98 protein-coding genes and 3 pseudogenes (2 of these 101 running past the window's edge) are annotated in these 113,329 nt (G+C 70.7%); 47 read left to right on the top strand and 54 right to left on the bottom strand.

Annotated features, from left to right (window positions below; all coding sequences use genetic code 11):
• A protein-coding gene (locus tag AB0C82_RS32010) for a DoxX family protein (protein WP_362848985.1) crosses the window boundary here: on the bottom strand, positions 1-327 show its 5' portion. It extends 21 nt beyond the left edge of the window; 327 of the gene's 348 nt are visible here — the first part of the coding sequence; its start codon is at positions 325-327; its stop codon lies off the left edge, out of view.
• A gap of 98 nt (positions 328-425) precedes the next feature.
• Here AB0C82_RS32010 and AB0C82_RS32005 point away from each other — a divergent pair, with 98 nt between their 5' ends.
• Complete coding sequence (locus AB0C82_RS32005) at positions 426-914, top strand: MarR family winged helix-turn-helix transcriptional regulator (RefSeq protein ID WP_362848982.1); 489 nt, start codon at positions 426-428, stop codon at positions 912-914.
• A gap of 177 nt (positions 915-1,091) precedes the next feature.
• Positions 1,092-2,363, top strand: coding sequence for a family 16 glycosylhydrolase (locus tag AB0C82_RS32000; protein ID WP_362848979.1), 1,272 nt, complete (start codon positions 1,092-1,094; stop codon positions 2,361-2,363).
• A gap of 94 nt (positions 2,364-2,457) precedes the next feature.
• Here the strand turns inward: AB0C82_RS32000 and AB0C82_RS31995 are convergent, their stop codons facing one another.
• The 7 genes and pseudogenes from AB0C82_RS31995 to AB0C82_RS31965 all read right to left on the bottom strand — a co-directional run.
• A complete protein-coding gene (locus AB0C82_RS31995; protein ID WP_362848976.1) occupies positions 2,458-3,420 on the bottom strand; it encodes an LLM class flavin-dependent oxidoreductase in 963 nt (320 codons plus the stop codon).
• A 367-nt stretch (positions 3,421-3,787) separates the two neighbouring features.
• A complete protein-coding gene (locus AB0C82_RS31990) occupies positions 3,788-5,104 on the bottom strand; it encodes a phytase (RefSeq protein ID WP_362848974.1) in 1,317 nt (438 codons plus the stop codon).
• Between the two features lie 189 nt (positions 5,105-5,293).
• Positions 5,294-7,504 carry an ATP-binding domain-containing protein gene (locus AB0C82_RS31985; protein WP_362849246.1) on the bottom strand — a complete coding sequence of 737 codons (2,211 nt, stop codon included), beginning with the start codon at positions 7,502-7,504 and terminating at the stop codon, positions 5,294-5,296.
• A gap of 176 nt (positions 7,505-7,680) precedes the next feature.
• A complete protein-coding gene (locus AB0C82_RS31980; protein WP_362848971.1) occupies positions 7,681-8,409 on the bottom strand; it encodes a hypothetical protein in 729 nt (242 codons plus the stop codon).
• 68 nt (positions 8,410-8,477) lie between these two features.
• The gene (locus AB0C82_RS31975) at positions 8,478-9,800 is read right to left on the bottom strand and encodes a lipase family protein (protein ID WP_362849243.1); all 1,323 of its coding nucleotides are present in this window, start codon (positions 9,798-9,800) and stop codon (positions 8,478-8,480) included.
• 306 nt (positions 9,801-10,106) lie between these two features.
• Positions 10,107-10,715: a hypothetical protein gene (locus AB0C82_RS31970; RefSeq protein WP_362848969.1), complete on the bottom strand. Its 609-nt coding sequence runs from the start codon at positions 10,713-10,715 to the stop codon at positions 10,107-10,109.
• 237 nt (positions 10,716-10,952) lie between these two features.
• A pseudogene (locus AB0C82_RS31965) lies at positions 10,953-11,072 on the bottom strand (PEP-utilizing enzyme); the annotation flags it as partial.
• Between AB0C82_RS31965 and AB0C82_RS31960 the strand changes: the two are divergent.
• The 3 genes from AB0C82_RS31960 (at position 11,023) to AB0C82_RS31950 (ending at position 12,667) form a co-directional block, all read left to right on the top strand.
• On the top strand, positions 11,023-11,229 hold the full coding sequence (locus tag AB0C82_RS31960; RefSeq protein ID WP_362849265.1) for a hypothetical protein: 207 nt from the start codon (positions 11,023-11,025) through the stop codon (positions 11,227-11,229). The pseudogene AB0C82_RS31965 and the gene AB0C82_RS31960 overlap by 50 nt on opposite strands.
• 224 nt (positions 11,230-11,453) lie before the next feature.
• Positions 11,454-11,834, top strand: coding sequence for a VOC family protein (locus AB0C82_RS31955; protein WP_362848967.1), 381 nt, complete (start codon positions 11,454-11,456; stop codon positions 11,832-11,834).
• Between the two features lie 284 nt (positions 11,835-12,118).
• On the top strand, positions 12,119-12,667 hold the full coding sequence (locus AB0C82_RS31950) for an FABP family protein (RefSeq protein WP_362848964.1): 549 nt from the start codon (positions 12,119-12,121) through the stop codon (positions 12,665-12,667).
• Between the two features lie 94 nt (positions 12,668-12,761).
• Here the strand turns inward: AB0C82_RS31950 and AB0C82_RS31945 are convergent, their stop codons facing one another.
• Positions 12,762-13,982, bottom strand: a complete 1,221-nt coding sequence (locus AB0C82_RS31945; protein WP_362848962.1) for an ROK family transcriptional regulator — start codon at positions 13,980-13,982, stop codon at positions 12,762-12,764.
• 325 nt (positions 13,983-14,307) lie between these two features.
• On the opposite strand from AB0C82_RS31945, the gene AB0C82_RS31940 reads away from it, so the two are divergent.
• Positions 14,308-15,975, top strand: a complete 1,668-nt coding sequence (locus AB0C82_RS31940; RefSeq protein WP_362848959.1) for a hypothetical protein — start codon at positions 14,308-14,310, stop codon at positions 15,973-15,975.
• 48 nt (positions 15,976-16,023) lie between these two features.
• On the opposite strand, the gene AB0C82_RS31935 is transcribed toward AB0C82_RS31940, so the two are convergent.
• Complete coding sequence (locus tag AB0C82_RS31935) at positions 16,024-16,587, bottom strand: hemerythrin domain-containing protein (protein WP_362848957.1); 564 nt, start codon at positions 16,585-16,587, stop codon at positions 16,024-16,026.
• Between the two features lie 204 nt (positions 16,588-16,791).
• On the opposite strand from AB0C82_RS31935, the gene AB0C82_RS31930 reads away from it, so the two are divergent.
• The gene (locus AB0C82_RS31930; RefSeq protein ID WP_362848954.1) at positions 16,792-18,108 is read left to right on the top strand and encodes a GAF domain-containing SpoIIE family protein phosphatase; all 1,317 of its coding nucleotides are present in this window, start codon (positions 16,792-16,794) and stop codon (positions 18,106-18,108) included.
• Between the two features lie 63 nt (positions 18,109-18,171).
• On the opposite strand, the gene AB0C82_RS31925 is transcribed toward AB0C82_RS31930, so the two are convergent.
• The 3 genes from AB0C82_RS31925 to AB0C82_RS31915 all read right to left on the bottom strand — a co-directional run bounded on the left by AB0C82_RS31925 (position 18,172) and on the right by AB0C82_RS31915 (position 21,392).
• Positions 18,172-19,218 (bottom strand): M36 family metallopeptidase, encoded by a 1,047-nt coding sequence (locus tag AB0C82_RS31925; protein WP_362848950.1) that lies wholly within the window; start codon positions 19,216-19,218, stop codon positions 18,172-18,174.
• A 112-nt stretch (positions 19,219-19,330) separates the two neighbouring features.
• Positions 19,331-20,734, bottom strand: coding sequence for a dihydrolipoyl dehydrogenase (gene lpdA / locus AB0C82_RS31920; protein WP_362848947.1), 1,404 nt, complete (start codon positions 20,732-20,734; stop codon positions 19,331-19,333).
• 58 nt (positions 20,735-20,792) lie between these two features.
• Positions 20,793-21,392 carry a sigma-70 family RNA polymerase sigma factor gene (locus AB0C82_RS31915; protein WP_362848945.1) on the bottom strand — a complete coding sequence of 200 codons (600 nt, stop codon included), beginning with the start codon at positions 21,390-21,392 and terminating at the stop codon, positions 20,793-20,795.
• Between the two features lie 79 nt (positions 21,393-21,471).
• Between AB0C82_RS31915 and AB0C82_RS31910 the strand changes: the two genes are divergently transcribed.
• Both AB0C82_RS31910 and AB0C82_RS31905 read left to right on the top strand, forming a co-directional pair.
• Complete coding sequence (locus AB0C82_RS31910) at positions 21,472-22,302, top strand: alpha/beta hydrolase (protein WP_362848942.1); 831 nt, start codon at positions 21,472-21,474, stop codon at positions 22,300-22,302.
• Between the two features lie 65 nt (positions 22,303-22,367).
• Positions 22,368-23,174: an NmrA family NAD(P)-binding protein gene (locus AB0C82_RS31905; RefSeq protein ID WP_362848939.1), complete on the top strand. Its 807-nt coding sequence runs from the start codon at positions 22,368-22,370 to the stop codon at positions 23,172-23,174.
• Positions 23,175-23,397: 223 nt separating this feature from the next.
• Here the strand turns inward: AB0C82_RS31905 and AB0C82_RS31900 are convergent, their stop codons facing one another.
• On the bottom strand, positions 23,398-23,649 hold the full coding sequence (locus AB0C82_RS31900; RefSeq protein ID WP_362848936.1) for a hypothetical protein: 252 nt from the start codon (positions 23,647-23,649) through the stop codon (positions 23,398-23,400).
• A 12-nt stretch (positions 23,650-23,661) separates the two neighbouring features.
• Between AB0C82_RS31900 and AB0C82_RS31895 the strand changes: the two genes are divergently transcribed.
• The gene (locus AB0C82_RS31895; RefSeq protein WP_362848934.1) at positions 23,662-24,318 is read left to right on the top strand and encodes an ISAs1 family transposase; all 657 of its coding nucleotides are present in this window, start codon (positions 23,662-23,664) and stop codon (positions 24,316-24,318) included.
• Positions 24,319-26,105: 1,787 nt separating this feature from the next.
• The gene (locus AB0C82_RS31890; protein WP_362849241.1) at positions 26,106-27,149 is read left to right on the top strand and encodes an ISAs1 family transposase; all 1,044 of its coding nucleotides are present in this window, start codon (positions 26,106-26,108) and stop codon (positions 27,147-27,149) included.
• Positions 27,150-27,166: 17 nt separating this feature from the next.
• Here AB0C82_RS31890 and AB0C82_RS31885 read toward each other — a convergent pair.
• Both AB0C82_RS31885 and AB0C82_RS31880 read right to left on the bottom strand, forming a co-directional pair.
• A pseudogene (locus AB0C82_RS31885) lies at positions 27,167-27,388 on the bottom strand (hypothetical protein); the annotation flags it as partial.
• 187 nt (positions 27,389-27,575) lie between these two features.
• A complete protein-coding gene (locus AB0C82_RS31880; RefSeq protein WP_362848931.1) occupies positions 27,576-28,346 on the bottom strand; it encodes a hypothetical protein in 771 nt (256 codons plus the stop codon).
• Positions 28,347-28,528: 182 nt separating this feature from the next.
• On the opposite strand from AB0C82_RS31880, the pseudogene AB0C82_RS31875 reads away from it, so the two are divergent.
• Positions 28,529-29,524 (top strand): annotated as a pseudogene (locus AB0C82_RS31875) (IS5 family transposase).
• Positions 29,525-29,628: 104 nt separating this feature from the next.
• Here the strand turns inward: AB0C82_RS31875 and AB0C82_RS31870 are convergent.
• From AB0C82_RS31870 to AB0C82_RS31850, 5 genes are all read right to left on the bottom strand, one after another.
• A complete protein-coding gene (locus AB0C82_RS31870; protein WP_362848929.1) occupies positions 29,629-30,306 on the bottom strand; it encodes a dipeptide/oligopeptide/nickel ABC transporter ATP-binding protein in 678 nt (225 codons plus the stop codon).
• Positions 30,303-31,256, bottom strand: a complete 954-nt coding sequence (locus AB0C82_RS31865) for an ABC transporter ATP-binding protein (RefSeq protein ID WP_362848926.1) — start codon at positions 31,254-31,256, stop codon at positions 30,303-30,305. The genes AB0C82_RS31870 and AB0C82_RS31865 overlap by 4 nt, the downstream gene beginning before the upstream one ends.
• On the bottom strand, positions 31,246-32,991 hold the full coding sequence (locus tag AB0C82_RS31860) for an ABC transporter permease subunit (RefSeq protein ID WP_362848924.1): 1,746 nt from the start codon (positions 32,989-32,991) through the stop codon (positions 31,246-31,248). Before AB0C82_RS31860 ends, AB0C82_RS31865 begins: the two co-directional genes overlap by 11 nt.
• Positions 32,988-34,490, bottom strand: a complete 1,503-nt coding sequence (locus AB0C82_RS31855) for an ABC transporter substrate-binding protein (protein ID WP_362849238.1) — start codon at positions 34,488-34,490, stop codon at positions 32,988-32,990. Before AB0C82_RS31855 ends, AB0C82_RS31860 begins: the two co-directional genes overlap by 4 nt.
• Positions 34,491-34,601: 111 nt before the next feature.
• Positions 34,602-35,180, bottom strand: coding sequence for an XRE family transcriptional regulator (locus tag AB0C82_RS31850; RefSeq protein WP_362848921.1), 579 nt, complete (start codon positions 35,178-35,180; stop codon positions 34,602-34,604).
• A gap of 47 nt (positions 35,181-35,227) precedes the next feature.
• On the opposite strand from AB0C82_RS31850, the gene AB0C82_RS31845 reads away from it, so the two are divergent.
• Positions 35,228-36,067 (top strand): methyltransferase domain-containing protein, encoded by an 840-nt coding sequence (locus AB0C82_RS31845; protein WP_362848919.1) that lies wholly within the window; start codon positions 35,228-35,230, stop codon positions 36,065-36,067.
• 81 nt (positions 36,068-36,148) lie between these two features.
• On the opposite strand, the gene AB0C82_RS31840 is transcribed toward AB0C82_RS31845, so the two are convergent.
• Positions 36,149-37,639 carry an FG-GAP repeat protein gene (locus AB0C82_RS31840; RefSeq protein ID WP_362848917.1) on the bottom strand — a complete coding sequence of 497 codons (1,491 nt, stop codon included), beginning with the start codon at positions 37,637-37,639 and terminating at the stop codon, positions 36,149-36,151.
• A 309-nt stretch (positions 37,640-37,948) separates the two neighbouring features.
• Between AB0C82_RS31840 and AB0C82_RS31835 the strand changes: the two genes are divergently transcribed.
• The gene (locus AB0C82_RS31835) at positions 37,949-38,644 is read left to right on the top strand and encodes a type 1 glutamine amidotransferase domain-containing protein (protein WP_362848915.1); all 696 of its coding nucleotides are present in this window, start codon (positions 37,949-37,951) and stop codon (positions 38,642-38,644) included.
• Positions 38,645-38,928: 284 nt separating this feature from the next.
• Entirely contained in the window at positions 38,929-39,801 is an 873-nt protein-coding gene (locus AB0C82_RS31830; RefSeq protein WP_362848913.1) for an aldo/keto reductase, read from the top strand.
• A 65-nt stretch (positions 39,802-39,866) separates the two neighbouring features.
• Here the strand turns inward: AB0C82_RS31830 and AB0C82_RS31825 are convergent, their stop codons facing one another.
• Positions 39,867-40,343, bottom strand: a complete 477-nt coding sequence (locus tag AB0C82_RS31825) for a MarR family transcriptional regulator (RefSeq protein ID WP_362848911.1) — start codon at positions 40,341-40,343, stop codon at positions 39,867-39,869.
• Positions 40,344-40,459: 116 nt separating this feature from the next.
• Between AB0C82_RS31825 and AB0C82_RS31820 the strand changes: the two genes are divergently transcribed.
• Positions 40,460-40,870: an organic hydroperoxide resistance protein gene (locus tag AB0C82_RS31820; protein WP_362848908.1), complete on the top strand. Its 411-nt coding sequence runs from the start codon at positions 40,460-40,462 to the stop codon at positions 40,868-40,870.
• A gap of 59 nt (positions 40,871-40,929) precedes the next feature.
• On the opposite strand, the gene AB0C82_RS31815 is transcribed toward AB0C82_RS31820, so the two are convergent.
• Both AB0C82_RS31815 and AB0C82_RS31810 read right to left on the bottom strand, forming a co-directional pair.
• The gene (locus AB0C82_RS31815; RefSeq protein WP_362849235.1) at positions 40,930-41,940 is read right to left on the bottom strand and encodes a PHP domain-containing protein; all 1,011 of its coding nucleotides are present in this window, start codon (positions 41,938-41,940) and stop codon (positions 40,930-40,932) included.
• 103 nt (positions 41,941-42,043) lie between these two features.
• Positions 42,044-43,936: an ABC transporter ATP-binding protein gene (locus AB0C82_RS31810; protein WP_362848905.1), complete on the bottom strand. Its 1,893-nt coding sequence runs from the start codon at positions 43,934-43,936 to the stop codon at positions 42,044-42,046.
• Between the two features lie 251 nt (positions 43,937-44,187).
• Between AB0C82_RS31810 and AB0C82_RS31805 the strand changes: the two genes are divergently transcribed.
• From AB0C82_RS31805 to AB0C82_RS31795, 3 genes are all read left to right on the top strand, one after another.
• The gene (locus AB0C82_RS31805) at positions 44,188-44,685 is read left to right on the top strand and encodes a peptidylprolyl isomerase (RefSeq protein WP_362848902.1); all 498 of its coding nucleotides are present in this window, start codon (positions 44,188-44,190) and stop codon (positions 44,683-44,685) included.
• Positions 44,686-44,847: 162 nt separating this feature from the next.
• Positions 44,848-45,498 carry a DUF6629 family protein gene (locus AB0C82_RS31800; RefSeq protein WP_362848899.1) on the top strand — a complete coding sequence of 217 codons (651 nt, stop codon included), beginning with the start codon at positions 44,848-44,850 and terminating at the stop codon, positions 45,496-45,498.
• A gap of 42 nt (positions 45,499-45,540) precedes the next feature.
• The gene (locus tag AB0C82_RS31795) at positions 45,541-46,224 is read left to right on the top strand and encodes a ribonuclease H (RefSeq protein ID WP_362848897.1); all 684 of its coding nucleotides are present in this window, start codon (positions 45,541-45,543) and stop codon (positions 46,222-46,224) included.
• Between the two features lie 103 nt (positions 46,225-46,327).
• Here AB0C82_RS31795 and AB0C82_RS31790 read toward each other — a convergent pair whose 3' ends face one another.
• Positions 46,328-46,702: an ATP-binding protein gene (locus AB0C82_RS31790; RefSeq protein WP_362849232.1), complete on the bottom strand. Its 375-nt coding sequence runs from the start codon at positions 46,700-46,702 to the stop codon at positions 46,328-46,330.
• 179 nt (positions 46,703-46,881) lie between these two features.
• On the opposite strand from AB0C82_RS31790, the gene AB0C82_RS31785 reads away from it, so the two are divergent.
• Genes AB0C82_RS31785 through AB0C82_RS31770 form a run of 4 tightly spaced genes read left to right on the top strand, consistent with a single transcriptional unit; the run spans position 46,882 to position 51,170 of the window.
• Complete coding sequence (locus AB0C82_RS31785; RefSeq protein ID WP_362848894.1) at positions 46,882-47,718, top strand: DUF5753 domain-containing protein; 837 nt, start codon at positions 46,882-46,884, stop codon at positions 47,716-47,718.
• 57 nt (positions 47,719-47,775) lie between these two features.
• Positions 47,776-48,867: a PP2C family protein-serine/threonine phosphatase gene (locus tag AB0C82_RS31780; protein WP_362848892.1), complete on the top strand. Its 1,092-nt coding sequence runs from the start codon at positions 47,776-47,778 to the stop codon at positions 48,865-48,867.
• 34 nt (positions 48,868-48,901) lie between these two features.
• Positions 48,902-49,243, top strand: a complete 342-nt coding sequence (locus AB0C82_RS31775) for a YkvA family protein (RefSeq protein WP_362848890.1) — start codon at positions 48,902-48,904, stop codon at positions 49,241-49,243.
• 37 nt (positions 49,244-49,280) lie between these two features.
• On the top strand, positions 49,281-51,170 hold the full coding sequence (locus AB0C82_RS31770) for a rhamnogalacturonan lyase (protein WP_362848887.1): 1,890 nt from the start codon (positions 49,281-49,283) through the stop codon (positions 51,168-51,170).
• A 13-nt stretch (positions 51,171-51,183) separates the two neighbouring features.
• On the opposite strand, the gene AB0C82_RS31765 is transcribed toward AB0C82_RS31770, so the two are convergent.
• Complete coding sequence (locus tag AB0C82_RS31765; RefSeq protein ID WP_362848885.1) at positions 51,184-52,446, bottom strand: DUF6777 domain-containing protein; 1,263 nt, start codon at positions 52,444-52,446, stop codon at positions 51,184-51,186.
• Positions 52,447-52,590: 144 nt separating this feature from the next.
• Here AB0C82_RS31765 and AB0C82_RS31760 point away from each other — a divergent pair, with 144 nt between their 5' ends.
• Positions 52,591-53,868, top strand: coding sequence for a streptophobe family protein (locus tag AB0C82_RS31760; RefSeq protein WP_362848882.1), 1,278 nt, complete (start codon positions 52,591-52,593; stop codon positions 53,866-53,868).
• A 2-nt stretch (positions 53,869-53,870) separates the two neighbouring features.
• Here the strand turns inward: AB0C82_RS31760 and AB0C82_RS31755 are convergent, their stop codons facing one another.
• From AB0C82_RS31755 to AB0C82_RS31745, 3 genes are read right to left on the bottom strand one after another with little or no spacing between them, the layout of a single operon-like run.
• Positions 53,871-54,881 carry a serine/threonine-protein kinase gene (locus AB0C82_RS31755; RefSeq protein ID WP_362848880.1) on the bottom strand — a complete coding sequence of 337 codons (1,011 nt, stop codon included), beginning with the start codon at positions 54,879-54,881 and terminating at the stop codon, positions 53,871-53,873.
• Between the two features lie 6 nt (positions 54,882-54,887).
• The gene (locus AB0C82_RS31750) at positions 54,888-55,565 is read right to left on the bottom strand and encodes a hypothetical protein (protein ID WP_362848877.1); all 678 of its coding nucleotides are present in this window, start codon (positions 55,563-55,565) and stop codon (positions 54,888-54,890) included.
• A gap of 9 nt (positions 55,566-55,574) precedes the next feature.
• Complete coding sequence (locus AB0C82_RS31745) at positions 55,575-57,932, bottom strand: FHA domain-containing protein (RefSeq protein WP_362848874.1); 2,358 nt, start codon at positions 57,930-57,932, stop codon at positions 55,575-55,577.
• 105 nt (positions 57,933-58,037) lie between these two features.
• Here AB0C82_RS31745 and AB0C82_RS31740 point away from each other — a divergent pair, with 105 nt between their 5' ends.
• Positions 58,038-58,628: a GNAT family protein gene (locus AB0C82_RS31740; RefSeq protein ID WP_362848872.1), complete on the top strand. Its 591-nt coding sequence runs from the start codon at positions 58,038-58,040 to the stop codon at positions 58,626-58,628.
• Between the two features lie 18 nt (positions 58,629-58,646).
• Here AB0C82_RS31740 and AB0C82_RS31735 read toward each other — a convergent pair whose 3' ends face one another.
• Positions 58,647-59,402 carry a hypothetical protein gene (locus AB0C82_RS31735; RefSeq protein ID WP_362848870.1) on the bottom strand — a complete coding sequence of 252 codons (756 nt, stop codon included), beginning with the start codon at positions 59,400-59,402 and terminating at the stop codon, positions 58,647-58,649.
• Positions 59,403-59,653: 251 nt separating this feature from the next.
• Between AB0C82_RS31735 and AB0C82_RS31730 the strand changes: the two genes are divergently transcribed.
• Complete coding sequence (locus tag AB0C82_RS31730; protein WP_362848867.1) at positions 59,654-61,663, top strand: translation factor GTPase family protein; 2,010 nt, start codon at positions 59,654-59,656, stop codon at positions 61,661-61,663.
• 47 nt (positions 61,664-61,710) lie between these two features.
• Here the strand turns inward: AB0C82_RS31730 and AB0C82_RS31725 are convergent, their stop codons facing one another.
• Entirely contained in the window at positions 61,711-64,734 is a 3,024-nt protein-coding gene (locus tag AB0C82_RS31725; protein WP_362848864.1) for a carbohydrate binding domain-containing protein, read from the bottom strand.
• A 327-nt stretch (positions 64,735-65,061) separates the two neighbouring features.
• On the opposite strand from AB0C82_RS31725, the gene AB0C82_RS31720 reads away from it, so the two are divergent.
• Positions 65,062-65,478: an acyl-CoA thioesterase gene (locus AB0C82_RS31720; protein WP_362849229.1), complete on the top strand. Its 417-nt coding sequence runs from the start codon at positions 65,062-65,064 to the stop codon at positions 65,476-65,478.
• Positions 65,479-65,505: 27 nt separating this feature from the next.
• On the opposite strand, the gene AB0C82_RS31715 is transcribed toward AB0C82_RS31720, so the two are convergent.
• Complete coding sequence (locus AB0C82_RS31715) at positions 65,506-66,033, bottom strand: YdeI/OmpD-associated family protein (RefSeq protein ID WP_362849227.1); 528 nt, start codon at positions 66,031-66,033, stop codon at positions 65,506-65,508.
• Between the two features lie 257 nt (positions 66,034-66,290).
• Between AB0C82_RS31715 and AB0C82_RS31710 the strand changes: the two genes are divergently transcribed.
• Positions 66,291-66,608, top strand: a complete 318-nt coding sequence (locus AB0C82_RS31710) for a cupin (protein ID WP_362848861.1) — start codon at positions 66,291-66,293, stop codon at positions 66,606-66,608.
• 19 nt (positions 66,609-66,627) lie between these two features.
• On the opposite strand, the gene AB0C82_RS31705 is transcribed toward AB0C82_RS31710, so the two are convergent.
• A complete protein-coding gene (locus tag AB0C82_RS31705) occupies positions 66,628-67,494 on the bottom strand; it encodes a M12 family metallo-peptidase (RefSeq protein ID WP_362848858.1) in 867 nt (288 codons plus the stop codon).
• A gap of 443 nt (positions 67,495-67,937) precedes the next feature.
• On the opposite strand from AB0C82_RS31705, the gene AB0C82_RS31700 reads away from it, so the two are divergent.
• The 5 genes from AB0C82_RS31700 (at position 67,938) to AB0C82_RS31680 (ending at position 72,560) form a co-directional block, all read left to right on the top strand.
• The gene (locus tag AB0C82_RS31700) at positions 67,938-68,822 is read left to right on the top strand and encodes an ABC transporter substrate-binding protein (protein ID WP_362848855.1); all 885 of its coding nucleotides are present in this window, start codon (positions 67,938-67,940) and stop codon (positions 68,820-68,822) included.
• A 222-nt stretch (positions 68,823-69,044) separates the two neighbouring features.
• Positions 69,045-69,659 carry a helix-turn-helix domain-containing protein gene (locus AB0C82_RS31695; protein WP_362848853.1) on the top strand — a complete coding sequence of 205 codons (615 nt, stop codon included), beginning with the start codon at positions 69,045-69,047 and terminating at the stop codon, positions 69,657-69,659.
• Positions 69,656-71,032, top strand: coding sequence for an MFS transporter (locus AB0C82_RS31690; RefSeq protein WP_362848850.1), 1,377 nt, complete (start codon positions 69,656-69,658; stop codon positions 71,030-71,032). The genes AB0C82_RS31695 and AB0C82_RS31690 overlap by 4 nt, the downstream gene beginning before the upstream one ends.
• A gap of 94 nt (positions 71,033-71,126) precedes the next feature.
• On the top strand, positions 71,127-71,390 hold the full coding sequence (locus AB0C82_RS31685; protein WP_362848848.1) for a type B 50S ribosomal protein L31: 264 nt from the start codon (positions 71,127-71,129) through the stop codon (positions 71,388-71,390).
• Between the two features lie 225 nt (positions 71,391-71,615).
• On the top strand, positions 71,616-72,560 hold the full coding sequence (locus tag AB0C82_RS31680; protein WP_362848845.1) for a carbohydrate kinase: 945 nt from the start codon (positions 71,616-71,618) through the stop codon (positions 72,558-72,560).
• Between the two features lie 166 nt (positions 72,561-72,726).
• On the opposite strand, the gene AB0C82_RS31675 is transcribed toward AB0C82_RS31680, so the two are convergent.
• A complete protein-coding gene (locus AB0C82_RS31675; protein ID WP_362848842.1) occupies positions 72,727-73,731 on the bottom strand; it encodes a PRC and DUF2382 domain-containing protein in 1,005 nt (334 codons plus the stop codon).
• A 294-nt stretch (positions 73,732-74,025) separates the two neighbouring features.
• On the opposite strand from AB0C82_RS31675, the gene AB0C82_RS31670 reads away from it, so the two are divergent.
• Positions 74,026-74,769, top strand: a complete 744-nt coding sequence (locus AB0C82_RS31670; protein ID WP_362848839.1) for an adenosylcobinamide amidohydrolase — start codon at positions 74,026-74,028, stop codon at positions 74,767-74,769.
• A 55-nt stretch (positions 74,770-74,824) separates the two neighbouring features.
• Entirely contained in the window at positions 74,825-75,727 is a 903-nt protein-coding gene (locus tag AB0C82_RS31665; protein ID WP_362848836.1) for an NAD(P)-dependent oxidoreductase, read from the top strand.
• Between the two features lie 46 nt (positions 75,728-75,773).
• Here the strand turns inward: AB0C82_RS31665 and AB0C82_RS31660 are convergent, their stop codons facing one another.
• A complete protein-coding gene (locus AB0C82_RS31660; RefSeq protein ID WP_362848833.1) occupies positions 75,774-76,646 on the bottom strand; it encodes an RNA polymerase sigma factor SigF in 873 nt (290 codons plus the stop codon).
• A gap of 424 nt (positions 76,647-77,070) precedes the next feature.
• Between AB0C82_RS31660 and AB0C82_RS31655 the strand changes: the two genes are divergently transcribed.
• The 8 genes from AB0C82_RS31655 to abc-f all read left to right on the top strand — a co-directional run bounded on the left by AB0C82_RS31655 (position 77,071) and on the right by abc-f (position 85,593).
• Positions 77,071-77,991: an NADP-dependent oxidoreductase gene (locus tag AB0C82_RS31655; RefSeq protein WP_362848830.1), complete on the top strand. Its 921-nt coding sequence runs from the start codon at positions 77,071-77,073 to the stop codon at positions 77,989-77,991.
• Entirely contained in the window at positions 77,988-78,782 is a 795-nt protein-coding gene (locus AB0C82_RS31650; RefSeq protein WP_362848827.1) for a GNAT family N-acetyltransferase, read from the top strand. Before AB0C82_RS31655 ends, AB0C82_RS31650 begins: the two co-directional genes overlap by 4 nt.
• Positions 78,783-79,003: 221 nt before the next feature.
• Entirely contained in the window at positions 79,004-80,173 is a 1,170-nt protein-coding gene (locus tag AB0C82_RS31645; protein WP_362848824.1) for a PP2C family protein-serine/threonine phosphatase, read from the top strand.
• A 222-nt stretch (positions 80,174-80,395) separates the two neighbouring features.
• Complete coding sequence (locus AB0C82_RS31640) at positions 80,396-81,067, top strand: TetR family transcriptional regulator (RefSeq protein WP_362848821.1); 672 nt, start codon at positions 80,396-80,398, stop codon at positions 81,065-81,067.
• Positions 81,064-81,840: an SDR family NAD(P)-dependent oxidoreductase gene (locus AB0C82_RS31635; protein WP_362848819.1), complete on the top strand. Its 777-nt coding sequence runs from the start codon at positions 81,064-81,066 to the stop codon at positions 81,838-81,840. Before AB0C82_RS31640 ends, AB0C82_RS31635 begins: the two co-directional genes overlap by 4 nt.
• A 68-nt stretch (positions 81,841-81,908) precedes the next feature.
• Positions 81,909-82,949 carry an NAD(P)-dependent alcohol dehydrogenase gene (locus AB0C82_RS31630; RefSeq protein ID WP_362848817.1) on the top strand — a complete coding sequence of 347 codons (1,041 nt, stop codon included), beginning with the start codon at positions 81,909-81,911 and terminating at the stop codon, positions 82,947-82,949.
• A gap of 116 nt (positions 82,950-83,065) precedes the next feature.
• The gene (locus tag AB0C82_RS31625) at positions 83,066-83,398 is read left to right on the top strand and encodes a DUF6191 domain-containing protein (protein ID WP_362848814.1); all 333 of its coding nucleotides are present in this window, start codon (positions 83,066-83,068) and stop codon (positions 83,396-83,398) included.
• 488 nt (positions 83,399-83,886) lie between these two features.
• Entirely contained in the window at positions 83,887-85,593 is a 1,707-nt protein-coding gene (gene abc-f / locus AB0C82_RS31620; protein ID WP_362848811.1) for a ribosomal protection-like ABC-F family protein, read from the top strand.
• 117 nt (positions 85,594-85,710) lie between these two features.
• Here the strand turns inward: abc-f and AB0C82_RS31615 are convergent, their stop codons facing one another.
• Positions 85,711-86,106: a helix-turn-helix domain-containing protein gene (locus AB0C82_RS31615; RefSeq protein ID WP_362848808.1), complete on the bottom strand. Its 396-nt coding sequence runs from the start codon at positions 86,104-86,106 to the stop codon at positions 85,711-85,713.
• A 157-nt stretch (positions 86,107-86,263) separates the two neighbouring features.
• Here AB0C82_RS31615 and AB0C82_RS31610 point away from each other — a divergent pair, with 157 nt between their 5' ends.
• Positions 86,264-86,995, top strand: a complete 732-nt coding sequence (locus AB0C82_RS31610; protein WP_362848806.1) for an alpha/beta fold hydrolase — start codon at positions 86,264-86,266, stop codon at positions 86,993-86,995.
• A gap of 121 nt (positions 86,996-87,116) precedes the next feature.
• On the opposite strand, the gene AB0C82_RS31605 is transcribed toward AB0C82_RS31610, so the two are convergent.
• Positions 87,117-87,650 carry an NUDIX domain-containing protein gene (locus AB0C82_RS31605; RefSeq protein ID WP_362848803.1) on the bottom strand — a complete coding sequence of 178 codons (534 nt, stop codon included), beginning with the start codon at positions 87,648-87,650 and terminating at the stop codon, positions 87,117-87,119.
• 192 nt (positions 87,651-87,842) lie between these two features.
• Here AB0C82_RS31605 and AB0C82_RS31600 point away from each other — a divergent pair, with 192 nt between their 5' ends.
• Positions 87,843-91,337, top strand: coding sequence for a phosphodiester glycosidase family protein (locus AB0C82_RS31600; protein ID WP_362848801.1), 3,495 nt, complete (start codon positions 87,843-87,845; stop codon positions 91,335-91,337).
• Positions 91,338-91,636: 299 nt separating this feature from the next.
• Here AB0C82_RS31600 and AB0C82_RS31595 read toward each other — a convergent pair whose 3' ends face one another.
• The 4 genes from AB0C82_RS31595 to AB0C82_RS31580 all read right to left on the bottom strand — a co-directional run bounded on the left by AB0C82_RS31595 (position 91,637) and on the right by AB0C82_RS31580 (position 94,561).
• Positions 91,637-92,050 (bottom strand): PTS fructose transporter subunit IIA, encoded by a 414-nt coding sequence (locus AB0C82_RS31595; RefSeq protein ID WP_362848798.1) that lies wholly within the window; start codon positions 92,048-92,050, stop codon positions 91,637-91,639.
• Positions 92,047-92,667, bottom strand: a complete 621-nt coding sequence (dhaL, locus tag AB0C82_RS31590; protein WP_362848796.1) for a dihydroxyacetone kinase subunit DhaL — start codon at positions 92,665-92,667, stop codon at positions 92,047-92,049. Before dhaL ends, AB0C82_RS31595 begins: the two co-directional genes overlap by 4 nt.
• A gap of 42 nt (positions 92,668-92,709) precedes the next feature.
• On the bottom strand, positions 92,710-93,696 hold the full coding sequence (dhaK, locus tag AB0C82_RS31585) for a dihydroxyacetone kinase subunit DhaK (RefSeq protein WP_362848793.1): 987 nt from the start codon (positions 93,694-93,696) through the stop codon (positions 92,710-92,712).
• Between the two features lie 667 nt (positions 93,697-94,363).
• Complete coding sequence (locus AB0C82_RS31580) at positions 94,364-94,561, bottom strand: hypothetical protein (RefSeq protein ID WP_362848790.1); 198 nt, start codon at positions 94,559-94,561, stop codon at positions 94,364-94,366.
• 509 nt (positions 94,562-95,070) lie between these two features.
• Between AB0C82_RS31580 and AB0C82_RS31575 the strand changes: the two genes are divergently transcribed.
• Entirely contained in the window at positions 95,071-95,451 is a 381-nt protein-coding gene (locus tag AB0C82_RS31575; RefSeq protein ID WP_362848787.1) for an FKBP-type peptidyl-prolyl cis-trans isomerase, read from the top strand.
• Between the two features lie 456 nt (positions 95,452-95,907).
• Here AB0C82_RS31575 and AB0C82_RS31570 read toward each other — a convergent pair whose 3' ends face one another.
• The 7 genes from AB0C82_RS31570 to AB0C82_RS31540 all read right to left on the bottom strand — a co-directional run bounded on the left by AB0C82_RS31570 (position 95,908) and on the right by AB0C82_RS31540 (position 106,517).
• Entirely contained in the window at positions 95,908-96,180 is a 273-nt protein-coding gene (locus tag AB0C82_RS31570) for a hypothetical protein (RefSeq protein WP_362848784.1), read from the bottom strand.
• Positions 96,181-96,215: 35 nt separating this feature from the next.
• Positions 96,216-97,541 carry a S8 family serine peptidase gene (locus AB0C82_RS31565; protein ID WP_362848781.1) on the bottom strand — a complete coding sequence of 442 codons (1,326 nt, stop codon included), beginning with the start codon at positions 97,539-97,541 and terminating at the stop codon, positions 96,216-96,218.
• Positions 97,542-98,092: 551 nt separating this feature from the next.
• The gene (locus tag AB0C82_RS31560) at positions 98,093-101,329 is read right to left on the bottom strand and encodes an NACHT domain-containing protein (protein WP_362848778.1); all 3,237 of its coding nucleotides are present in this window, start codon (positions 101,327-101,329) and stop codon (positions 98,093-98,095) included.
• A 927-nt stretch (positions 101,330-102,256) separates the two neighbouring features.
• Complete coding sequence (locus tag AB0C82_RS31555; RefSeq protein WP_362848777.1) at positions 102,257-102,826, bottom strand: SMI1/KNR4 family protein; 570 nt, start codon at positions 102,824-102,826, stop codon at positions 102,257-102,259.
• An 855-nt stretch (positions 102,827-103,681) separates the two neighbouring features.
• Complete coding sequence (locus AB0C82_RS31550) at positions 103,682-104,404, bottom strand: hypothetical protein (RefSeq protein ID WP_362848774.1); 723 nt, start codon at positions 104,402-104,404, stop codon at positions 103,682-103,684.
• A gap of 1,093 nt (positions 104,405-105,497) precedes the next feature.
• Positions 105,498-105,917, bottom strand: a complete 420-nt coding sequence (locus tag AB0C82_RS31545) for a hypothetical protein (protein WP_362848772.1) — start codon at positions 105,915-105,917, stop codon at positions 105,498-105,500.
• Positions 105,918-106,376: 459 nt separating this feature from the next.
• The gene (locus tag AB0C82_RS31540) at positions 106,377-106,517 is read right to left on the bottom strand and encodes a hypothetical protein (RefSeq protein WP_362848769.1); all 141 of its coding nucleotides are present in this window, start codon (positions 106,515-106,517) and stop codon (positions 106,377-106,379) included.
• Positions 106,518-107,012: 495 nt separating this feature from the next.
• Between AB0C82_RS31540 and AB0C82_RS31535 the strand changes: the two genes are divergently transcribed.
• The gene (locus tag AB0C82_RS31535; protein ID WP_362848767.1) at positions 107,013-107,987 is read left to right on the top strand and encodes a hypothetical protein; all 975 of its coding nucleotides are present in this window, start codon (positions 107,013-107,015) and stop codon (positions 107,985-107,987) included.
• A 101-nt stretch (positions 107,988-108,088) separates the two neighbouring features.
• Here AB0C82_RS31535 and AB0C82_RS31530 read toward each other — a convergent pair whose 3' ends face one another.
• The 5 genes from AB0C82_RS31530 to AB0C82_RS31510 form a co-directional block, all read right to left on the bottom strand.
• Entirely contained in the window at positions 108,089-108,988 is a 900-nt protein-coding gene (locus AB0C82_RS31530; protein WP_362848764.1) for a TauD/TfdA family dioxygenase, read from the bottom strand.
• 115 nt (positions 108,989-109,103) lie between these two features.
• Complete coding sequence (locus tag AB0C82_RS31525) at positions 109,104-109,472, bottom strand: ferredoxin family protein (RefSeq protein WP_362848762.1); 369 nt, start codon at positions 109,470-109,472, stop codon at positions 109,104-109,106.
• Positions 109,469-111,100, bottom strand: a complete 1,632-nt coding sequence (locus AB0C82_RS31520; RefSeq protein ID WP_362848759.1) for an FAD-binding protein — start codon at positions 111,098-111,100, stop codon at positions 109,469-109,471. The genes AB0C82_RS31525 and AB0C82_RS31520 overlap by 4 nt, the downstream gene beginning before the upstream one ends.
• Complete coding sequence (locus tag AB0C82_RS31515; protein WP_362848756.1) at positions 111,097-112,449, bottom strand: LLM class flavin-dependent oxidoreductase; 1,353 nt, start codon at positions 112,447-112,449, stop codon at positions 111,097-111,099. Before AB0C82_RS31515 ends, AB0C82_RS31520 begins: the two co-directional genes overlap by 4 nt.
• An 88-nt stretch (positions 112,450-112,537) precedes the next feature.
• A protein-coding gene (locus tag AB0C82_RS31510) for an ABC transporter permease (protein ID WP_362848754.1) crosses the window boundary here: on the bottom strand, positions 112,538-113,329 show its 3' portion. 165 nt of this gene lie beyond the right edge of the window; only the last 792 of its 957 coding nucleotides appear in the window; its start codon lies beyond the right edge, outside the window; the stop codon is at positions 112,538-112,540.

The raw sequence follows: 113,329 nt of genomic DNA, 5'->3' as shown, positions 1-113,329 counted from the left end.
CACGAGTGCGGCGACCGCCAGCAGTGCGAGCACCACCGGCGGCGCGATCTCGAAGTCCTTCGCGCGGATGTGCGTGATGACCGCGCCGACGAAGTAGAGGGCGACGCCGACGGCGGCAGCCGATCCGATCGCCGGCACCGCGAGGCCCACCACCAGTCCGACGGCGCCCGCGGCCTTGAGCGCGCCGAGCCCGTTGAGCCAGGACTCGGGCACGTGCACCTTGGCCATCGAGGCGGTGACGGCCTCGTTGCGGGTGAAGGTCAGCGTGGCCGAGGCGCTGAGGGCGAGAGCGAGAAGGATGCCGACTATCGCGTAGGCGACGAACATGGTTACCTCAAGGTCTTCAATGATGGATGGGAGAATATCGTTGAAGGCTATCAATGATTTACCAGGGTTCACAATAGAGGCCCTGTTACGGTATGGGTATGGCAGCTCAGGGCAGGGTCACCCAGCGATCGGCGGGCTCCTCCGCACCCCCCGGTGACCCGGGCGGCCGCCTGGGGTTCCTGCTCGCCTACAACGGGGCCATCACCGACACGCTCATCCGCAAGGCCCTCGCCGTGGCGGGGCTCACGCCCCGCCACGTGATGACCCTTCTCCAGCTCGCCGACGGGCCGGTCACGCAGAAGGCGCTCATCGAGAAGCTCGAAGTGGACCCCAGCGTGCTCGTCGCCCTGCTGAACGACCTGGAGGGTGAGGACCTGGTACGCCGCAGGCGTGACCCCGCCGACCGGAGGCGGCACATCGTCGAGATCACTCCGGAGGGGTCCTGCCGCCTGGGCGCGTCTGACGTCGCGCTGGACGCGGTGGAGCGAGCGCTCTTCGCGGACCTGTCCGAAGGTGAACTCGCCGCCCTGCGGGGACTGCTCGGCAAGCTGCGTATCTCCCCGGAGGACTTCAGCTGCGGGGAGTGAGGCCCTCGGGGTCGCGCCGGAGTGGTGCTGGTCCGTACCAAACCCTTGACAGGGTTATCGCTCACTCCTTAAATCACGTAGTGAACTAAGCGCCCTCCAAGGCGGGTTCGCATCATGACATGACATATGCATGACAGTACGCCCCTTTCCCCCACCACGTTCCACGAAGGGACAGTCATGGATACCCCGCGCTTACACCGGCGTCTGCTGGTGTCGCTCGTCTCGGTCCTCGCCCTCGCGTCCCTCTCCACCGGACTGGCACAGGGTGCGCCCCCGCCGGTGACCGAACCCTCCGCCCGCACCGCCGCTGCGGCCGCCGTCACTTTCTCCGACAACTTCGACGGGCCCGCCGGAGCCGCCGTCGACGGCGGGAAGTGGCAGATCGAGACAGGCGACAACGTCTCCAACCACGAGCGGCAGTTCTACACGGCCGGCAACCGCAACGCCGCCCTCGACGGGCAGGGCAATCTGGTCATCACCGCCCGCCGGGAGAATCCGGAGAACTATCAGTGCTGGTACGGCCGTTGCGAGTACACCTCCGCCCGGCTGAACACCTCCGGCAAATTCACCACGACGTACGGACGCGTCGAGGCCCGGATGAAGATCCCGCGCGGACAGGGCATCTGGCCGGCGTTCTGGATGCTGGGCAGCGACATCGGGCAGGTGGGCTGGCCGAACTCCGGTGAGATCGACATCATGGAGAACGTCGGCTTCGAGCCGTCCACCGTGCACGGCACGCTCCACGGCCCCGGCTACTCGGGGTCGGGCGGCATCGGCGCCGGCTACACCCTGCCCAACGGCCAGGCGTTCGCCGACGCCTTCCACACCTTCAGCGTCGACTGGAGCCCGAACGCCATCACCTGGTCCGTCGACGGCACCGTCTACCAACGACGCACCCCCGCCGACCTCGGCGGACGGCAGTGGGTCTTCGACAAGCCGTTCTTCCTGATCCTCAACCTGGCGGTGGGCGGCTACTGGCCCGGTGACCCCGACGGCAGTACGGTCCTTCCGCAGCGGCTCCTGGTCGACTACGTCCGGGTGAGCACCGACACCGCCCAGCCCGGTGGCAGCGGTCCCATCACGGGCATCGGCGGCAAGTGCGTCGACGTGGCCGGCGCCAACAGCGCCAACGGCACCGCCGTCCAGCTCTACGACTGCAACGGCACCGCCGCGCAGCAGTGGACCGTCGGCGCCGACGGTACGATCCGGGCGCTCGGCAAGTGCCTCGACGTGGCATCGGGAGGTACGGCCGACGGGACGCGCACCCAGCTCTGGGAGTGCAACGGCAGCGCCGCCCAGCAATGGGCCGTGCCCGCGGCCCGGGACATCGTCAACCCCCAGGCGAACAAGTGCCTCGACGCCACCGGTGGCAGCTCCGCGAACGGCACCCGGCTCCAGATCTGGACCTGCACCGGCGTCGCCGCCCAGAAGTGGACGGTGACCCGCTGATCACGCGGCCCGTGCGCGGGCCGCGGTCCCGGATCTCCTGCCGGACCGACGCCGGGCGGGCCATGGTCTGCGGCCATGGCCCGCCCGTGCGGCATCAGAGCACGGACGCCAGGGACGTCAGTGCGGCCAGGGGGTCGCCACCGACGGGAGCGAGGACCGAGTGGGTCACGCCGGCTTCCCTGAGCGCGTCGAGCCGCGCCCGTACCTGCTCCGGCGTCCCCGCCAGGGCCAGTTCCGCCACCCACGCCTCGGGCATCCGACGGGCGAACTCGGTCCGGGTGGCGCACTGGGACCGCAGCTCCCTGAACGCCTCGGCGAACGGCAGGGGGGCGATGTGGGCGTGCCAGTCGGGATCGCCGATCCATTCGAGTGCCGGGCGCGCGGCGGCGACGGCCACCGCGGGATCGGCGTCGACGGAGGCGACGTTGTAGGCCACGATGCGGTGCGGCCGGTGCGGGGCGATGTGGCCTATGGCCTCCCGGACGTACGCGGGCGCCACCGGTTCGGCCAGGACGGTGCCGTCGGCGACCCGGCCCGAAACGGCCAGTGACTTCGGCCCCCGGACGCCCGCGAGCACATCGGGAACCGAGGACGGGAGGGCCGAGGGTTCCAGGCCCACGCCGTCCAGGCGGACGTAACGGCCGTCGCTCCGTACGTTCTCGCCCCGCAGGAGCTGCCGGACAGCGGTGACGTACTCCTCCAGCAACGTCAGGGGACTCGCGGGCCAGGCATCGACGCTGCGCATCCAGTCCGGCATACCGTGGCCCACTCCGACGTCGAGCCTGCCGGGGAAGAGCTGGGCCAGGGTGGCGATCTCCATGGCGGCGAAGCCCGGATTGCGGCTTCCCACGGGCAGGAGGCCGATGCCGACCCGGATACGCCCGGTGCCGGCCAGTACGGCCGCGGCCTGGGCGATGCCTCCCCGGTAGCCCAGGTCCTCCACCACCCACAGATCGTGGAAGCCGAGCTCCTCGGCCCTGCGGGCGAAGGGCATGAAGTCGTGCGAGGGCAGATCGCGCGGCAGCATGACGCCGACGGACGGGGAAGGGCTGTTCATGGCGAACTCCTAGAAATGCGGCGGCGGGTGAGCGCCAAGGTGTCGTGGCGAAAGCCTCGCAGATCATGGACGTCACGGGCCTGGAAAAAGGTGAGGCCCGAATCGCCGACGATCCGGGCCTCACAGGCGCGTGGGGGGTCGCAAGCCATGTGCGCTTCGTCCCTCCCAACGCCGTACCGGCGCGTTGGGTTACGACCGTCACGGGCTGAATGCGCCCGGCGTGCGCCTGCGGTCCCCACGGTCCCGTCACTGCCGGCTGTCCGTCATCGGCCCGCGGCGGTACGGGCAGGGACCGGGCGGCCGGGGACCGAGTGGTGTGCCCGTCCCCGGCCCACGCCCGCACCACCGGTGGCGGCCCGATCCCGGATCAGTCGGTGTCGCGCGGGTCGAACGACGTGGTGTCGGTCGTCAGCGGCTCGGGGAACGCACCGGCGACGGCATCCCACCCGGTGAACTTGAAGTTGGTGCCCTCCCTGTCCCCGTCCGCCGGAGCGGCCTCACCGTCATGGGTGATCAGCAGGCCCTTCGGGAAGGTCCGCCCCAGGGGCACGTTGACGACGGTGGAACCGTCGGAGTGCTGCACACCGTCGGTCGCGGGGCCGTCGGCGACGGTGAAGGAACCGAGGTAGTCGTTGCCGCCCTCCCGGTCGTACACGGCGAACGCGTTGTCCCCCTGGCTGGAGGCGAGCACGTATCCGGCACCGTCGGCCGCGTGGTAGACGGTGACACCCTCGGCGTCCGCGCTCAGGTTCTCACCACCGAAACCGGGGTCGTTCAGGGTGTCGAGGACGCACTCCTCCTCGGCGGCGTCGTACGTCCAGGGAATCCCGTACTCGCGGACGCGGTCCATCACCTCGGGAGTCGCGAACTCCTCGTCGTCGAGCTCGATGCGCCACAGACCCACGGCCTCCTGGGCGGCGTAGAGGACGTGCTCCTCCTGGTCGACGGCCATGCCCTCGACCTGGGGGCGCTCACCCGGGTCCGCGCACGGGGTCCAGTCGGTGCCGTCGGGCATCCTGAAGGTGCCGGGGAGGTCGAGGGTGTCCTCGATCGTGTAACCCACCCGGCCGCCGACGTCCTTCAGTTCGAGCAGCCGGAGCCGGCTCTCCTCGCGCTGCGACACCACGGCGTAGGCGTTGTCGTCGTCACTGAAGGCGGCGAGGCCGTAGGACGTGCGCTGGTCGTCGACCTCCGACTCGCTCGCGGCGAAGACCGGCTTCACGCCCGCGGCGGTCACGTCCCTCAGCGGCGCCCTTCCCGCAGCGACGGCCGCGGGGTCGATCACGTAGGCCCGCATCCGGTCGCGGCCCCGGTCGCTCACGAGCGCCAGGTCCCGCTTCCTGCCGTCCAGTTCGAAGCCGTAGACGATGTCGACGTTGTTGAACCGGCCGGGGGCGGCATCCTCGCCGGGCGCGGCGGGAGCGGCGACGTGCTGGAGCCTCCTGCCGTCGAGGCCGTACACGTCGAGCCCGGCTTCCTTGAGGGTCCCGATCACGATGCTGCGCCCCGGATGGTCAGGGTCGACCCAGACGGCGGGGTCGTCGGCATCGGCGCTGCCGCCGGCCTCGTCGTCGTACACGGCGGGCGTCTCCGCGCGCGCGACGACGGGAACCGGGCCGGTCACGGAAGCTCCGGTGACCATCATGAGGGAGGCGGCCAAAGCTGTCAGAGCGAAAGCGCTCACGGTACTCCTCAGTAGCGTTGCGGACCTGCGAGACGCTATGGGCGGCCGGTGTGGACAGCGGAACGTCCGGGTGAATCCCGGATGACCCCATCGGCTCCCGATGTTCAGACAGCAGAGACGCGAGGCCCTCGACGCAGCCGGCGCGGCCCTGGGGAGGGCAGGCGCACGGCGTGGCCGACCGGACCGCCGTCAGCGCAGCGCTTCGGGCAGTTCCTCCCTGTGGACGATGCCCAGCCGCTGCGTGGCACGGGTCAGCGCCACGTACAGGTCGCTGGTCCCGAACATGGCGGGCTCCACGACGAGCACGTGGTCGAACTCCAGCCCCTTGGCCTGGCGGGGATCGAGCAGTACGACGACCCGGGTGAGATCGGGCTCGGCACCTGCCGTCACCCCGTCCAGCCGAGCCGCGACCTCCTCGTGCAGCGCCGCGGGAGCGATCACCGCGAGGCGCCCCTCATCGGGCGTCAGCTCGGCGACCGCGCGCGCCACGGTGCCGGCCAGATCGTCCCCGGCGTCGCGCGTCCACGGCACCTCGCCGGTGGACCGCACCGAACCCGGAGGTTCGAAGGAAGGGTCGTCGGCGCGCAGGACACGGGCCGCCAGCTCCATGATCTCGGCGGGCGTACGGTAGTTGACGTCGAGCCGCACATGATCGAAGCGGTCACCGACGTACGGCTCCAGGATCCGCTCCCACGATCCGACACCGGCCTCCTCCGAGGTCTGCGCGGGATCGCCCACCAGGGTCAGCGAGCGCGTCGGCGACCGGCGCATGAGCAGCCGCCACGCCATGGGGGACAGCTCCTGCGCCTCGTCGACGATGATGTGCCCGAACGCCCAGGTCCGGTCGGCGGCTGCCCGCTCGGCCGCACTGCGGTGGTCGTCCTCCTCGTGCCGGTCCGCCATCCGTTCGGCGTCGATGATGTCGTGGGCGGCGAGTCGCTCGGACTCCTCGTCCTCGAACTCGTACGTCTCCGAGCCCCGCGACAGCTCCAGCACGCCCTGCGCGTAGGCGATCCGCTCCTGGCGCACGGCCTCGGCGGCGGCCCGCTCGGCACTGTCGTCGTTCCCGAGGAGTTCCGCGGCCTCGTCAAGCAGCGGGACGTCGGCGGGCGTCCACGATGCCTTGCCTGGCGTACGCCGGAGGGCTTCCGCGTCCGCGTCCGAGAGGTACACGGGCTGGGCCAGATAGTCGGTGAGGAAGCCTTCCGGGGTGAGCGGCGGCCACAGCTCGTCGATGGCCTGGTGCACCTCCTTGCTGACCGCGACGGCCTTGCCGAGCTGGGCGATGTCGTCGGGGCCGAGGAAGTTGGGGCCGCCGTAAGGGTCGGCGCCGATGCGCTCGGTGAGCTGCGCCGTGAGGGCGTCGATGATCCGGAAGGCGAAGTGCGGGCGGGCGAGATTGTGGGGCAGGCGCGTGTCACGGGCCGCCTGCCGTGCCTCGTAGGCGATCTCCCAGTCCAGTACGAGATCCCCGTCGTCGTGCGGGATGACCAGGGGCGCGCCCGGCTCGGGCAGCTGCTGACGGTCGCGTACGGCGAAGGCGAGCGCCTCCACCATGGCCGTACCACCCTTGACCGCGGCGGCGCGGGGCGTGTCCGTGCCCCGGGCGTGCACTCCGGGGAAGAGTTCGCCCTGCGTGGCGAGCAGGACGCCGGTCTCGCCGAGTGCCGGCAGCACCTCGCCGATGTAGCGCAGGAACGCCGGATTGGGGCCCACGATCAGGACGGCACGCTTGGCCAGCAGCTCCCGGTGCTCGTACAGCAGGAAGGCCGCACGGTGCAGGGCCACCGCCGTCTTGCCGGTGCCGGGACCGCCTTCCACGACCAGGACGCCCTGGTGCGGGGCGCGGATGATCCGGTCCTGCTCGGCCTGGATGGTCCGCACGATGTCGCCCATGCGGCCGGTGCGGGCCGAGCTCAGGGCGGCCAGCAGCACCGCGTCACCGCTCGGGTCCTCGAAGCCGGTGCGCTCCTGGTCGCCGAGGTCGAGGATCTCGTCGTGCAGCTCGGTGACGACGCGGCCGTCGGTGGTGAGGTGCCTGCGCCGGCGCAGGCCCATGGGCGTGTGTCCGGTGGCCAGGTAGAAGGGGCGGGCGACCGGCGCACGCCAGTCGATCAGGATCGGTGTGTGGGCGTCATCGGCCTCACGAATTCCGATACGGCCGATGTGGTGCGCGGTGCCGTCGGAGAGATCGATGCGGCCGAAGCACAGCGAGCCGTCCACCGCATTCAGGGCGGCCAGCAGCCCCGACCGTTCGGCGACGAGCACCTCGCGTTCGAGACGGGCCTGCATACCGTTCCCCACGGGCGTCAGCGCGTTCTCGACGTGCTCCGCGGCGACTCCCCGGAGCACGTCGACCCGGTCATAGAGCCGGCCGATGAATTCCTGCTCCTTTTGCAGTTCGGCGCTTTCCCGAGTTGACAACATGGCTCCCTGGCGGATATGGTGTTCCTTAGTGGCCCCGATTTCGGGGCTTTTTCTGTGAGTGCACAGAAAAACTCAATATACCTACGGGAATCCCCGGTCCGCAATTGCAGACCGGGGATTCTTGTCGAGCCCTGCGGGACGGCGGCGGCTCAGCCCACCCTGTCGCCTTCCGCCACGGCCAGCGTCTCCGGATCCGGCAGCGCCAGCAGTTCGGCGATCAGTTCGTGGGACCCGCCGATGTAGGTGCTCGTCAGGTCCACGTCACCGCCCAGGCACCAGGCACGGTCCTGCGGCCACCACAGGTCGGGCAGCTCCGCGAACTCGTCCAGCGACACGGGCGAGATGGCGTCGGACAGCGCGCCGGCGAGCAGTACCTCCTCCCGTCCCGGCGTTTCGAAGGTCGGGACGTGGCCGAACTCCCACCGTCCGTAGCCGTGCCACAGCCCGAACCAGCAGCGCTCGGGCGTGGTGGTGTGCCGGGCCAGGACGGGGATCAGCGCCTCCGCGACGGCGGGCGGGGTCGGCCCTTCCCCCGGATGCTCGTCCCAGAGGCCCGGGAGACCGTACTCGGAGGCGTTGTTGTAGTCCTCGTCCATACCGATCACCTCGTGCCAGCGCGTGCCCGGCGCCAACTCCCGCCCGTACGCGGCAGCCACCGCGGCCCACCGCACCGGTCGCTCGTCGAGGGACGCCGGGTGCAGCACCCGTGCGTAGGACGCGAACCCGGGCGCGGCGACGCCTGCCACCGTCCCGAACCTCCCCCGGCCCGGGGCGCGTTCGGTGAGCCACCGGGCCGGGCCGAGATCCGTGGTCCGCACGTGCAGGCGGCCGTACTGTTCGGGGGCCGGGAGCCGGTCCACCGGGGGATAGTCGTTCATTCCGCCCAGTCTGCACGTGATGGGCGGCACGCGATGAGAGGCCCACACGCGGCGCGCCCCGTCGTGGGTCAGCGCTGGAAAGGCATCGTCCAGCAGTTGGAGCTGACGGCCTTGCCCGAGAGGCGGTCCGTCAGCCAGGAGATCGCCTCGCCCTGGTCGGTGATCAGCGGCACCAGGTGGTTGGTGAGGAGCTTGTCGCCGAGGTTGGGGAGCTCGATGGCGTCGTACGTGACGCTGGCGCCCTTCCGGCACCAGTCCACGGCCAGTTGACGGGCCTGGGCGTGCGGAACGATGTCGTCCTGGACGCCGGTCGCCACGCGTACCGGCCCCATCGGCTTCGATCCGCCGATGCGCTGCCTGTCGAGTGCCGCCTGGGCCCGGGGTTCGGCGGCGATGATGCCGCCGAGCGACGTCCCGCTGGTGGTCCACCTGGTGCTCTTGGTGAAGCCGTAACCGAAGATCGCGTCGCCGACGCACATGGTGGAGGCGTCCTTGAGCGCGGCCCGTCCCGCGGCGTTGATGTTGGCCTCCACGACCTCGCGCAGATCGGGGTCGGCCTGGGCGAAACCGTTGATGGACCAGGCCAGCGCGCCGGCCAGCGCGCTGCCGTCGATCCCCTTCATGACCGACGTCAGGTCCGCGGGCGGCGCACCCGCGTAGGTACCGGCGAGCTTGACGTCGGGTGCGTACGAAGGCTGGAGCTCGGCGGCCGAGGCGCTGGCGCCGCCGCCCTGGCTGTAGCCGTACAGGCCGACGCGCGAGTCGGCGCCGACCGACGCCCCGGGGACCGCGCGCGCGGCGCGGGCCGCGTCCAGCAGGGCGTGGCCCTGATCGAGGCGGTTGACGTAGGTGTGGAGCCGGTCGGTGGTGCCGAGACCCACGTAGTCGGTGACGACCACCGCGGCGCCCGTGGAGAGCAGTCGGTAGATGGCCAGCGCCTCGTAGCCGACGGAGACGGTCTCGCCCGTCAGCCGCAGCGGGTACTGCAGTGACAGGGACGGCGCGCACTGGTCACCCTGGCCCACGGTGCCCGACGCGACGGCCACCAGCGGGCGCGGGCCGGTCCCCTTCCATGCGGCGTGCGGCTCGATGTAGGCACCGGTCACCGCGACGGGCTGTCCGCCCGAATCCGTGGACCTGTACATCATCCGGGTCGCCGTGCCCGGCATCGGGCGGCCGTCGAGGCCGGGAATGGACAGACCGAGCGGGAGTGCCTCGCTCCGGATCAGCGTGCCGTTGGTGGCGGGCAGTTCGGTGGGCGGATTGTAGAAGGTGGGGATGGTGACCCCTCGGGACACCACGGGCTCCGATGCCGCGCCGTCGGCGGACGCGGGTACGGCGTACGTCCCGACGCAGGCCGCGGCGGCGACCGCGACGGCCAGTACGCGCAGGGTGCCCGGGCCCTGCCGGGGGTGGTGACGGTGGGGGGCCGCCGGGAGGCGGTTGTCGAAAGTGGAACGCGAACGGGTGCTCTTGCGGCTCACAGCTCACTCCTCGCTCTGCTCCGATGCAGGTGAACGCAAGCTAGCAACGAAGGCTTACCGAAGGTAACTCGTCGGTAAGTTACGCTCTGGTAACTATCTGCCCCGACCCGTGCCACGCAGGTCAGGGCACCTTCGGCGGAGCGGGAAGCAACCATCACCTTCGGGGGAGCGGGAACCGAACAGCATCGGCCTCAGCCCGTGCCGTCTCGTCCGTCAGGCGCGTAGACCCGCTCGCCGCAGACCGACCTCCGCCAGGGCGGCGATGACCTGTTCGTCGCCGCGCCGCCAGGCCGCCGCGAGGCCGCCGGGAGGCGCGGGCATCGCTGCGAGCTCGCGCTGCGAGTGGCTGGTGAGGACGCGCAGCGCGAGGAGGTCGGCGCCGCCAGGTCCTGCGGCGAGGTGCCGGGTGGCCGTACTGCGGCGGATCCAGCGCAGCCGCGGGGGCAGCCACAGCAGCAGCACGAACACCGTCGGGATGACGATCAGGGCGACCGCGGTCAGTGTCGCCACGTGTTCCACCGCGTCCTGGAGCGAGCGACCCGCGTCGGCCAGCCCGGTGCCGGCGTCGGCGGCGGACGTGAGCGGCTTCTTCAACTGGTCTCCGACGAACGGCACCTTCGAGGCGGCGTCGCCCGCGTCGTCGAGCCCGTCGGACAGGCCGGTTCCCGCGCTCTCCGCCTCCCGGCCCGGCTCGGCCAGCAGCATGATCGCGTCGCGCACGGCCAGGGCGAGCCTCACTGCGGCGTAGATCAGGACCACCGCGACCAGGTCCGCGAGAACCTGGCGGGTCCGACGTGCCGGGGTCTGGGCGTAGAGGCGCATGAGCGTGCTCCTTCTCCGGTAGGGCATCGACGGTCGGCCCTGCCCGTACAACTACCCCGATGGGGAGGCGGCATCTGGTGGGCGGGCCGCCGTGTCGTCCACGATCGGCCCATCGGCCCCCTGTGCCTCAGGAGGGGCGGCTGCTCGGCGCGAGGGCGTCGCGTACGGCCCAGCTGCCCGCCGTTCCCGCGCCCCACGCCGAAGGCCGCGACCTCGACGCCGCCCTCGGTCAGGGCAGGGCAGTCCGTATTCCCGGGCGATCACCGCGCCATGGGTCGTCAGCCCGCCCACTTCCGTCACCAGGGCCGTGACTCCGACGAACAGCGGGGTCCAGCTGGGATCCGTGAAGGTCGTGACGCTCGACGTGCCGCGCGACCGGGCGCCGATTCTCCGGGGCGAGCAGGCGAGGGCCCTCAACGGGCTCCGGACCCTGGCCGAACGGGCTCGGCGGAGCGGCAACACGGCCCTGGCTGCGGAGAACTGGTGGCTCGTCGCCCCATCCCTGGCGAAGTGACCGCAGCCGGCGTCGCCGCTGCGTCCAGCACGCACCCCGCTCGCTCGTCGCCCGTCCCGCGCCGGCCCGGCGGTCGGGCGGCCTGGCGTGGTGGCGATCGCAAAGGCCCTTTCCACCTGCTCACTTCGCCGGGTACGGTCTCGATCACGTTCCCGGTGCCGGGAGCCCAGGCGTTCAGCGCGCGGCCATCCCGGCAGTTCCCTCTTGGAGAGTAGGTTTCGTCAATGGCCTGTCGTATCAGTGAACTCGTGCTCGGCTGCCGCGAACCTGAGGTACTGGCGCGGTTCTGGTGCGAGGTCCTGGACTTCGTGGTGCTCGATCGCGAAGGGGACGACTGCTTCGAGATCGGGCCGCGAGAAGGGTTCGGCGGTGCCCAGCCGACGATCATCCTCAGCCGCAGGGACGAGCCCGAGCCGGGCAAGACCCGGCTGCACATCGACGTCAACCCCACCGACCGCGATCAGGACGCCGAGCTGGAGCGCCTCCTGAAGCTCGGGGCGCGCCCGGCCGACATCGGCCAGACGGGCGAGGAGCAGTGGCACGTTCTCGCCGACCCCGAGGGCAACGAGTTCTGCCTGCTCAAGGCCCGCCTCAACCCGCTCTGACGGATCGGTGTCCCGGCCACGTCCCAGGGCCTCCGGCCCATGCCGCCCGCACCGTTGCGCGGGCGGCATCGGCCGCGGAGCCGTGGGACGGGACCGCCGCCGGCGTTCAGCCGCTCCCGCGCTTGGCCACCGGCCGGACGGAACCCGAGTCCACGTGAAGCACGGAGTTCGGGCGTTCCGACAGCGCGGCGAGGTGCCGTAGCTGTCGTCGTGCGCCCGCCAGGGGTCACGGGGACAGCCCTTAGGCTGCCAGTCGGAACCGACCCGACCCAGGAGCGCACACCATGTCCGACCCCGTGCAGAAGTACCCGTTCCCCGACGCCGTCCGAGCGGACGAATCCCCTGCGCCCCACCCGCTGCTCGCGCCGGTGCTCGGGCTCCTCGGTTCCTGGGCGGGCCGGGGCCGGGGTCATTACCCCACGCTCGACGCGGAGTTCGCGTACGCACAGGAGGTCACCTTCAGCCACGACGGCCGGCCCTTCCTCCACTACGAGGCGCGCGCCTGGCTGCTCGACGACGACGACGCCCCGCTGCGGCCGTCGGCCAGGGAGAGCGGCTGGTGGCGTATGCAGCCCGACGGACACGTCGAGGCCCTGATCACCCAGCCGACCGGCATCGCGGAGATCTTGACCGGCCGTGCGGGCGGCGGCTCGGTCGATCTCGCCACGCGGCAGGTGGCCCGTACACCCACCGCCAAGGAGGTCGACGCGACGCGGCGCCGTTACACCCTCACGGACGACGCCACGCTCGACTTCGTTCACGACCTCGCGGCGGTCGGTCAGCCCCTTCAGCACCACCTCTCGGCGCGACTCCTGCGTGCGGGCGGCAACTGACCGCCCTCGTGCGGCCGATGGCCGGGCGGGGCGCGCGGGGGAGCCCTGGCAGCGCGTCAGCCGCTCGGCCCGGCAGGTGAATTTCCGGCCTCGTTCAGCCGGCGCTCCCGGCGCCGTCGCGGGCGAGGGCGGCGAGCCGGGCGTCCGCACGCTCGGGAGCGTACAGCTGGTCGACGACCATGATGGCGGCGCCGAGCAGGGCCGCGTGCTCCCCGAGGGCGGAAACGGTCACCGAGAGATGGGCGGTGGTCCGGGGAAGTGCCCGCTGGTACAGGAGTTCCCTGACCCCGGTGAGAAACGGTGTTCCGGCTAGATCTCCGGCGAGCACCAGGACACCCGGGTTGAGCAGCGTGACCACCGTGACCAGGACCTCTCCGATGCGCTGTCCTGCCTCGCGGGCGAACCGTACGGCGTCGGGCTGACCCGCCGCCAGATGGTTCCGTACGTCGGACCCCGACGCGGTGGGGACCCCTGCCTCCGTCAGCCGCTGCGCGATGGAGCGGCCGCTGGCCACCGCGGCCAGACAACCGTATGCGCCGCACATGCAGAGGGCGTCGGGGCGGTCGTGCAGGCGGATGTGGCCGATGTCGCCTGCCCCGCCGTCGATCCCGCGGTAGACCTCACCGCCCACCACGACTCCGGCGCCGATGCCGGTCGACGCCTTGACCAGCACGAACGCTCCGCAGTCCGGGTGGTTCACGCGCTGCTCGGCCAGTGCCATCAGATTGGCGTCGTTGTCGAGGAGTACCGGGAGCGGATCGCCCGAGGGCAGTGGAGCGATGTGTTCGGCGAACGCCGCACGCATCCGCTCGGGTACGGGGAACCGGTCCCAGCCGGGCATGATCGGCGGCTGCACGATCCGCGCGGACTCCTGGTCGACCGGCCCGGGGACGGAGAGGCCGATTCCGCACACCCTGCCCGGCCGCGCGCCCGCCTGGTCTAGGAGCGGCCCGAACCAGCGTGCCAGCCGGTCCAGGACCAGATCGGGGCCGTCCGATATCACCAGCTCGCCCGTACGTTCGGCGAGGACGGTGCCGGCGAGGTCGAGGACGGCGGCGCGGCCGTGGCGCGTCTCCAGGTCGGCCACGAGCACGACGGCGTGCGTCGGGTCGAACTCCAGCCGGGAGGAAGGCCGCCCCCCGGTGGACGTGCCGGCCGACCCCCGGAGCCAGCCGGCGCCGAAGAGCTGGTCCAGCCGATGCCCGACGGTCGACCGGGAAAGCCCCGTCGCCTGCTGCAACTCGCCTCGGGTGGTGGCCTCCCCGCTGCGGACCAGCCGCAGCAGGTGTCCCGCACTCGCCCGGTTTCCTGCCATCCGCGCTGTCCTCGTTCCCGTCGTTCCCGCGAGCCTCGGCCCCTGTCCGCGCCGCTGGTCGGCCCACGGTTCGGCGGGGGTTCGGCTGTGAGGAACAGGAGTACCACGGGGCTGGTGAGAACCACGGAACCGGCCGTCGGAACGGGTCTTGGACCCCTTTGGGCCGTTGGAGGGCCAGAGGGGCGTGTTAGGCATTTCACTCCGACTTTTGCTTGATGGTGAGACATAACTATGGGATAACTTCAACGTAAGTCTGCAAGCAGGGCGCCTTCCGGCGTAGTCGGCCCAGGCCGGGCCGGCCTCCTGCAGGGGAACGATCCCGCGAGTGACGCGCGCAGGGGACGCCGGAGCCCGGCTGCGCCGCGCCGCCCCCGCCACGAGCACCCGACAGCGCCGCGCGCCGGTGCGAAAGGCATCCATGGAGAAGACCGCTCGCCCGGAACGACCGCGCCCCGGCGCATCGCTCCAGGAGACCTGGGTGTGCGCCCAGGACTCCGGCCACGACGCGACAGCGACGCACTCCACAGATGACCTCCGGCTCCCGATTCCCAAAGCCCGGGTGGAAGCCGACGTGCGCGGGCCGGGTACGGAGGTTCCGGACCCGGCACCCCGCCTGGCTCCGCCGGCGCCCGCCGTCGCGCACGACCCGGCGCTCTCGCGCGGCGCCGCGCGAGTCCTGCACGCCAACTGGACGGGCGCCTCCACCGTCCCCTCCCGCGGGCTGTACCCCCACCAGTGGAGCTGGGACTCCGCGTTCATCGCGATCGGCCTGCGCCATCTGTCCCCGCGCCGCGCGCAGCGCGAACTGGAGACGCTGCTCGGTGCGCAGTGGGCGGACGGACGGGTTCCGCACATCGTCTTCAACCCGGCGGTCCCGCTCGGTGCCTACTTTCCGAGCCCCGACTTCTGGCGATCCTCACGGGCCGGTGCGGCGGCAGGAGCACCCACGGGCATCGAGACGTCCGGGATCGTGCAGCCCCCCGTCCACGCGCTCGCCGCCTGGCTCGTCCACCTGGCCGACCCGGAAGCGTCGCGACGCCGGCGTTTCCTGCCCCGGGTGTACGAAGCCCTGAAGGCCTGGCACGACTACCTCACCGGCCCCCGCGACCTGGGCGGCGGCGGTCTGGCCGCGATCCTGCACCCCTGGGAGCCCGGCATGGACAACAGCCCGTGCTGGGACGGACCCCTGCGGCGCGTCGAACCGGCCGTGCCCGGCTCCTACCGGCGGGCCGACCTGGACCACGGCACCGCTGCGGAACGGCCCACCGATCTGGACTACGGGCGGTACGTGCGCCTCGCCGCCGACTACCGCGACAGCGGATACGCGGACGCGGGCACCCGCCACGCCTTCGCCGTCGAGGACCCCGGTGTCAACGCGCTCCTGATCGTCTCCGAGCACGCGCTCGCGCGCATCGCCGCCGAGACCGGGGCCGACCCCGCCCCGCACGAGGAGCGGGCAGCGCGGCTCACCGCCGCCCTGGTGGAGCGGCTCTGGTCACCCGATGACGGCATGTTCCTCGGCCGCGACCTTGTGGGCGGCGAGCTGATCGCCGGACGAAGCGTCGCCGGCCTCCTGCCGCTCATCGTGCCCGGGCTGCCGCAGGACCTCGTCGACGCACTGGTCCGCACGGCCGAGGGCCCCGCTTTCCGGCTCGGCCGGATCCCGATGGTCCCCTCGTACGACCTCATGGCGCCGGCCTTCGACGCGTCCCGCTACTGGCGCGGGCCCGCCTGGTTCAACACCGGCTGGCTGCTGGAGCGCGGCCTGCGCGGGCACGGACGGACCGGCGCGGCGGACCGGCTTCGTACGTCGATGCTCACCGCCGCCGGGGCCTGCGGCTTCGCGGAGTACGTGGACCCGTTCACCGGCGAGGCCCGCGGCACCCGGGACTTCGCGTGGACGGCCGCCCTCACCCTGGACCTGCTGGCGCGCGACCCGGCGGAGGAGGGCACGAACCGCCCCGCCGGTGCCCTGGCCGCAGCCGTCGGCTGACCCGCGCGCCGCGCTGCCCGGCACGCGCGCACCGCCGCCGGACGCGGCTCAGGACGAGGGATCGCGTGTGATGAGCAGATCGCGTACGCGGTCCACCAGCCCCGCACCCGGGGCGAGCAGCTTGTTCGCGGGTGGAGCGTCCGGCATCGAGGGGTGCGGCCAGGTGGGCGCCGTCTCCTTGGCGCGGCGCACCAACTGCCCCAGCGTGTCGAGCTCTTCGGGCGAGCACGACGCCGTGAGCTTCGGGAACAGCTCGGCCTCCTCCTCACGTACGTGCGCGGCCACCTCGAACTTGAGCTTCGCGACGAGGTCGTTGAAATCCGGGTCTTCGGCGTCCCGCGCCTCCAGGGCCTTGAGCATCCCCTCGATCGTGCCGTGGTCGGCGATCTCCTTGTCCGCCAGCTCGTCACCGTCGGCGACGCTCCGGCGTACGGCCGGGTACAGGTGCGCCTCCTCGGACACCGAATGCCGTACGAGCTCCGAGGTCAGCTGGTCCACCAGCGTCCGCCGCTCCGGATGGCCCACCGGCTGAGCCTCGATCCGCGCGAACAGCTCCTCGACCTCACGATGGTCGGCAGTGAGCTCCGCGATCACGTTTCCGCCGTGTCCCATGGCCGTTCCCTTCCTCGGGTTCCGTCGCCCCGTACCGCGGGGTGTGGACACCAGGCCAGCAGGTCGGTGGCGCGAACCAGCGCTCCGGGGTCACGACAGACCCGGCTCTCACCTCTCCGGCCCAGAGTGCGCGGGCTCGCGTCGTGAGCAGGCCGCCGGGGGAGGGAGCGGAGACAATGACCCGGAGGAAGAGAGGTCGGCACCATGAACGGGGAGAACGTCGACGCGGTCCTGGAGCAGGCGCTCGAACGTCTGGCTCTGCTGGCCGAGGCGAGCATCGTGCTCGCCAGCACACTGGACGTCGACGCCGCGCTGAGGCGCCTGTGCCAGGTCGTCCTGCCCCAGATGGGCGACTGGTGCGCCATCGACCTGCTCGGCGATCACGCGGAGGTCCGCCGCGTGGTGGTGGTCCACCACGACATGGGCAGCCTCCCCACCGGGCATCTGGAAGGCCCGCTGCCGCCCACGCCCGAGGAGTCCTCCGACCCGCTCGCACGCGTCCTGCGCGGTGTCGGCCCGCTCCTCCTGGACGCCGCCGCCCTCCGTACCGGCGGCGACAACCCCTTCCACGCCACCCAGCGGGAACTGTTCGACAGGCTGGAGGCGCACAGCGTGATCATCGCCCCCCTGCGGACGCGGAGACAGGTTCTGGGAGCGCTGACACTCGCCCGGGGAGAGGGCCGGCCGCCCCTCACCGACGACGACGTGGCTCTCGTGGAGGACGTGGCCCACCGCACCGCGCTGGCCGTCGACAACAGTCAGCTGTTCGCCTCCGTGCAGCACGTCGCCGAACGCCTTCAGCGGTCGCTGCTCCCGCCGATGCCCGAGAGCACGCCCTACGAGGTCGCCGCCCGCTACGTACCGGCGCCGACGGCCGCCGAGGTCGGCGGCGACTGGTACGACTACTTTCCACTGCCCGACGGTGCCGCCGCCCTGATCATCGGCGACGTGATCGGCCACGACGTGCAGGCAGCCGTCAAGATGAGTCAGCTGCGCAACATGCTCCGGGCCCTGACGTGCGACCGGCAGGAGCCGACGAGCGACATCCTGCGCCGTCTCGATCTCATCTCAGAGATCCTCTACAAGGGACACATCGCCAGCTGCATCTGCGCCCGCCTCGAACTCAACGGGGCGGGCGAATGGCACCTGCACTTCTCCAACGCCGGGCATCCGCCGCCGCTGCTCGTCGAGCACGACGGGGACACGCGGTACCTCGACGACGTGCACGGTCTCATCCTCGGCGTCGACGCCGGACAGGGCCGGTCCGACGGGGACGAGATCCTGCCCCCGTCGTCCACGCTCCTGCTGTACACGGACGGGCTGGTCGAACGGCCCGGGGAAAGCCTCGTCGACCGGCTGCTCCGCCTCCGCCAGCACGCGGCGGCCCTCGCCCGAGAACCCCTGGACACGTTCTGCGACGAGCTCATCGCCGACCTCGGCGGCGGGAGCAGCGACGACATCGCACTGCTCGCGATCCGGCTGCCCGGACACCACGGACGTCCTCCGCGGGAGACTCCGTAGGCCGCGTGGATCCAGGCGGGTACCCGGGGACCCCGCGCCGGCGGCGGTCCCCGGGTGTTCCGGCTACTGGATGCCGGGGATCTCACGTCCCGCGAAACCGGCACGGACCGCGTCCGCCGCGTTCCTGCCGTACATGCGCTCCGCCGTCGCGATCGTCGTCAGCGCCGCGGCCTGGAAGCTGGTGTCCGGTGCGAAGCCGAACTGGGCGTTGACGATGATGCGGTCGGCCACCCGGGCGCCGAGCGCGCGCCTGATGTCCAGCAGCGCGCGGGACCAGATCTCGCCGTCCGCGTGGACCGAGCCCACCCGGTCGCCGTACACCTTGTCCTTGTCGATGCGGCGCAGGCAGTGCGGGGCACTGCTGTAGCTGACCGAGTCCCAGTCCGCCACGCAGGCGGGGTCGGCCTTGAGCGGCCAGCCGTACCGGGAGGCCGCGTTGTTGCCGACCTCGACCGCGAGGTAGTCGCCGAACGCCTCACCGATGGCGCCCGCCTCCACGGACGTCCCGAAGCCGGGCACCTGCGCGTGGTGCACCGCGTGCCCGTACTCGTGCACGATCACCTCGGCGTCCTCCGCGTCGTCGACGCCCCCCTTGCCGAAGCGGATCTCGGCCTTCTTGTCGGTGAAGTAGGAGTTGTCCGCCCCCCACTGGTTGATGCGGACGGGCTGCGCCCGGTCGTTGGCACCGGGCAGTTCGCTGCCGAAGCCGAGCCCCTGGAGGTACTCCTGCGCCTCGTTGGTCCAGAAGTAGGCCATGACCTGTTCGAACTGGTCGTCGTGCCGGGTGTACGAGCTGGCGTCGGCGGTCTTCGCCGACGTACCCGTGTCCGACCTGACGTAGGCCCATCGCCCGGAGAGTCCGCCGCTGCCGTCGAGATTGCGCAGGGCGGCCGAGGCGTAGGCCGTCGCGGGCACGGCGACGGCCGAGTCCTTGGCGTCGACGAGCGACTGGTCGCCCGACGACTGGACGGGGTTGACCATGAAGACGCTGGCCTGAGGAGCGGCCGGGGCGGAGTTCGCCCCGGAGGCCGAGGCGGCTCCGGCCGTGGTGAGCAGAGCCACGATGGCGGTGGCCGAGGCGATCAGCGCGCGGGGTGTGCGGCGAGCCATGTACATCCTCCCGTTGTGGTGCGGGTGACGCCGGAAGCGGGGGGTGGCGCGGGCGTGATCATCGCGCACACGCCCGGCTTTGGCCAGCCCCTGCTCCCCGACCCGCTCCGTCTCAGAAGTTGATCATGTGCCCGGCGAGGCCGTGGACGGCCTCCTTCACGGCTTCGCCCAGCGTGGGGTGGGCGTGCACGTTCCGCGCCACCTCGTGGACGGTGAGGTCCCACTGCTGAGCCAGCGTCAGTTCCGGCAGCAGCTCGGTGACATCGGGGCCGATCAGATGCGCGCCGATGATCTCGCCGTACCTGGCGTCGCTGAGGATCTTCACGAAGCCCGTCGCGTCACCGAGGCCGTGCGCCTTGCCGTTCGCCGTGAAGGGGAACTTGGCGACCTTCACGTCGAATCCCTGCTCCCGCGCCTGCGCCTCCGTCCAGCCGAAGCTGGCGATCTGCGGCTGGCAGAACGTGGCACGCGGGATCATCCGGTAGTCGAGTTCCATCGTCTCGGCGTCCGCGATGGTCTCGGACGCGATGACGCCCATCGCCTCGGCGGCGTGCGCGAGCATGAGCTTCGCGGTCACGTCACCGATGGCGTAGATGTGCGGCACGCTGGTGCGGCAGCGGCCGTCCACCTCGATCGCGCCGCGCTCCGTGAGGGCGACACCGGTCGCCTCCAGGCCGTAACCGGTCACGTTCGGCGCGAAGCCGATGGCCTGGAGGACCTTGTCGGCCTCCAGGACCTTCTGTGCGCCGTCCTTGCCGGTGACGGTGACGCGGACCTGGGGTCCGGACTCGTCGATCGTCTCGACGCGGGTGGAGGTCAGGACCTCGATGCCGAGCTTGCGGTACTGCTTGGCCAGCTCCTTGGAGACGTCCTCGTCCTCCAGCGGTGCGACCCGGTCGAGGAACTCGACGATCGTGACCTTCACGCCGTAGTTGTGCAGGACGTAGGCGAACTCGACGCCGATGGCCCCCGCGCCCGCGATGACGATCGACCCCGGCACACCGTCGGCGAGGATCTGCTCCTCGTACGTCACCACCCGTTCGCTGCGGGCGGTGCCGGGCAGCAGGCGCGGGGTGGCGCCGGTGGCGATGACGCAGTTGTCGAAGGCGATGGTCCGCGTGCTGCCGTCCGCCCCGGCCACCTGGAGGGTGTTCGCGTCGAGGAACGTGCCCCGCCCGTCCACTTCGGTGATGCCGTTCTTCTTCATCAGGTAGTGGACGCCCTTGACCCGGCCGTCGGCGACCGTGCGGCTGCGACGGAACGCCTGGCCGTAGTCGAAGGAGATCGTCCCGTCGACCTCGATGCCGAAGGTCTTGGCCTCGTGGTTGACGAGGTGGGCGAGTTCGGCGTTGCGCAGCAGTGCCTTCGTGGGGATGCAGCCGACGTTGAGGCACACACCGCCCCAGTACTTCTCCTCGACGACCGCGACCCGCTTGCCCAGTTGGGCGGCGCGGATGGCGGCGACGTAACCGCCGGGGCCGGCACCGAGTACGACGACGTCGAAGCGCTCGTGCATGAATTGTCCTTAGGGTCGAGGTGATCCGGAGCCGAGGGCACACGCCGGCTCCCTCACCCTAAGGGCCCTGGAGCCGGGCGCGTTGGAGCCGGCAGGCCAGGGTGCGGCGCACGGAGGCCGAGGCGGGCGGGGTGACCTTCGCGGGGAGGTCGAGCCCGCGGCTGATCGTGTCGTACGCGTCGCGGCAGCCGCCGGGCAGTGTCGTCGCGTGGACTCTCAGGTCCTCCTCGACGAGGCGCCGCAGGGCGTCCACGTTCCGGGGTGTGAAGTGCTTCCGCCCCGCGGTGAGGGCATGGACGTGGTGGGCGCACCTGGCGGTGTCCCCGAGGGTCTCCGCGATCTGCTCGGCGAGGCCCCACAGCCGGCCTTCGAGCCACGGGACGTCCCGCTGGTCCAGGGCGAGTTCCATCGGAGGAGCCGGATCGCCCGACCGGTACTTCGCGACCTGTTTGGACACGGCGGGCTGGCTCATCCCCGTGAGCCGGGCGATCCGGTCCTGGGTCCAGCCGAGACCGGCGAACACCTGGATCATCTCCGTCCGCAGCTGCCGCATCTCCTCGCCTGCGCGGATGACCTCGTTCATACCGGCGAGCATCCGCGCCGCCTGCTCGTCGGTCAGCGGGTCGGTATTCGGTTGCTCGTGCTCTTCGCCTGCCACGACCTGGTTATACACCCGTCGGCACACTGCTGTCATAACCGGGTTGTATAACCAGGTTATGACTGGCATGGTTCCGGTCATGCCTACTTTCGCCGCACCCGATGGAACCCGACTCGCCTACCGCCGGACCGGCGAAGGCCCGCCGGTTCTCTGCCTCCCCGGCGGTCCCGCAGACTCCCTGTATCTCGGGGAACTGGGCGGCCTTTCGGCGTACCGGCAGCTCGTCACCCTTGACCTGCGAGGCACCGGCCGCTCCGCGGTGCCCGAGGACACCTCCTCGTACCGCTGCGACCGTCTGGTGGACGACGTCGAGGCGCTGCGCGTCCATCTGGGGTTCGACCGGCTGGATCTGCTCGCTCACTCCGCGGGCGCGAACCTCGCGACGCAGTACGCGGCTCGCTTCCCGGACCGGGTCGCCCGGCTCGCCCTGGTCGCCCCCGGCACCCGCGCCGTCGGCATCGAGATCACCGGCGGGACGCGCCGCGCACTCGCGCGGGCACGGCACGACGAGCCCTGGTTCCCCGCCGCGTACCCGGCACTGGAGGCCATCACCGAGGGCACGGGCAGCAACTGGGACGCCATCGCGCCCTTCCTGTACGGCCGTTGGGACGACGCGGCGCGGGCCCACCAGGCCGCGAGCGTGCCGCGCAACATGGAGGCCGTCGCCCTGTTCGCCGCCGACGGCGCGTTCGACCCGGCGGCTGTCCGCGCGGCACTCGGAGCCTGCGTGTCACCCGTGCTGGTGCTCGCCGGAGAGTTCGACCTGAACAGCCCGCCGAGCGCCGCGGAAGAACTCGCGGGACTCTTCCCCGATGCCACGCTCCTCGTGCAGACGCGAGGGGGCCACTACCCGTGGCTCGACGACCCCGCCCGCTTCGTGGCGGCCGTCGAGGCGTTCCTCGGGCGGTGACGGCCACGCTTGACCTCAAGTCGAGTTGAGGTTCTAGCGTCCTCGGTGACGAAGGGAGCACGACTGTGACGACATTGGTGACGGGCGCCACCGGGAACACCGGCAGGCATGTGGTGGCCGAACTGGTCCGCAGAGGAGAACAGGTCCGGGCGCTCACCCGGAACCCGGCCGCCGCCGAGCAACGGCTTCCGGCGGCGGCGGAGGTGGTGGCCGGAACGCACACGGCACCCGAAAGCCTGGACGCCGCCCTCGACGGAGTCGAACGCTTACACATCACGGTCACGGCAGGGCTCACCGAGGCCGGGCCCGAACTGGTGCGGCGGGCCGTGGGAGCGGGTGTCCGGCGCATCACCGTGGTGTGGGGCGGCGGCGTGGGGCCGGTCGAGAAGGCGGTGGAGGACTCGGGAGTGGAGTGGACCCGGCTGGAACCGCAGGAGTTCATGTCCAACGCCCTGACCTGGACCGAATCCATCCGGACCGAGGGGGTCGTGCGCGAGCCGTACGACTTCCCCAGCGCACTCGTCCACGAGGCCGACATCGGGGCTGTGGCGGCGGCCGCACTCCTCGACGAGGGCCACGCGGGGCGCGCCTACAACCTCACAGGGCCCGAAGTGCTGACGGTCGGTGAACGCGTCGCGATCCTGGCGCGGGCGACCGGCCGCGATCTGAGGTTCGTCCAGATAACGCACGAACAGGCTGTCGAGAGGCTGTTGGCCACCGGCGTGTCCCGGGCGGACGCCGAGTACGTCGTCGGCTGGTACGCCGCGTCCGACGCCGCCTCCAGGACGGTCGTCGACACCGTCGAGCAGGTGCTGGGCCGGCCGTCGCGCACGTTCGCGCAGTGGACGGCCCAGTACGCGGACCGCTTCTAGGGAGTGTTCCAGGTTCAGATCATGTGGTGGGTCGGAGGCTGCGGAGCCAGATGATGCTGCCGCGTAGGTCAGGGTCTTTGCAAGGTCGCGTGTTGGGTGAGGTTGTCCGGTGATGGGCCGTCATGTCGCGTTGCAGGGCCCCGGATGCAGGTGCAGGCACGGCCTTGTTGATCATGTGAGTGTCGAGTTCACGTGACCACAACCGAAGACCGTGCCTGCTGTCTCATCTTCTCCTATGCCGTCGGGCCTGGAGCAACTGGCCCGTACCCTGCCACCGCAGCCGCTGCCCGACGCGGTGCGCCTCGCCTCCTTCCTCGCGGGCCTGCCGGATCCGCGCGACCGCCGCGGCGAGCGTCCTGGCCGGTGCGAGATCACTGACCGCGATCTCCGAGTGGATCGCGGACGCACCCCGCTGGGTCCTTCTGGCCCTCGGCTTCGCGTTCGACCCGTTCAGCAAGGCGGTCACGGTGCGCATCCCACCACGGTCATGCGGCTGCTCGGCCGCCTCGACGCCGACGCCTTCGACGCCGCAGTGAGCGCGTTTCTGCAGGCCAGAGCCGCTGACCTAGATACAGAAAAAGCGCGGTGGCAGGCGGTCGCCGTGGACGGGAAACAGCTGCGCGGATCAAGAGCGGCCGACGGGAAAGCGGTGTGGCTTCTGGCCGCGATGGACCACGCCGGAACAGTCCTCGCGCAGCGGCAGATCGACACGAGGAGCAACGAGACACCCGCGTTCATCCCTCTTCTGGACGGCTTGAGTCTGGAGAACGCCGTCGTCACCGCGGACGCCGCCCACACCCAGCACGCGAACGGCCTCTGGCTGTGCGAGCAAGCCATCCACTACATCGCTGTCGTGAAGGGCAACCATCCCGGCCTGCTCAAACAGCTGAAGGAACTGCCGTGGGCCGACGTTGCCCTGGACCATAAGGACCGCACCAGGGGCCGGGGCCGGATCGAGGTCCGTCACCTGAAGACAGCCGCGTTCCGGCACCTCGACTATCCCGGTGCCCGTCAAGCCCCGCGCGTCATGCGCTGGCGCAAGGACCTGACCAGTAACAAGCTCACGATCGAGCGGCTGTACTTCGTCACCAGCCTCCCACCCGGCGCGGCATCCGGAGCCCGGATCGCTCCACCACGTCCGTGACACCACGTTCGCCGAGGATGCTTCCACCATCCGCGTCGGCCGCCTGCCCCGCGTGATGGCCAGCCTTCGCAACCTCGCCATCAGCGTCTGCCGACAGGACGGCCACACCAACATCGCCGCCGCCACCCGCCACCATGCCCGCCACCCAGGCCGCCCTCTGGCCGCACTCGGATGGACGTGATCAACCAGGACTCACGTGCTCAACCGGACAGAAGCGCAACATGCAAAGTCCCTGACGAGAAGGGCGGGGTCGAAACGAAGCCTCCGACCGCCTGCAGTCCAGTTGCACAGGTTTCTGAAGAGGGTTTCGATTGAGGTGTAGGTGTTACCGCCAGGTGGAGTCGACTCAACTCGCCTGAAGGTTACGCACACTCAAAGGCATGCGTCAGGTACATACCTGCTGATGTTACTACGGCGCCCATGGAGGATAGTATGCCTCCGCGTATATTTCGGTACAGCATAAGGAACTCTACAGCGGAGCATGACCTGCACTTGGTCGCTGCTCATCTGTGTTGGGGGGACTGGACTCCAAGATGGGAGCCGCCGGCCACCATCACGTCGGGGAGTTCAGGGTCATTTCAGGGTGAATCGGGAACGCTGGTCACGGGTACCGAGGGATGGACAAAGTACAGCGTTACTCGTCGTGGCGCCGCCGGTCCGCGGGCTATGATCTACATGTACTGGAATAATCCCTATTTCGGGGCAACCAGAGGTAAGGGTATACTTGTAGGGGAGGATATATCGCCACCAGACTGCGATGGTGACGGTTACGGGGCGGTCAGCGGAGGTAGCACTTTTCAGCCGGTGGCAGGCAGTAACGAACCTCCTTCGGATTTGCGCCTAGCTCTGACACAGACCCGTCGCGATGGGTCGCCTACGACTGTCGACGAGGTGGGAGACCTGTACCGAATCCCCCTGGCCCCGATATTCATCTTCGGCGCTGGCGCAATTTGGGAGAGGATGGAAGCGGACTTTGAGTTGCGCACTGTGTCCCTTCCTCCTTTCTTGCCTCCCACATCACCGGCAGAATGGATTTATGTGGCAAGGCGGGTGCCTGAGGGAAAGGAAGACGAGTGGGTCGGGCGCTGGTCAAGCGACCTCGTCAGCGTTGACATTCACCTCGCCCGGCCACATGGTCTTTCCGTCACTGTAGAAGATCGTACGCCCGGCTGGCAGGGCAAGTTCACAACCACTTGTAAACCCTTCCCGGGGATATGGACCCTCAGCGGTGCAAGGAGTCCTGCGCATGTAATTCCGTCGCCAGGTACGGTAATTAGCATGTGGAACGTCAAGCAGGATGGTCAGCTCAGAAGCATCGTATTGAGATATCAGCGCAAGAGTTTGCGCGACCAAAGCCTTATCGTCGATCGATACCTGGAATATTTTGATCCTGGCATACATTGAATGACGCGCGGCAACCGGCAACTTTGCTGCAGTGAGCGTTTTCCAACCTCCGTGCCTGTGCCTCTGCCCCAGGGCTCCTCCGATGGCAGGGCCTTTAAGAAGTGCCGAGGTGGGTGGGTTCGCCTGCTGTGCAAGCGATGTGACGGCTTGTCGACTTCTGCCGGTGGGTGACCCAGGACGCAGAACAGGCATGGCCACTGGTGATCATGTGGGTGTCGAGTCCGTATGAGCACCGAGCGAGTCCATGCCTGCCCACCCATCTTCCCGCATGCCGTCATGCCTTCGGCAACTGGGGGACGCCTCCGGCCCAGCTCTGCTGGAGGAAGCCGTTGACCTGCGGAGGTATCTGAACCACGGTTCCTGACCCACGGGCCCGTCGCGGCATCCGTCACCCTTGGACGGCCCTGCTCACCGCTGCGGCCGCCGCTGTTCTGGCCGGCGCCGCCTCGATCACGGCGATCGGCGAATGGGTCACCGACGCACCGCAGAGGGTCCTGGCTCTGCTCGGGTTCCGCCCCGACCCACTGACCGGCCTGATCCGCCCACCCCATGCCACGACCATCCGCCTCGTCCTCGCCGCCGCGGACGGCGACGCCCTCGACCGCGCCATCGGCGACTTCCTTCAGGAACGCAAGGCCCCGGCCCCGGGACGGAAGGTCATCGCCGTCGACGGCAAGACACTCCGCGGCTCCCGCACCACAAAACAGCCGGCCACTGCCCTGATCGCCGCCATGACCCACGACGGACAGGTCCTCGCCCAACGTCGGATCGACAGCAAGAGCAATGAGATCCCGGCCTTCGCCCCACTCCTGAACGGCCTCGACCTGACCGGCGCCGTCATCACCGCCGACGCCCTGCACACCCAGCACAACCACGCCTCCTACCTGCACGAACGCGGGGCCCACTACCTGGCCGTCGTCAAGAAGAACCACCCCCAACTGCATCAGAAGGTCCGCCGCCTGCCCTGGCGCGACATCCAACTCGACCACTACGAACGCGCCAGGGCCCACCACCGCGAGGAGATCCGCCGACTGAAGACCGCCACCTTCGCCCACCTCGACTACCCGCACGCCCGCCAGGCCCTCCAAGTCGTGCGCTGGAGACGCGATCTGGGCACCGGCAAGCTGACTATCGAGCGGATCCACCTGGTCACGAGCCTGCCGCCCGGCGCGGCCACCGGCAGCGAACTCGCCGCCTGGATCCGCGGCCACTGGCGCATCGAGAACCAGCTCCACCACGTCCGCGACCGCACCTTCCACGAGGACGACTCCAAGATCCGCACCTGGCAACTGCCCCGCGTGATGGCCGGCCTGCGCAATCTCGCCATCGGTGTCCACCGCCAAGACGGCCACACCAACATCGCCGCCGCCCTCCGCCGCACCAGCCGTGACTACCAGCGGCCCCTCACCGCCCTCGGACTGACCTGACGAACCCGGACACAAGATCACTTCTCAAAGACCCTGCCGCGTAGGTGGAGTCCGGCGAGGTAGCTGGTGGGGGTCTTGTCATATCGGGTGGCCAGTCCTCGCCACTCCTTGATCTTGTTGATGCAGCGTTCGACGGTGTTCCGATCCTTGTAGAGGTGGGGATCGTGTCTGGCTGGTCGGCCGCCGCACGAGCCCTTCTTCTTGCGATTGTCGAGTCGGAAGTCAAGATGTTCCGGGAGGCTATCCGCTTGGCCGAGGAAGAGCAGGACCTGATCACCGCAATCGGCACCCCCGCGCCCGCTGCGAGTGACGCTCCGGCTGGTCAGCAGCCCGCGGCCGCCGATTCCACCCCTGAGGACTGCAAGCGCCCCGGCTGGTGGTCCGGCCCAGAACCAGCGGCGACATGCTCAGCGAGCCGTGGCTCAGCTACTCCTGCAAGGGCCGTGGACGGCGGGGCAATCTGTTGCTGCTATGACGAGCGAGGTTCGGCGGAACAGGAGTTCCAGTTACCCTTTCCACTGCCTTGAGGAAATAGCGCGACACGAGGTCGCGAGCGTTATGCACCTGCCGCAACATCAGGTAAATGTCGCCGTCAGTAGGAGGATTTGGTGAGGACACCATTTGAGTGACGGCCAAGGCGACATGCTCGATGGACGAAATGAACGACCGTGTATCAGTCGGCCTGACGTCGTCATCATCGAGATATGCCTGCGGTGGAATACGGAAGAGCGCGGCTGTTAATTCCTTCATCTCGGCCATGGCCTGGACGCTATATTCGTACGCTCCCACATCGCTCCGCGAACGCAGAGCAGCCAGTACGCGCTCGGCATTTGCCGACCAAGCCCGCAAGGCGACTCGGGCTGTTGCAAGGACTTCAAGTGCGGCCGCGTCCTCGGCCTTCTTTACAGCAACTGCGGCCATCCGCTCTGCCCGCTCAGCTACGAGAACGGCCTGCCGCTCTGCCTGGTCGGCCAAGAGAACAGCCTGCCGCTCTGCCAACTCAGCCGCCAGGGCGGCCTGTCTCTCGGCCCGTTCAGCAGCAGCAACAGATGCCGCTTCAGCGCGCTCAGCCGCGAGAGACGCCGCAACTGCGTCGTCGCGACGCTTCGCCCGTTGCACCCATAGAGCACCCCCGGCGCCGATGCCAGCGCCACCCAGCCCGCTCACCAACGCGAGAATTGCTTCCGTCAACGCCATCTCGCGATGTTCCCGCCCTCATCGGGGCGCTGGCAAGCAGCTCCGGGATACCGGCCTCGGTCCGGCCCGTGTGCTGTAACAAATTCAGCCTCGCTGACGTACTACTAGTGAGTATTCAGGTTCGGATCATTGGATTCCGGGATTTGCCGGTGCCGGGCGATTGGGGCTGGTAGTTGTCGAGGATGGCTCGTGGTGATCTCTCGGATGCCGAGTGGGAGTTGGTTGAGCCGTTCTTGCCGGTGGGTGAGCGCGGCCCGGTCCCTGACCTGCGGCGGCAGTTCAACGGTGCGATGTGGCGGTTCAGGGCAGGGAGCCCCTGGCGGGACATACCGCAGGAGTACGGCTCTTGGTCGACTGTCTACGGCGCGTCAGCGCTGGGCGGTGGCCGGGACCTTCCGGGCACTGATGGACGGGATGATCACCGAGGCGGCGGTCCGCAGGCAGGTCGATCTCGACCTGGTCAGCGTAGATTCCACGGTCTCGCGTGCCCATCACCATGCGGCCGGAATGGTGGTCGACTCCGAGCTGCTGGACGAGCTGGAGAAGGCCGTCGCCGAGGAAAAGGGGCTCCACGAAAGGGGCAAAGCGCCCCGATGGCTCTGCCGGGCGAGGACAGCGATGGGGTGGCGCGCGAGGAACGTCGGCGTTTACGGCAGCGACGCGGAGCCCGGCTTCGAGCGGCCGAACTGGGCCGCTCACGGGGTGGGCTGACGACAAAGACGCACCTCGCGGCCGACCGCCGGTGCCGGCCGCTGTCGTTTGTCGTCACCCCGGGGCAGGCCGCAGACAGCCCCCGTTTCGTCCCGGTGCTGGAGGGTGTCAGGGTTCGCCTACCGGTTGGCCGCCCGCGCACTCGGCCCGGCGCGGTCGCCGCCGACAACGCGTATTCCTCCCGCGCGAACCGCGCCTATCTGCGCCGACGCCGCATCCGCGGCGTCATCCCGGAGAAGGTCGACCAAGTAGACAACCGCAAGAAGAAGGGCTCGTGCGGCGGCCGACCAGCCAGACACGATCCCCACCTCTACAAGGATCGGAACACCGTCGAACGCTGCATCAACAAGATCAAGGAGTGGCGAGGACTGGCCACCCGATATGACAAGACCCCCACCAGCTACCTCGCCGGACTCCACCTACGCGGCAGCATCATCTGGCTCCGCAGCCTCCGACCCACCACATGATCTGAACCTGGAACACTCCCTAGGGCCGGCCCTTCGTGCGGATCATGCCGGGCTCGCGGGTTCCGGCACGATCCGAACGCGGGCCCAGGGCGCCGCCTCGGCGATCAGGACGTGGTCAGTACGCCCGCGTGCATCGTCAGGACGCGGTCGCTGAAGTGCCGTACCACCGCCATGTCGTGGCAGATGAAGAGGTAGGCGAGCCCTCGCGTCTCCTGCAGTTCGAGCAGGAGGTTGAGAACACCGGCCCGCAGGGACGGGTCGAGGGCGGACACCGGCTCGTCCAGGATCAGGAGTTCGGGATCGCTCGCCAGCGCGCGGGCGATCCCGGCCCGCTGGCACTGCCCGCCGGACAGTTCGTGGGGGAGCCGTCCGCCGGACGTGTCGTCCAGGCCGACCAGGGAGAGCAGTTCGGCGACCCGGCCGGGGCCGGTCGCCGCCGACCAGCGGCCCTGGGCGCGCATCGGTTCGGCGACCTGGTCCCGGATGCGCCGACGCGGACTGAGTGAACCGTACGGGTCCTGGAACACGGGCTGGATGCGGGGCCGGACCGCCCGCAGCGCCCGCCGGCTCAGCGAGGTCAGCTCCGTGCCCCCGAACACGATCTCACCGCTGTCCGGCCGGCGCAGTTGCAGGACGGCCGCCGCGGTCGACGACTTGCCGCAGCCGGACGGACCGGTCAGCCCGACCGTCTCACCCGAGTCCACGTGGAAGGAGACCCCGTCGACGGCGGTGGCCGTTCCGTACCGCACGACCAGCTCGCGGACATCGAGCAGGGGGCTCATAGGGACTCCAGGTGATCGAGATGACAGGCCACCTCGCGCCCGTCGACGGCACGGGGCGCGGGCCGTTCGGTGCGGCAGCGGTCGGTCGCGTACCGGCAGCGGGGCGTGAAGGCACAGCCCGAAGGGACGGAGCCGGGTGCGGGCGGCCGGCCGGGGATGACGGGCAGCCGGGACTTACGGGGTGTGGCGGCGGTGGGCAGGCAGGCCAGGAGGCCTTCGGTGTACGGGGCGAGGGGCCGGTCCAGGACGCGGTGCACCGGACCGTACTCGGCGAGCCGTCCGGCATACATGACGGCCATCCGGTCGGCACGGGCCCGGACGGCGCCGAGGTCGTGGGTGACCAGCACGAGGGACGCACCGGTCGCGGTGCACCGCTCGCCCAGCACCGCGAGGATCCTGTCCTGGGTCTCCGGATCGAGGGCCGTCGTCGGTTCGTCGGCGACGACCAGCTCCGGACGGTTGATCATGGCCATCGCGATCACGGCACGCTGACGCATCCCGCCCGAGAACTCATGGGGATAGGCGGTGGCTCCGGACGCCGGGATACCGACCTCCGCCAGCGCGGAGAGCGCCCGCGACCGCGCGTCCTTCCGGGAGAGTCCCCGCACGGACCGTACGGCCAGCGCGAGTTGCTCACCGACCGGGTGAACCGGCGAGAGCGCCGACAGCGCGTCCTGCGGGACGAGTGCGACACGCCGGCCCCAGTCGGCCGCGGTGACCCGTGCACCACGCAGCAGCACACTCCCGGAGACCGTGGCCTCGCGCGGAGCCATGCCGAGAAGGGCTCGCGCGGTCACCGACTTCCCGGCCCCCGACTCGCCGACCAGGGCGAGCACTTCACCGGGGGCCACGTCGAACGAGAGGCCGCTGACGGCCGGTACGCCTGCGAAGTCCACGCTCAGGCCACGGACGGAGAGCAGAGGGCCGGGCGCCTGAGGATCAGGCCGCACGTGTTCGGACCGCAACGGGAACCTCTTCCTTCCGGACGGGTGCGCGGCGCGTCCTGCCGCTCCGGGTGTGAGCCGACAAGGACACGGCGAGCGCGGCGAGCAGCGCCAGAGCGACCGCGGGGGCGAGTGCCGCGACAGGCGCCCGCTCGACGTAGTCGGCGGACTCGTCGAGCAGGAGGCCCCAGTCCGGGGACGGCGGCTGGGCTCCGAGGCCGAGGAAACCGAGCGAGGCGAGGGCCAGGGCGATGCCCGGGAGGCGGAGCACCGCGTGCCGGGCGACCGGGGCGGCCACCGACGGCAGGACGTGGCGGACCATGATGCGGGCCGGGCTCGCGCCGATCGCCCTCTGCGCCGCCAGGAACGAGGAGGCCCGTATCTCCTGGGTGAGCGCGGCCGCGTGCGCGGCCAGTGGCGGCCAGGAGATCAGGGCGACGGCGAGCGCCGCGCCCCCGGCGCCGGGGCCCGTGGACGCCGCCACCAGAATGCCCACGATGACCGGGGGGAGGGCGTTGGCGATGTCGGCCAGGCCGGTCGCGGCGGCGGGCAGGAATCCGAGAGCGAGCCCGATGGCCAGGCCCAGGAGGCAGACGGCCGCCGCCGTGCCGACGGTCGAGCCGGCGCCGTGTCCGAGCCGCGCCAGTACGTCACGGCCGAGGGCGTCGGTGCCCAGGGGGTGCGACCAGGAGGGGGCGGCGAGTCGCGCGGCCGTGTCGATGACGTACGGATCGCGAAGCAGCCCCCAGCCGGTCGCCCCGGCCGGCAGGCACGCCAGGACGACCGGTACGACGGGGGAGACCCGCACCGGCCGGGCCACGGGCAGGGTCAGGGCTGCGTCGCGCAATGCTGGGCCGAGCAACTGGGCGCGTACGGCCGCCGACACGACGCCCACCAGGAGGCCGAGTGCCAGCAGGGCCAGGACCGCCCCCTGGAGCAGGGGCAGGTCCTGGGACCTGGCCGCGCCGAGCGCGGTGCGGCCGAGTCCCGGCACCGCGAAGACCGTCTCGACGGCGACCGCGCCGCCGGTCAGGCCCACCGCTGCCATACCGAACTGCGGTACCAGCGGCGGAAGGACGCGGCGCACAGCGGCGGCGGTGACGGCCCGCCGGCTGACGCCCGCACCGCGCCACAGTTCCACCCAGCGTTCGTCGAGTGCGTCCGGCAGCGCGTCGGCGACCAGCCGGCCCAGGAGCCCGCCGGCCGGAATCCCGAGCGCGAGCGCGGGGAGGACCATGTACGACGGCCCGTTCCAGCCGGAGGTGGGGAACCAGCCCAGCCACACCCCGGCGACGACGAGGAGCAACAGGGCGACCAGGTACTCGGGGACGGCGGCGAGCATCGCCCCGAACGTCCCGGAGGTGCCCCGGCCGCGTACGAGCACCGGCAGGGCGAGAGCCGTACCCACCACGAGAGCGACGGCCAGGGAGGCGCCCATCAGCGCCAGCGACACCTGGAGTCCGGCCGCCACCGACGGCAGGACGTCGGAGCCGGACACCCACGAGACACCGAGGTCGCCGCGCAGCAGCCCGGCCGCCCAGTTCCCCAGCAGTCCGAGCGGCCCGGCGTCGAGCCCCAGGTCCTCGCGGATGGCGTCCAGCGCCTCCGCGGTCGGCTCCTGCTCCGCCGACCGGGCCCGCAGCAGACCGAGTGCCGGATCCTTGCCCGACAGCCAGGGCAGCAGACCGACGAGAGCGACCACGGCGGCCAGTCCGGCCGCCCTGGTGAGGGCCGTCCTCACTTGACGTGCGTGTGGATCGTGACGAGTTCGCGCTCGCGCGGGTCGTGGGCCGCGCCCGTGACGCCCGCCGCGTCGCCCTGGACGACCCGCTCGTGCAGCATCGGCACCGCCGCGTCGGTGGCGAGCACGGCTGCCTCGGCGGCCATGACCGCCTTGCGCCGGGCGTCACCCGTGGGGGTCCGCGAGGCGGTCATCAGCGCCTTGTCGACGCCGGGGTCGGCGAGCTGCGCGAGGTTGAAGGAGCCCTCGCCGGCGAAGTCGCTGTACAGGTACGCCGCCGGATCCCCGGAATCCAGGACCGTGGCGCGCGACAGGACGAACGCGTCGAACTTCCCCGCGAGGGCGTCCGCTTCGATGTTGGCGTACTCACGGACCTCCAGCTCCACCCGGAAACCCGCTGCCTGGAGCTGCTGCTGAAGGATCTGGGCGACCTCCGGCAGCTCGGCCCGGTCGGTGAACGTACCGATCGTGATCCGGGCGCCCCGAGGATCACCGGCGGCCGCCCGTGCGGGCTTCCCGCGCAGCTCCGCGGCCCAGGGGAGAGCCGGTCCGAGGAGCCCTTCGGCGACGTCGGCCCTGCCCTCGTAGACGCTCTTCACGATCTGCTGCGCGTCTACGGCGGCGCGTGCGGCCGCCCGGACCCGTGCGTCCCGGAACGGCCCCGACCCGGCGTTCAGGTAGAGGGTGTTGGTGCGCGGCATCGGCACCTCGTGGATCAGCTCGGGGTCCAGGAGGCGTGCCTGCGAGACGGGCACCGCCTCGACGATGTCGGCCTCACCGCTGCGCAGCGCGGCGGCCCGCGCGGTGCCGTCCGGGACGAACCTGACGTCGATACCGGCCGCCTTCGCCCGGCCGCCCCAGTAGCGGTCGTACCGGTCGAGCGTCGCCGTGGCCGTGCCGCGCAGCTCGACGAGCTCGAAGGGCCCGGTGCCCGCGCCCACCGGGCTGACGGTCCTGCCCCGGTACGCCTTGGCGGCGAGGATCGACAACTGCGGGGAGCTGAGCCTCTGGGGGACGAGCGGATCGGCCGTGGCCGTGGTGACCGTGACCGTGCGGGGCCCGGTGGCGCGCACGGTGAGCGAGACGCCGTCGAGGATGCGCGGCTTGGGCGCGGCGGTGGCGGCGACGGTCAGCGACTTCACGGCGGAGCGCGCGGTGAAGGCGGTGCCGTCGTGGAACGTGACGCCCTCGCGGAGTGTGAACGTCCAGTCCCTGCCGCTCTGTTGCCAGGATGTGGCCAGCGCGGACGTGGCGTTGCCGTCCGCGTCCAGGCGGGTCAGCGTCTCGGCGGTGGACCAGCGGGACAGCTTGAACGCGTCGTCCGTCAGGGGCGAGAGCCCCGCGCGCGGCGGCTGCATCATCGCGACGCGGACCCGCGCTTCACCGCCGTCGGGGGAGGGGCCGGCCGCCGCGAAGCAGCCGGTGAGCAGCACCGCCGCCGTACTCGGACCGATCGTGGACAGGAGACCCCGACGGGATATGCGGGAGTTTTCGAGCAGGCGCAAGGGTGTCCCCAACGGGATGCGAAAGGTGGGTGAAGCCGACGCGCCGACCCTAGCATTATGACAATCATGTTCAGTAACGTGCCTGCGGGTCTCGCTCTCCGTCCGTCACGCCGAGGGGTGGAGGTGGGTGCGCTGGCCGTCGTGGTCGAGGAAGACCAGGATCTCCGCAGGCCCGGTGTGGGCCCTCAGTGCGTGCGGGATCATCGTGGAGAACTGGGCGGCCTGGCCGGTCTGCACGAGGATGCGCCGCTCGCCGAGCAGCAGGAGGACCGTTCCCGACAGGACGGTGAACCAGTCCGTTCCCGGGTGCACCCCGAGCTCGTCGCCCCCCTGCGCGTCGGCCTGCTGGGTGATGCGCATCTTCGCCACGGTCAGCCCCTGCGGTCCGCCCTCCCGGCTCAGCAGCCAGGTGGTCGTTCCGCCCGCCCTGTCCTGGTGCGGCCTGATCACCACGTCCCCGTCGTCGACGGACTCCACCAGCTGGTCCAGGGAGGTCCCCAGGGCGCGGGCGAGCGAGGTCAACTGGTCGAGGCCGATACGACGGTGGCCCGTCTCGATGCGGCTCAGGGTGGACGGGCTGAGGAAGCAGCGCTCCGCCAGGTCGTCGAGCGACCAGCCGCGCGCCAGTCGCAGGCCCTTGAGGCGACGGCGTACCAGGGTGTCCACATCTGTTTCTTGCGTCATACGCAAGACTGTATGCCAGTAGCGCAAGCTCGGAGTACGGTCGGCCCATGACGCACGACGAACACCACCCCCATCACCACCACACGGCGGCCGGGTCCGGCGAGACCGTGATGGCCGAACTCCTGGACCTCGATGCCGAGGTGCTGCGCACCTACGCGTCGGATGTGACGGCATGGCTCGCCGGCCTCACGGAGGAACGCCCGCCCCGGCGCATCCTCGACCTGGGCAGCGGTACCGGCACCGGCACCCTCGCCCTGCTGGAGCGTTTCGACGAGGCCGCGGCGACCGCGCTCGACATCTCCCCCCTGATGCTGCACCACCTGCGGAGCAAGGCCTGTGCCCGCGGTTTCGGGGAGCGTGTCCGGACCGTTCAGGCGGACCTGGACGCGCCGTGGCCTGTCCTGGACACCGCCGATCTGGTCTGGGCGGCCTCCTCCCTGCACCACATGGCCGACCCCGCCCGCGTCCTGGCAGAGGTGTTCGGGACCCTCCGGCCCGGCGGGCTGCTGGCCGTCACCGAGATGGACTTCTTCCCCCGCTTCCTGCCCGACAGCGTCGGCGCCGGACTGGAAGCACGCGTCCACACGGCTCTGCGCCGGGACCACGGCCAGGGCGAGCTGACATCCCTGCTGCTCGGTGCCGGATTCGTCCTGGAGGCGGAGCGGCCCTTCGTCGTCGACCTCCGGGCCCCGCTTCCGGAGGCCGCCCGGCGGTATGCGCAGGTGTGCCTGGGACGACTGCGCGAGCGTCTCGACGGCCTGGTCGACGAGACGGACCTGGCCACGCTCGACACCCTCCTCGACGGTGACGGTCCCGAGAGCCTGCTGCGGCGCGAGGATCTCACCGTACGCACGACCCGGACGGTGTGGGTGGCCAAGCGGCCCTGACCCACGGCTTCGTACGCGCACATGCGGACGGCGCGCCGCGGCAGGCCTGTCCGGCCCGTCGCGGCGCGCCGCCTCCCCGGCTCACTCGTCGATCGACGCCCCGTAGGCCGCGTCCGGAGCGGGAGCGGAGAGCGAGCCACCGCCGTACGACCACGAGCCGGTGGCCGTCACCCCGCCCGGACCGGCCGAGAGAACCCACACGGCGCCGTCGCCCGTGTTCTCACCCGGCGCCGAGGCCAGCAGGCCGAAACGGCCGTCCCTGTTCGGGTCGGTCAGCTTGACCTGGCCGCCCCAGCGGTCACCCGCCTCCGCGGAACCCGGCACGTTCGTGGAGTTCTGGTCCCACGACCTGACGCCGGTGGCGGTCAGCCCGCCGGCCGCGCCGCGCAGCACCCACACCGCGCCCGCGTCCGCGAGCGTGCCGATGTCCTCGCCGGCCGCCCCGATCGCCACGTCCGCGTAGCCGTCGCCGTCGGTGTCCGCGACGGAGAGGTCGGTACCCCAGCCGTCACCGCGCTCCGGCGTCCCGGGGATTCCGGCCGAGCCCTGGGTCCACCACCGCGGCGGACTGTCCGCACCGTCGACACCGAGCGGCCCGTCGGCGCTGCCGTGATAGACGCCGACGAGGCCGCCGGTCATCGTCTCGCCGCCGTCGTCGGGACTCTTCGGCTCGCCCGTCACGAGGTCGTCGTACCCGTCGCCGTCGATGTCACCGGACGCCACGACCGGGCCGCCCCGCAGCTGGCGTTCGAACACCAGTCCCTCCGGCTGCCCGGAGAGGAACACCGACCAGCCGTGGCCGGGTTCGGCGCCCACCGTGACGCCCCCGACGACCAGATCGGCCAGGCCGTTGTTGTCGTAGTCACCCGTGGTCAGTGACTTGGGGAGGATGTCGCGCTCCTCCGCAGCCGAGGAGAGGGGGCTGCGGGACCTGCGTTCCAGAGGTACGGACTGCAGGCGGGGGGAGGTGTCGTACCTGTACACATCCAGGTCGTCGCGGTCGAGAACGGCCAGTTGGTCCCCCGGGCTGTCGGAGCTGAAGCGGCCCGCGGCCAGCGCGCCGCCGAACTTCTCGCCGGCCGCCGGCTCCTCGGGCTCCAGCCAGACGCTGTTCCCTCCGTACAGCCCGGACGCCCCGCCCCACAGGACGGTGATGCCACCCGCGTCCGCGGCGGTCCCGATGTCCTCCCCGGAGATGCCGATGATCGCGTCGTCGTAGCCGTCGGCGTCCAGGTCGCCGGTGGCCACGGCGCGGCCGAAGCCGTCGCCCGCCTCGGCCGCGCCTGCCACGCCCGAGGTGGACTGACTGAAGACCGCCGACCGCTTGGTGCCGATCCCGGACGACGATCCGTACTGCACGGTCACATACCCCGCGCCCTTCTTCCCGCCGACGGTTCCGCCCGGCGCGCCGATGAGCACGTCCTCGTAGCCGTCGTCGTTGAAATCGCTGTTGCGGTCACTTGCGTGGGTCGCGCCGGGGGTTCCGGCATAGGCGCAGGGGGCGGCGATGGCCGCTCCCGTCAGCAGAAGGAATGAGGCCGCGGCAACTGCGGCCGAACGACGAGTACGCACGAGCGGCTCCTCTGACGAAGGATGGCCGGGCGAGTGCGGGGGTGGCCGGAAAGTGCCCGTTCCTTCCTGGCGTCCTGTTTGACCGCGCCGGGCTCGCAAGGGTTGTACGGCATGTGGCACAAGGGCTCTACGGCATATGCCAGGCACGGGAGACGGGCCCGGGCCGCACCGGCGGCGAACGGCCGATGTCCGGTTTGTTGCCTCTTGGGTATCGGCCTACCGTCGGTACTGCGCCGCACCGGCGGCCGTGATCGTGGACCTGAACCATCCTCCGGGCCCGGCCGGGCCCGCCCCTCGGAGAAGAGCGAGATGTCGAAGATTCTGTTCGTAGTGACAGGTGCGGACCAGTGGACCCTGGCGGACGGCACGAAGCACCCGACGGGCTTCTGGGCCGAGGAGGCCGCCGCCCCGTACGAGGCGTTCAAGGCAGCCGGGCACGAGGTCGTGGTCGCCACGCCGGGCGGCAGAGTGCCGACGGTGGACCGGCGCAGCCTGGCGCCCGAGTCCAACGGCGGGCAGGAGGGCGCCGACCGGGTCGAGGAGGTCCTGAACTCCTTCAGCGAACTCCGGCACCCGATCGCGCTGGACGACGTGAACCTCGACGACTACGCCGCCGTCTTCTGCCCCGGCGGCCACGGCCCCATGGAGGACCTCGCCGTCGACCCGGTTTCCGGCGGTCTGCTGGCCCGGGCGCTGGAGTCCGGCAAGCCCCTCGGCGTCGTATGCCACGGCCCGGCCGCGCTGCTCGCGGCGGGGAAGGAAGGCGGGGCCAACCCCTTCGCCGGCTACCGGCTGACCGGATTCAGTAACGCCGAGGAGACGCAGGCCGGCTTCGCGGACAAGGCGAAGTGGCTGCTCCAGGACCGTCTGGTCGAGCTCGGCGCGGACTTCCAGGAGGGCGAGCCCTGGGCCCCGTACGTGATCGTCGACCGAAATCTGGTCACCGGCCAGAACCCGGCCTCCTCCGCCCCGCTCGCGGCCGAACTGCTCAGGAAGCTGGGCTGAATCTCCCGGACAGCCAACTGTCCGGGCGCCGCACCGGCCGGACGTCCGCCACCGCGGGCGCCCGGCCCGCGTGCGTACGGGCACCGGAGGCCCTGCGGCCGAGAGCCGCACCCGGCCCCGCATTGACCGGATTTAGCCTCCGTTTCCCGCGGTCCCGCCGCCCCCGTCCGGCTACCGTCGAGCGGGGCCGTTCGGACGGTGGCCGGGTACGTATGGGACCGGCCGCTCCCGCCCGGCCGCATCCGTGTTCACCGAGCCGCCTGTCGTCCGGAAGGACCCTTCTCATGAACGCTCCGCACCCGCCCCGCCCCGCCGAAGCATCGGGCACCTTCGCACTCGGCGGGGACCTGCCCGTCAACCGCCTCGGCTACGGCGCGATGCAGCTCACGGGCCCCGGAGTCTGGGGTGAACCCGCCGACCCCGCAGAGGCCGTGCGCGTCCTGCGCCGCGCGGTGGAGCTGGGCGTCACGTTCATAGACACGGCCGACTCCTACGGCCCCTTCGTCAGTGAGCGGCTGATCCGCGAGGCCCTGCACCCGTACGCGGACGACCTGGTCATCGCGACCAAGGGTGGCTACACCCGGTGCGGCCCCGGTGACTGGCGTCCGGTCGGCAGGCCCGAATACCTCCGCCAGCAGGCCGAACTGAGCCTGCGTCACCTGGGTCTTGAGCGCATCGACCTCTACCAGCTGCACCGCATCGACGCGCAGGTGCCGCTGGCCGACCAGCTGGGTGAGCTCGTCCTGCTTCAGCAGGAGGGCAAGATCCGCCACATCGGGGTCTCCGAGGTCACCGTGCGTCAGCTGGAGGAGGCGCGGGGGATCGCGGAGATCGTCTCCGTCCAGAACCTGTACAACCTCGCCAACCGCCGTGCCGAGGACGTGCTGGAGTACGCCGAGCGCGAGAACATCGCGTTCATCCCGTGGTACCCGATCGCCACCGGTGAACTCGCCCGCCCCGGCGGCCCGCTGGACGCCGCCGCCAAGGAACACGGCGCGAGCCCCTCCCAGTTGGCCCTGGCCTGGCTGCTGCGCCGCTCGCCGGTCATGCTGCCGATCCCTGGCACCTCGCGCGTGGCCCACGTCGAGGAGAACACCGCGGCCGCCGCCGTCACCCTCACCGACGAGGAGTTCGCGGCGCTCACCGAGGCAGTCTGAAGCACTGCCTGAGCCCGACGGCCGTCCGGGCGCCCCCGCCGCCGGTGGGGGCGCCCGCGCGTGTCTCAGGCCTGTCGCGGCTCGTCCAGGGCGGAGGTGAGCCGTCCGAGCACGTCCTGCAGGGCGACGATCTCCGGTACCGAGAGGCCGGTGGCCTGGAGAATCCTGCGTGGTACGGGCAGTGCGCGTTCGCGCAGATCCGCACCGGCGTCCGTGAGCCTGACGGTCACGGAGCGCTCGTCCTGCGGGCTCCGCCCACGGACGACGAGACCCGCCGACTCCAGCCTCTTCAGCAGCGGGGACAGGGTCCCGGAGTCGAGGTGGAGGCGCTCGCCGATCGTCTTCACCTGCTGGGGCCCGTGCTCCCAGAGCACCAGCATGGCCAGGTACTGGGGGTAGGTGAGGCCCAGGTCCTTCAGCGCCTCCCGGTACAGGCCGCCGAACGCGCGGGACGCGGCGTGCAGGGAGAAGCAGACCTGGTGGTCCAGGCGCAGCAGATCCGCGTCCGGCAGCGCGTGGGCGGGGATCGGCGAGGTTGTCATGGGAACCAGGATATCTCATTGTGAGCCATTCAGTTGTGCACAATTGAATTGTGTGCAACTGTTTGGGGCGAGGGTTGACCGGGCCGGTCACCGCGACAGGAAAGAAGGACACTCCCATGGATGCGCTCTACACCGCTGCCGCCACCGCCAACGGCCGAGAGGGCCGGGCCGTGAGCTCGGACGGCCAGCTCGACCTCCCCCTGGCGCTGCCGCCGGCGCTCGGTGGCAACGGCAAGGGCACCAACCCCGAGCAGCTGTTCGCCGCCGGCTACGCCGCCTGTTTCGCCAGCGCCATGGCGTCGGTCGGCCGGGAGATGAAGGTGGACACCAAGGACGTGGCCGTGACGGCCGAGGTCTCGATCGGTAAGGACGACACCGGCTTCGGCCTCGCGGTCGTCATGCGGGTCGAGCTGCCGGAAGCCCTCGAAGGCGAGGCGGGCCGCAAGCTCGTCGAGGCCACCCACGCCTACTGCCCCTACTCCAAGGCCACGCGCGGCAACATCGAGGTCGAGCTCGTCATCGAGTAGTCATCGGCCGGTCGTCGTCGGCTCGGGACCACGGCGGTCACCCGCCCGGAACGTTCGGTTCAGGACGCGCCGGTCCAGGCCAGCAGCCGCTCGGCACTCCACGTCGTGACGACCCGTTCCGGGGGCACCCCGCACTCCTCGGCCCGCGCGCAGCCGTAGGCCTGCCATTCGAGCTGGCCGGGGGCGTGCGCGTCGGTGTCGACGGAGAACAGCACACCCGCCTCGACGGCCTGCCTGAGCAGGCGCCGGGGCGGGTCGAGCCGTTCCGGGCGGCTGTTGATCTCCACCGCCGTACCCGACTCCGCGCACGCGGCGAAGACCTCGGCCGCGTCGAACTCGGACTCCGGCCGCTTGCGGCCGTGGAGCAGTCGTCCGGTGCAGTGCCCGAGGATGTCCGTGTGCGGGTCGCGGACCGCGGTGATCATGCGCCGGGTCATCGCCGCGGAGTTCATCCGCAGTTTCGAGTGGGACGACGCCACCACCACGTCGACCTGCTCCAGCAGCTCCGGCTCCTGGTCGAGCGAGCCGTCCGCCAGGATGTCGCACTCGATACCGGTGAGCAGCCGGAACGGGGCCCACCGCTCGTTGAGCGCGGCCACCTCGGCCAGCTGCCGGCGCAGCCGCTCGGGCGACAGCCCGTTGGCCACCGTCAGCCGTGGCGAGTGGTCGGTCAGGACCGCCCACTCGTGGCCCAGCTCCCGAGCCGTACGGCCCATGTCCTCGATCGGGCTTCCGCCGTCCGACCAGTCCGAGTGCATGTGGCAGTCGCCCTTGAGCAGGGCCAGGAGCTCTTCCCCGCCCTCGGCCAGCGGTCCGGCGGCCTCCGTCTCCAGCCGGTCGAGATAACGCGGAACCTCCCCGCCCTGTGCCTCCCGGATCACCTGGGCCGTCTTCGGGCCGATGCCGTTCACCGACTCCAGCGACCCGTGGGTCACCAGCTCGGCGACATCGTCCGCCGGGATCGCGGCGAGCGCGTCGGCGGCCCTGCGGAACGCCTTCACCCGGTACGTCTCGGCCTGCGAGCGCTCCAGCAGGAACGCGATACGGCGCAGTGCGCTCACCGGCTCCATCAGCACCTCCGAGTACGGGCCCAGGGTCTGCACCCAGCTTCGCCGAGTCCCGCCCCGTCCGCACAGCGAGGGTGCGGAAACGGTTTGCGGGACCCGGCGTGGCTCAGCGCACGGGCTGCGCCTGCTCCTCCGCTTCGGGGCGCTCGAACTGGGTGCGGTACAGCTGCTCGTACCTGCCGCCCTCGGCCAGCAGTTCGGTGTGGGTTCCGCGTTCCACGATCCGCCCCTCCTCGACGACCAGGATCAGATCGGCGGCCCGTACCGTCGAGAGCCGGTGGGCGATCACCACGGCGGTCCGGCCTTCCAGCGCCTCGGCCAGTGCCTCCTGGACGGCCGCTTCGGACGTCGAGTCGAGATGGGCCGTCGCCTCGTCGAGGATCACCACGCGCTGGCGGGCCAGCAGCAGCCTGGCGATCGTCAGCCGCTGCCGTTCCCCGCCGGAGAGCCGGTAACCGCGCTCGCCGACGACCGTGTCGAGCCCCTCGGGCAGTGAGGCGACCAGACCGTCGAGCCGGGAGCGGCGCAGGGCGTCCCAGATGTCGTCCTCGGCGGCGTCGGGCCGCGCGAGCAGCAGGTTGGCGCGGACGGACTCATGGAAGAGGTGACCGTCCTGGGTGACCATGCCGAGCGTCTCGCGGATCGAGTCGGCGGTGAGGTCGCGCACGTCGATCCCGTTCAGCCGTACGGCACCGGAGTCGGCGTCGTAGAGCCGGGGCAGCAGCTGGGCGATGGTGGACTTGCCCGCTCCCGAGGAACCGACCAGCGCGACCATCCGGCCGGGCTCGGCGCGGAACGAGACGTCGTGGAGGACCTCCGTGCCCTCGCGGGCGTCGAGCGTCGCGACATCCTCCAGCGAGGCGAGGGAGACCTTGTCGGCGGACGGGTAGCCGAAGGAAACCCCGTCGAACTCGACGGACACCGGGCCGTCCGGCACCCGGCGGGCGTCGGGCTTCTCGTCGATCAGCGGCTTCAGATCCAGGATCTCGAAGACCCGCTCGAAGCTGACCAGGGCGCTCATCACCTCGACCCGGGCTCCGGCCAGCGCGGTGAGCGGCGCGTAGAGACGGGTCAGCAGCAGCGCGAGGGCGACGATCGCGCCCGGGTCGAGACTCCCGCGCAGCGCGTAGTACCCGCCGAGTCCGTAGACCAGGGCGAGCGCCAGCGCGGACACCAGGGTCAGAGCGGTGATGAAGGTGGACTGGGCCATGGCCGTGCGGACGCCGATGTCACGCACGCGGCCGGCACGGGCGGCGAACTCCGCCGACTCGTCGGCAGGGCGCCCGAACAGTTTGACGAGTGTCGCGCCCGGCGCCGAGAAGCGCTCGGTCATCTGCGTGCCCATGGCGGCGTTGTGGTGCGCGGCCTCGCGCTGGAGCCCGGCCATCCTGGAGCCCATCCTGCGGGCAGGGACGACGAACACCGGCAGCAGGACGAGAGCGAGCAGCGTGATCTGCCAGGAGATGCTGAGCATGACGGCGAGCGTCAGCAGCAGGGTGACGAGGTTGGAGACGACGCCGGACAGCGTGTTGCTGAAGGCCCGCTGCGCGCCGATGACGTCGTTGTTGAGCCGACTGACGAGCGCACCGGTACGGGTCCGGGTGAAGAAGGCGATCGGCATCCGCTGCACGTGGTCGAAGACCGCCGTGCGCAGATCGAGGATCAGCCCCTCGCCCAGTCCGGCCGACAGCCACCGGGTGAGCAGCCCGAGCGCCGCCTCGGCCACGGCGATGAGCGCGATGAGCAGCGCGAGCCCCGTGACCACGCCGGTGTCCTTGCCCTGGATGATCGCGTCGACGACGCTGCCCGCCAGGACGGGAGTGGCGACCGCCAGGAGGGCGGTCACCACGCTGAGCGCCAGGAACCGGTAGATCTGCCGTCGGTGCGGGCGGGCGAAGGCGAGGATGCGGCGCAGTGTCGCCCGGGAGAAGGGCCGCCGGTCCTCCTGTGCGGTCATCGCGCTGTGCAGCGACGACCAAGCGGTCATTTCCATGCTCATGAGGTATCTCCGGAAGATGTCGGCTGCGCGGGGCACCCATCGGCCGTGCGGCCCGGGTGTGCGTACAGAACGGTAGGACCTGAAGCGAACTTGAGGTCAACCGTCGCGCCGGCTCGGCCCGGGAGGAGGTACGCGGCGCGCCGAGCCGTGCGCTCCCGAAGGGGCCCTGACCACCTCTGTTCGGCGTTTCGGGAGCCGAAGGAGGGGGGTGCCGTGCATCCGGAGGTACCGGGGAGTGTCAGGATGGCTTCATGACAATCAAGACCTACTTCGACATCACCATCGACGGCAAGCCCGCCGGGCGGATCGTCTTCAACCTCTTCGACGACGTCGCTCCCAAGACGGTTGAGAACTTCCGTGCCCTGTCCACGGGCGAGAAGGGATTCGGCTACGCCGGATCGCCGTTCCACCGTGTCATCCCGGACTTCATGCTCCAGGGCGGCGACTTCACCCGCCAGAACGGCACCGGCGGCAAGAGCATCTACGGCGAGAAGTTCGACGACGAGAACTTCAAGCTGAAGCACACCAAGCCGGGTCTGCTGTCGATGGCCAACGCGGGCCCGAACAGCAACGGTTCGCAGTTCTTCATCACCACCGTCGTGACGCCGTGGCTCGACGGCAAGCACGTCGTCTTCGGCGAGGTCGCCGACGACGCCAGCATGGAGCTCGTCCGCAAGATCGAGTCGTACGGCTCGCGCAGCGGCCAGACCAAGGCCGCGATCGCCGTCGCCGAGTCCGGTCAGCTCTGATCCGTTCTCCGCGGCACCCTGTTCGGCCCTGAGCGCCCCGTCGGTGAAGTCACCGCCGGGGCGCTCCGGTACGTACGGCGGCGTCCGGGATGCGTCCGGCGTGCGGAGCCGTAGCGTTGCCGAGCGAGACCGATCCGCTCGATACCCGGCCGGGGTGACGACATGTGCTGGAGCGCGACGGCCGATCTGGTGGCCGGTACCTGCGTCGTGGCGATCGGCGTGGCCTGTGTGGCGCGCTCCCGGCGTGCCCGCGACCTGCCGCTCGCCGCGCTCCCGCTGCTGCTCGGGGCCCACCAGGTCATCGAGTCCGCGGTGTGGCGGTCCGAGGACGGAACGGGCGGCCCGGCCACCGTCGCCTGGGCGGTGATCGCCCTCCCGGTGCTGGCCCTGTGGGTGCCCGCCGGAGTGTTCTGCGCGGCCCCGGCACCGGCCCGTCCGCGGCTGACGGTGCCGCTCGCGGCGGGAGCGCTGACCGCCGCGTTCCTGACGTACAGCCTGCTCACCCGTCCCGTGACGGCCGAGGTCCGCGGCCACACGCTGGGCTACGCCCTCGACCTGCCGCACGCGGCCCTGCTGCTCTGCGGCTACCTGCTCGCAACGGTCGGCTCACTGCTGCTGTCGGCCGACCGGTGGCTCCGGGCGCTGGGGCTGCTCGTTGCCGTGGGCGCGGCGCTCTGCGCGGCACTGTGGCGCCTCGAGTTCATCTCCACCTGGTGCGCCTTCGCGGCGGCCTGTTCGGTGGTCCTGCTCGGCTGGGCCCGACGAGGCCCCCCGGACCCGCGCCCGGCCGTCGGATCCGCCCCGACGGACTGACCACCGGAATCGGGCCGCTTCGGGACTGGCATGATCAAGGGTATGGACGAGAGCATCATCGCCGCGTGTGACGGGGCGTCGAAGGGCAACCCGGGTCCCGCCGCCTGGGCGTGGGTCGTGGCCGACGCGCAGGGGCGGCCGCAGCGCTGGGAGGCCGGACCGCTCGGTAGCGCCACCAACAACGTCGCAGAGCTGACCGCCCTGGCGGAGCTGCTGGAGTCCACCGATCCGGCCGTGCCGGCCGAGGTGCGCATGGACTCGCAGTACGCGATGAACGCGGTGACCAAGTGGCTTCCCGGGTGGAAGCGCAACGGCTGGAAGACCTCGGGCGGAAAGCCCGTCGCCAACCAGGAGCTGGTGACGCGCATCGACGCGCTGCTCGGCGGTCGCAGCGTGACCTTCCGCTACGTTCCCGCGCACCAGGTCGACGGGGACCCGCTCAACGCGCTCGCCGACCAGGCCGCCAGTGAGGCCGCCGTGACGCAGCAGGCCGCGGGGACGGCGCACGGCACCGCCGACCTGCCGGTGCCCGCTCCCGCACGGTCGACGAAGGCGCGTACCGACGGGGCGAAGGCGGCCGGCGCCAGGAGCGGCGCGCGCACCGGAACGATCCGGGCGAAGTTCGCCGGACGGTGCCATTGCGGGAAGCCGTACGCGGCGAAGGACATGATCGCCAAGAATCCGAACGGCTGGGGTCACCCGGAGTGCCGGACCGCGCCCGCGTAGGGGCGGCGGGGGCGGCCGTTCCGTGGTGAGTGACGCGGCGCGTCAGGGGGCGTGGGACCGAGGGTCCCAGGACGGAGGGGCCGGAACGAGGGGCCCGGCTCCGTCAGATATCAGCCCAGACCAGACGGCCCGCGACGCCGGTGCTCGTGCCCCAGCGGGCCGCCAGCGCGTCCACGAGCAGGAGTCCTCTGCCGTCCTCGGCCAGTTCCTCCGGCTCGGGACACTCGCCCGGAGCCGTCGCCAGGTCCCCCGGTGGGGTGGGGGAGGGGATGCGGGCGTGGCCGCTCCCGCGGTTCCACACGCAGATGCGGACGCCGCTGCGCGAGCGCAGGAGCCGGCACCGGATGCGGCGGCTGTCGGTGTGCTGGACCGCGTTGGCGACCAGTTCGGTCACGACCAGAGCCGCGGCGTCGATCCGGTCGCCGGGTTCTCCCCAGTCACGCATCGCCTCCTCCACGCGGCGCCGGGACTCCGGCACACCTTCGGGGACGCGGGGTATCCACCAGTTCTGTGCACGCCTGCTGCCCGCGTCCTGGGTGGTCCGCGGCGTACACGCGACTATTTCCGACATGTACGTACTCTCTGCGCAAAGAGCATACTTTGCAAGCGACAGAATGCGTCATGCTCCGCGTCGGGGCCATGGAGGAAGGTACGAGAATGAGACCGCGGTCCGGTCCCACCGTGGAGCATCGCGTACTCGCCGTACGGCTCCGGCTGCTGCGGGAACGCGCTGGTCTGAGCCTCGCCGCCGCCGCGCAGGCGCTGGACGCCCACCCGGCGACCGTACGCCGCATCGAGCGGGCCGAGACGGGTCTGGACGCGCGCCAGGTGCGGGCGCTGCTCGACTGCTACGGGGTCCCGGAGTCCGCTGCCGAGCCGATCATGGCAGCCCTCGGGGCCGCAAGCCTGCCGGGCTGGTGGCACCAGTGGCGCGACGCGATGGAACCCTGGCAGCAGGAGGTCATCGGCATGGAGTCCTCTGCGGGTCTCGTGCGGACCTGGCACCCCGCGCTCGTACCCGAACTGCTGCGCACCCCGGCCTACGCGGAGGCGCTGGACCGGGCGCTGCACCCCGACGGGGACGCAGCACGGCGTCGGCGCCGCGTCGAGCTGCTGCGGGAGCGCCAGCGCCGCCTGACCCACCGCGGGGCCGCCCTGTGGGCCCTGATCCCGGCTGCCGCGCTGCACACCCAGGTCGGTGACCGGCGAGTGATGGACGAGCAGCGCCAGGCCCTGGCCGAGGCCGTGCACCGCCCGCAGGTCACCGTGCAGGTGGTACCTCTCGATCACCCGCCGCACCCGCTGACAGGCGTTCCGCCCCTGCACCTGCTCCGGGTGTCCGCGCCCGAGATCGGGGACCAGGCGATCCTGGAGACCCCCGGAGTGCGCGTCGACATCGTCGACGATCCGGACGCGGTGATGAACCACCGCATCCGCATCGACGCGGCCTGCGCCGCCGCGCCACGTCCCGGCACGCCGCTCCCCGTCGCCTGACCTACCGGACGGCCCCGCCGGGATGCGACGCACGCCGCTTACGGCCAGCGTGGGGGAGTGGTGCAGCGGAGCAAGGCCCAGTGGATCCCCGCCGGTGTGATCGCGCTGGCCGTCGTGGCCGACCTGGTGACGCCGACCGCCGTGACGTCCGCCCCGCTCATCATGGCGGCGCCCGTGGCCGCCGCGCCGCTCCTCACGCTGCGCGGCATCATCCTCACCGGCCTCGCCTCGATGGCCGTGCACGCGTGTCTGGCCCGGGTGGACGGCACCTTCGGCTGGCATCGCGGACTGGCCAACCAGCTCACCCTCGTGGCCGTAACGCTGCTGGCCGTCTTCATCCACCGCACGATCGACCGGCAGGCCGGCCGCACCCGGCGCGCGCTGCGCGTCGCCGCCATCGCCCAGGGCGCCGTGCTGCCCCGGCCGCCGGAGCGGCTGGGCGACCTGCACATCGCCGCCCGGTACGTCCCCGCCGAGGACGAGGCCATGATCGGCGGTGATCTCTACGTCGTCCAGCAGACCCCGTACGGCACCCGGGTCTTCGTCGGTGACGTACGGGGCAAGGGCCTCGGCGCCGTCAACGCGGTCTGCGTCGACCTGGGCGCCTTCCGGAACGCCGCCGACCAGGCCGAGAACCTGGATGAACTGGTCCGCTCGCTGGAGGAAGCCCTCCTGCGCGAAGGCGGCAGGCGTGGCGGCCTCGAACAGGAAGAGGGCTTCACCACCGGTCTGATCGCGGAGTTCGCCACCGACCTCAGCGCCGTACGCATCATCAACCGGGGTCATCCACCGCCCCTGCTCCTCGAAGCCCAGGGCGGAGCCACCCTCCTCGAACCGTCCCAGGAAGCGCCCCCGCTGGCGATCGGCGCGCTGGGCCACTGGTCCGCCCCGGTCGACACCTTCCCCTTCCCGCCCGGCGCGACGCTGCTCTGCTACACCGACGGCGTGACCGAAGCCAGGGACACCGAAGGCGTCTTCTACGACGCCGCGGCCCGCGTCCCCCTCCTGCTCCGCCACCGCTCCCGGTCAGGCGAGGAGGCCACTCCGGCGCAGGTCCTCGATATGCTGATCCGCGACGTGCGGCGCCACACCGGCGGCCGGCCGCAGGACGATCAGGCTCTGCTCGCGCTACGTCATTCACCGGAATGAACTGAGCGCGCCCCGGGCGGGTACAGGATGGGGCATGGACACCAAAGGCTGGCTCATCCTCGCGGCAGTGCTCGTGCTGCTCACCGTGGGCGTCGCCGCGGTGCTTCTGGTCCGGGTGCTCCGGGCCAGGAAGCTGCTGCTCGACGCGGGAATCCCGCTCCGCAACAAGGCGCTGGTCTGGGCCGCGGTGATCTACACCGTGTCACCGGTCGATCTGCTGCCTGACCCCGTCTACCTCGACGACATCGGATTCCTGATGCTGACCCTGCGCTCCCTGCACCTCGCGGCGCTGACGGCCGGCACGGCGGTGTCGGGGGCGCGCACCACGTACAAGGAGGCCCGGGGCGGCAACCTTTCGGTGCCGGGCGGCCACTGACGGGAGGAACCCGTCCCCCGCACGGAAGGCCCCCATCGTGGAACCCACGTCTCACCGACCGCTCCACCGACGCCGCGTCACCCGGACCCGCGCCCTCCTCGGCGCCCTCACGGCGGGACTGCTCGCCGCCACCGGGCTGGTCGCCGCCGGGCAGACGTCGCACGCCGCCACCGCCCGCCAGGCCGAGGCACTCGACCGCGGCGTCGTCAGCGTGCACACCGACAGCGGCAACCTCGTCAGCTGGCGCTGGCTCGGCACGGACCCGGACAACGTGTCCTTCAACGTCTACCGGGCGGGCACCAAGGTCAACGCGTCCCCCGTCACGGGCTCGACGAACTACTTCCACACCGGTGCCCCCGCCACCGCCGACTACACGGTGCGGGCCGTCGTGAACGGCGCCGAGCAGAGCGACTCCGTCCACGCGGTCCAGTTCCGCGCCGGCTACAAGGACGTCCCGATCACCCCGCCCGCGGGCGGCACGACACCCGACGGCGTCGCCTACACCTACGAGGCCAACGACGCCTCCGTCGGTGACCTCGACGGCGACGGCGCCCTCGACTTCGTACTCAAGTGGCAGCCCACGAACGCCAAGGACAACTCGCAGTCCGGCTACACGGGCAACACGGTCGTCGACGGGTTACGCCTGGACGGCACCCGGCTGTTCCGCATCGACCTCGGGCGCAACATCCGCTCCGGCGCGCACTACACGCAGTTCCAGGTGTACGACTACGACGGCGACGGTCAGGCCGAGGTGGCCATGAAGACGGCCGACGGCACCGTCGACGGCACGGGCAGGGTGATCGGCAGCGCGAGCGCCGACCACCGCAACGGTTCCGGCTACATCCTCACCGGACCCGAGTACCTGACCATGTTCAACGGCCGGACCGGCGCCGCCATGGGCACCGTCGACTACGTTCCGGCACGCGGGACCGTCTCCTCATGGGGTGACTCGTACGGCAACCGGGTGGACCGCTTCCTGGCAGGCACCGCCTATCTGGACGGCGCCAGGCCGTCCCTCATCATGGCGCGCGGCTACTACACGCGCAGTGTCGTCGTGGCCTGGGACTGGCGGGGCGGCGCCTTCACCCGGCGCTGGACCTTCGACACGAACAGTTCGACCAACGTGGGCAAGGGGTACGACGGCCAGGGCAACCACCAGTTGTCCGTCGCCGACGTCGACGCCGACGGCAAGGACGAGATCGTGTACGGCGCAATGACCGTCGACGACAACGGCAGCGGCCTGTGGACGACGAAGAACGGCCACGGCGACGCGATGCACGTGGGCGACCTCGACCCCGCCCGGCCGGGCCTGGAGGAGTTCAAGGTGGACGAGGACAGCTCGAAGCCGACCTCGTGGATGGCCGACGCCAGGAACGGGCAGATCCTCTGGTCCACCCCGGCGAGCGGGGACAACGGCCGGGGCGTCTCCGGCGACATCTGGGCGGGCAGCGCGGGCGCCGAGTCCTGGTCGTCGGCGGTGTCCGGAGTGCGTAACCCGAAGGGGTCCGTCGTGACGAGCCGCAAGCCGTCCAGCACCAACTTCCTGTCCTGGTGGGACGGCGACACCACGCGGGAACTCCTGGACGACACCCGGATCGACAAGTACGGCACGGCGGGGGACACCCGGCTGCTGACCGGCGCGTCGGTGCACTCCGCGAACGGCACCAAGGCCACACCGGCCCTCTCCGGTGACATCCTCGGTGACTGGCGCGAGGAAGTCGTCTGGGCGACCTCGGCGAACACCGCGCTGCGGATCTACTCCACGCCGTACGAGACCGGCACCAGGATCACCACCCTGCTGCACGACACGATGTACCGGACGGCGCTGGCCTGGCAGAACACGGCGTACAACCAGCCGCCGCACCCGAGCTTCGCCATCGGCAGCGGGATGGTGGCCGCACCGCGGCCGGTCATCACCACGCCGTAGCGGCCCGGCCGTCTCACTCGGCCGGTGAGGCGGGGGAACCGTCCGGCGCCGGCGCGGACGAGGCCGGTGGCTCCTCGGAGGCGGGCGGGGGATCGGCCGGGGGATCCTCCGTCGTCGGCGGCTCCGAGGTGGGAGCGGGCGTCGGGTCGTCGGGGGGCGGCGCGTCGGAGGGGGGCGTGTCGGATGCGGGCGCATCCGACGACGGCCTGTCCGGCGGCGCGTCGGAGCGGGACGGGGCGGGCGATGTGGTGGCCGGCGGTTCGGTCTTCTTGTCGGCCTTCCCCGTGTCGCCCGGCTTGCGCGCGATCCAGTCCCCGGACTTCGGGTCGAAGACGACGAACTCCTTCACCACGGTGGTGGACGGTGTCACCACGACGACGTCCGACGAGCTGAAGCCCGGCCAGGCGGCGCCCTTCAGCTTCGGGGCGCCCTGCTGCGCGACCGGCGGGAGCAGCGGATTGCCGCAGGCGCACCGCACCCGGGGTACTCCGCGGTTGTCGACGAGGACGGCGGTGCCGGCTTGCAGCACCGCCTGGTACGTGGTCGCGGAGCCGTCCTTGTAGCCGTGGTTGGTGACCCGGGTGTCGGCCCGCAGCTGGACCGGGGTCAGTGAGCGCAGGTAGCCGGGGACCGCGGAGGGCTCGATGCTGAGGACCGAGGCGAACGCGCGGTTCTTGTCCGGTGCGTCGGTGAGCGCGGTGATCTGCTTCTCGACGTCGCAACTGGCGGTCTTCCGGGTACCGCCGTACAGCCCGGGAGCCGAGCCCTTCACCACGCGGGTGGCGGTGGTCGTAGCCGTGGAGCTGGGCACGGCCGTCGGTGTGGCGGACGCCTCCGGCTGCTGCTCGGCCGTGGATTCGGTGAACGGATCCTGTCCCGAGGAGCCCGCGGCCTGGAGGAACACCTCGCCGCCCGCCTTCGTGCTCCCGTCCGGGCGGGTCAGGACGACGGTGACGACGACGGCCGCGACCAGGGCCAGGGCGATGACGGCCACCCGCGGAGCGGACCGCCACCAGGCCCGGCCGTGACCGTCGCCGGGTCCGCCGCCCGAACTCCCGCCGCCGGAACCGCCACCCCCACCGCCGGAGTCCGGCCCGCCCGTGCCGCCGCCGCCCGTCGAGTCCGACGCCCCGAGGTCACCGCCACCACTGGGCGGACCCGGCGGCGGACCGGCCGGGGTGTCCGGCGGTGGGGTCGGACCTGCCTGCGAAGGGCCCGACAGAGGACCGGAAGGTGGTCCTGTCGGGCGTCCGGACGACGGCTGTTGCTCACTCACGGGCTCTTCTTCCCCACGTCAGGAACCTGTCCCAATATGCGCGTACAGACCTAATTGTGTGCCTTGTACCCCAGTCGCCCGCAAGCGGACGCAGTCGGCCCACACCAGCGGGCGGAGTGCTCCGGCGCTGCATAGCGTGGCAGCGTGAGCAGCCCGCGAAGCACCGGCAGAAACGGCGTGTCCCGTACCCCGCACGGCTGGGCGGACGCCCTCGTGGCGGTGCTCGCCGGGATGATCGCCATGATCATCGTCGCGGCCCTGGGCCTCTGGGCCGCCGGAGCGGGCCAGCTTCCGGGCGGTGCGTTCCCGCGCGTCGTCGCGGCGGTCGTCGTCATGGCGGCAGGCGGCTCCGTCGCGGTGTCCGGCAACGCGGGGGAGCTCGCCCGGACGAACGCGGACCTCTCGGTCCTGCCGCTGTCCGTGACCCTGGTCGGCGCCCTCGCGGTCGCGGCGGGCTTCCTGCGGCCGCTGCGCCACCGGGCCGTCGCCGGCAGCCGAGAACTGGCCGACTGGGCCGCCCGGGTCGCGGCGCTGTGGCTCCTGGCGCTCCTCGCGCTCTCGCTCCTGGCCCGGAAGACCTTCGCCGTCCCGGTCGAGGACCCCACGGGCGGCCTCCTCGACGACGTACTGGACGCCGCACCCACCGTCGGATTCAGGGCGGAGATCCCGCTCACCCTGGTCTTCGGTCTGCTGTGGCTGGCAGGTGTCCTGGTCCTCGCCCTGCTGGTGTCGCGCGGCGCCCCGCTGCCTCCCGGGCTGCTGCGCTACCAGGAACCCGTGCGGCCCGCGGCCCACGCGATGATCGTGCTGCTGCTCGGGTACGTGGTGCTCGGCGTGATCGTCGGACTCGTCGTCGTGGTGACACAGGGCCACCCCGCGGAGACGTTCGCGGTGATCCTGCTGGGGTTGCCGAATCTGGTGTGGCTCGCGTTCACCCTCGGGCTCGGAGTGTCCTGGGAGGGAAAGGTGGAAGGCCCGTTCGGACTGCCGATGCCCCAGGTGCTCGACTCGGTGCTCCGCACGCCCGACATCACGACGCTCAACGTCCGTACGCTCGCCGCACAGGACGCCCGCGCGTGGTGGCTCGTCGTGGTCGCCGCGCTGGCGGTCCTCGCGGGCGCCTTCCTCATGGCGGTCCGCTCACCGGCCCGCACACGCGCCTGGCAGCACGCCGCGCACATGGCGGTGGCCCTCGCCCTGACAGTGCTCTTCAGCTGTCTCGTCTCCAGGGTCTCCGCGCACCTGGGCCTCTCGCTCCTGGGCCTCGGTGACATCGGCGGTGGCCTCGGCGGCGAAGTGGTGCTGCGCCCGCGCCTCTGGTCGGCGCTGGGGATCGCCCTGCTCTGGGGTGCGGTCGCCGGGCTCGTCGGCGGCCTGCTCGCCTCGTTCGTCCGGCGGAGGACGCGCGACCGCGGGCCCTGACCTCAGACCGCGGGCCCCGGACTGCCCCCGCCCTGGATGATGACCGGCAGGGCCCACCGGGGCGGCGGGGGAGGTGGCTCCACCGCGCCCGGCCACGGGCCGGGGCTGCCGTCCACCCGGGTCGCCGGATGCGAGCCGGGTCCGACACCCGCGGATGCGGCACGCAGGGCGGCGACGAACTGCAGACACGAGTCGTAACGGTCGTCCGGGCTCTTGGCGAGGGCGTTCGCCAGTACGCCGTCGACCTCGGCCGGCAGCCCGGGGCGTTCCTCGCTGACCGGCGGTGGAGGGTCGTACTGGTGAGCCCACAGCAGGGCCATGTCGTCGTCGCGCCGGAAGGGCGGGGCGCCTGTCAGTGTCTCGTGGACGACGCAGGCGAGGCTGTAGACATCGCACCGGCCGTCAACCGGCCGCCCAGAAATCTGCTCAGGGGCCACGTAGTCGAGCGTGCCGACGAACTGGCCCACCGTCGTGAATCCGGTCAGCGACAGCGACTTCTTCGTCAGCCCGAAGTCGGTGAGGTACACGTGTTCCGGATGGTCGCTGTCCGTACCCGCCGCGACGAGGATGTTGCCCGGTTTGACGTCACGGTGGACGAGATCGTGGTCGTGGGCGGCGTCGAGCGCGGACGCCACCTGCGCGGCGATGCGGATGGTGGTGGTGAGCGGCAGAGGACCCCGGCGGTCGATCAGGACCCGCAGGTCCTGGCCCGCGACGAAGCGCATCGCGATGTAGAGCAGCCCGTCCGTCTCCCCGGCCTCGAAGACCGGCACGATGTGCGGGTGGTCGATCGCGGCGGCCACGCGGGACTCGTGCGTGAAGCGCTGCCGGAAGGTGTCGTTACGCGCCAGCTCCGGTGCGAGCAGCTTGAGGGCGACCGTGCGGTCCAGCCGAAGATCCTTCGCACGGTAGACGACGGCCATGCCGCCGCGGCCGATCTCGCTCTCCACCAGGTAGTTTGCGACCTGCTTCCCCAGCAGGTCGTGCGGCTTCCCGGCGGGCAGCGACGCCATCACGAATCACCTGACCGACCGGGTCGGCGGTCCGGCGGAGGGCCCCGTCGCCCCACCCGCGTCCGGGACGACCCGGGTCGGTTCGGGGCCGGTGTCCGGGACGACTCGCGTCGGTTCCGGCCCGGTCTCCTCGACCACCCGTGTCGGTTCGGGTCCGGGGTCCGCCGCCGGCCCTCCTCCGGTGGCCGCCCTGCCCGGTCCGGGCCCGGCCGATGCCGCGTACGTGCTGAGCTGCTTCCCGTCGCAGTACACCCAGCGCTCGTGCTCGGCGTCGTACAGCCACACCGCCTCGCCGTCCACGATCACGCCCACGCGTAGGCCCTGCGTGCGGAGCCGGAAGTTCTCGCCGTCGAGGCGGCTGTCCGCAAGCTCCCGCGCGGCACGCCGGTACTGGCCGAGCGCCTCGTCGACCCTGGCCAGCAGGGGTCCGGGATCGGCCGTGCGGGCGAGCGGCTGCCGGGCCGCCGGCGGGTCCTGAGGTACGGCGACGAGGAGCCTGCCGTCGATCCAGGCGGACCACCCGTTGGCGCACGCGATGAGCCCCCAGTCACCCCGCCGGTCGAGAAGCTGCACGGGCAGCAGAGGGTCCAGGGGCACGGTCGGCCGCGACACGTCGGGGGACTCCCAGGCGGGCATCCCGTCCGGGGGGACGACATGGGTCGGTCGGAACTCGGGAGTCGCCATGGGCCGCCCCTACTTCCGCATGATGGCGGGTTCATGGCGGCGCAACAGCTTCGCGACGAGGTAGCCGAAGATGAGCGACAGCACCACCAGCATCCCCATGTTGAGCAGCCACACCCCGGCGGAGTGCGCGAACAGGGGATCGGACGTGAGTTCGCCGGGGACGATCTCGGAGAGGTCGATGGTTCCCGCCATCGCCCCCAGCGCCCACCGAGACGGCACCAGCCACGCCAGCTGCTCGACCCCGACCACTCCGTCCAGCTTGAGCAGGGCCCCGCAGAACACGACCTGCACGATGGCGAGGAGGACCAGCAACGGCATGGTGACCTCCTCCTTGCGCACGAGGGCGGACACCAGGAGGCCGAGCATCATCGCGGTGAAGGAGAGCAGGGCGACGGCGAAGGTGATCTCCACCAGTGGAGGCAGCAGTACGCCCTTGCCGTCCGGTGCGTTGAGATCGACGCCGACCAGGCCCACGAGGGTCAGCACGACGGCCTGCAGGACCGTGATGAGGCCGAGCACCACGACCTTGGACATCAGGTACGCGGATCTGGACAGCCCGACCGCACGCTCCCGCTGGTAGATCACCCTCTCCTTGACCAGCTCCCGCACCGCGTTGGCGGCACCTGTCAGCACGCCGCCCACACACAGGATGAGCAGGGCGTTCATCGCCGTTTCCCGGTCCAGTTCGCTGCCTGCCAGGGCGCGGGCCATCGCTCCCATCACGAACGGCAGGGCGATCATGATGACGAGGAACGTGCGGTCGGCGCTCAGGGCGGCCGCGTAACGGCGTACGAGGGTGCGCAGTTGCGCGCCCCAGTTCCTGGTCTTCGGCGGAGGGGCGACGGGCGCGGCGGCCGGGACGTCCGGCAGCCGCGGCTGGGCGGTGGAGTTCTCGATGTACCGCTGGTGGAAGGGTGACGCCTGGTACTGCCCGGCCCAGTCGCGGTCCCGGTCGTTCTCGAAGGCTTCGAAAGCCTCCGGCCACTGCTCGAAGCCGAAGAAGGCCAGGGCGTCGTCCGGTGGGCCGTAGTAGGCGATGCGTCCGCCCGGGGCGAGGACGAGGAGCCGGTCGCAGACGTCGAGGCTGAGCACGCTGTGCGTCACGACGATGACAGTCCGGCCGTCGTCGGCGAGGCCGCGCAGCATGTGCATGACGGAGCGGTCCATGCCCGGGTCCAGCCCCGAGGTCGGCTCGTCGAGGAAGAGCAGCGACGGCTTGGTCAGTAGTTCGAGCGCCACGCTCACGCGCTTGCGCTGGCCGCCCGAGAGGCTGTGGATCGGCTGGTCGGCTCGCTGCTCCAGGCCCAGTTCATTCATGACCTCGGCCACCCGTGCCTGCCGTTCCGCTGCCGCGGTGTCCTGCGGGAAGCGTAGTTCGGCGGCGTAACCGAGGGCGCGGCGTACGGTCAGCTGCGCGTGCAGGATGTCGTCCTGCGGTACGAGGCCGATGCGCTGGCGCAGCTCGGCGAAGTCGCGGTAGAGGTCACGGCCGTCGTACAGGACCCTGCCCCGGTCGGCGGGGCGCAGCCCCGTCAGCGCGTTGAGCAGGGTGGACTTGCCGGCACCGCTCGGCCCGACCACCGCGAGGAGACACTTCTCGCCGACGGGGAAGGCCACCTCGTCCAGGAGCGTCTTGCGGCCGTGGTCGACCGTGACGGCCAGGTCCTGTACGTCGAGCGAGACTTCACCGGTGTCGACGAACTCCTGGAGCTGGTCGCCGACGAGAGAGAACGCCGAGTGGCCGATGCCCACGATGTCCCCGGGCAGAACGGGGGCCTGCTCCACCGCGGTTCCGTTGAGGAAGGTGCCGTTGTGGCTGTCGAGGTCGACGATCTCGTACGTCCCGTCGGCCAGGGCCCGCAGCTCGGCGTGCCGGCGCGAGACGACCAGATCGTCGATGACCAGGTCGTTGTCGCTGCCCCGGCCGATGCGTACGGTGCGCGCGGGCAGGGGCCGCACGGTCGTCGGCTGCCGGAAGGTGCCCGTCGCTCCGGGCATCGAGACCGCGGAGGGCCGTTCCGCCGCACGGGGGGCGGCTTGCGGAGGGTTCGCTCCCACGAGAAGGGCACGCGGCCCGTCGGAGGCGCTGCCGAACCGGATTTCGCTGCCCGGCCCGACGTCGGCCTCGTGGATGCGACGCCCGTCGGTGTACGTGCCGTTGGTGCTGTGTTCGTCCTCCAGCAACCAGTGACCGTCTTCGGGGTGCAGCACCGCGTGGTGCCAGGAGACCCGGATGTCGTCGATGACGATGTCGCTCAGCGGGTCGCGACCGACGTGGTAGTCCCGGCCCGCCCTCATCACTGTCGAACCTTGATCGGTCTCCAGGACGAGCTCGGGCGCAGTCGCTGCCGCAGGCTGCTGTGCCATGTCCCAAAGTCTAGTCAGGGCACACCATTTGCGCGCGCCGCGGGACTCTTATGTACTAGTGCAAAAATAGTTCAGTGCTAGTCCGAAGTGGGTTAGGATGATGTCATGCCTGCTCGGATACCCGCACCCGTGACCCTGGCCGGTCGGCATGTCACGCTCGTGCCGTTGACGATGGACCATGCCGAGGACCTCTTCGCCGCCGGTGGTGGTGATGACGAGGTCTGGTGCTGGCAGGGCGGCCCGACCCCCCGTTCGCAGGGCGAGCTCGCCCTGACGATGCGTGAGCTGCTCGACGAGGCGGAGCGGGGTACGTACGTCCCGTACGCCGTCATGCACCGCGAGACCGGCCGGGCGATCGGCTGGACCTCGTTCCTGGACATCAGCGCGTCCGACGAACGGCTGGAGATCGGCTGGACCTGGTACGGCCGCGCGTTCTGGCGTTCGGCGGTCAACACCGAGACGAAGCTGCTGATGACGTACGCCTTCGAGGAACTGGGCATGGGCCGTGTCCAGTTGAAGACCGACCACCTGAACACCCGCTCGCAGCAGGCCATCGCGCGCCTCGGCGCGCAGCGCGAAGGGGTGCTGCGCCGGCACCGCCTGCGCCACGACGGCACCTGGCGCGACACCGTCTACTTCTCGCTGCTCGCCGACGAGTGGCCCGAGGCGAAGAAGCGCCTCGGCGCCCGCCTCTGACCGGACACGGGCGGGAGGTCACGGAAGAGCACTCCCGTCGGCCGTCCGCAGCAGCCGCAGAAACGCCTTGAGGCCGGTGATGATCTCCTGGTTGTCGGTCAAGCGGTTCACCGTCGACTCGAACTCCCCGGCCAGCGCGGTGATCCTGCGGTCCGACCCGTCGGCGCGCTCGTGCACCGAGGCGCCCAACGCGTCGACGGTCCGGCGGAGTTCGGCGAGGGAGCGGTACTGCTCCTCCGTCCTCTCCTCCAGTACCCGGGCCCCGCTCTGTATCTCCGCGACCAGTCTGCGCAGTTCCAGCACGTCGTCGCGGGGATAGGTCACGTCCTTCAGCAGCGTGCCGAGCCGTCCGCGCAGTTGGGAGAAGTAGGCACCCGCAGGCCGGAAGAAGGTGCTCAGCAGACAGAAGCCGGCGAACCAGTACCCCGTCGCGCCATCCGCAGCGGCGGTGACCGCCCCCACCAGGCAGGCCGTCAGGACGTGTCCGGAGACCGCCGCCCGCAGCATCAGGCGCGCGATGCGTGCGGCCTCCGCGTCCCGTTCCTCCGAGACCTCCAGTCCCTTCTCGCGGCTCACGCGGATCTCGGCCAGCACCGTGTGCGCCCGGAAATAGAGATTCCACGGCACCGTCAGCAACACGATCAGCCACAGCAGGCACAGAGCGCCCGCCGCCGCTCCCAGGATCAGCGACGGCGAAGCGCCCGCCGTGTACGCGAGTGACAGCGCCCCGGCCGTCACCGCCAGTGCCAGCAAGGCCCCCAGCAACTTCCCCATGCCGCCCCCATGCTCGAACCCGTGGTCCCGTGTCGCACATGGTCCCGTCCGGGAGGGCCGAGGCCATGAGTACGGCTACTCAGCGCCCGGCTCCTGTGCGCACTCGCACTAATCCGGTTGCCCGTCGCTCGGGCCTCCTGCTGTAATCCCGACGTCGCACGTACCGACCACCCACCCGGAGATGATGATGCGCCGAGCTTCTGTGTCCACCCAGACAGGAATTGACCCCTCTCTCAAGGACCTGAAGCTTCATGCACACGTTGAATCTGGGAATCCTGGCGCACGTCGACGCCGGTAAGACGAGCCTCACCGAGCGGCTGCTGCACGCCGCCGGAGTCATCGACGAAATCGGCAGCGTCGACGACGGAAACACGCAGACCGATTCACTGGCCCTGGAACGGCAGCGTGGCATCACGATCAAGTCCGCGGTCGTCTCGTTCGTCGTCGACGGCATCGCGGTCAATCTGATCGACACCCCCGGCCACCCCGACTTCATCGCCGAGGTGGAACGCGTACTCGGCGTGCTCGACGGGGCCGTCCTCGTCATCTCCGCGGTGGAAGGCGTCCAGGCGCAGACCCGCGTCCTGATGCGCGCCCTGCGCAGGCTGCGTATCCCCACTCTGGTCTTCGTCAACAAGATCGACCGCCGCGGGGCGCAGTACGGAACCCTCCTGGAGAGCATCGCCGAGCGGCTGTCCCCGGACATCGTCGCGATGGGCGGCGCCGAGGGACTCGGCACCCGCCAGGCACGCGGTACGGCTTTCACGGAGGCGGACACCGCGTTCGGCGCCCATCTCGTCGATCTGCTGACCTCCCGCGACGACGACCTGCTCGCCGCGTACGTCGACGCCCCGGAGACCGTCCCGTACCGCAGACTCCGCGACGCACTGGCGGTGCAGACGGGGCAGTCGCTCGTCCACCCGGTGTTCTTCGGCTCGGCGGTCACCGGCGCGGGCGTCCCCGAGCTGATCGCGGGCATCACCGAGCTGCTGCCCACGGCACAGGCGGACGCGCTCGCCCCCGCCTCCGGCACCGTGTTCAAGATCGACCGAGGCCCGGCGGGGGAGAAGGCCGCGTACGTACGCATGGTCTCCGGAACGTTGCGCACGCGCGACGTGCTGCGGTTCCGTGGTGCGGACGGCCGGGAGAGGGAGGGCAAGGTCTCGGGGATCAGCGTCTTCGACGGCGGCGCCGAGATCCGCAGCGCCTCGGTCGCGGCCGGCCGTATCGGCACGATCCACGGACTCGGTGACATCCGCATCGGCGACACCATCGGCGATGCGGCCGCCGAGCCGGTGCGTCACCACTTCGCGCCGCCGACCCTGGAGACGGTCGTCGTCCCCGGCCCCGGCACCGACCGGGGAGCGCTGCATCTCGCGCTCGGCAGGCTCGCCGAGCAGGACCCGCTCATCAACCTGCGCCAGGACGACCTCCGGCAGGAAGTGTCCGTGTCGCTCTACGGAGAGGTGCAGAAGGAGGTCATCCAGGCCACCCTCGCGAACGACTTCGGTGTCGATGTCACCTTCCGGGAGACCACGACCATCTGTCTGGAACGGCCCGCGGGTTCCGGCGCGGCGTTCGAGATCATCGACAAGGAGCCCAATCCGTTCCTCGCCACCGTCGGCCTGCGGGTGGATCCCGCACCGGTCGGCAGCGGGGTGGAGTTCCGGCGGGAGGTGGAACTCGGCTCCATGCCGTACTCGCTCATGCGGGCCGTGGAGGAAACCGTGCTGACCACGCTGGAGCAGGGAATTCACGGCTGGCGGGTCACCGACTGCACCGTCACCATGACACATTCCGGCTACTGGCCGCGGCAGAGTCATTCCCACGCGGTGTTCGACAAGTCCATGTCGAGTACCGCGGGTGATTTCCGCGGTCTGACGCCGCTCGTGCTGATGAGCGCCCTGCGAGAGGCGGGCACCACGGTGCACGAGCCGATGCACCACTTCCGTATCGACCTCCCGTCCGACACCTTCGGCCCCTTGGTGCCCGTACTCGCCCGGCTGCGCGCCGTCCCCGGCACGCCCGACGTGCGAGGCGATGTCTGCGTACTGGAAGGGGAGATCCCGGCGGCCCGGGTACACGAGCTCCAGCAACTGCTGCCCGAGCTGACACGGGGCGAGGGAGTGCTGGAGTCCGCGTTCGCGCTGTACCGCCCGGTCAGCGGGCCCGTCCCGGACCGGCCGCGTACGGACAACGATCCACTCCACCGCAAGGAGTACCTGCTGCGGACACTGCGCCGTGTGGCAGCCGGGGCCTGACGGACCGGGGCGTGCCGGCCAGGCACGCCCCGGTCCACCGCCGTCCGCTACTTGAGGTAGGCGCCCGACGTCCCGATCTTGCCCGGGGCCGCGTTCTTCCCGCCGAGGTCGAGGACGTACACCCGCAGATTGCCCTTGCCCGGAGCGGGCACCGAGAGGGTTCCGCCCGTCACCACCTTCGTGTCGCCGGTGACGGCGTCCTTGTAGGTGCCGTTGGGAATGCCCGAGTACGTGGCGCCGCCGCTGACCGTCACCAGCGCGAAGCTGTCGGTGCCGCTCGCCGCGTCGGTGTAGCGGCGCTTGTACGCCATCGAGCCGCTGATGCCCTCGGTGGAGTACTGGCCCATCTGGAGCGCGGGCACCGCGCGCCGGATCTCGTTGAGCCGCCGCACGTGCTTGGCCAGTGGCTTCTCCAGTGTGGCGGCCACCGCCCCGGTCGCCGAGGCGACCTTGCCGAAGTCCGGTGCTTCCACCGTGCCGGCGAGGTGGTCGCCGTAGTACGCGCGGCCGGTGGTCGCCAGCGGGCAGGTCGGACCGCAGTCGATCTTCTTGCCGGCCTGGAACTCGATCTCCGAGCCGTAGTACAGCGTGGGAATGCCGCGGAACGTCCACATCAGGGACATGTTCTCGGCCCAGGCGTCCGTGCCGCCCGCGTACCGCTCGCTGCTCTTGTTGGGGCCGTAGTCGTGGCTGTCGACGTAGACGACGTTGTACGTGGCGTCGTGGTAACTGTCGTCCGAGTCCTTGCCGTTGTGGAACGCGTTGTTCGCGTCACCGAAGTTCATGTGCATCCGCATGTCGATGACGTTCATCCCGGAGAACCTGCTGCGGTCCGGTGCGTGGTACGTGTTTCCGTTCAGGAAGGCGTTGTCCGATACGGGCTGCGAGCCGGTGCCCTGCTGCTGCTCGTAGTCGTACATCTCCAGCGCGGCCTTCTCGTCGTCCGCGCTGTACTCCTTGCGCTCCTTCCAGGTATAGAACTGGGCGGAGTGATTGACCGAGCCGCGGTTCCACTTGTCGTTGACGAACGCCGCCACCTCGCCGAACACGAAGAAGTTCTTCGCGGCCTCGGCCCCGAACCGGGACGTGACGCGCTCCTGGATCGCGGGCAGGAAGCGCCGGTTCCAGGTGGTGCGCGGGATGTGCACGGCGGTGTCGACGCGGAAGCCGTCGACACCCATGTCGATGTACTTGTTGTACGCGCCGATCAGATGGTTCTGCACCGGGGTACTCTCGGTGTTGAAGTCGGCGAGGTCGTCATGGATCCAGCAGCTGCGCGAGTCCTCGCCCTCCCAGTTCCCGATCCAGCAGTTGTGGTAGTACGCCTTCGGGAACATGCCCGAAGTGGGGTTCGGCCACTGGCAGTTGTAGATGCGGTAGCCCTCGGGTGAGCTGTTCTGAGTGGGCTTCCCCCAGTTCAGACAGGTGTTGCCCGTCGGCTCCGCCGTGGACCACAGGTCGCCGTTGTAGTACGACTTCCCGGACTTGGGCTCGACGGTCAGACCGTCGTACTCGAAGCCCTCGTTCTTCTCGTCGTAGTACCAGCTCCACTGCGCGTCCCGCACGCCGTAGACCTTCGGGGTGAACAGGCCCTTGGCGCCCCAGCGTGAGGAGTGGTTGTAGACCACGTCCTGGTAGATCTTCATGCCCTTGGCGTGGGCGGCGTTGATGAGGTCCTGGTACGAGGCGCCGGCCGACTCCAGCCGCGAGTCGACCTCGTAGAAGTCGTAGCCGTGGTAGCCGTGGTAGTCGTAGTCGGACCGGTTGAGCACCACCGGGGTGATCCAGACGGCCGACATGCCGAGGCCCTTGATGTAGTCGAGCTTGTCGACGAGGCCCTTGAAGTCACCGCGGAACATCGGATCGTTGTTGGCGGCGTTGCCCGACTTCGTGTGCTGGCTGCCGCCCCGGTTGTTGGCGCTCTCGCCGTCGTTGAAGCGCGCCGTGAGGACGAAGTAGATCGGGTCCTTGCGGGGGTCGGTGCCCAGCGGTGTGCCGGAGGCCGGCGCCGTGGGCTTCTCGCCGGTGGTCGCCGTGGCGGGGGCCGAGGCGGCCGACACGTTCCCCGCCGCGTCGACGGCCCTGACGGTGTAGGAGTAGGCCGTCCGCTCCTCCAGGCCGGTGTCGGAGTGGACGGTGGAGCCGACGTCGGTGACCACGGAGCCCTTCGTTCCGCCGGTCCTCGTCACCTGATACCTGGTCACCGCGCGGTCATCGGTGGACGGTTCCCACGACAGCACGACGGATACGCCGTCGGCGTCCGCCGTGACCTTCGACGGGGCGGTCGGCGCCTCGGTGTCCGGTACCTCGGCGGCGCACGGGTCCTTCGCGGCGGCAGTGACCACCCGGTCCTTCACCGTGGTCAGGCCCGCGGGGATGGTGTAGTTACCGCCGTTGTTGTTGTCCCACACACCGTTGCCGTTGTTGAAGGCGGCCTGCATCCCCGTTGCCGTCCCGAGGGCGACCGAGCGTTTCACCCAGCCGGTGCACGCGGCCTCCATGCCCACGCCGGGGACTGTGGTCCAGGCACCCCCTGCGGGCTGGTAGTGAAGGTTGGTGGTCGTCCAGCCGACGGTGGCCGTCGAGTAGTAGACGGAGGCGGTGTTTCCCTCTCCCGGACCGGGGGTGGGGCCGGGGTCCGTGCCCGCGCACGGGTCGCTGTGGGCGATCACGCCGTCCTTCACCGTGATGTTCCCGGTGCCCAGCGCGTAGTTTCTGCCGTTGTTGTTGTCCCAGACCCCTGAGCCGTTGTTGAAGGTCGCGGCGAGGCCCGACGCGCTGCCCAGCGGGACCGTGTGCTTCACCCAGTCCGTGCACGCCGCCTCCATCCGTATCCCTGGGACGGTGGTCCAGGACCCGCCGTCCGGGGCGTAATGAAGGTTGTACGCCGTCCAGTTCTTGGTCCCGGTGTAGTAGAAGACGGTCGTCGAGGACTCCGCGGATGCCGCGGGGGCGATGGCGGGACCGGGGTCCGGGGTCCGGGGCAGCGCGGTGAGGAGCCCCAGCAGGCAGGCGGCCGCCACGGCCGCCGCGAGGGGGCGTCCGAGCAGTCGGGGAGGGGTTCGTTTCATGGATGTCTCCAGGGGAGGGCCGCGGGCGGGTGGACCGCGGCTGCCGACAGCGCGGCCGCTCCGTGAGCTGCCGCGGAAGTCCCGCCGGAGAACCTGACGCGCCTCGGGTCCGGGCGAGCAATGCATCCCGGCAGCAAGCGCTGCCAGAATTTTGCTGCAAGGTTTTGCGATCAGGAAGTTACCCGTGCATGACAGCCGCGTAAAGGGTTCTGACGCCCCGACGGCCGGACGCCGGGCGACCCGTACAGGAAGGGCGGGTCGCCCCGTCAGGTACGGCGGGGCGACCCGTCCAGGAATGACGGAATGTTCCTGCGTGTTCAGGTGTTCGTGAGCTTCTTTGTTGACGTGACCGTCCGTGGCTACGAACTCGATACGCAGGGACATCTGAACCAGGCCGTCTATCTCCAGTACGCCGAGCACGCCCGGTGGGAACTGCTGAGGGGCGCCGGGCTGCCGCAGGAGAAACTGCTGGCCTCCGGGGTGGGCCCGGTGGCACTGGAAGTCACGGTGAAGTACGCCAAGGAGTTGCGCGGCGGGGACAAGGTCCGGGTGACCTGCGCGTTCCTCTACGGGGCAGGCAAGACCTTCCGGATCGAGCAGCAGATCATCAAGGAGGACGGCACGGTCGCCGCTGAGATCACCGGTGTCGGAGGGATGCTCGATCTCAACACCCGCAGGCTGATCGCGGACCCCGGGGGTCACCTCGCGGCCCTCGCCGAGAATCCGTCACTTCTCGGCGCCTGAAGCGCCGGTGACGGCGCGTCCGTCCGGTCAGCGGATCGGCTCGCCCGCCGCCAGACGCTCCGTCATCCTGCGCAGCCTGGCTGACCTGACGCCGGGCGTCCGCGCCGTCGCGAGCCGCAGGATCACCAGGTACCGGGCCGACCTGCTCAACTGCTCGAAGTGGCGGGCGGCCTGCGCGTTCCCGGCCAGCGCGGCTTCCAGGTCGGGCGGGACGGTTGCCTCGCTCTGCGAGGGATACGCCGCCGCCCACCGCCCGTCGGCCTTCGCCGCCCGCACCTCGGCAAGGCCCGGCTCACGCATCCGGCCGGCCGCCGTCAGGGCCTCCACCTTGCGGACGTTGACCAGGGACCACGTGCTCCTGGGCCGCCTGGGCGTGATCTTCTGGAGATAGTAGGTCCCGTCGAAGGACATGCGCTGCCCGTCGATCCAGCCGTAGCAGATCGCTGACTCGATCACCTCGGCCGCGCTGACAGACGTGATGCCCGAGGCCTTCTTCGCGACCCTGATCCACAGCGCGGGGCTGGTCGCGTGGTGGGCTTCGAGCCAGGACTCCAGATCCGCGGCCCGCTCGAAGAACCGTGTCTCGGGGCCGGATGCCCCCGTCGCCTCTGTCTGCACTGCCGCCTCCGGGAGTGTGCGCGTGCCGCTGTCCCGGGACACGGTAGGCGTCCATCAGGACAGTTTCCGTCCTGATAGGGCCGTCGGCTTCCCGGGCGGGACGGTGTTCGGCCGGAAGTCGGTGGGCCGGTATCCGGCGTGGGGGACGAGGCCGGTGCCGAACGCGCGGCCCGGCCTCGTGGCAGAGTGGAAATATGGACGATCTGAACGCTCTCGCCGTCGAGCACCTGGCCCTGGCCCGTACCTCCGCGCACGGCCGCAGCGCCCACCTGCTGCTGCACGAGGACACCCTCCGGCAGACGGTCATCGCCCTGACGGGCGGGTCGGCCCTCGACGAGCACAACGCACCGCCCGCCGCATCCCTCCAGGTGCTCAGCGGCGCCGTGCGCCTCACCGCGGCCTCCGGCGACGTGGACCTCTCCGCGGGAGCCCTGCACCCGATCCCTCAGGAGCGGCACGGGCTGCTCGCACTGGAGGACGCGGTGGTGCTGCTGACCGCGGTGAACGACTGAGTCCTTCACCCCGGGCAGGTCAGGGCCCGAACGGGCCAGGGGGCGTACGGTACGCGGCGACCACGGGCAGCGTCTCGCCGAGCGCGCGAGCGCTGTTGTTCGAGGCGTCGCCCAAGGGCTGCCCGTTCCACTTCCTGTCAGGGTTGGAGAACTGCCCGACCCCGGTGCAGTCACCGCACGAGGACCCGTACGCCATGATGGTGTAGTACCTGCGGTCCGGGGTGATCCAGCCCGTGTTGTACGGCCGTTCCTCGCTGACCTTCATCCCGCCGCCCGGGTCCGTCGCCATCGTCGTACGGTCATGGGCCAGGCCCAGGTTGTGCCCGATCTCGTGACTGGCCGAGTCGAGTGCGATGCCCTTGACGTCGGCGACCGAATACGCCTGCTCGCTGGTGGCCTCGCTGAGCGCGGAGCTGTAGTCCGCGATGCCGCCGCCCGTCTCCTGACGGTTCACCATGACGGTGACGAGATCCGCCGCGAACCGTTCGCGCAGCTCGTGGGCCGGCCCGCCCAGCGTCGGATCGCTCCTGTCCTTCAGCCGTTGGTGCGCCGGGGCGAAGTCTTCCGAGCCGTCGTACTCGGTCGCCGTCTGGGCATGGACGATCCGGAGGGAGCCGCACACACCGCTCTCCTTGAGCGAGCGGTTCATACGGATGGCGATCTGCTGCGCGGACTCGGACACCCGGTGGCCTCCACCGACCTCGGCGGCGGCCTTGGGCGTGTAGAGGACCATCACGTCGACGACGGGACAGCCGTCACCGGCGGGCGCGGGTGCGGGGGTCGCGGCCGCGGGGTCAGGGACCGCCGGGGGGCCGGAGGGGGATGCGGCGCAGAGTGAGGCTCCGACGGTCGCGGTCAGCGCGATCCGGAGGGCGGTCGAGAGCATACGGGGGTTCCTTCTCGGCGCAACGGAAGAGGGGCGTAGATGATCACCACGGGTTACCCATGTCTAACAGGTGGTGAGGGGATGTGCTCGTGCCCGGATGTGGAACGAGTGAAATTCACCCCGACCGGCGACCGGTGCGGGCGGCATCCCCCACCCTGGCCGTCCGCGGCCAATCGAGCGGTGCCGTCAGTCAGTTGGTGCCGGTCTCCCTGTGAGGCCGCAGGACTGTCGGCGCCTTGCCGACGTCACGTCAACTGGGCCTTGTGTCACGGGAGTTCACTGTCGTCGCGGCGGTCGGAGGCTCCTTCACCCCTGGGGCTCCGGCTCGTTGGCGCCTGTCCCGTACGGACCGTCCACCGAGGGGTGTGGCGCCAACGGGCTGGGCAGGTACAGCTGTGCGAGCCCGGCAAGTCCGGGGAGCCGGTGCAGAGGGGTGGGACGACGTGACGGAACAGAGCGCATGGCGATTCTCGGACGACCGGGGGCAGGTGTCGACGGCCGCACGCCGTCCGGTCCGGATACTCGCGTACATCCAGGCGGGTGCGACCCTGTGGGATTACGGGGTGCGGTCCGAGGGCATCTTCGGATCCGGGCACGACGGGCCCACACCCGATCCGGCGAAGGCGGGCGGCCTGCCGCTGGACTCGGTCGACTACGTGGGCGCGGGCGGTGCCCTGGACATCGAGACCCTGTTGCGTGGAGCGCCGGATCTCGTCGTCGCCGTCTCCTACGGCGGGGGACAGGTCTACGGCCTCGCTCCCGATACCGCCAAGCATCTGGAGGAGCAGATCCCGGTCGTGGTGATCGACGTGGGCCGGGCCCGCGGTTTCGCCGAGATCGGTGAGCGGTTCGCCGAACTGGCACGCTCGCTCGGTGCCGGATCCGCCGCTGCCGCCGACCGGGAGGTGGCGGCCGCGGCTCAACGGCTGCGCGAGGTGGCCGCCGCGCGGGAGCGGCCCCAGGTGCTGGCGCTCTCACCGGCCGGCCGGGAGGAGGTCCACCTCGCCCGCCCGGGGATGTGGCCCGAGCTGCGGGTGCTGGCCGAGCTCGGGGTGAACGTGATCGATCCGGCCGAAGGGCCGGGTGCCAGCTGGTCGACGGTGGACCGGGTGCACGCGGCGCGGTTGCGGCCGCATCTCGTTCTCGCGGACGTCAGGGCCCACGCCACCTCGTTCGACGCGTTCACCGCGGCACCGGACGGACCGGCGCTGTGGGAGTCGGCTCGCGTCGTGCCGTGGAATCCGGAACCCCTGTGCGGCCCACGGGCCCACGCACGGTTTCTGACCCTCGTGGCGGACGCCCTGGAGGCGGTGGGCAACGAGCGCTGAGTCCGGCGGGGACGTGCTGAGTCCGGCGGGGACGTGCTGAGTCCGGCGGGGACGTGCTGAGTCCGGCGGGGACGTGCTGAGCCCGGCGGGGAGGAGGGTCGAGCCCCGCGGGGGCGAGGGCTGAGTAAGGCCGGGGAGGAGGCCTACAGGCTTCCCATATCTCCCGAATATATTTTGCAAAAATGTCTTGGGAAAGGAGTCGGCTCGTTCTAGGCTGCCGCCATGGACAGCGACGACCAGCGCCGCGTACTCGATCCCGAACGGGACGCGGCGGCCCTGAAGGCCCTCACCCACCCCCTGCGCATCCGGCTGCTCGGGCTGCTGCGGCAGCACGGCCCGGCAACCGCGAGCGAGCTGGCGGCCAGGACGGGGGAGACCTCCGCCTCCACCAGCTACCACCTCCGGGTGCTGGCCAAGTACGCCTTCGTGGCCGAGGCGGAGCACCGCGACAGCCGGGAACGCCGCTGGAAGTCCGTGCACGCCCTCACCTCCTGGAACAACGAGGCCATGCACGCCACGCCCGGCAGCCGGGCCGCCCTCGGGGCCCTGCGCCGGCGGCAGATCGAGCACCTGCGGAGCACGCTCGCCCAGCACGAGGCGGACATGGAGACCGGGCGGCTCGGTGCGGAGTGGCAGGAACCGTCGAACGTGAGCGACCTGATGCCCCGGCTGACACCGGAGTCCCTCCGTGAGCTGTGGACCGCCTTCGACACCAAGCTCGCCGAACTGACCGCGCGCGACGCCTCGGACCCGAGAGCCGAACACGTCGTCGTGGTCACCGCGGGCCTTCCGCTGGCCGGCGGGGCGCCCGGCACGGACCCGGAAGGCGCTTCGTGACCGCCGAGCGCTCCGCGTCCCGCCGCGGACCCCATGCCGCGCCCATCACCGACGAACTCACCGCTCGGCGTCGTTTCGTCACCGTGTCGTTCCTCTTCTGGCTGCCCCTCGGCCTGAGCCTCGCCCCGCTGGTGCTGCTCTTCACCGAGCGGGGCATGACCCTTGCCGCCGTCGCGGGAATCTTCGCCGCCCACTCCCTCACCGCCGCCGCTCTCGAACTGCCCACCGGCGGCCTCTCGGACGTCATCGGCCGCCGCGCCGTGCTGGCCGCCGCCGGTCTCTTCAATCTGGCGGCCCTCGCCCTCATCGGCCTCGGCACGGCCGCGTGGGTGCTCACCTCCGGCATGATCCTGATGGGAGCTGCCCGCGCCCTGTCCAGCGGACCGGCCGAATCCTGGTACGTCGACACGGTCCATGCGCAGTCCGGGGCCGATGCCGCTCTCCGGACGGGCCTGGCACGCGGCAGCGCCGCCTCCTCGGCCGCGCTCGCCGTGGGAACGCTCCTCGGCGGCGCCCTGCCCTGGCTGCTCGGGCTCGTCCCCGGCCTCGCCGCCGGGCTCCGTACACACACCTCCGGCCTCGTCCTGCCGCTCTCCGTCCCGGCGCTCCTGGGCGCGGTCGTCGAGATCGGCTTCGTGCTCTACGTCCTGGCAGCGCTGCCCGAACCACCGAGGGCGCCGGCCACCCTGCGCGGTGTGCTGCGCGGCGTCCCGGCCACGATCGCGGACGGGCTGCGGCTCGGCGCCCGAGACGCCCTGGTCCGCAGGATCCTGCTGACCGCGGGCGCGGCGGGCACCGCGCTGGCCGCACTCGAACTGCTCACGCCCGGCCGTGCCGCCGAGCTCACCGGAGCGGCGGAGACCGGCGCGGTGCTCTTCGCCGGACTCGCCTCGGCCGGATTCGTCTGCTCGGCGCTGGGCAGCCGGCTCGCGCCGCTCGTCGCCCGGCTCGCCGGCAGCGGTGAGCGCGCCGTCCTGGTGGGGCTCGCGGCAGGCGCGACCGGCCTTCTGCTCCTCGGCGCCACCGTGACCTCGTCGGGCCTGGCCCCGATGGCCCTGGCCGTCGGCGGATACGGCCTGGTGTATCTGGGGCTCGGAGCGGCGGGTCCCAGCGAGAACGAGCTGCTGCACGGACGGGTCGACGCGTCGGGCCGGGCCACTGCCCTCTCGGTGCAGTCGCTCTCCTCCCAACTGGTGGGCGCCGCGGCCGGTCTGGCGGTCGGCACGCTGCCTGCCGGGCCGCTGCCGTGGCTGCTCGGCGCCGTCGCCCTGATGGTGGGGGCGCTCCTGTGGTCCCGCAGGACGGCGTCCGGCGACCCGCGAGGCAGCCGTCCGGTCGAGGAGGCCGCCTCTCCGGGGTCGCCGGTCCGCTGAACCGGACACCCCCGGACGGACGCGTGCGATCGCGCGGCGGGCTTCGGTTCGCGAGGCTGGCCGGAGCCGAAACCGTACGTTCCCAGGAGCAGTCATGCAGCAGGACAAGCACCCCGCGTACCGCCCCGTGGTCTTCCGTGACCGGTCCGCCGGGTACGCCTTCCTGACCAGATCGACCGCGTCGAGCGAGCAGACCATCGACTGGGACGACGGCAACAGCTATCCGGTGATCGACGTGGAGATCTCCGCCGAGAGCCACCCGTTCTTCACCGGCAAGGCCCGGGTCGTCGACACCGAGGGCCAGGTCGCCAAGTTCGAGCGGCGGTACGGGGAGGAGGGCGGCCAGGACGCCTCCTGAGCCTGCCCCCTGAGCCCTGCGCACCGAGTCCTCCCGGCGCCGTCTCCCGGCGCCGGGAGAGTCACGCTGTCACGGCGGCCGTACCGGGGTGTCCGTCGACGACCGGCCGGTCGTTGATACAACAGACTTCCGCCTCGTAGGCGGCAGGACCGGACGCGATGTGTCCGGAGGCCGCGCCACCTGGCGGGACACCCTCGTCACCGCGTTCCAGGGAGATCCACCGCCATGCCCGACAGACTCGACGTGCTGGTCATCGGTGAGTGCGTCGCCGATATCGTCCGGCTCCCCGGTGCGGCCGAGCAGGTCCACCCCGGCGGCAGTCCGGCCAACGTCGCCTACGGCCTCGCCCGCCTCGGGCGGAAGACCACCCTGCTCACCCAGTTGGGCCCCGACGGAAACGGGCGGCTGATCAGGGAGCATCTGGAAGGCGCGGGAGTGGACGTGCGCACCGACGGCGCCACCGGGCCCACGCCCTCCGCCGCCGTGACCTTGGACGACGTCGGCCGGGCCGCGTACACCTTCGAGATCGCCTGGACGCTGGCGGCGGCCGCGTCGGGACCGTACTCCGGAGCGTCGTACCAGCATGTCCACACCGGCTCGATCGCCGCAGTCGTGGAGCCGGGCGCGACCAGCGTGCTGGACGCCGTGGAGTCGGCGCGGACGGCGGCGAGTATCAGCTACGACCCCAACGTGCGACCGGAGCTGATGGGGCATCACGACACAGCCGTACGCCGCGTCGAGCGCTGTGTCGCCCTCAGCGATGTCGTCAAGGCCAGCGACGAGGACCTTGCATGGCTGTACCCGGGGGAGGACCCGGAGAAGATCGCCGCGCGATGGCAGGCCGCCGGGCCCGCCCTCGTCCTCGTCACCCGTGGCGCCGAGGGCGCGCTCGCGCTCCTTCCCGGCGCTCGTGCGAGCGTCGGCGCGCTCCCCACCGACGTCATCGACACCGTGGGTGCGGGCGACGCGTTCATGTCGGGAACGCTGCACGCGCTCGCCTCACGCGGACTGCTCGGCGCGCGAGGCCGGGACCGGCTGCGCACCGTGGACGTGGAGACCGTGACCGAGGTACTGCGCCACGCGGCGGCCTCGGCCGCCGTGACGGTCGCGCGGGCCGGGGCGAATCCGCCGGACGAGGCCGAACTGCGGGCGGCACTCGGGCGGTTCTGACGACGCTCCCACGGGCTGCGCGCGAACCGCGGACCGCGAAGGCGGTAGCCCACGGCCGCAGGGCCGGTGCGCGACGCACGGCGGGAACGCGACGAAGGGGCGGGCCCGTGATGCGCGGGTCCGCCCCCTGCCTTGCGGTGTACGTGGCTCCGTCGCGTACAGGGGGTCAGCGGCGGCGTCCCTGGCCGAATTCGCCGCCCGTTTCCTTACCGCTGCCCATGTCCTTCCCGTCCGCGTAGTCGATCTTCTCCTTGCGGACCTCGGCGGAGACTTCCTTCTGCTCGGTGACCTTGCTGGTTTCCAGGCGGACGCGCTCGACCGGGACGGCCTCCTTGCGGACGGTGGCCCGTTCCGCGTGGAGCGTCACTTCGACGTCCTGCTCACCGAAGGTGGTCTGGCCGGTGGACTTCTCGTCCGGCAGGAGGGGTTCGCGGACGACGCGGACCTCTTCATGGGAGACGGGCACGGTGCGGGTGACGTTCTCGGTCACCACGTACTTGTGGAGGCGGGCCTTTCCGCTCTCGTACTCCTCCGTTCCGACGTGCAGTTGCTCCTCCGAGCGGATCATCTCGTCCTTGTGGCCGCGCTCGGCCGCGGACCGTTCGGACCCGGCGCCCACGAGCGGACGGCCCGTCGTCGCCGCCGTGTCGCGGTGCCTGCCCGTGCCGGTGCCGGTTTTGGCCATGCCGGTCGTGCCGGCGGTCGTCGCCTTGCCCGTGCCTGCCCGGGCGGTTCCGGCCGCGCCGGCCGCACCGGCGGCGCCCATCGTTCCGGTGCCGGCCGCGGTCGGTGCGCCCGGTCCCGTGCCGGTACCCGCGCCCGCCGGTCCGGCGGCCTTACTGGTCGACTTCTTCGTGAGGCCGTAGTGACGGTAGAGCTCTTCCTCCTCCGATACGGACAGGTGGGCGTCCGCGTCGACCCGCGGGGCGTCCTTGACCTTGTCCTTCGGGTGGGAGATGTGCAGGTCGGAGGCGACACGGCGGGCTCCGGCGAGCGGTACGAAGCTTTCCTTCATACCGAACATGCCGGTCTTGACCGTGATCCAGTCGGGCTTTCCCGTGACGTCGTCGACGTACACCCGCCCCACGCTTCCGACCTTCTCGCCCTCGCTGTCGTAGACGTTCAGACCGTCAAGCTCTGCGGAATCCGTGAAACCGTCTGCGGCTGCCATGGCCGGTTCCTCCTTGCCCGGGCGCGTCCTGTGGGTGGGTCCAGCAGGGAAGGCGCGTCCGACTTCCATCGCGCCTCACCCGGATGGACGCTGCAACCTCCCGGCCGGCAGGGGCACGGCGCCGAGGGCTCGGCAGGTGGGCCCCGCACTGTCGACCGGCCGATCGGGGGCCCCTTTCAATGTTAGGCCAATCGGGTGATGGCGGCCTGGTGCTCCAGGCGTGCGCCCCGAACGGACGGGCAGCTCACGCGCCCCTGCCCGAACGCGCATCCGGTTGCGGTCGCCGGCGCACCTATGATCGTCGGGCCATCGGCGACCGTCACCTGTCGACGACGCCGTCCCAACTGTGCCGCCCGGGGGTCCACCATCCATTCCGTACGCCTGCGACCGCCGGAACAGCGTGGGGAGCTGCTGACCCGGCGGGAGGACGGTCACGACCTCCACCACCTGGTCTGGCGGCTCGGGCCCGGATGGCGGGTGTGCAGCAGCGCCGTACTCGGCGGCGGCATCGGCCCGCGCGCCTGGATCCTCAACGCCCAGGTGCCCGGTGGCTATCCGCGCATGGACCCGGAGGACCATCTCGCCGCGATAGCCGTGGACGAGGGCCTCGCCGGACCCGGCGTCGGCCTGATGACCGCCGCGGACGTCACCGCCCGCACCACGGCGGCCGAGGCGGACGTCACCGCGACCGTCACGGCCGGGCTCGGCGTACGGGGGTGGGCCGCCGCCCCCGCCGAGGGCGTGGAAGGCCCTCCACCGCCCGGCACGGTCAACATCGTCGTGACCCTGCCCGTAGCCCTCTCCGACGCGGCCCTGGTCAACGCCGTCGCCACCGCCACCGAGGCCAAGGTCCAGGCCCTCCTGGACGCCGGGCTCGACTGCTCCGGAACCCCCACCGACGCCGTCTGCGTCGCCGCACCGGAACCCGGTGCGGGCAGCTCCGGCGAACCCTTCGCGGGGCCACGCTCGCTCTGGGGGGCGCGACTCGCCAGGGCCGTGCACAGCGCCGTGCTGGGGAGCGCGCTGCGGCAGTCTTGAGTCCCACCCGCCGCGCCGTGCTTCCCCCGGGCGCGGCCGACGGAAGGAACCCCGCATGACAGCCGCTCCCGCCCCCTCGCCCGCTGCCGTCCCCGGGCAGTTGGCCGTCGCGGTCCTCGGTACCGGGATCATGGGCTCCGGCATGGCGCGCAGCCTGCTCAGGGCCGGTCTCCAGGTCCGCGTCTGGAACCGCACGCAGGACAAGGCCAGGCCGCTCGCCGCACATGGAGCCACCGTCAAGGACACCGCCGAGGAGGCCGTGCGCGGCGCGGATGTCATCCTCACCGCGCTGAACGACGGCCGGTCCGTCGCCGAGACGCTCACCGCGGCAACCCCCGGTCTGCGGCCGGGCCAGGTCTGGCTGCAGTGCTCCACGGTGGGACCCGACGTCACCACGGACCTGGCGCACCGGGCCGCAGGACTGGGGCTCGTCTATCTCGACGCCCCGGTGTCCGGCACCAAGGAACCCGCCGAGCGCGGCACACTCACCGTGTTCGTCTCCGGCCCCTCCACCGCCCGCGCGACCGCGCTGCCCGTCCTGGAGGCGATCGGGCAGCGCACCCTGTGGGTGGGCGAGGACCAGGGGGCGGCGTCGCGGCTGAAACTGGTCGCCAACACCTGGGTGATCAACATGGTGAACAGCGTCGCCGAATGCCTCAACCTCGCGGAGGGCATCGGTGTCGCCCCGCAGGTGTTCCTCGACGCCATGAAGGGCGGCCCGCTCGACACCCCGTACCTGCAGGGCAAAGCCGGAGCGGTCCTGTCGGGTGACCTCACACCCAGCTTCGCCCTGTCCACGGCGCTCAAGGACTCCCGGCTCATCCTCGAAGCGGCCGACGCGGCCGGGGTGAAGCTGGATCTGGTCGCCGCCTCCACGGCGCGGTTCGCCCGCGCGGAGGCGGCCGGACACGGAGCAGAGGACATGATCGCCACCTACTACGCGGGGCGCGCCGAGTAGTGGGCGGTGGTGCCCGCGCCGGCCGCTACCGGGATGAGTGAGGCGCTCAGTCCTCCGTCAGCATTCCGCTGCGGAGCTTGTGGAGCATACGGCTGAGCAGCCGGGAGACGTGCATCTGGGAGATCCCGAGGTGCTCGCCTATCTGTGCCTGGGTCATCTCCTGGCCGAACCGCATGTCGATGATGCGGCGCTCGCGCTCGTCGAGCTCGCAGAGCAGCGGCGCGAGTGCGTGGAGATTCTCGACGCTCTCCATGGCCGGGTCCGGCTCACCCAGTACGTCGGCGAAGGTGCGCCCGCCCGCGCTGAGCTTCCAGGACTCCGCGGTGTCGGTCGGCATGTCCAGCGACCCCGCCGTATAACCGTTGGCGGCGACGATGCCTTCGGTGACCTCGCCCTCGTCGATCCCCAGGTGCTCGGCGAGTTCGGGGACCGTGGGTTCACGGTCCAGGTCGGCCGCGAGCGACTCCTTCGACTTGGCGAGATCGACGCGCAACTCCTGGAGCCGGCGGGGCACATGGACCGCCCAGCTGGTGTCGCGGAAGAAACGCTTTATCTCGCCGACGATGTACGGAACGGCGAAGGAGGTGAACTCCACCTCGCGGGACAGGTCGAACCGGTCGATCGCCTTGATCAGGCCGATCGTTCCGACCTGGATGATGTCCTCCATGTCGCCGCTGCCGCGGTTGCGGAAGCGGCCCGCCGCGAAGCGGACCAGCGACAGGTTCATCTCGATGAGGGTGTTGCGCGCGTACTGGTGCTCAGCCGTACCCTCCTCAAGCTCCTGGATCCGGTCGAAGAAGATCTTCGACAGTGCGCGTGCGTCCTTCGGCGCGACCTTCCCGGCATCCTCGATCCACGGCAGCGCATCCGTGGTCCCCATCGCCTGCGCATCGCTGGTGCGCGCAGTGTGCGACGTCATCTCTTCACGCTCCCCTGGTTGTTGGCCATGAGGTCTGAACGTCTGCCCCGGGCCCTGCCGGTCATGCGTAGCGGAGGCGCGCGATCCGGGGGATACACCGGCTTTGGCCAGAAATCGCCGCTTGCGGCCTGGACTTCGTCAACAGGCCCGCAGAGGCACGGAAAACCGGAGAATCGCCCCACCGGTACGGGGGAGCCCGGTGGGGCGATCAGCTCCAGAGTGCCACATACGTAAGGGAGTTGGAGCCCGACCGGCCGGTATCGCACGCTCTTTGAGTTGATTTCGACGCCGGACGGCCGGGTCACGGAACCGGTGCGGGAATACGTGCAGGGAGAACGGACTTACCGCAGGTGGGCCCCGCGGCTGCCGGACCGCCGGCCGACCGCTCGGGCAGCCGACGAGAAGAACCGGAGCGAGGGAACTCATGCCCAAGGCGTACGTATTCACCCGGCACGGCGGACCCGAGGCGGAAGCCTTCGCCGACCTGCCCGTGCCGGAACCCGGACCTGGCGAGCTGCTCGTCGCCGTCAGGGCGGCCGGGGTCAACCCCGTGGACTGGAAACTCCGCAACGGGTACACACGGCCGGGCAGCGCACCCGCCGCACTGCCCGCCGTGCTCGGCAGCGAGGCGTCCGGAACCGTGGTGGCGACCGGCCCGGGGGTGGAGGGCTTCGCCCCCGGGCAGGCGGTCTTCGGCTGCCCGTCGACCGGCGGATACGCCGAGTACACCCTGATGCCCGTCGCCGTGACGGCGCACAAGCCGGACGCGCTGTCGTTCTCGGATGCGGCGGCCCTGTCGGTGGCCGCGGCCACCGCCTACGACGGGGTGCGTCAGCTGGACCCGGCACCCGGCTCGACCTTGCTGATCACCGGGGCCGGCGGAGGGGTGGGTGTCGCCGCCACACAGCTCGCGCGTCATCTCGGCGTCCGGGTCATCGGCACCGCCGGCCCGGCGAAGAAGGACCTGGTCGAGTCACTGGGCGCAGTCCACGTGCCGTACGGCCCCGGGCTCGAGGACCGGATCCGCGCTGCCGCCCCCGACGGCATCGACGCGGTCTACGACCTCGTCGGCGGTGACGACCTGAGGACGGCGGCCGGTCTGGTCCGCGACCGCGCGAAACTGATCAGCGCGGGCGGCAAGCAGCTGGTGGTCGAGCTCGGTGGAGCGGCCGTGCGGCGGGCCCGGAACGCCGCCGTGCTCGACGAGGTGGCGCGACTCGCCGTGGACGGTGTGCTGCGTGTCCATGTGACGCAGACCTTCCCACTGGCCGAAGCGGGTCAGGCCCTGCGTACCGTGGAGAGCGGACACGCACGCGGCAAGATCGTGATCGAGGTGGCCGAATGAGTAGCCCCGACGCTCTCGCGGACGGTGCCCGGCCCGGGGAGCCGGGGCACGGGGAATCGGGCGCGCACCCGCTGGACAACCCGGTCCGCTCGTCGCTGACCGGGCCGCACGCCCACTTCGCCGAGCGCCGCGGCCGCATCCTGCGCTACCCGCCTGACGTCACTCCGTGGGTGGCCCTGCCGGACGATGTGGAGGGCCCCGACTGGGACGACGTCGCCGCGCTCGCCGGACCCGGCGGCTCCGTCACCATCGCCGCCTTCCGTGAGCCGCCGCCGGCCGACTGGCAGGTCGTCTTCCACGCGGAGGGAGTCCAGCTCGTCGACGGGACCGTCGCCGCCGCCCCCGACCCGGAGGCCGTGCTGCTCGGCCCCGACGACGTACCGGAGATGCTCGAACTGGTCGAGCGCACGCGGCCGGGTCCCTTCACCAAGCGCACCATCGAACTCGGCACCTACCTCGGTATCCGCCGCTCGGGCGAACTGGTCGCCATGGCGGGGGAGAGGCTGAACCCTACGGGCTGGACCGAGATCAGTGGCGTCTGCACCGACGAGTCCGTGCGCGGGCAGGGGCTCGCGGGCCGCCTCGTGCTGGCGGTAGCGCACGGCATCAGGGAGCGCGGCGACATCCCGTTCCTTCACGCGGCCGCGTCCAACACCAACGCGGTCCGGCTGTACGAATCGCTCGGCTTCGAGCTGCGGCGCCGGACGGCCTTCCTCTCGGCGCTCGTGCCCCTGCACCCCGTGCCCGCCGTCCTGCGCGAGGACGGGCCCCGCACGGCCGCCCGGCGCTGAGGAGCCCTGTCGCACACAGGACCTTCGGCCCCGCGGTGGCGGGGCCGAAGGCCCTTGCGCGCCCCGCCCCGGGACCTTTGCGCCGCCGCGAGGGCCGGAAGTCCCCTGGCCACGAGGGGCCGCCGGCGGGTGCACTGGGAGGGACGGTATGGCGAGCGAGCGACAGGAGACATGAGGCGACCGTGGGATTCAGGCGGAGCAGGACAGCACACGCGACCCGGTTGCCGGACCTCGAAGCCAGGGAGGCGGCGGCGGGTGCCTCCCGCATCGGAAACGGGGCACTGGCGGGCCTCGTGATGGCGTTCACCTCCCTCGTCGTGGTCCTCGACTACCTGATCGGAGCGGACCTCCAGGTCATCCCGCTCCTGGTGGTCGCGCCCGCGCTCGCCTCCGTCTACTGCACGGTCCGCCAGACCGTGTCGGTCGCGGTCTGGATCACGGCCGTCGTCGTGGTGTCCCGGGTGCTCATAGGCGGCTCGTACGGGGGACTCGTGCTCGGCATCGTGTTCACGATGCTGGCCTGCGGCCTCGGTGTGGGGTCCTGCGCCGCGCGCATCAGGCACGCCGTCGAGATCGCCAGGCTGCGGACCACGGCCGGTGCGATCCAGCGGCAGATCCTGCATCCCCTGCCCGTACTGACGGACCAGGTCCACGCCGACGGGCTCTACGAGCCCATCGAGGAGGACCGTCTGGTCGGCGGCGACATCTACGAGGTCGTCGAGTCCCCGCACGGAACCCGAGTGGTCATCGGCGACGTCCAGGGCAAGGGCCTGGCCGCCATGGGCGCGGGCATCGCCGTCCTCGGTGCCTTCCGCGAGGCGGCCATCCGCGAAGCCACGCTCACCGGCGTGGCCGCTGCCCTGGAAGACGCGGTCGTCCGGCACAACGCCTCATCCGCCCGGAGCGGCGAGGCGGAACGTTTCGTGACCGCGCTCGTGCTCGGCTTCGACACCGACGGCCGTGTGGAGGCCGTCAACTGCGGCCACATCGCGCCCCGGCTGCTGCACGACGGCGCGGCTCGCGTCGTCCGGCTCGGCCGGACCTCCGTACCGCTGGGCATGGCCGATCTCAGCCCCGAGAAGCGGACCGCCGAACATCTCGGCCTCCCGGCCGGCGCCACCCTCCTGGTGTGCACGGACGGTGTCACCGAGGCGCGCGACGCCTCAGGCAGCTTCTACCCCCTGGACGAACGGCTGGCCGGATGGGTGCGCCGGGAGCCGCGAGAGGTCCTTCAGGCGCTCCGCGACGACCTCGAAGCCTTCACCGGCGGGGTTCGCCGCGACGACATAGCGGTACTCGCCCTGCGCGGAGTGCCCGCGCCCGGCGAGCAGCGGCCCGAAGCGCCGAGCCGCGCCGAACGGCCGGCCGCGGAACTGGTCAGCGAGGTCTGAGCCCCGTCGTCCGGATCAGGCCGGGCTCGCTGAGTCCGGCCTGATCCGGACGAAGGGCCCTGGCCTCCGGCCTGGCGGCCTGCCCTCGCGCGGAGACTGCGCACCCTCCTCGCGCCCAAGGACCGGCGCACCCTTCCGCGCGTACCACCTGGCGCATCCTCCCCTCGATGTCCCGCCGCGACTTCTGTCGCAGCGGGACATTTTTGGGTGTACGGTGCACCTATGAACCCGGAACGGAAGGCCCCGGAGAGGCGCAGCCGCAAGGCACGCCGAACCCGGGACGCACTGGCCCAGGCCGCGTTCGAGCTCGTACTCGACCGGGGCCTGCGCAACGTCACGGTCGAGGAGATCGCGGAACGCGCGGACGTCGACCGGCGCACCTTCAGCCGGTACTTCGTGAGCAAGGAAGCCGCCGTTCTCGACTCACTGCGAGGCGACGGGGACCTGATCAACGACGCCCTGCGAGCCCGCCCCGCCGAGGAACCCCCGCTCACCGCCTACCGGCGCGCGGTCCTCGACTGGCTCGCCGACCCCACGGCCGAGCCCTGGCACCGCCGCCCCCGGATCTTCGACCTGCTGGTCGTCGCCGAGGAGGAGCCGACCCTGTACGCGGCGTTCCACCACATCCGGGTGGACGCCCAGGAGGAGTCGGTCGCCATCATCGCGGACCGGCTGGGCGTCGATCCCCGGCAGGACATCCGCCCTGCCGTCACGGTCGCCGCAGGAGCCGGAGCGCTTCTCGCGGCGCAGGCCGCCTGGGTGCGGGGCGGCCGTCCGGCCGCCCTGCCCGAGCTGGTCGACCAGGCCTTCGACGCGCTCGCCGGTGAACTGCTCACAAGGCAGCCGGCGGGTCCCGGGCCGCACAGCACCACGGAAGGAAACACCCCGTCATGAGCACCAGCACCCCCGCCGTCCCCGAAGCCGAGTTCGCGGGCCGGACCGCCCTGATCACCGGTGGCGCCTCCGGCATCGGCCTCGCACTGGCCCGCCGGCTGGCGTCGAGCGGCGCGGCCGTCGTCATCGCCGACTACGACGAAGACAGCGCCCGCAAGGCAGCCGCAGAACTGGAGGGGACCGGAGCGCAGGCAGCGGCCGTCGCCATGGACGTGACCGACCCCGCCTCCGTCGAAGCCGGTGTGCGCTTCGCCGTCGAGACGTTCGGCGCCCTGCACCTCGCCGTGAACAACGCGGGCATCGGCGGCCCCTCCGCACCCACCGGGGCGTACGCGGTGGAGGACTGGAACCGGGTCATCGCGACCAACCTCACCGGCGTCTTCCACTCCCTGCGGTACGAACTCCCCGCCATCGTCGCCGCAGGCGGAGGCGCCGTCGTCAACATGTCCTCGATCCTGGGCACCAACGGCTTCGCGGGCTCGCCCGCGTACGTCGCCGCCAAGCACGGGGTCGTCGGCCTCACCAAGACGGCGGCGCTCGAATACGCCACCCTGAACGTCCGGATCAACGCGGTGGGCCCCGGCTTCATCGACACCCCGCTGCTCCGCGACACCGACGCCCCGGCGCGCGAGCACCTCATCTCGCTGCACCCCGCCGGACGGCTCGGCACGGCCGAGGAAGTCGCCGAACTCGCCGCCTTCCTCCTGTCCGACCGGGCCTCCTTCATCCACGGCAGCTACCACCTCGTGGACGGCGGCTACTCCGCCGCATGACCGCCCCGAGTGGCGAACGGGGGACGGGGGCCGAGTAATGAGACAAAGGAAAGTCTGAGGAGAACCCCATGAAAGCCGTTCAGTACCGCGCCGTCGGCGCGGCTCCCGAGGTCGTCACCGTGCCGGACCCCGAGCCGGGCCCCGGACAGGTCCTGCTGAAGGTCACCGCAGCGGGGGTGTGCCACTCCGACATCGCCGTGATGAGCTGGACCGCCGACGAACTCCCCTTCCCGCTGCCCCTCACCCTGGGGCACGAGGGGGTCGGCACCATCGCCGCCCTCGGCGACGGAGCCGACGGGCTCTCGGTCGGCGATTCGGTCGCCGTGTACGGCCCCTGGGGCTGCGGTACGTGCGTGAACTGCGCCCAGGGCAAGGAGAACTACTGCCTGCGCGCCCAGGAACTCGGCATCGTCCCGCCCGGCCTCGGAGCCCCCGGCGCCATGGCCGAGTACATGATCGTCGACAACCCGCGCCACCTCGTTCCGATCGGTGATCTCGACCCCGTGAAGACGGTCCCGCTCACGGACGCGGGCCTGACCCCGTACCACGCGATCAAGCGCTCGTTGCCGAAGCTGGTGCCCGGTGCCACGGCCGTGGTGATCGGCACGGGCGGCCTCGGCCACGTCGCGATCCAGCTGCTCCGCGCCATGACCGCCGTACGCGTCATCGCCCTGGACGTCAGCGACGACAAGCTCGCCCTGGCCAGGACGGTCGGTGCCCACGAGGCGGTGCTGTCCGACGAGCACGCCGCGGCCAAGGTGCTCGAACTCACCGGCGGGGCCGGTGCGCAGGTCGTGCTCGACTTCGTCGGCGCACCGCCCACCGTGAAGACGGCGGGCGCGGTCGCCCAGGTCGACGGTGACGTCACCATCGTCGGCATCGGAGGCGGAGTGCTGCCCGTCGGCTTCGGCGTGCTGCCGTACGGTACGACGGTCACCGCGCCGTACTGGGGTTCGCGCAGCGAACTCGCCGAGGTCCTCGACCTCGCCCACGCCGGGGCCGTGGACGTCCACGTCGAGACGTACTCCATCGACGAGGCCCCGCTGGCCTACGAGCGGCTGCACGCCGGCAAGATCAACGGACGCGCAGTCATCCTGCCCAACGGCTGACTCCCGGACACGCCCTTCAGGACGGGCCGTCGCCGCCGTACGACGGCCCGTTCGCCGTCCGGGCCGGTATGCGACCCTCCCTTTCTCCGGCTCCGCTCACGGGAGACACTGGGGCCATGGAATTCGCCGCGCTGATGACTCTGCCCGGACTGGTGATCGGGCTGACCGTGCTCGCGTTCGTCGACCAGATCCTGCTCCGCGCGGGCCGGGCCGGCGTTCTGCCGTGGCGCAACAGCGCCCGCCAGGGTCAGGTGTCGGCCACCGGCTTCGAGCAGCTGCATGCCACCTTCTCGGCCGGTAAGCAGAGCGAGCTCAAGGAGCGCCGCAGCGCGCTCCTCATGCGTGACGACGAGGAGGACGGTGCCCCGCCCCACCGCTCCACGGTGGACCTCGACGGCGGCCTGGCCGTCATCCGCCTCTCCGCCGCGCCCAGGAGCCCCGGCCACTGAGCCGTCACTCCGGCGCGGCAGGTGCTGTCCGCGGCGACCCAGGGCTGACGGGCATGGCCTCCCTCCCCGAACCGCGCTACGCCTTGCGTCGCCCCGAACCGGTGACGCCTTGCGGCCCACCCCACAGAACATCGCGACCTCCTCGGGAGCGGGCCCGGCCTCCGCGCCCGGCCACCCTCGCGAGCACGAGACGCCCCCGGCTCCAGAAGCTCCAGCCCGTCGAAGTCGCGGCCTCCGGCCGCCGGGGTCCGCCTAGGGCCTGTACGCACGGAACTCCCTTGCGCGGCTGGGGCGTTCACGTGGCTACGGAGTCCCGTGGGCCGGAGCGCCGACGCGCGGGACACCGCTGCGGATACGATGGCCCCATGGGTTCGTACTACTTCTTCCGCTGACTCCCGGCCAGGAGATCGCTTCCCGCTGCCCGGCACCCCCGCCCGCAGCGTGCCCCGCGTGCCGTTCCGGCCGCGTCACCCAGGGAAAAAGAACCCATGTCACCCAAGCACCCCTCCGCGCCCGAGCGCTCCGCCTCGACCGGGCCCTCCACGCGCGACCGGACCCAGCTCTCGCTCAGGGACGTCTCCAAGACGTACGGGGAACGGTCTGTCCTCGACCACGTGTCCCTCACCGTCCGCCCCGGCGAACGGACAGGTGTCATCGGTGAGAACGGCTCCGGGAAGTCCACCCTCCTCAGGCTGATCGCCGGGGCGGAGACCCCGGACAGCGGGGAACTCACCGTGCGCTTCCCCGGCTCGGTCGGCTACCTCGCGCAGACCCTGCCCCAGACCCTCGGCCTCGGACCCCGCGACACCGTACGGGACGCCGTGGACGTGGCGCTCGCCGAACTGCGCGACCTGGAGCGCCGGATCAGCGCAGCGGAGGCCGCGCTGGCGGCTCAGGAGCCATCGGAAGCGGAGCTCGCGGCGTACGGCGACCTGCTGTCGGCTTACGAGCGGCGCGACGGATACCGGGCGGACGCCCGGGTCGACGCGGCGCTGCACGGTCTCGGCCTCGCCCACCTCGGCCGTGACCGCACGCTGGGCAGCCTGTCCGGCGGTGAGCAGTCCCGGCTGGCGCTGGCCTGCGTACTGGCGGCGGCCCCGGAGCTGCTGCTGCTCGACGAGCCCACCAACCATCTCGACAGCAGGGCCGTCGGCTGGCTGGAGGACCACCTCTCCGCCCACCGCGGCACCCTCGTCGTCATCACCCACGACCGGGCGTTCCTGGAGCGCGTCACCACCGTGATCCTGGAGGTCGACCGGGATCTGCGCGGCGTCACCCGGTACGGGGACGGGTGGGCCGCCTACCGCACCGCGAGGGCCGCGGCCCGTCGGCGCCGGGTCCAGGAACACCAGGAGTGGCAGGCCGAGGTGGCCCGAACGGAGGAGCTGGTCGGCTCTGCGGGGCGACGGCTCACGGGAACGGGCGGCGACCCGGGGGAGGGCTGGGGCAAGCACCGAAGGTCCCACGAGTCCAAACTGTCCGGGCAGGTCAGGGCGGCCCGGGCGAGGCTCGACGCCCTCCTCGCCGACCCGGTGCCCGCCCCGCCGAAGCCGCTCGTCTTCACGGGCGAACAGGCGCAGACCACGGACGGCCCCCGCACGGCCCCCGGCACGCTCGTCGCCGAGCTCGAATCCGTCACCGTCGGCGACCGCCTCCACCTGCCCCTTCTACGGATCACCGAGGGCCGGCGGCTCCTGGTCACCGGCCCGAACGGTGCGGGGAAGACCACGCTGCTGCGGGTCCTCGCCGGGGACCTGGCACCGGACGCGGGCACTGTCCGCCGCCGGGCCAGGATCGGGTACCTGCCGCAGGAACTTCCCGCGAGGCTGACACGCAGATCCCTCCTCGCGACGTTCGCGGCCGGCAGGCCGGGACTGCCCGAGGAGTACGAGGAGGACCTGCTCGCGCTCGGCCTGTTCCGCGAGGAGGACCTGTTCGTCCCCGTGGCGGACCTCTCCGTCGGGCAGCAGCGCAGGCTCTCCCTTGCCCGCCTCGTCACCAGGCCCGCAGACCTGCTGGTGCTCGACGAGCCGACGAACCACATCGCCCTGACGCTCGTGGAAGAGCTGGAGGCGGCGCTTACCGCGTACCGGGGAGCCGTCGTCGTCGTCTCGCACGACCGCAGCTTCCGCCGCCGCTTCACCGGAGACCGGCTCGAACTACGCGCGGGCCGCCCGGTCGCACCGGCCGAGTGAGGCCAGGGACTGCCATTCGTCGCCAGGGCTGTGTGCGGTCGTGATCGGTATGCGTATCCGGCCAGAGGAAAGCTCAGAGCCGTATCTGACGATCGGTGGGTGCGGCCGGGGCGGGGGTCAGGCGGGCGGGGTATCGGGGCGAGCGTCGTACACGGCGCGCGCGGCGTCGATGTGCGTCAGGTGCGTGATGCTCCACTCCAACAGGGGTGCGGTGGCCCTGCGGAGGGTCCTGCCCATCGGAGTGAGTTCGTAACTGACGTGCGGTGGCATGACATTGTGGACAGTCCGCGTGAGGATCCCATCGCGTTCCAGGCCGCGCAGGGTGACGGTGAGCATGCGCTGGCTGATCCCGTCGACGGCCCGCTTCAGCTCGGTGAAGCGGCGTGGCCCCTCGCTGAGGTTACGCACGATCAGCAGCGACCACTTGTCGCCGACGATGCCGAGCACTTCACGGGCCTGGCACGGGTCCTCCGGCCGTGCCGGCTGCGACTCGCCGCCCGCTGGGCCGCTCATGGTTACCTCCAGAGAACCGAGGCACCTAAATGTGCCTTATTGATCGGGGTGCGGCAGGTGCAGCACGATGATCACGGTTCCTGAAGAGTACCGAGGCACGACCAGGAACCGTAATGTTCCGTGCCGCCACGTCCCGAAGAGGAAGAACCTTCCCCTCATGTCAACTTTTCTGCTGGTACACGGTGCCTGGCACAGCGGCCGGTGCTGGGAGCGGGTGGTCCCGCTGCTGGAGTCGGCCGGACACCGCGTGTTCGCGCCCTCGCTGACCGGCTACGGCGACAAGGCGCACCTGCTGGGCCCCGAGGTAGGGCTCGACACGCACGTCGAGGACGTCGTGAAGCTGATCCACGAGGAGGACCTGACCGAGGTGGTGCTCGTGGGTCACAGCTACGCGGGGCTGGTCGTCTCGTCCGTGGCCAACGAGGTACCGGAGCGGATCGCGCATCTGGTGTACCTGGACGCGATGGTCCCGGGGCACGGCGAGACCGCCGTCGACGTGCAGCCCATGACCCAGGACCTGATCGACCTGGCCGCCAAGTCCGACAACGGCTGGCGCATCCCGCCGCTGCCCGAGATGCCTCCGCCCCTCGGTCTGTTCGGGGTCACCGACCCGGCGGACGTCGCATGGCTACGTGCACTGCTCTCCGACCAGCCAGTGCGCTGCCTGCGGCAACCGGTCCGACTGGACAACCCCGCGGTGGCCTCGGTTCCGCGCACGCACATCCACTGTGTCGGCGCAGAGCCGGAAGGCATCGTGCGGCGGCCCGTCCCCCCGACACAGCCCAACGGCTCCCCGGCACGGATACGGGAACTGCCGACCGGACACGACTGCATGATCACCATGCCGTCGGAGCTGAGCGAACTGTTGCTTGAATCCACCCTTCGGTAGCGTCCGGACCGTGACTGCGGCAGCGAGCCGGTGAAGACCCGGCGCGGTGCGCGCGAGAGGAGTACGCCTTGATCACGTCCGCACACAGGCGCTGAGGCCCTTCGTTCCGCTCAGGCCCGGCTCACGGGGTCCGCCCCGGCCCGGACGACAGGCCCTGGGCCGGAGGCGTGTCCTCGCCCCGCAGGTGACTCCTCAGCCGGTCCAGGAAGGCGCGTTGGCCCACCACGAGGCGCTCCGCGGCCTCGGCCGGTGTGCACCAGGCGAACCGGTCCATCTCCGGGAACTCCTTCTGCACGCCGGAGCCGCGTGGCCACTCCATGGTGAAGGTGCCCGGTACGGCCCGGCCGGGGTCCACCTCGCCCTCGACCGCCCACACCGTCACCGTCTTGCCACCCGCCTGACGCACCTCCCCGAGGGGCACCCACACACCCTCGGGCAGGGGGAGCCCCAGCTCCTCCGTGAACTCCCTTCGGGCGGCCGCCTCCGGTTCCTCGTCGGCGGTGTACTCACCCTTGGGCACCGACCAGGCCGCTTCCTCCCGGCGGGCCCAGAAGGGGCCACCCATATGGCCGAGCAGCACCTCCGCATCCGGCCCGTTCGCCGTGTCCATCACCCGGAAGAGGAGAAGTCCCGCACTACGCTTGCCCGTCGACATGTCGTCAAGTCTGGTGGCCGCGACCGGGCGACGCCACCCAGGCCGACCGGCTGATCACGCGGGTCACCCGTCCGCCGCGAACTGTTTCCCCCGGTGTCCCTGTTGCCCTCTGGTGCGTCGCTCCGCGTCCGGCCATGCTGTCCGCCGACAGCGCTTACCGTCCGCGCAACACGTGCCATTCCAGGAGGACTTGTGGGACCTTGCAGATCAGGCACCGTGGTGCGGTCGCTCGTACTGCTCGTCACGTTGTCCGCGGCGGCTGCCGGGGTGATCACGCCGGCCACCGCCGATCCGAACCCTGATCCCCGCCCCGCCGACGCCGCCGAAATCCTGCGGCCCGTCGCTCCGCCGTCCGCGAGCAACGCCGACGGCGCGATGTCGTCGGTCGTGGACGGCGACGGCATCGAGACGGCGCGCAGCTCCCGCCCGGTCGCCCCCGGCGTACGACTCACCTCGTACGACCGGCTGGAGTCCGACAAGTGGCTGCGGGTCGACAGCCTTTCCGTCGACCTCGACGGCGGGGTACGCGCCGACTACCTCTCCACGGGCAAGGTCGCGGAGCGCCGGACGGTCTCCGAGCTCGCCGCCGCGCACGATCCTGGAAGCGGCCGCCGTACCGTGGCGGCGATCAACGCCGACTTCTTCGACATCAACCAGACCGGCGCACCGCAGGGACCGGGCGTCAAGGACGGTGCGGTGGTCCACTCCCCGGCGCCCGGCATCCACCGGGCCGTCGGCATAGGCCCGGAGAGTGCGGGCCGTGTCCTGGAGCTGTACTTCGAGGGCACCCTCACCCTCCCGTCCGGCGGACACCCGCTGACCGCGTACAACGCGGCGAACGTGCCGGCCGGGGGAGTGGGGGCGTACACCTCGGCGTGGGGGAGCGCCGACCGCGCGCTCACCGTGGACGCGGCGACGCCCGTCGCGGAGGCGGCGGTACGCGACGGCAGGGTCGTCTCCGTGTCGGCCGCGCCGGGATCGGGGCCCGTACCCGACGGCACCACGGTCCTCGTCGGACGGGAGGCGGGCGCCGCACTCCTGACCGCGCTCGAACCAGGCGACCCGGTGTCCCTGGAGTACCGGGTCCGCACCGACAGCGGAACCGTGCCGCGGACCGCCGTCGGAGGCCGGGAACTCCTCGTCGTGGACGGTGTCGCACAGAACCACGAGGGCGGCGGCAACAACACCGCCGCGCCCCGCACCGCCGTCGGCTTCTCCGAGGACGGGCGCACGATGCAGGTGATCACCGTGGACGGCCGGCAGGCCGACAGCGGAGGCGTCACCCTCACCGAACTGGCCACGATGATGCGCCGCGCGGGCTCGTACAGCGCACTCAACCTCGACGGCGGCGGCTCCTCGACGCTCCTGGCGCGTGAACCCGGCAGCGACGCGCTCCACGTGGAGAACAGCCCGTCCGACGGCAGCGAACGCACCGTCCCCAACGGCCTCGCCCTCACCGCGCCCGACGGCAGCGGACGGCTCGACGGCTTCTGGGTGGAGACCCGTACGCCGGCCGGGGCCGCGCCCGGAGACGACCCCGTCAGGGGCGGCCACCCCGAACGGGTGTTCCCCGGTCTGACCCGGCAGCTCACCGCGGACGGTTACGACGAGACCTACGGCCCCGCCGCCGGCACACCGCACTGGAACGTCGTCGCCTCATCCGTGGGCAGGACCGACAGCACAGGCCTCTTCACCGCGCGCCGCAGCGGAACCACCGAAGTCGTCGCCCGGCGCGGCGCCGCCCGCGGCAGCACCCGGCTGACGGTGCTCGACGAACTGGCCCGGATCCAGCCCACCACCCGGCGCGTCGGGCTCGCCGACGCGGAGGCCACCGGCACCTTCGGCATCGTCGGCCTGGACGCCCACGGCACCAGCGCCCCCATCGAACCGCGGGACGTCGCCCTCGCGTACGACCACGCGCTGTTCGACGTCCGCGCCGGTGACCAGGGCGCTTTCACGGTCACCTCGCGCACCGGCACCGGCAGCGGCGCGGGACAGATCCGGGCCACGGTCGCGGGCGTCACCACCACCCTCGCCGTCAGTGTCGGCCTCACCGAACAGGCCGTCTCCTCCTTCGACGACGCCGCCTCGTGGAAGTTCAGCCAGGCCCGGGCGAGCGGTTCCCTCGCCGCGACTCCCGACGGCCGCACCGGCACAGGGCTGAAGCTCACGTACGACTTCACCGCGTCGACGGCCACCCGTGCCGCCTACGCGGCCCCGCCCCAGCCTGTCGTCGTGCCCGGGCAGCCGCAGTCGTACACGCTGTGGATCAAGGGCGACGGCAACGGCGCCTGGCCGACGCTGCACCTCAAGGACGCCGCCGGCTCCGACCAGTTGCTGCGCGGCCCGTTCATCACCTGGACCGGCTGGCGGCAGGTCACCTTCGCCGTGCCGGCCGGCGCCGCCATGCCCCTGACCGTGTTCCGCTTCTATCTCGCCGAGACCGCGGCGAACCGGCAGTACACAGGCGACATCGTCATCGACGAACTGGCCGCGCAGGTCCCGCCCACGGTCACCCTGCCCGAACAGCCAGTTGTCGAGGACCCGTTGATCGACCCGGCGGCCGTGACGGGCCGCCGGGACTGGCAGTTCGCGGTGATGTCCGACGCCCAGTTCGTCGCCCGCGAGCCCAACAGCGCGATCGTCGCCCAGGCCCGCCGCACCCTGCGCGAGATCAAGGCGGCGGCACCGGACTTCCTCGTCATCAACGGCGACCTCGTGGACGAGGGCTCGCCCGCCGACCTCGCCTTCGCCCGGCGGATACTCACCGAGGAGCTGGGTGATTCGCTGCCCTGGTACTACGTGCCCGGCAATCACGAGGTGATGGGCGGGAAGATCGACACCTTCGTAGCCGAGTTCGGACCCGCCCGGCAGACCTTCGACCACAAGGGCACCCGGCTCATCACGCTGGACACCTCCAGCCTGAGCCTGAGGGGCGGCGGTTTCGCGCAGATCAAGCACCTGCGCGAACAACTGGACGCGGCCGCGTCGGACTCCGGGATCGGCTCCGTCATGCTGATCGAGCACGTCCCGCCGCGTGACCCCACCGTGCAGGAGGGCAGCCAGCTCGGGGACCGCAAGGAGGCGGCCCTCGTCGAACGGTGGCTCGCCGACTTCCGTCGTACGACCGGAAAGGGAGCGGCCCTCATCGGCAGCCACGTCGGGGTGTTCCACGCCTCGCACGTCGACGGTGTCCCGTACCTGATCAACGGGAACGCGGGCAAGGGGCCGGCAGGCCCGGCCGACGAGGGCGGCTTCACGGGCTGGTCGCTCATCGGGGCGGACCGGGTCACTCCCGAGGAACAGACCACGGCACGTCAGCGGCCATGGCAGGGAGCTCCCGACTGGGTCTCGGCCCAGACCCGCGCCCACGTCGACTCCCTCGCACTCGGCGCGCCGACAACGCTCACCGCGGGCGAACGCGCCGAGGTCACCGCGACCGTCACCCAGGGAACGCGCACCGTCCCGGTCGCCTTCCCGCTCAGCGCCGACTGGACGGCATCCCCGAACGTCCACATCGGTACGGAGTCCGGTGCACGCCCACGCCACTCGGCGGTGTTCGACCCCGGTACGGGCACCCTGAAGGCGCTGCGCGCGGGAACGGTGACGCTCGCGGTGACGGTCAACGGCACGACGACCCGTACGGAGATCCGCATCACCGCACAGGAGGCCGCATCGGCAGCCTGACCCTGACAGACAGGCGGCGGGGGCCGCAGCGCCGGGGCGGACCCTCGCCGGTCGCTGCGGCTTTCGCGGCGCGTGCCCGGACGGACCCTTCCCGGGCGTGCGGCTTTCGCGGCGCGTGCCTGGACGGTCCCTTTCAGGTCGCTGCGGCCTCCCGCCTGCATGCCCGTACGGTCCCTTCCCGGGCGCTGCGTCCCCGCACGCTGCCTTTCCGGCTGCTGCTGCTGCTGCCCGGCCGCGCCGCCCCGATGGTCCCTTTCCGAGTGCCGCGGACCCAGGCCCGCCATGTCCCCCGCGTGTCGCTACACCTTTCGGTAGACGTACGCCTCCGCAGCCGCCGCCTCCACCGCGTCCAGGTCACCGCCGGCCGACGCGGTGACCAGCGCGGCGACAGCGCCCTCGACGAAGGGCGCGTCAACCAGCCGTGACCCTGCCGGCAGCTCGTCATCTTCGGCGAGCATGGCCTTCACGGTGAGCACCGCGCTCCCCAGATCGACCAGTACCGCGATCCCCGCGCCGCCGTCGACCGAACGCGCGGCCTCCGCGATCAGGTCCGCGTTCGTCCCCAGGCCCCCGCCGGGTGTACCACCGGCCGCGGCCAGCGGGGCCGTCGCCCCGCCGGCCGCGAGCCCTCGCGCCAGTTCGGCGACGGCATCGGCCACCGCGCCACTGTGCGACACCAGGACGATCCCGACCTGAGGCCGGGCCGCACTCACGAGCCGCTACCTTCGCCGCCCGCGGTGTCCGCCTCGGCCAGCGCCGCGACGAGCAACGCGGCCGACGTCGCTCCCGGGTCCTGATGGCCGATGCTCCGCTCACCCAGATAGCTCGCCCGCCCCTTGCGGGCCAGCAGCGGAACGGTGGCGAGCGCGCCTGCATCCGCCGCGTCGCGCGCGGCTGAGAACGACACACCCAGCGCGTCGACCGCGGGCAGCAGGGCGTCCAGCATCGTCTTGTCACCTGCCTGCGCGCCGCCGAGCTGGCCCACCGCGGCGACGCCCGCCCCGAACGCCTCGGCCAGCTGCGCCGCCGTCACCTCGGACGCCTCGCCCAGGGACTTACCCGTGCGGCGCAGGAGTGTCCCGTACAGCGGGCCGGAGGCGCCGCCCACCGTCGAGACGAGCTGCCGGCCGGCAAGGGTCAGGACGACCCCCGGGGTCTGCGGCGCCTCTTTTTCCAGTGCAGCGGTGACGGAGGCGAATCCGCGTTTCAGATTGGTCCCGTGGTCGGCGTCACCGATGGCCGAGTCGAGTTCGGTCAGCCGGTCCGCCTCACGGTCGACAGCGGCCGCGGTGGCGATCATCCAGCGGTGGAAGAAGTCGGCGTCGAGCACATCATCTCCTTGTCCAGCAAGCGTGATCCCAGGCCGAAGTCCTCAGCGGCCCCAGCGCAGGGCGGGGGTCTGCACCGGCGCGTCCCAGAGCCGCAGCAACTCCTCGTCCACCTGGCAGAGCGTCACCGAGCAGCCCGCCATGTCGAGCGACGTCACATAGTTCCCCACGAGCGTACGAGCGACTGCCACACGCCGCTCCGCGAGGACCCGCTGAACCTCGGCATTGAACCCGTACAGCTCCAGCAGCGGCGTCGCCCCCATTCCGTTGACCAGGGCGATCACCGGACCGTTGGGCCGAAGGTCCTCGAGTACGGCGTCCACGGCGAAGTCGGCGATCTCCCCGGAGGTCATCATGGGACGCCGTTCCCGCCCCGGCTCGCCGTGAATCCCGATCCCCAACTCCAGTTCGCCCGGCGGCAGATCGAAGGTGGGACTGCCCTTGGCCGGTGTGGTCACGGCACTGAGCGCCACCCCGAAGCTCCGGGAGGACTCGTTCACCCGCCGTGCGACCGCGGCCACCTGTTCCAGGGGCGCACCTTCTTCGGCGAGGGCTCCGGCGATCTTCTCGACGAACAGGGTCGCCCCCGTACCCCGGCGTCCCGCCGTGAAGGAACTGTCGACCACCGCCACGTCGTCGTCGACCAGCACCTGGGCCACCCGCACGCCCTCCTCCTCGGCGAGTTCGGCCGCCATGGTGAAGTTGAGGACGTCACCGGTGTAGTTCTTGACGACGAACAGCACTCCGGCCCCACTGTCCACGGCGGCGGCGGCACGCACCATCTGGTCAGGAACGGGCGACGTGAACACCTCCCCCGCGCATGCCGCGGAGAGCATTCCCGGTCCGACGAACCCGGAATGCAAGGGCTCGTGCCCGGACCCCCCGCCGGAAACGAGACCCACCTGCCCGGCCAGAGGCGCATCACGCCGCACGACCAGCCGGCCCTCGACGTCCACGCTCAGCTCGGGATGGGCGGCGGCCATGCCACGCAGCGCATCGGTGACGACGGTATCGGGGACATTGATGATCATCCTCAACGGGTTCCTCCTGGGTAGGTTGCCCGGGTCCGTGGCGCCCTCAGGCGGTGTCGGCGGGGCTGATGCTGACTTATGCCGAGTCTGCTGACCGTGCGTCAGGAGCGTTCGACCGTCGTTGTCGGGACGAAGACGTCGTCCAGTATCGAAGAGGCGGACCCTGTCCGGGAAGCGGCGCGTCGAGAGCCGCGCCCAGTCCTGAGCGGTGCGGATGCTGTCAGCCCCCTGCGACACCACCTCTGCACGTCCGTCCCTGACGAGGAGCGCGGCTGCCTCCCACGCTTCCACGTCGGCATCTGCCGTGGTCGAACGTCTCGTCCCACTTGGACGGCTTCCTCGATCCGGCACTGGCGCGGGAGCAGACCGGTACGAGGAAGACCTCGCCTACGCCGCGACGCTGCCGGAGCAGGCCAGGAGCGTCTTCGAGGCGTCCCGGTTGCTCCAGGATCCACGCGGTGCTGGATGCCAGTCCGTACAGGTCCGTCCCAGGACGGGTGCCCGTCGACGTACTCGGCATCGCGCTCGTCGAGAGTGCGGTCGATGGCCGGCGAAATCGGTCCCGCGCCTCGGCCGCGACGAAGCGTCGCAGGACGGCCTCGGCCTCGTCGGCCTGACCGCAGCCGTCGAGGGCCCTGGCGTAGTACGGCAAGCGGACGTGCGCGTGCTACCCGATGCCCAGTTCGCGCGGTTCCGCCATGCCTCGGTTGCGGTGGAGGAGATCGGCACAGGCGGTGAGCGTGTTCTGTACCAGGAAGCGGCCGGCGGCGATGTCCGCCCCGAGTACCCGGACGGCCTCGCGGACCACGGGCGATGCGGGCCCGCTCGGCTTTCGGCGCGAGCAGTCGCAGGACCCGCTCGTCACGGTTCTGTCCCTAGGTCGGCTCGACCAGGACGGACAGCAGCCACCCCGGTCCAAATGCGGTGTGAGGACGCTGATCGCCTCGTCCACCTGCCGCGCCTTGACCAACATCTCCGCGAAGTCGCGGCACACGTGCTCCGACGCAGACCGGTGCACCGTTCTGGACTCGCCGGTGTTCGTTGGGGGCCGACGATGCGGATGTCGAGGCGGTCACGGCCGGCGACCGTTACCGGCGCAGGCTGAAGAACCTTCCGCGCAGCGGGCCACGCGCCACCGGGCGATGCCCAGGGGCCATACCCGTGGATGGGAGGAGCGGGGCCTCGCCATCATCGAGTCCGGGCGCGGCGCTGGTGACGTAGCAGGCCGGGTCACGCTGAGCATCGTGCTCCGTCGGGCTTGACGCATTCCCGGAGATCAGCGTTCACGACAGCATGATGATCTACTGCATGGAGTGACCATGCGCCTGGCTGGTCCGTATGAGGGCTTCCGGCGGCGAGCGGATTGAGGCTGCAATGAGTGAACTGACGAAGCCCGAGATCGAGCTTCCGGAGGGTGACGCTCCCACCGAGCTGACAATCCGCGACCTCGTCGTCGGGGACGGGCTTGAGGCGAAGCCGGGCAGGGTTGTCCAGGTTCACTACGTCGGGGTCACCTTCGAGTCCGGAAGGGAATTCGACACCTCCTGGGACCGGGGCCAGACGTTCAAGTTCGCCGTAGGCGGTGGCAAGGTCATCAAGGGCTGGGACCGCGGGGTCAGAGGGATGAAGGTCGGCGGCAGGCGCGAGATCATCGTTCCCCCGCGCCTCGGCTACGGCAACCAGTCACCCTCGCCGTCGATCCCGGCGGGCTCGACACTCGTCTTCGTGGTGGACCTGCTCTCCGTCGCGGTCTGAGGCCTACTGCCACCCGGCCCACCCGGCCCGTCCGCCCGGAACCAAGACCGGGCGACACCGCCGGCCGACCGCGACACCACGCCCGTGCACCCTTGCCGGGAAGGTGCTCAGAAACCGCACGGTGCCGAGCTGGTGGCCTGCCGAGGTGCGACCTCGCGCACCCCAGCAGGCCATCGCCCGCCGCCGCGCTTCGCGGTCCTGCAGGAAGCGGACGGCCTGCTGCCCGTCGTCCGGTACGGCGGTGAAGGTGCCGTGGCAGCGGCAGGGCTGGATCGGATCCAACGATCGGCATCGAGTGGCGGCCGGCGCCGCCTGACTGCCACCAGGGTCCTCTAGGGGAACAGGCCGCCCCACCTCTGGAGCAGACCATACGTTGCGTGAGCGGCCAGGCTGATCCTGTCACTGAACCGGAAGATCAGTGAAGCGGCGCGACCGACCTGCGGGATGAGCGAGGCGTTACTGCACGGGAGAGTCGGGATCCGGTAGCTGGTAGCCGCGCTCCCGCTCCACGTCTTCGACGCCGTAGGCTGCGCTCAGGGCGGCCAGTGCGTCCTCGGGCACGGTTCCCACGGCGGTGCCGATTCCGCGCTGTTCGGACTCGATGATCATTCCGGCGCGCCGGGCGGCCTCGGCCGCCTTGTCGAAATCGTCCGGGTCGAGCCCGACGATGACCCTGACGTAGGGCGTCTCATCACTCACGATGCGCGAATCGCCAGTCACGTGGTCCATGTCGCCCTCCAAGGTGGTTCGTCATTCTGCTACCCCTAGGGTGCCTGCACCAGCCCTCGACCGGCGTCCGACGCCGAAAGACCAAGATTACGGGTGCCTCCGCGCAGCAGCGTCACGATCTGTGCGGCGGTCGCGTTCGGGTTCTGCTCCCAGAGCAGCGCGGCGATACCGGCGACGTGGGGTGTGGCCATGCTGGTGCCCGACAGCCGGCGGTATCCGCCGTTCCGCCAGGTGGACAGCACGTCGACGCCCGGACCCACCAGGTCGACCCCGCCGCCGTTCGGGTTGAGACCCGCACACGAGAACGGAGCGATGGTGAAGTCCGGCGCGATCGCGCCTACCGCAACCACCGACGGGCAGTTCGCGGGCGTTCCTACCGGTTGGATGTCCAGCGGACGCCGGCTCTCGTTCCCTGCGGCCGCGATGATCACCTTGCCGCGCTTGAGGCAGCGACGGGCGGCGCGCTCGTAGATGCGCGAGTACCCGGCGCCGAGGGCGACCGCACCGCCCAGTGACATCGAGATGACCCGGACCCGGTCCTGGTCCATGGCCCAGTTGATGCCGTCGAGGATCTGTCCGTCGCTTCCGCGGCCCTTGTTGCTCAGCACCTTGGCGACGTAGATGTCGGCCTCGCACGCGACGCCGAAACGCGGCCCGGTGGCCGGGTTCCTGGGGCCGCAGGCGGTTCCGGCGCAATGGGTGCCGTGGCCGTGGCCGTCTTCCACCGCCTGTCCCGGCACGAAGGACACCGACTGCCTCACCCTGCCGACCAGGTCCGGGTGGGCCTCGTGGATGCCGGTGTCGAGGATCGCCACTCCGACGCCCGTGCCGGTGAGTGCCGTCTCGGTCGCCAGGATGGCCTGCAGTCCCCAGGTCGCCTGCGCCTCGTTCCACACGGGACCGGCCGCGGCCTGCGCCAGTTGCGGGTTGGCGTGACCGTTTCCCCGAACCCGCTCGACGAGGTCGGCCACCCCGTGCAGGTACCCCTCGAAGTACTCGCCCGGGTAGGCCGCTGTGGTCTTTTGGTAGGCGTGAAGCACACGCTCCGGTTCAGCGCCGACCAGGGTCGGAGTCGAGGCGATGGTGGCCTCCAGAGCCAGCCGCTGGTCGCCCTCGACGGCCTCGACGATGGCGATGCCCAGGTCATCGAGGACCACGGTTCCGCCCTGCTCAAGGGCCGTAGTGGCGGAGTCGCCGGCGTGGACGTGGTCGGTCACCGACACTCCGGCGCCCGAAGACAGCGCGTCGAGCCCGGCCTTGGGGTCGTCCTGATCGAGCAGAACCAGGTATCTGCCCGTGTACTCGACGTTCCTGGCCACGCCCTCGTCGGCCATCACGGTCTCGCTGTACTCGTCACTCATTGTCGTCGTCCTCTGCTGGGGGTGGGCCCGCTCTGCCCGGCGGATGGGTGGAAATGAGAGGCCGACGCTCACGGAGCGTGCCCCTTGCCATCGATTTCGACGATAGGAGGAAGGGATCCGCGGCGCGCGGCCTGGCAGGCCATTCGGACCGCCCCAGCAGCGACCCGCAGGCCGAACGGGCCGCACCCCGCTGAATAGCCGCGCGGCTGCTGCCGTTTCCGGCGGATCATCTGATCGTTGGTTGAGGTTTTGACCGACACCTGGGGGCGCGTACTGAGCCGTTGCCGCCCGATCGGACTGCGCACCGGGGAGGGTGGTTGCGTGAGCAACGGCAGGTGATCGATGCGATCGCGTTCAACTACCGCCCTGGGACACCGGGATGGACCTGCCCGAGCACTCCGGGGCATGTGCGGGCGCCCGAGACAGCCTGCGGAGGTGGGCAGCCGACGATACGCGGGAGAGCTCCCCACAGCTCGACCGGAGCCAGACGCTCCACCCACGTCATCACAACAAACAGCTTGGTGAACAAGCCAGTTGAGACGACCTCGTACTCACACCTTGGGTGTACGGGTCCGCTCTGCCATCGCCGCCCAGAAGCGTTTGAGCTCACCGCTGGTCATACCCTGCCAGGGAGCCTTCTTGCGCCGCACGGTGTGGATCGCGAGCAGCGCCTGTTGCTGTCTGCAGAAGGGCTCGCGCAGCTCGGCTCCCGGCTGCTCTCCCTTTGCGGGGTATGGGCACAGTTCGAACCTGCAGTTGCGCTGGCAGCTGATGCCGGGTTCGGCGATTGCCGGCATACCCACGGTGCGCTCGGGGTGCAGCGATGTGCGGTCCGTCGTCATGCATGGCGGGAGCGTCGTGCGGTTCGTGCGGCGCAGCCGGTCGTCGACCACCAGCCCGTCGCGCTCCGTCACGTTGAGCAGCAGGAGGACGTCGGCAAGGAGCTGCTGTGCCCGCGGGTGCAGCGTGCTCCACCCCACCGAGGACGGAATCCAGAGGTTGTGCTTCCGATAGATCTTAGGATCGGCGGGATTTGAACCGATGTTGACCGTTGCTCCCTTCTCGTCGATCCAGATGAACCGCTCGGGGCGGCGGGTCTCCAGGGCGAGTGCCGCGAGGTCGGCTCCCTCGGCGACGAAGGGATGCAGCTTTTTCGCTCCCCCGCTCGTCAACTCGTCCGCGGGCTGATCGGCGGGGCCCTGCTCGCTGCCGGCCATGGAGAGCCAACGCTCCACTGCCGGCAGCGGGTCGGTACCGTTGCCGGCGCCTTCCAGCCCGTCGTCGGTTCTGTCCGGCAGCTCCCACAGGCAGAGTGCGTGGATGAGGGTGAGCTGGGAATACCAGTAACGTGCGTGGGCGAGCATGTGCTCGGCACGCTCGATCAGGTACTCACGGGCCTCCTCGGAGGTTGCGGGGTGCCGCCTTCTACGGTTCGCCGCGCTCTTGAAGCCTTGCGCGAGAGCGATCTCCAGGGAGATGGGAAGGTCCGCCCGCCCCGTCGCGGGGTTCGGCACCAGGTGTTGCAGCCAGAGATCCATTCTCTCCCGTGCCTGGCTCAGCCGGTCGCTCCCGACCGATCCCACGATCATGGGGACCAGCCAGGCTCTCGTCACGAACTGACGCCAGATCTCATTTCTGGCCGACTCCCCGCTCTCCTCCGGGTCGGCTGCATTCGGTTGGCAGATTCTTTTCTCCCGTTTCGAGTTCTCCTCGTACTGCTCGTCCTCGATGGCCTTCTTGTACTGCTTCCAAGGGTCGTACCTGTCGGCGTTCGGATCGTCCTTCCTCGTCGGCCATGGGAAGAGTTTCCTCAGTTCATCGAACGCGGCGGCGCCGCCTGCACCGATTTCCTGGGCGATGGCCAGTCTCACGGGATAGTAGGGCTCGATCCAGCTGATCCTCATGAGAACGCCGTAGGCCGGCTTCTCCCACTCATCCGGGCTGCCTTCTCTTGCACGGTCGAGCCGGCGAAGGGCCTCACCGAATCGGTGAACGAGTCTCAGCTTCGCTTCATCTCGTGTACGTCGGTCTCCAGCCTTTATCTCCGGCCATCGTGTCAGGATCGTGTCGGCTATCTTTTCGTGCACCGAATCATTGACCCTGCCGGTGTCGATCTCCATTGCTGCGGCCAGGAGATCGAGCGCCTTGTCGTCCTGGCGGCCCTCAGCGGCGGTGAGGAGCAAGCTGACGGTTGCCTTCTGCGGGGTGGTATCGCGGTTGAGGCGAGATCGCATGATCAAGGCGATGAGAAGTTCACGGCCGGGTTCGGCGAGTGCCTTATTGAGGTCGTCGGGGGAGTTCTGCTGGACAGCGTCTAGGAAACGGGAGCCCAGGCAGGCCTGGAGGATGCTGTGCGGAAACCTGACCTTGTAATTATGGGCCTCGACCAGTCCCAGTTGCTCACCTTGTGCCACGTAGCGCGCCAGGATGGTCTGCCAACAGCGAACGTCGTCGTTCTTCGGCAGGTCTGCCACGCCCTCCTTGAGTTGATCGAGAATCGGCGCATAGCGAACTTTGGGTTCCGGTCGGTTCCCCCTGCTTTCCGTTGGCCAGTTGATCAATTCATCGAATCTGACCTCCAGCCTGTCGTTGAGCAGTCCGATGCAAGCCAGCGCCGATATTACGTCGACAGTTCTCTTGCGCTGCTCCGCATTGAGTTCGAACTGGGCGCGGAGATGGCCCTCGACGAGTGCCTTCAGCCAGGAGTTCAGGAGGCTCAGTCGTATTCCCGACCGGTCGCTTCCTCGAATGTCTATGTGTGCCCAGCCCTTGGTGTTCGCGAAATTCTCCAGGAGCTGGCCCTGCCCGAGCTGACGTGCGATCAGCAGATAGAGCGGAGACTCCGCGACCGCGGCCGTCTCGACGATCCAGTTGAGCCGCCGGCTGTCCGCACCGGGGTCTTCCTGCTCCAGGTAGATCAGCGCGGCCTCCTCGCTGAGGGGCTCGAGATCGATGACGGCCGCCTGGGTGTTCTCGAGCGTGGCGTGCGGGCGCGAGGCGATCACCAGGGGGAGCTTCTGCTTGTCCGCCCGCTTGATGGCGCGGCGGATCACGCTGTCCCGGCTCCTCTGCTTATCGCCGTCGCTGAATGCCTCCTCCAGCCCGTCTGCGAGGACCACGACCTTGTCGTTCATGCAGATCTGCCGCCACACCCGTTCCGCTTGCACCTTGGAGATCCCTCCAGGGTCCACCTCTTCACAGAAGCGTCTCTTGGCCATCTCGCTGAAGTTCAGGTCGGCTCCATCGAGGTCGGCGCCTCGAAGGTGAATCGGTACGGGAATAGCCCCCTTCTCGGCCAATAGCTGTGTCAGCTGGACGAGAACAGCGGTTTTCCCGCTCCCGATGCTGCCGACGAGCACGTACGGGCGCCGGCTGCGGCGGTGCCGCAGGGCCTCTGCAATCACCGTGCACAGTTCCCTGCGGCCGACGACCTCTTCCATGATCGCCCCTGCCGTGGGGACCAGGTCCCGGGGATTTCCCTTCGCTATCCTGCGGATCGGTCGGACTATCTTCCAGTACCGGACCGTCAGAAAGACGAGTGTGGTCAGCGACAGAGCAAGAAATGGCGTGGAGAAACTTATGACCGCACTACAGGACACATTTGTCGGTTTGCACGCCCGTTCGACAGCACCTGGCTTTCCGTCAACGATGACGTAGACGGCCATTGCTATCCAGGAAAGGAAGAGTGTCGCGCCGACGGTCGAGAGTATCCAGACGTAGGTACCGGGCGTCCATCTGCCCCGCCACTTATGGGTGGAGACGTTCCTGCGTCTCGCCTCCCGCCGCACTCGCCTCATCCGTGACATTCGGCCGACGGAGGTTCTGGTCCGGGACCAGAGGCGCCTTGCCCGTACGTGGCGCGGCGCGTGTGGCGGCCTGGATTTTCCCTCAGGATGGAGGATGACCTGATTCATCGTGGCCGTCCTTCGTCGCTGGTACCAGCGGCTGGAGGAAGACGGACCGCACTCCGGCGGACCAAGATTTGGTATCGCGATACATAGGCGACCTGGCGCTGGCTCATGTCAACCAGGCGGATACGTAACCAGCTTACGCGTCGCGGCGAGGGCGCGCTGAGGGAACTTCCGAACCCCTGAGGCGGGTAGCGCTGAGTCACCTTTCTGGCCGGTACTCGCGGATTACCCCTCCCGCTCGACAGCGGACGGTAGTGCCGGTCCCGTTGTCTGCTTCCGGGGTCGGCGTTTGAAGGGGCGCCGCTCGCCAGGCGCTGATGGCTTCTCCGCAAAGCAGAAGTTAAATTTGGAGTCACTTCATATTGAAGCCAGGACTTGTGTATTCATTGCGCATCCATCCACCGACATTGCGCTCGACGTGCGTACCTCAAGGGCCTTCCCCAGGGCCCAGGCGTTCTCGCGAAATGTCCGTTTCGGTCGCACGGCGGTACTGGGTGATCTGCCCGATCAGTAGCGGTCAGGCCCGATGCGACAGCCGTGACTGACGACGCACATATTGGGATGAAGCGCGAGAACGCCGGTGCCCTGGGGCCTTCCCGTAAACGGTCTTGGGTCGGCTTGCCGTGGCTGTTCGTTGCTGGGGCTCATTGCGACGTTGGGCCGAGGTGTCGAACACATCCCTCAACGGCACCAGCCCTGTCCGTTGCGGCCCCTGCTCTCACGCCGACTACGGCGCCCCCATCGGTGGCCACGCTGCCAACGCGCATGGAAGCGTGCCCCCGGAACAACCGGGGCACTGTTGTGTCACGACCAGACGAGTCGCCCTTCGGCGACCTCACAGACCGGATAGTTTCCATCGGCGATCTTCGTGAGCAGCTCCGCCACGGAGTCGAAATAGTGAGCCAGCGATTCGTACTCGCCCGTGATCGTGATGTCACCCACGAACCACCTGCCGACACGCCCGTCCCGCACATCGATGAACTTTCCCGTCCAGCCGTCCTGATCCGACAGGAACGGGATCCACTCATTACGCCAGAACGGATTATCCGGCTGGTCCGGAGGGTCGAATCCACCGGACATGTAGCGGTTCGCGTAGAGCTTCTCCATCGCCCGGATGCCCAGAAAGAAGCTGCCCTCATCCGGGAACCCGGCGAAGCCGCAACATGCCACTTCGTCGTCCACATCTTCCTCAGGAAGATCCAGATTGTTCTGCAGCAGCCACGCCCGCAGATCCTGAGGGAGGGGGATACCCATCCGTTCCTCGGCGGCCGCGAGCAACTGTTCCGTAGCGGGCCCAAGCAGATCCGCGTGATCGGCCGGGGCGTGCTGCTCCAGAAGATTCATCACGCGGGACCAGCTCTCCACCACACTCATTCCCTCCCCCTCTCTCTGCACGGATGCCCCCTACGACTGCGCCACTGCGGGGGTTACCGTTCGAAGCGTCGATGCCGGGCGACGTAGTCCTGACGCGTGCGTGCAAAGAAATCACGTTGGGGAGCGCCGACCGGAAACCTCGCAGGGATGGTACTTCGGGCAAGCCTCCTGCTCCCCCCTCACCCCCACGGCCACCTGGCACCTTCCGGCCCGAAGTGCAGGGCCGGCCGCTCGGCGAGGTCACCGCCTCGGCGGACCCAGCCGAGGAACCTCCACGGCCCCAGCGAGGACGACGTTCGCCGTGGCGTCCTGCACGAGGACTGCACCGGTCGCCCGGTGAGGCCGTCGAGTGCAGTGAGCGCTTCGTCTGACGATAACCGCCGCATGAAGCGCTCACGCGGAACCGAAACGCCTGAGGTCAGTCCTGATCTTGGGTGTACTGAGCCGCGTGCCATCTGGAGTCGATGGCGGGGTTGCGCAGTGCCCCCCGAATCGGTCGTCAGGTATCGGTGGCAGTGGCGGATTGCCCAAGTCCTCATGCAGATCCGCACGCCAGTCAAGAGTGAAGTGGCTCCGGGTCTCCGCGCTCTCGCACACGGATCTATAGGGGGATCCCCAGAGCCCGAGGGCTATCTTCTCCGCGGCCCACCTGCGAGTGACGCCTCGGCCGGTGTCGGCCTGTGCGAGCACCGCGCGGAGTCGCAAGGCGAGCGGGCCGGTTTGGTCCGGCGGCGGCAGGGCCAGGCGCCGCGACGCCGTCCGGCAGCTGCTCCGACGTGGTGATGAGGACCGGCACGGCCTGCTGTGGTCTCTCCGGTGAAGTGATGCAGCCGATCGTGGCGGGGTCGCTGCTGCTCAGGTGCGGTTTTCTTCGGCGAGCCGCACCAGGACATCCAGGTCCGGGACGTCGAGCGCTGGTATCCGCAGCCAGGCGAACGGGAATCCGGACGCGCCGCCGTCGACCTCGTACTCCATGCGGAGCATCGCGCCCAGTTCCTCCTCGTCCTCGGAGAAGATGACGACGCCGTAGTGGCACGAGGTGATGGTGTGCCAGGGGATCTTCTTGCCGTCATGGTGCAGCCCGTCCGCCGTGGCAGTCAGTGGGCCGAAATCCACCTGGCCGCCGGCCGCGAGTGTCGCCTTCGCCCTGGCGAGATGCAGTTCGGTCACCGGAGCGTTGACGCGCTGCATCAGCGGCGCGATGACAGAGGGGGGCGAGGACGACAACTGGCCGGTGCGGAAGGCGGGCTCCGGCGTGACGACGGGCGGGTCGGCCAGCAGTGAGCCCACGACCGTGCCGTCGGCGAACTCCAGCAGCAGTTCATGCAGCCACTTCGTGATCATCAAACCGTCGGCCGCTTCGCCGTCCATGTCGTTGGCGTGCCACACGTGGGCAACCTCCGACCACTGGTAGGCGCGGCGCTCATCGCCGTCGGTCAGCACCACGCCGTCATCGTGCACGGCGAGTGTCACCGCCCGCCGCCCGCCAGGTCCGTCGATATGCGCAGGCAGCGTCCCGCGCGCCGATCCGGCCGAGAACTCCGGCTCGCCCGTCACAGGCACGTCCTTCTCAGGCACGTGCTTCTCCGGCGCGGACTTCTTTCGCCACCAGCCAGCCATGAGCCCTCCCCGGCATCGGCATGCAACACCGGTGGTGTTCACCGGAGTTAGCCAACTTCGCCCCGGCGATCACACTATCCGGCGGACAGGATTCGGGGCCAGAGCATCACAACGAGGGCCTCGGTCCGAGTGGACCAGAAGACCTGACACCTCCCCGCGTGGCGCCGTGCGTCCAACTGCCGACTTGGGGCCTCGGCGCGGCAGACGTGGTTCCTTCCTCGGCTGCTGCTTCGAGGCGCTCGGTCGGTCCAGCGAAGGCCAGACGCAGGCAGCCGACGCACCCAACGGCTCACAAGAGGCGCACATCCCCACCAAGATCGGCTACATCACCCCACGGAACATGACCCCTGGACCAGGTCTGATGCCATAGGGCCGCCCCTAGAGCCAGCGGCTGACAACAGCTTGCTCGTCGCTCACCAGCCTTGCCGCCAGGTTGGCGTTCAGGCCGACAAATTCGAGTGGCCCCCTGTCCCGGCTCACCAAGCTGCTGGCACGGGACGCTGCAGCCGCCCACTCGACACTGAAGCTCTCAGTCCCAATCACCCGATCGGTGGCCAACTCGAAGAAGCTCACTGACCGAACCGCCCTGGCCCTGTGTTCCCCAGCCGAACTTCTCTCGGGCCACCGGGCCGGAGCCCGCATCAGCCCCGACGGCATGACATCGGTCGCAGACATCGCCGGGTGCGTGTCTGTCTGGTCAAGGGGGCAGAGGGGTTCGGGGTGCGTGGCGGTCGGTCGGTGTGCTCCTCTGGCGGTCTCGGCGGGGGCTGGCGCTGGAGCGCGGAGCCGCTGATACCGGCTGATCAGATGTACTGGAAGGACCGGCGGAGCTGCGAGCTGCCAGGGGGCGGGGGCGGGTAGGTGCGACCTGCGTCGGTGGGCTTTCCATCGCACTCGTTGACGCGGTCGGAGGTCCTAGAAAGGCCCCGAAGGGTTCCCAGTGCTGGCCGACGCTCTCTCGGCTCGTCGGCGTCCTCGGTGGCCACGCTCACCCCTGGCATGGTGAGGCCCGGCCGCGTACATCCGCGGCCGGGCCGGAGTCGGTGGCTGATCAGGACTCGGGACAGAGCGTCTTGCGCAGCCCGATGTTGATGTGACTTCCGTCGTCATCGGTCAGGGTGACGCCGTCGTAGGAGAACCGCTGCGCAGCGCTGTGGTCGGGGTTCGTCCCGCCGCCGTCGAGGGACGAGCACTGGTTGCGGGCCGCGTCGATGGCCTTGGCCTCGTCGTGGGTGAGGTTGCCGTTGACGTCGTGGATGGCCGCGAGGAGAGCGTCACGCTCGGCGCCGGTGGGCTCGGGCGGAATGCCGGCGTTCTCGGCGGCGCCGCTGTCGTCCGAGGTACTCGACGCCTCGGCTACGGTGCTCTTGGTGGTGTCGGCCTTGCTCTCACTGCCCTTGTCGCTGCTGCAGCCGACGACGCTGACGGCAAGTATGGCAACGATGACCGCGGTGGTAGTGCGGATGCCCATGATTCCCCCCTGGTATGACACGCGTGGGAACATGGTGCGGCAGGTGGGGCCCTGATCATGCGGGGGTGATGGAGTTGTGACGTGATGCGGACGCGCTTGAAGCGATCCGGGTCCCCTGGTGGTCGCTGCCTCCAGGACGGGGCGCCGCGCTGGTGCGGGCGATACTGCGGTCGCGGGTTCCCGTCGGGATGAGGCGCGGCAGTGCGCCGTCATGAGACCCAGGTGGAGCTTCAAGAAGCAATGTGGAGTGGAACAACGGTCCAGCACCGCACGGGACATGCCTCCACTCGAAGCCTTCTGTCAGTTTCTCCGAACGCCTTCAGAGTCCTTTGACGCCTCGAAGCTCTGCCGATGAGTCATCGACCAGCTCGGGCCGCGCATCCGGCTCCAGGCCAGGCGGCGGATGTGGTGGTGCCGTCCGCCACCAATCTCGGCATCGCTCGCCGGTACGGCACGGCCTCACGGGACCAGCTGGTCCCGTCTGACAGTGAACTCGTCGTCCCCACTCAGGGCGATGACGCCGCGTGCCGATGTGGAGACAGTGACGTCGTTCCCCGCGTCCGGTGTCGCCTTCTCGACCACCACGACGGCGATTCCCACAGCGAGGGGAAAGGCAGAGCCCGGACCGAGGCCCTCCGGCGCATCGAAGATTGGAGCCTTGTCGACCAGGGAGCACCGCTGGTCCCTCGCGTCGCTGAACTGCACCTCTATCCAGCTCGGGCGTCATCCACCCATCGGACGGCTTCGGCCCGCAGATCAACCACCAGGCGCTCCTTCGTAACTCATACAGCGACAGCGAGCAGTGTCCGCCGATCGATCAGCGACGAGCCTGACAGAGGAACCCCCAGCCACATGGTCCGTCACCGCGGGTTCCGGAAATGGTGTGGCCGGCGACGCGGCAGGGACGCCGGGCCGAGCCCGCCTCGTGCGTGAGCGGACGCCCGGTCAGGACCGGTTGCTGTGCCCCGTGATGTTGGGACCGTGGCGGGTTGTGTGCGTCAACACACTTTGGTGACCGTGCGGGTGGGGTGTCGGGGCGGAGGCCAGTATGTCGGGGGTCCCCCTGCCTCCCAACGACGGGAAACCCTCATGCGTGTGCACGGACTTGCCGGTCGCCTCGGCCGTCGGGCGTCAGCCCTGCTCGCGGTCGGAGCCATGGCCGGAATCTCGGTCGTCGCCGGTGCCCCACCGGCCGCGGCTCTGTCGTTGCCCTGCTCCGGCTCCTGGCAGAACCAGGTCTCGGTCTTCCACCAGGGGGGCAGCGCGCTCACCCACTGGTACGAGAACCTCGAATTCGACGGCCTCGGCACGATGTGGGTCTCCAACAACACGGGCGACCGGGTGGAGCGTTTCGACTCCGCAGGATCCCGGCTGGAGTCCCGCCCCGCGGACAATCCCGGTGCGGTCCGGATCAAGGGTGGTCAGCTGTACGTCAACCATGGCAACGGCGCGGGTGAGGCCCTGCTCCAGGAGACCGGCCGGGCGGCGGTGGACCGCCTCGATCCGCAGCACCCCGAGCTCCCGGGCGTCCGCTTTGCGAGCGGCCTCAAGATGGCCAACGGGGGAGCGTTCGACGCTGCCGGCAACTACTACGTCACCAACACGGGCAGCACCGGCATCGGCCCTCATGACGGGGTGACGAAGGTCCGCCCGGACGGCTCCCTGGACACCGCCTGGAACCAGGCAGCGAACCAGTGGGGTCTGAACGGTGCCTTCGTGGCGGGCGACACCCTGTACACCACCTCGACGGCGGACCTGAGTTCGCCGGTCACCGCGATCCCGCTCGACGACCCGGGGCAGGCGCGGGTGATCGCCAGGCTCTCGGCGGCCCTGACAAAGGGGCTCGACGACCTCGTTCTCGGACCGGACGGCTACCTGTACGTGGCCGGGTTCCTCTCCAACGAACTGCTGCGGGTGAACCCCTCCACCGGCAGCCACTGCGTGGTCGCGGACCACATCATCAGCCCGACCGGCGTGCGCTTCAGCAGGTTCCCGGGTGAGGACCCAGCAAAGGTCGTGTACGTCACCAAGGCGTCCGGGAACATCCTCCGCATCGAGCTCGGCGGCTGACACGGCTCGTACGGCTGACACGCATCACACGCATCACACGCCGCATGCGCCTGACAGCGGGGCCGCAGGGCAGGCTGCTCCTGCCCTGCGGCCCCGCGGGCTCAGGCCGCGATGGGGGTGTAGTGCGAAGCGTCGTCACCCTCCAGAACGTGGCTGAGGGTGCCGTCGACACCGGCGGGGACGTCGCCCGCGACGGTCACCCGGTGCAGCAGGCGCGGCAGGTCGCCGTAGTCGTCGGGGGCGTAGTGCTGGGTGATGCGGTTGTCGAAGAGCACGAGGTCGCCCGGGGTCCAGGCCACCCGCACGATGTTCTCGGGGCGGGTGACGTAGGACTGGAAGATCCGCAGCAGGTCCCGCGAGTCTGTCGGGCCGAGGCCCACGATGCTCTGCGCGAAGCCGCCGATGAACAGCCCGCGCTCCCCCGTCTCGGGGTGGACGCGGACGACGGGGTGGGCCGTGCGGTACGCACGGGAGACGAACTGCCTCCGGTGCTCGGCCGCCTTCTCGCTCTTCGGGGCCGCGTAGTCGTAGTCGTTGGTGTGTACGGCCCAGAGCTTGTCGGCCAGCTCGCGCAGCGGCTCGGGAAGGTCCCGGTAGGCGGCGGCCGAGTTGGCGATGAGCGTGTTGCCGCCGTACGGCGGGACCACGATGCTGCGCAGCGTGGACGCCTTCGGGGGAGTGCGGACGAAGGTGACGTCGGTGTGCCAGCGGTTGGCGCGGATGCCCTCGTCGCCGTCGACCGGCAGGATGTTGGGCTGGCCGTCCACGGCGGGCACGGTCGGGTGAGCCGTGGTGAGACTGCCGAAGAGGGAGGCGAAGCGGAGCTGGCCCGCGTCGTCGAGGTTCTGGTCGCGGAATACGAGGACCTTGTGTTCCAGGAGCGCGGAGTTGATCTCGGTGACGACGGCGGGGTCGAGCTCGGTGGAGAGATCGGCGCCGAGGATTTCGGCGCCGATCCGGCCGCCGATCCTGCGGATGTCGAAGCCGGTGCTGGTGGTCATGTCGGGTGTTCCTTTCGAGAGGTGATCGGCCGGGAGGCGATCGGGCGAGAGGTGATCGGGCGGGAGGCGGTCGTGAGGGAGGTAGTCAGTCGGGAGGCGGTCAGTCGGCAGGTCGTCAGGAAGTGATGGGCGGGGAGGTTCCCTCGGACCCCGGCGGGCCGAGGGAAGGGCCGACGGCTCGCAGAGCGCCGGGAGTGCGGCCCCGTCCCCAGCCGATGTCCCGGCGGTAACTGCCGAGCAGGCCGGTGAGGTCCAGGTGCTCCTCGTCCCGGGCGGTGTCGCCGTCCGGCAGGGGGCGGGTGAGGGGTGCGACGTACAGCGCGTCGGCCGGGCAGTTCGCCTCGCACTGGAAGCAGGTCTGGCAGTCGTCGCGGCGGGCGAGTACCGGGACACCGTCCTCGCCGCGGTCGAAGACGTTGGTCGGGCAGACCTTGATGCACTTGTCGCAGGTGATGCAGCGTTCCGCCGAGACGAGTTCGATCACGAAGCCACCTCCAGTGATGCGGCCGGTCCGGGCCACGACGCAGGCGAGGCCGGCGAGGCGGTCAGGGGCTCGGTGCGGGTCCACACCCGGTCGAGGCCGCCCGTCACGATGCGGTGGTGCTGCCCGGGGTCCTGCGCCGGGAAGTCGAGCCGCCTTGCCATGCCCCGCGACTCGGTGCGCGCGAGAGCCGAGGCGTACATCCAGCGGGCGTGCGCCGTCATCGCCGCGGCCTCCCGGGTCCGTACGGTGTCTCCGCCCCCGGCGTGCAGTGAGGCGCGCGACTCCTTCCAGATGCTGTCGAGCACCTCCAACGACGCGGCGAGCCGGTCGCCCTGGCGCAGATAGTTCTTCTCGTAAGGCAGCACTTCGCCCTGGACCGCGGAGACGACCTCGCGGAAGCCGTCGCCCCGACCGGGCGTCCCGGTGGGCCGGATGCCGGCTCCGCCGGCTGCCAGCAGGCGCCCGGTACCGGCGCGGGCGCCGAGTGAACGGGCGTGGCGTGCCGCACCCCGGCCCGCCCAGGTGCCTGAGGAGATCGCCCAGGCGGCGTTGTGGCTGCCGCCGCCGGTGAAGCCGCCGCAGATCAGCTCACGGGTCGCCGCGTCCCCGGCCGCGAACAGTCCGGGCACGGTGGTGGCGCAGTCGTCCCTGGTGATTCGGATGCCGCCGGTGCCGCGGACCGTGCCCTCGGCGAGGAGCGTGACGGCGAAGCGCTGGGTGAACGGGTCGATGCCGAGCCGGTCGAAGGTGAGGAAGAAGTTCGGCTGGGCGAGCCGCATCGCGCGCCGGGCCTCGGCGCCCGCCCGGTCCAGGCGGCAGTACACCTTCTCGTCGAGCAGCGTCCGCGCGATGACGGACCGGCCGCCCTGGCTGGCCGCCCCCTCCAGGACCGTGCCGTCCTCGCGGTAGAAGGTCGCGAAGGAGTAGAACGCGGTCTTGGTGACGGAGGTGCCCTCGGGCGCTATGCCGTACGCGTTGGAGAACTCCATCCCCGACAGCTCCGCGCCCACCTCGGCGGCGAAGAGTGCGCCGTCGCCGGTGTTGACGTTGCAGCCGAGCGCGCCGCTGAGGAACGCGCAGCCGCCGGTGGCCAGGACGACCGCCCCGGCGCGGATCCGGTAGGGCTGCCCCGCCTGGCGCCGGTGGCCCCTGGCCCCGGCGACCGCTCCGGAGGGGTCGGTGAGCAGTTCGGTGACCGGGCTGTGGTCGAGGACGCGGGCCCCGGCCCGCTGGACGCGGACGCGCATCCTGCGCATGTACTCCGGCCCCTGCAGTCCGTTCCTGAGCTGCTTTCCGTCCGGCCCTGCGGGGAAGGGGTAGCGGCCGGCCGCGGCCAGCTCGTTCATCCCCGCGTACGTCTGGTCCAGTACCCGCCTCATCCAGCGCCGGTCGGCGAGGTATCCGCCCAGCGCCTCCCGGCCGGCCATGGCGGCCTCGCGGGCGGCGGGCTCCGGGGGTACGTACCAGACGCCGGTGCCGGCGGAGGCGGTGGCGCCGCTGGTGCCGCAGTAGCCCTTGTCGGCGAGTACCACGTCCGCGCCGTCCTGAGCCGCCTTGAGCGCGGCCCATGTGGCGGCGGGGCCGCCGCCGACCACCAGGACGTCCGTGGTGAGGTCCAGCCCGGTCACGCGGGCCGTCCTTCCGCCGCGGCCGCTGCCAGCCGGTTGGCGGGGCGGGCGAGGCCGTAGTTCTCGCGGAGGGTGCGGCCGGTGTACTCGGTGCGGAAGAGGCCCCGCCGCTGCAGGATCGGGACGACGTGGTCGACGAAGTCCTCCAGGCCGCCGGGCAGATGGGGAGGCATGATGTTGAAGCCGTCGGCGGCGCCCTGGGTGAACCACTCCTCGAGCTGGTCGGCTATCTGCTCGGGAGTGCCGACGACCACGCGGTGGCCGCGTCCGGCGCCGAGGCGGGCGATGAGCTCGCGCAGGGTGAGACCGTCGCGCCGGGCGAGTTCGGCGACGAGCGTGAAGCGGCTCTTGTTGCCGTTGATGTCCCGCTCCTCGGGCAGCTCGGGAAGCGGCCCGTCCAGCGGCAGCCCGCTCAGATCGGTGCCGAGCATCCCGGACAGCTGGGCGAGTCCGTACTCCGGCACCTGAAGGTCCGTCAACTCCCGCTCCAGCGCCTGTGCCTCGGCCTCGGTCGACCCGAGGACGGGCGCGATGCCGGGAAGCACCAGCAACTCGTTCTCGGCACGGCCATAACGGGCGAGCCGGGACTTGAGGTCCTTGTAGAAGGCCTGGCCGTCGGCGAGGGTCTGCTGGGCGGTGAAGACGGCCTCGGCGTACTGGGCGGCGAACTCCCTGCCGTCCTCCGACGAACCGGCCTGCACCAGCAGCGGGTATCCCTGGGGGGTACGCGGCACGTTCAGGGGGCCCTGCACCCCGAAGTGCTCTCCGCGGTGGTTGATCTCTCGCACCTTGTCGGTGTCGGCGTAGACGCCGTGTTCACGGTCGAGCAGGATCGCCTCGTCCTCCCAGCTGTCCCAGAGCTTGGTGGCGACGTCGACGAACTCCCGGGCCCGCTCGTAGCGCACCCGGTGCTCCAGGTGCTCCTCCTGCCCGAAGTTGCGGGCCTCGTTCACGGTGCCGGAGGTGACGATGTTCCAGCCGGCCCGGCCACCGCTGATGTGGTCCAGCGAGGCGAACTTGCGGGCCGTGTGGAAGGGCTCGTTGAAGGTGGTGGAGACGGTGGCGATGAGACCGACGTGTTCGGTGACCGCCGCGAGGGCGGACAGCAGGGTGAGGGGTTCGAAGCCGCCGAGGGCGTTGTGCCGGACCTTGCCCCACAGGGCGAGGCCGTCGGCGAGGAAGACGGAGTCGAGCAGGCCGCGCTCGGCGGTCTGCGCGAGTTGCTGGAAGTACCGCAGGTCGGTGACCCGCTCCGGCTGGGTGCGGGGATGGCGCCAGGCGGCGTCGTGGTGGCCGGCGTTCATCAGGAAGGCGTTGAGGTGGAGCCGACGGGGGCGGGGCGCGGTCATGAGGTTCCTCGGATCAGGTGCGGCGAGACGATCGCACGTGCGGCGAGACGATCGGGATGGGGATGCGGTGGTCGGGAGCGGGGCCGTGTCAGCCGCCGACCGGCAGCCGCCAGGAGCTGAGCCGCCGCTCCACGGCGACGAGGAGCTGGTTGAAGGTCACGCCGATGGCGGAGATCGTGATGATGCCCGCGTACATCTGAGGGATCGCGAAGTTGTACTGCGAGGCGTTGATCAGGTAGCCGAGGCCCGCCTTGGCGCCGATCATCTCGGCCGCGACCAGCACGAGGATCGACACCGCTCCCGCCAGCCGGATACCGGTGAACATCACCGGCACCGAGGACGGCAGGATGACCTTCTGGAACATCCGGGGCGCGGACAGGTCCATCGACTTCGCCAGCTTCAGCAGGGTCGGGTCGACGTTGCGCACCGCGCTGATGGTGTTGAGCAGGATCGGCCAGGTGCACGCGTACACCACGATGGAGATCTTCGAGGTCTCGCCGATCCCCAGGAGCAGTACGAACACCGGCAGCAGCGCCAGCGCCGCGGTGTTGCGGAACACCTCCAGGAGCGGTCCGAGGAGGTCGGCGACCGGCCTGTACCAGCCGATCAGCAGGCCGAGCGGTACGGCGACGAGCACCGCGAGTCCGAATCCGCTGAACGAGCGGACCAGGCTGGCGCTCGCGTTGTCGGCGAGCTGTCCCCCGACGGCCAGCCCCCACCAGGCTCGGGCGACCTCGCTGAACGGCGGCAGGAAGATCCGGTCGACCAGGCCGAGGCGCGGGGCGGTCTCCCACAGAAGCACCAGCGCCACGATCGCCGCGGACTTGGTCGCCCCCTTGACCAGCAGGTGCGGCAGCCGGCGGACTGCCCGGCGTGCCCG

It is taken from the genome of Streptomyces sp. NPDC048560 (genome assembly GCF_040650955.1).
Taxonomy (GTDB): Bacteria; Actinomycetota; Actinomycetes; order Streptomycetales; family Streptomycetaceae; genus Streptomyces.
Note: the sequence above shows the minus strand (reverse complement) of the source record. Positions and strands in the feature narration are given on the sequence as shown.

What these genes read in the sequence shown, in the direction of transcription:
- AB0C82_RS32005 (WP_362848982.1), top strand. Translation starts at nt 426, where the DNA reads ATGGCAGCTCAGGGCAGGGTCACCCAGCGATCGGCGGGCTCCTCCGCA.
- AB0C82_RS32000 (WP_362848979.1), top strand. Translation starts at nt 1,092, where the DNA reads ATGGATACCCCGCGCTTACACCGGCGTCTGCTGGTGTCGCTCGTCTCG.
- AB0C82_RS31995 (WP_362848976.1), bottom strand. Translation starts at nt 3,420, where the DNA reads ATGAACAGCCCTTCCCCGTCCGTCGGCGTCATGCTGCCGCGCGATCTG.
- AB0C82_RS31980 (WP_362848971.1), bottom strand. Translation starts at nt 8,409, where the DNA reads ATGAACGACTATCCCCCGGTGGACCGGCTCCCGGCCCCCGAACAGTAC.
- AB0C82_RS31970 (WP_362848969.1), bottom strand. Translation starts at nt 10,715, where the DNA reads ATGCGCCTCTACGCCCAGACCCCGGCACGTCGGACCCGCCAGGTTCTC.
- AB0C82_RS31955 (WP_362848967.1), top strand. Translation starts at nt 11,454, where the DNA reads ATGGCCTGTCGTATCAGTGAACTCGTGCTCGGCTGCCGCGAACCTGAG.
- AB0C82_RS31950 (WP_362848964.1), top strand. Translation starts at nt 12,119, where the DNA reads ATGTCCGACCCCGTGCAGAAGTACCCGTTCCCCGACGCCGTCCGAGCG.
- AB0C82_RS31945 (WP_362848962.1), bottom strand. Translation starts at nt 13,982, where the DNA reads ATGGCAGGAAACCGGGCGAGTGCGGGACACCTGCTGCGGCTGGTCCGC.
- AB0C82_RS31935 (WP_362848957.1), bottom strand. Translation starts at nt 16,587, where the DNA reads ATGGGACACGGCGGAAACGTGATCGCGGAGCTCACTGCCGACCATCGT.
- AB0C82_RS31930 (WP_362848954.1), top strand. Translation starts at nt 16,792, where the DNA reads ATGAACGGGGAGAACGTCGACGCGGTCCTGGAGCAGGCGCTCGAACGT.
- AB0C82_RS31925 (WP_362848950.1), bottom strand. Translation starts at nt 19,218, where the DNA reads ATGGCTCGCCGCACACCCCGCGCGCTGATCGCCTCGGCCACCGCCATC.
- lpdA (WP_362848947.1), bottom strand. Translation starts at nt 20,734, where the DNA reads ATGCACGAGCGCTTCGACGTCGTCGTACTCGGTGCCGGCCCCGGCGGT.
- AB0C82_RS31910 (WP_362848942.1), top strand. Translation starts at nt 21,472, where the DNA reads ATGCCTACTTTCGCCGCACCCGATGGAACCCGACTCGCCTACCGCCGG.
- AB0C82_RS31900 (WP_362848936.1), bottom strand. Translation starts at nt 23,649, where the DNA reads ATGCGCACCGTGACCGCCTTGCTGAACGGGTCGAACGCGAAGCCGAGG.
- AB0C82_RS31895 (WP_362848934.1), top strand. Translation starts at nt 23,662, where the DNA reads ATGCGGCTGCTCGGCCGCCTCGACGCCGACGCCTTCGACGCCGCAGTG.
- AB0C82_RS31880 (WP_362848931.1), bottom strand. Translation starts at nt 28,346, where the DNA reads ATGGCGTTGACGGAAGCAATTCTCGCGTTGGTGAGCGGGCTGGGTGGC.
- AB0C82_RS31870 (WP_362848929.1), bottom strand. Translation starts at nt 30,306, where the DNA reads ATGAGCCCCCTGCTCGATGTCCGCGAGCTGGTCGTGCGGTACGGAACG.
- AB0C82_RS31850 (WP_362848921.1), bottom strand. Translation starts at nt 35,180, where the DNA reads ATGACGCAAGAAACAGATGTGGACACCCTGGTACGCCGTCGCCTCAAG.
- AB0C82_RS31845 (WP_362848919.1), top strand. Translation starts at nt 35,228, where the DNA reads ATGACGCACGACGAACACCACCCCCATCACCACCACACGGCGGCCGGG.
- AB0C82_RS31835 (WP_362848915.1), top strand. Translation starts at nt 37,949, where the DNA reads ATGTCGAAGATTCTGTTCGTAGTGACAGGTGCGGACCAGTGGACCCTG.
- AB0C82_RS31830 (WP_362848913.1), top strand. Translation starts at nt 38,929, where the DNA reads ATGAACGCTCCGCACCCGCCCCGCCCCGCCGAAGCATCGGGCACCTTC.
- AB0C82_RS31825 (WP_362848911.1), bottom strand. Translation starts at nt 40,343, where the DNA reads ATGACAACCTCGCCGATCCCCGCCCACGCGCTGCCGGACGCGGATCTG.
- AB0C82_RS31820 (WP_362848908.1), top strand. Translation starts at nt 40,460, where the DNA reads ATGGATGCGCTCTACACCGCTGCCGCCACCGCCAACGGCCGAGAGGGC.
- AB0C82_RS31815 (WP_362849235.1), bottom strand. Translation starts at nt 41,940, where the DNA reads ATGGAGCCGGTGAGCGCACTGCGCCGTATCGCGTTCCTGCTGGAGCGC.
- AB0C82_RS31810 (WP_362848905.1), bottom strand. Translation starts at nt 43,936, where the DNA reads ATGAGCATGGAAATGACCGCTTGGTCGTCGCTGCACAGCGCGATGACC.
- AB0C82_RS31805 (WP_362848902.1), top strand. Translation starts at nt 44,188, where the DNA reads ATGACAATCAAGACCTACTTCGACATCACCATCGACGGCAAGCCCGCC.
- AB0C82_RS31800 (WP_362848899.1), top strand. Translation starts at nt 44,848, where the DNA reads ATGTGCTGGAGCGCGACGGCCGATCTGGTGGCCGGTACCTGCGTCGTG.
- AB0C82_RS31795 (WP_362848897.1), top strand. Translation starts at nt 45,541, where the DNA reads ATGGACGAGAGCATCATCGCCGCGTGTGACGGGGCGTCGAAGGGCAAC.
- AB0C82_RS31785 (WP_362848894.1), top strand. Translation starts at nt 46,882, where the DNA reads ATGAGACCGCGGTCCGGTCCCACCGTGGAGCATCGCGTACTCGCCGTA.
- AB0C82_RS31775 (WP_362848890.1), top strand. Translation starts at nt 48,902, where the DNA reads ATGGACACCAAAGGCTGGCTCATCCTCGCGGCAGTGCTCGTGCTGCTC.
- AB0C82_RS31755 (WP_362848880.1), bottom strand. Translation starts at nt 54,881, where the DNA reads ATGGCGTCGCTGCCCGCCGGGAAGCCGCACGACCTGCTGGGGAAGCAG.
- AB0C82_RS31750 (WP_362848877.1), bottom strand. Translation starts at nt 55,565, where the DNA reads ATGGCGACTCCCGAGTTCCGACCGACCCATGTCGTCCCCCCGGACGGG.
- AB0C82_RS31745 (WP_362848874.1), bottom strand. Translation starts at nt 57,932, where the DNA reads ATGGCACAGCAGCCTGCGGCAGCGACTGCGCCCGAGCTCGTCCTGGAG.
- AB0C82_RS31740 (WP_362848872.1), top strand. Translation starts at nt 58,038, where the DNA reads ATGCCTGCTCGGATACCCGCACCCGTGACCCTGGCCGGTCGGCATGTC.
- AB0C82_RS31735 (WP_362848870.1), bottom strand. Translation starts at nt 59,402, where the DNA reads ATGGGGAAGTTGCTGGGGGCCTTGCTGGCACTGGCGGTGACGGCCGGG.
- AB0C82_RS31730 (WP_362848867.1), top strand. Translation starts at nt 59,654, where the DNA reads ATGCACACGTTGAATCTGGGAATCCTGGCGCACGTCGACGCCGGTAAG.
- AB0C82_RS31725 (WP_362848864.1), bottom strand. Translation starts at nt 64,734, where the DNA reads ATGAAACGAACCCCTCCCCGACTGCTCGGACGCCCCCTCGCGGCGGCC.
- AB0C82_RS31710 (WP_362848861.1), top strand. Translation starts at nt 66,291, where the DNA reads ATGGACGATCTGAACGCTCTCGCCGTCGAGCACCTGGCCCTGGCCCGT.
- AB0C82_RS31705 (WP_362848858.1), bottom strand. Translation starts at nt 67,494, where the DNA reads ATGCTCTCGACCGCCCTCCGGATCGCGCTGACCGCGACCGTCGGAGCC.
- AB0C82_RS31695 (WP_362848853.1), top strand. Translation starts at nt 69,045, where the DNA reads ATGGACAGCGACGACCAGCGCCGCGTACTCGATCCCGAACGGGACGCG.
- AB0C82_RS31685 (WP_362848848.1), top strand. Translation starts at nt 71,127, where the DNA reads ATGCAGCAGGACAAGCACCCCGCGTACCGCCCCGTGGTCTTCCGTGAC.
- AB0C82_RS31680 (WP_362848845.1), top strand. Translation starts at nt 71,616, where the DNA reads ATGCCCGACAGACTCGACGTGCTGGTCATCGGTGAGTGCGTCGCCGAT.
- AB0C82_RS31675 (WP_362848842.1), bottom strand. Translation starts at nt 73,731, where the DNA reads ATGGCAGCCGCAGACGGTTTCACGGATTCCGCAGAGCTTGACGGTCTG.
- AB0C82_RS31670 (WP_362848839.1), top strand. Translation starts at nt 74,026, where the DNA reads ATGATCGTCGGGCCATCGGCGACCGTCACCTGTCGACGACGCCGTCCC.
- AB0C82_RS31665 (WP_362848836.1), top strand. Translation starts at nt 74,825, where the DNA reads ATGACAGCCGCTCCCGCCCCCTCGCCCGCTGCCGTCCCCGGGCAGTTG.
- AB0C82_RS31660 (WP_362848833.1), bottom strand. Translation starts at nt 76,646, where the DNA reads ATGACGTCGCACACTGCGCGCACCAGCGATGCGCAGGCGATGGGGACC.
- AB0C82_RS31655 (WP_362848830.1), top strand. Translation starts at nt 77,071, where the DNA reads ATGCCCAAGGCGTACGTATTCACCCGGCACGGCGGACCCGAGGCGGAA.
- AB0C82_RS31650 (WP_362848827.1), top strand. Translation starts at nt 77,988, where the DNA reads ATGAGTAGCCCCGACGCTCTCGCGGACGGTGCCCGGCCCGGGGAGCCG.
- AB0C82_RS31640 (WP_362848821.1), top strand. Translation starts at nt 80,396, where the DNA reads ATGAACCCGGAACGGAAGGCCCCGGAGAGGCGCAGCCGCAAGGCACGC.
- AB0C82_RS31635 (WP_362848819.1), top strand. Translation starts at nt 81,064, where the DNA reads ATGAGCACCAGCACCCCCGCCGTCCCCGAAGCCGAGTTCGCGGGCCGG.
- AB0C82_RS31630 (WP_362848817.1), top strand. Translation starts at nt 81,909, where the DNA reads ATGAAAGCCGTTCAGTACCGCGCCGTCGGCGCGGCTCCCGAGGTCGTC.
- AB0C82_RS31625 (WP_362848814.1), top strand. Translation starts at nt 83,066, where the DNA reads ATGGAATTCGCCGCGCTGATGACTCTGCCCGGACTGGTGATCGGGCTG.
- abc-f (WP_362848811.1), top strand. Translation starts at nt 83,887, where the DNA reads ATGTCACCCAAGCACCCCTCCGCGCCCGAGCGCTCCGCCTCGACCGGG.
- AB0C82_RS31615 (WP_362848808.1), bottom strand. Translation starts at nt 86,106, where the DNA reads ATGAGCGGCCCAGCGGGCGGCGAGTCGCAGCCGGCACGGCCGGAGGAC.
- AB0C82_RS31610 (WP_362848806.1), top strand. Translation starts at nt 86,264, where the DNA reads ATGTCAACTTTTCTGCTGGTACACGGTGCCTGGCACAGCGGCCGGTGC.
- AB0C82_RS31605 (WP_362848803.1), bottom strand. Translation starts at nt 87,650, where the DNA reads ATGTCGACGGGCAAGCGTAGTGCGGGACTTCTCCTCTTCCGGGTGATG.
- dhaK (WP_362848793.1), bottom strand. Translation starts at nt 93,696, where the DNA reads ATGATCATCAATGTCCCCGATACCGTCGTCACCGATGCGCTGCGTGGC.
- AB0C82_RS31575 (WP_362848787.1), top strand. Translation starts at nt 95,071, where the DNA reads ATGAGTGAACTGACGAAGCCCGAGATCGAGCTTCCGGAGGGTGACGCT.
- AB0C82_RS31570 (WP_362848784.1), bottom strand. Translation starts at nt 96,180, where the DNA reads ATGGACCACGTGACTGGCGATTCGCGCATCGTGAGTGATGAGACGCCC.
- AB0C82_RS31565 (WP_362848781.1), bottom strand. Translation starts at nt 97,541, where the DNA reads ATGAGTGACGAGTACAGCGAGACCGTGATGGCCGACGAGGGCGTGGCC.
- AB0C82_RS31555 (WP_362848777.1), bottom strand. Translation starts at nt 102,826, where the DNA reads ATGAGTGTGGTGGAGAGCTGGTCCCGCGTGATGAATCTTCTGGAGCAG.
- AB0C82_RS31545 (WP_362848772.1), bottom strand. Translation starts at nt 105,917, where the DNA reads ATGGGCATCCGCACTACCACCGCGGTCATCGTTGCCATACTTGCCGTC.
- AB0C82_RS31530 (WP_362848764.1), bottom strand. Translation starts at nt 108,988, where the DNA reads ATGACCACCAGCACCGGCTTCGACATCCGCAGGATCGGCGGCCGGATC.
- AB0C82_RS31515 (WP_362848756.1), bottom strand. Translation starts at nt 112,449, where the DNA reads ATGACCGCGCCCCGCCCCCGTCGGCTCCACCTCAACGCCTTCCTGATG.